87 protein-coding genes, 1 tRNA gene, 1 riboswitch and 1 other annotated feature (1 of these 90 only partly in view) are annotated in these 85160 nt (G+C 41.0%); of the genes, 31 read left to right on the forward strand and 57 right to left on the reverse strand.

Annotated features, from left to right (window positions below; all coding sequences use genetic code 11):
• The 3 genes from addA to ACH0BF_RS09370 form a co-directional block, all read right to left on the reverse strand.
• On the reverse strand, positions 1 to 1895 hold the 5' portion of the coding sequence (gene addA, locus ACH0BF_RS09360) for a helicase-exonuclease AddAB subunit AddA (protein WP_406909315.1). It extends 1813 nt beyond the left edge of the window; only the first 1895 of its 3708 coding nucleotides appear in the window; it begins with the start codon at positions 1893 to 1895; its stop codon lies off the left edge, out of view.
• Positions 1896 to 1898: 3 nt separating this feature from the next.
• Complete coding sequence (gene addB, locus ACH0BF_RS09365) at positions 1899 to 5378, reverse strand: helicase-exonuclease AddAB subunit AddB (protein ID WP_406909316.1); 3480 nt, start codon at positions 5376 to 5378, stop codon at positions 1899 to 1901.
• Between the two features lie 146 nt (positions 5379 to 5524).
• Positions 5525 to 6148, reverse strand: a complete 624-nt coding sequence (locus ACH0BF_RS09370) for a TVP38/TMEM64 family protein (RefSeq protein WP_340855978.1) — start codon at positions 6146 to 6148, stop codon at positions 5525 to 5527.
• A 211-nt stretch (positions 6149 to 6359) separates the two neighbouring features.
• Here ACH0BF_RS09370 and ACH0BF_RS09375 point away from each other — a divergent pair, with 211 nt between their 5' ends.
• Complete coding sequence (locus ACH0BF_RS09375) at positions 6360 to 6593, forward strand: IDEAL domain-containing protein (RefSeq protein WP_340855980.1); 234 nt, start codon at positions 6360 to 6362, stop codon at positions 6591 to 6593.
• A gap of 129 nt (positions 6594 to 6722) precedes the next feature.
• Here the strand turns inward: ACH0BF_RS09375 and ACH0BF_RS09380 are convergent, their stop codons facing one another.
• The 4 genes from ACH0BF_RS09380 to ACH0BF_RS09395 form a co-directional block, all read right to left on the reverse strand.
• On the reverse strand, positions 6723 to 8039 hold the full coding sequence (locus ACH0BF_RS09380; RefSeq protein WP_340855983.1) for a M48 family metallopeptidase: 1317 nt from the start codon (positions 8037 to 8039) through the stop codon (positions 6723 to 6725).
• A gap of 273 nt (positions 8040 to 8312) precedes the next feature.
• The gene (locus tag ACH0BF_RS09385) at positions 8313 to 9866 is read right to left on the reverse strand and encodes a fatty acid--CoA ligase family protein (RefSeq protein WP_340855985.1); all 1554 of its coding nucleotides are present in this window, start codon (positions 9864 to 9866) and stop codon (positions 8313 to 8315) included.
• Positions 9867 to 10000: 134 nt separating this feature from the next.
• The gene (gene lplA, locus ACH0BF_RS09390; RefSeq protein WP_120036465.1) at positions 10001 to 10990 is read right to left on the reverse strand and encodes a lipoate--protein ligase; all 990 of its coding nucleotides are present in this window, start codon (positions 10988 to 10990) and stop codon (positions 10001 to 10003) included.
• A gap of 13 nt (positions 10991 to 11003) precedes the next feature.
• Complete coding sequence (locus ACH0BF_RS09395; protein WP_120036464.1) at positions 11004 to 11738, reverse strand: MBL fold metallo-hydrolase; 735 nt, start codon at positions 11736 to 11738, stop codon at positions 11004 to 11006.
• Between the two features lie 194 nt (positions 11739 to 11932).
• On the opposite strand from ACH0BF_RS09395, the gene yhfH reads away from it, so the two are divergent.
• The gene (gene yhfH / locus ACH0BF_RS09400) at positions 11933 to 12067 is read left to right on the forward strand and encodes a protein YhfH (protein ID WP_120036463.1); all 135 of its coding nucleotides are present in this window, start codon (positions 11933 to 11935) and stop codon (positions 12065 to 12067) included.
• Between the two features lie 87 nt (positions 12068 to 12154).
• Here yhfH and ACH0BF_RS09405 read toward each other — a convergent pair whose 3' ends face one another.
• The 8 genes from ACH0BF_RS09405 to hemE form a co-directional block, all read right to left on the reverse strand.
• Complete coding sequence (locus ACH0BF_RS09405) at positions 12155 to 14452, reverse strand: YhgE/Pip family protein (RefSeq protein ID WP_340855989.1); 2298 nt, start codon at positions 14450 to 14452, stop codon at positions 12155 to 12157.
• Positions 14453 to 14525: 73 nt separating this feature from the next.
• Positions 14526 to 15098 carry a TetR/AcrR family transcriptional regulator gene (locus tag ACH0BF_RS09410; protein WP_120036460.1) on the reverse strand — a complete coding sequence of 191 codons (573 nt, stop codon included), beginning with the start codon at positions 15096 to 15098 and terminating at the stop codon, positions 14526 to 14528.
• Positions 15099 to 15295: 197 nt separating this feature from the next.
• The gene (locus ACH0BF_RS09415) at positions 15296 to 15463 is read right to left on the reverse strand and encodes a hypothetical protein (protein ID WP_340855991.1); all 168 of its coding nucleotides are present in this window, start codon (positions 15461 to 15463) and stop codon (positions 15296 to 15298) included.
• 61 nt (positions 15464 to 15524) lie between these two features.
• Positions 15525 to 15920 carry a hypothetical protein gene (locus ACH0BF_RS09420; RefSeq protein ID WP_120036459.1) on the reverse strand — a complete coding sequence of 132 codons (396 nt, stop codon included), beginning with the start codon at positions 15918 to 15920 and terminating at the stop codon, positions 15525 to 15527.
• A complete protein-coding gene (locus ACH0BF_RS09425) occupies positions 15913 to 16125 on the reverse strand; it encodes a hypothetical protein (protein WP_120036458.1) in 213 nt (70 codons plus the stop codon). The genes ACH0BF_RS09420 and ACH0BF_RS09425 overlap by 8 nt, the downstream gene beginning before the upstream one ends.
• Before the next feature lie 176 nt (positions 16126 to 16301).
• Positions 16302 to 17705, reverse strand: a complete 1404-nt coding sequence (gene hemY, locus ACH0BF_RS09430; RefSeq protein ID WP_340855994.1) for a protoporphyrinogen oxidase — start codon at positions 17703 to 17705, stop codon at positions 16302 to 16304.
• Positions 17706 to 17742: 37 nt separating this feature from the next.
• Complete coding sequence (gene hemH, locus ACH0BF_RS09435) at positions 17743 to 18669, reverse strand: ferrochelatase (protein WP_340855997.1); 927 nt, start codon at positions 18667 to 18669, stop codon at positions 17743 to 17745.
• Positions 18670 to 18688: 19 nt separating this feature from the next.
• Entirely contained in the window at positions 18689 to 19729 is a 1041-nt protein-coding gene (gene hemE / locus ACH0BF_RS09440; protein ID WP_340855999.1) for a uroporphyrinogen decarboxylase, read from the reverse strand.
• A gap of 298 nt (positions 19730 to 20027) precedes the next feature.
• Here hemE and ACH0BF_RS09445 point away from each other — a divergent pair, with 298 nt between their 5' ends.
• Positions 20028 to 20540, forward strand: coding sequence for an antibiotic biosynthesis monooxygenase family protein (locus tag ACH0BF_RS09445; protein ID WP_120036454.1), 513 nt, complete (start codon positions 20028 to 20030; stop codon positions 20538 to 20540).
• An 80-nt stretch (positions 20541 to 20620) separates the two neighbouring features.
• Here ACH0BF_RS09445 and ACH0BF_RS09450 read toward each other — a convergent pair whose 3' ends face one another.
• Together ACH0BF_RS09450 and ACH0BF_RS09455 are read right to left on the reverse strand one after the other, a co-directional pair.
• Positions 20621 to 21841 carry an ABC transporter permease gene (locus tag ACH0BF_RS09450; protein ID WP_340856001.1) on the reverse strand — a complete coding sequence of 407 codons (1221 nt, stop codon included), beginning with the start codon at positions 21839 to 21841 and terminating at the stop codon, positions 20621 to 20623.
• A complete protein-coding gene (locus ACH0BF_RS09455) occupies positions 21838 to 22575 on the reverse strand; it encodes an ABC transporter ATP-binding protein (protein WP_120036452.1) in 738 nt (245 codons plus the stop codon). The genes ACH0BF_RS09450 and ACH0BF_RS09455 overlap by 4 nt, the downstream gene beginning before the upstream one ends.
• Positions 22576 to 22727: 152 nt before the next feature.
• Here ACH0BF_RS09455 and ACH0BF_RS09460 point away from each other — a divergent pair, with 152 nt between their 5' ends.
• On the forward strand, positions 22728 to 23159 hold the full coding sequence (locus tag ACH0BF_RS09460; RefSeq protein WP_340856005.1) for an HIT family protein: 432 nt from the start codon (positions 22728 to 22730) through the stop codon (positions 23157 to 23159).
• Between the two features lie 151 nt (positions 23160 to 23310).
• The gene (locus ACH0BF_RS09465; RefSeq protein WP_340856007.1) at positions 23311 to 23829 is read left to right on the forward strand and encodes a tryptophan transporter; all 519 of its coding nucleotides are present in this window, start codon (positions 23311 to 23313) and stop codon (positions 23827 to 23829) included.
• A 55-nt stretch (positions 23830 to 23884) separates the two neighbouring features.
• Here the strand turns inward: ACH0BF_RS09465 and yhzF are convergent, their stop codons facing one another.
• A complete protein-coding gene (yhzF, locus tag ACH0BF_RS09470) occupies positions 23885 to 24073 on the reverse strand; it encodes a membrane protein YhzF (protein WP_120036449.1) in 189 nt (62 codons plus the stop codon).
• A gap of 178 nt (positions 24074 to 24251) precedes the next feature.
• Between yhzF and ACH0BF_RS09475 the strand changes: the two genes are divergently transcribed.
• The 5 genes from ACH0BF_RS09475 (at position 24252) to ACH0BF_RS09495 (ending at position 27481) form a co-directional block, all read left to right on the forward strand.
• The gene (locus ACH0BF_RS09475; protein ID WP_120036448.1) at positions 24252 to 24611 is read left to right on the forward strand and encodes a YtxH domain-containing protein; all 360 of its coding nucleotides are present in this window, start codon (positions 24252 to 24254) and stop codon (positions 24609 to 24611) included.
• A 151-nt stretch (positions 24612 to 24762) separates the two neighbouring features.
• Positions 24763 to 25332 (forward strand): HTH-type transcriptional regulator Hpr, encoded by a 570-nt coding sequence (locus ACH0BF_RS09480; RefSeq protein ID WP_120036447.1) that lies wholly within the window; start codon positions 24763 to 24765, stop codon positions 25330 to 25332.
• Positions 25333 to 25505: 173 nt separating this feature from the next.
• Positions 25506 to 26042 (forward strand): DUF3267 domain-containing protein, encoded by a 537-nt coding sequence (locus ACH0BF_RS09485; protein WP_340856016.1) that lies wholly within the window; start codon positions 25506 to 25508, stop codon positions 26040 to 26042.
• A gap of 138 nt (positions 26043 to 26180) precedes the next feature.
• The gene (locus ACH0BF_RS09490; protein ID WP_340856465.1) at positions 26181 to 26366 is read left to right on the forward strand and encodes a hypothetical protein; all 186 of its coding nucleotides are present in this window, start codon (positions 26181 to 26183) and stop codon (positions 26364 to 26366) included.
• A 224-nt stretch (positions 26367 to 26590) separates the two neighbouring features.
• On the forward strand, positions 26591 to 27481 hold the full coding sequence (locus tag ACH0BF_RS09495) for a peptidylprolyl isomerase (protein ID WP_340856018.1): 891 nt from the start codon (positions 26591 to 26593) through the stop codon (positions 27479 to 27481).
• 57 nt (positions 27482 to 27538) lie between these two features.
• Here the strand turns inward: ACH0BF_RS09495 and ACH0BF_RS09500 are convergent, their stop codons facing one another.
• From ACH0BF_RS09500 to ACH0BF_RS09515, 4 genes are all read right to left on the reverse strand, one after another.
• On the reverse strand, positions 27539 to 27712 hold the full coding sequence (locus tag ACH0BF_RS09500; protein ID WP_120036444.1) for a sporulation YhaL family protein: 174 nt from the start codon (positions 27710 to 27712) through the stop codon (positions 27539 to 27541).
• A 76-nt stretch (positions 27713 to 27788) separates the two neighbouring features.
• Positions 27789 to 28730, reverse strand: coding sequence for a 3'-5' exoribonuclease YhaM (gene yhaM, locus ACH0BF_RS09505; RefSeq protein ID WP_120036443.1), 942 nt, complete (start codon positions 28728 to 28730; stop codon positions 27789 to 27791).
• An 84-nt stretch (positions 28731 to 28814) separates the two neighbouring features.
• The gene (locus tag ACH0BF_RS09510) at positions 28815 to 30059 is read right to left on the reverse strand and encodes an ABC transporter permease (RefSeq protein WP_406909317.1); all 1245 of its coding nucleotides are present in this window, start codon (positions 30057 to 30059) and stop codon (positions 28815 to 28817) included.
• The gene (locus ACH0BF_RS09515) at positions 30052 to 30948 is read right to left on the reverse strand and encodes an ABC transporter ATP-binding protein (protein ID WP_340856025.1); all 897 of its coding nucleotides are present in this window, start codon (positions 30946 to 30948) and stop codon (positions 30052 to 30054) included. The genes ACH0BF_RS09510 and ACH0BF_RS09515 overlap by 8 nt, the downstream gene beginning before the upstream one ends.
• A gap of 133 nt (positions 30949 to 31081) precedes the next feature.
• Between ACH0BF_RS09515 and ACH0BF_RS09520 the strand changes: the two genes are divergently transcribed.
• Positions 31082 to 31264, forward strand: a complete 183-nt coding sequence (locus ACH0BF_RS09520) for a YhzD family protein (protein WP_120036440.1) — start codon at positions 31082 to 31084, stop codon at positions 31262 to 31264.
• 356 nt (positions 31265 to 31620) lie between these two features.
• On the opposite strand, the gene ACH0BF_RS09525 is transcribed toward ACH0BF_RS09520, so the two are convergent.
• From ACH0BF_RS09525 to ACH0BF_RS09540, 4 genes are all read right to left on the reverse strand, one after another.
• Positions 31621 to 33111 carry a coproporphyrinogen III oxidase gene (locus tag ACH0BF_RS09525; protein WP_406909330.1) on the reverse strand — a complete coding sequence of 497 codons (1491 nt, stop codon included), beginning with the start codon at positions 33109 to 33111 and terminating at the stop codon, positions 31621 to 31623.
• 112 nt (positions 33112 to 33223) lie between these two features.
• Entirely contained in the window at positions 33224 to 34087 is an 864-nt protein-coding gene (locus tag ACH0BF_RS09530) for an HAD hydrolase family protein (protein WP_182917095.1), read from the reverse strand.
• A gap of 161 nt (positions 34088 to 34248) precedes the next feature.
• Entirely contained in the window at positions 34249 to 34608 is a 360-nt protein-coding gene (locus ACH0BF_RS09535) for a YlbF/YmcA family competence regulator (protein WP_120036438.1), read from the reverse strand.
• A gap of 66 nt (positions 34609 to 34674) precedes the next feature.
• Positions 34675 to 35826 (reverse strand): DUF445 domain-containing protein, encoded by a 1152-nt coding sequence (locus ACH0BF_RS09540; RefSeq protein WP_406909318.1) that lies wholly within the window; start codon positions 35824 to 35826, stop codon positions 34675 to 34677.
• 111 nt (positions 35827 to 35937) lie between these two features.
• Between ACH0BF_RS09540 and ACH0BF_RS09545 the strand changes: the two genes are divergently transcribed.
• Entirely contained in the window at positions 35938 to 36150 is a 213-nt protein-coding gene (locus ACH0BF_RS09545) for a YheE family protein (RefSeq protein WP_120036436.1), read from the forward strand.
• 63 nt (positions 36151 to 36213) lie between these two features.
• On the forward strand, positions 36214 to 36408 hold the full coding sequence (locus ACH0BF_RS09550) for a hypothetical protein (RefSeq protein ID WP_340856482.1): 195 nt from the start codon (positions 36214 to 36216) through the stop codon (positions 36406 to 36408).
• Between the two features lie 79 nt (positions 36409 to 36487).
• Here ACH0BF_RS09550 and ACH0BF_RS09555 read toward each other — a convergent pair whose 3' ends face one another.
• The gene (locus ACH0BF_RS09555) at positions 36488 to 36748 is read right to left on the reverse strand and encodes a metal-sensitive transcriptional regulator (RefSeq protein WP_120036434.1); all 261 of its coding nucleotides are present in this window, start codon (positions 36746 to 36748) and stop codon (positions 36488 to 36490) included.
• A 288-nt stretch (positions 36749 to 37036) separates the two neighbouring features.
• Here ACH0BF_RS09555 and ACH0BF_RS09560 point away from each other — a divergent pair, with 288 nt between their 5' ends.
• Positions 37037 to 37243 carry an alpha/beta-type small acid-soluble spore protein gene (locus ACH0BF_RS09560; RefSeq protein WP_120036433.1) on the forward strand — a complete coding sequence of 69 codons (207 nt, stop codon included), beginning with the start codon at positions 37037 to 37039 and terminating at the stop codon, positions 37241 to 37243.
• Positions 37244 to 37307: 64 nt separating this feature from the next.
• Here ACH0BF_RS09560 and fumC read toward each other — a convergent pair whose 3' ends face one another.
• The 12 genes from fumC to ACH0BF_RS09620 all read right to left on the reverse strand — a co-directional run bounded on the left by fumC (position 37308) and on the right by ACH0BF_RS09620 (position 53224).
• Positions 37308 to 38681 carry a class II fumarate hydratase gene (fumC, locus tag ACH0BF_RS09565; RefSeq protein ID WP_406909319.1) on the reverse strand — a complete coding sequence of 458 codons (1374 nt, stop codon included), beginning with the start codon at positions 38679 to 38681 and terminating at the stop codon, positions 37308 to 37310.
• Positions 38682 to 38809: 128 nt separating this feature from the next.
• Entirely contained in the window at positions 38810 to 39403 is a 594-nt protein-coding gene (leuD, locus tag ACH0BF_RS09570; RefSeq protein WP_120036431.1) for a 3-isopropylmalate dehydratase small subunit, read from the reverse strand.
• A 12-nt stretch (positions 39404 to 39415) separates the two neighbouring features.
• The gene (leuC, locus tag ACH0BF_RS09575; RefSeq protein WP_406909320.1) at positions 39416 to 40828 is read right to left on the reverse strand and encodes a 3-isopropylmalate dehydratase large subunit; all 1413 of its coding nucleotides are present in this window, start codon (positions 40826 to 40828) and stop codon (positions 39416 to 39418) included.
• Between the two features lie 161 nt (positions 40829 to 40989).
• Positions 40990 to 42099, reverse strand: a complete 1110-nt coding sequence (gene leuB, locus ACH0BF_RS09580; RefSeq protein ID WP_120036429.1) for a 3-isopropylmalate dehydrogenase — start codon at positions 42097 to 42099, stop codon at positions 40990 to 40992.
• Positions 42100 to 42117: 18 nt separating this feature from the next.
• The gene (locus ACH0BF_RS09585; protein WP_120036428.1) at positions 42118 to 43665 is read right to left on the reverse strand and encodes a 2-isopropylmalate synthase; all 1548 of its coding nucleotides are present in this window, start codon (positions 43663 to 43665) and stop codon (positions 42118 to 42120) included.
• Positions 43652 to 44677 (reverse strand): ketol-acid reductoisomerase, encoded by a 1026-nt coding sequence (gene ilvC / locus ACH0BF_RS09590; protein ID WP_120036427.1) that lies wholly within the window; start codon positions 44675 to 44677, stop codon positions 43652 to 43654. Before ilvC ends, ACH0BF_RS09585 begins: the two co-directional genes overlap by 14 nt.
• A 28-nt stretch (positions 44678 to 44705) precedes the next feature.
• A complete protein-coding gene (ilvN, locus tag ACH0BF_RS09595) occupies positions 44706 to 45227 on the reverse strand; it encodes an acetolactate synthase small subunit (protein WP_120036426.1) in 522 nt (173 codons plus the stop codon).
• Positions 45224 to 46942, reverse strand: coding sequence for an acetolactate synthase large subunit (ilvB, locus tag ACH0BF_RS09600; protein ID WP_120036425.1), 1719 nt, complete (start codon positions 46940 to 46942; stop codon positions 45224 to 45226). Before ilvB ends, ilvN begins: the two co-directional genes overlap by 4 nt.
• Positions 46943 to 47055: 113 nt before the next feature.
• Positions 47056 to 47308 (reverse strand) — a binding site (T-box leader).
• Between the two features lie 2 nt (positions 47309 to 47310).
• Positions 47311 to 48975 (reverse strand): dihydroxy-acid dehydratase, encoded by a 1665-nt coding sequence (gene ilvD / locus ACH0BF_RS09605; protein WP_120036424.1) that lies wholly within the window; start codon positions 48973 to 48975, stop codon positions 47311 to 47313.
• Between the two features lie 440 nt (positions 48976 to 49415).
• Positions 49416 to 51371 (reverse strand): transglycosylase domain-containing protein, encoded by a 1956-nt coding sequence (locus tag ACH0BF_RS09610; protein WP_340856043.1) that lies wholly within the window; start codon positions 51369 to 51371, stop codon positions 49416 to 49418.
• 325 nt (positions 51372 to 51696) lie between these two features.
• On the reverse strand, positions 51697 to 51867 hold the full coding sequence (gene tatA, locus ACH0BF_RS09615) for a twin-arginine translocase TatA/TatE family subunit (protein WP_120036422.1): 171 nt from the start codon (positions 51865 to 51867) through the stop codon (positions 51697 to 51699).
• A 121-nt stretch (positions 51868 to 51988) separates the two neighbouring features.
• Complete coding sequence (locus ACH0BF_RS09620; RefSeq protein ID WP_406909321.1) at positions 51989 to 53224, reverse strand: dicarboxylate/amino acid:cation symporter; 1236 nt, start codon at positions 53222 to 53224, stop codon at positions 51989 to 51991.
• Between the two features lie 199 nt (positions 53225 to 53423).
• Between ACH0BF_RS09620 and ACH0BF_RS09625 the strand changes: the two genes are divergently transcribed.
• Both ACH0BF_RS09625 and ACH0BF_RS09630 read left to right on the forward strand, forming a co-directional pair.
• Positions 53424 to 53729 carry an ArsR/SmtB family transcription factor gene (locus tag ACH0BF_RS09625; protein WP_120036420.1) on the forward strand — a complete coding sequence of 102 codons (306 nt, stop codon included), beginning with the start codon at positions 53424 to 53426 and terminating at the stop codon, positions 53727 to 53729.
• A gap of 139 nt (positions 53730 to 53868) precedes the next feature.
• Positions 53869 to 54288 carry a low molecular weight phosphatase family protein gene (locus ACH0BF_RS09630; RefSeq protein ID WP_120036419.1) on the forward strand — a complete coding sequence of 140 codons (420 nt, stop codon included), beginning with the start codon at positions 53869 to 53871 and terminating at the stop codon, positions 54286 to 54288.
• A 45-nt stretch (positions 54289 to 54333) separates the two neighbouring features.
• On the opposite strand, the gene ACH0BF_RS09635 is transcribed toward ACH0BF_RS09630, so the two are convergent.
• Complete coding sequence (locus tag ACH0BF_RS09635) at positions 54334 to 55626, reverse strand: NCS2 family permease (RefSeq protein ID WP_340856048.1); 1293 nt, start codon at positions 55624 to 55626, stop codon at positions 54334 to 54336.
• Between the two features lie 92 nt (positions 55627 to 55718).
• Positions 55719 to 55820: riboswitch (purine riboswitch) on the reverse strand.
• Between the two features lie 127 nt (positions 55821 to 55947).
• Between ACH0BF_RS09635 and ACH0BF_RS09640 the strand changes: the two genes are divergently transcribed.
• Positions 55948 to 56775 carry an EcsC family protein gene (locus ACH0BF_RS09640; RefSeq protein WP_406909322.1) on the forward strand — a complete coding sequence of 276 codons (828 nt, stop codon included), beginning with the start codon at positions 55948 to 55950 and terminating at the stop codon, positions 56773 to 56775.
• Between the two features lie 118 nt (positions 56776 to 56893).
• Here the strand turns inward: ACH0BF_RS09640 and ACH0BF_RS09645 are convergent, their stop codons facing one another.
• Complete coding sequence (locus tag ACH0BF_RS09645) at positions 56894 to 57580, reverse strand: TrkA C-terminal domain-containing protein (RefSeq protein ID WP_120036416.1); 687 nt, start codon at positions 57578 to 57580, stop codon at positions 56894 to 56896.
• 140 nt (positions 57581 to 57720) lie between these two features.
• Positions 57721 to 59130, reverse strand: coding sequence for a SpoVR family protein (locus ACH0BF_RS09650; RefSeq protein ID WP_120036415.1), 1410 nt, complete (start codon positions 59128 to 59130; stop codon positions 57721 to 57723).
• A 180-nt stretch (positions 59131 to 59310) separates the two neighbouring features.
• Between ACH0BF_RS09650 and ACH0BF_RS09655 the strand changes: the two genes are divergently transcribed.
• From ACH0BF_RS09655 to ACH0BF_RS09665, 3 genes are all read left to right on the forward strand, one after another.
• Positions 59311 to 59529 (forward strand): YhdB family protein, encoded by a 219-nt coding sequence (locus ACH0BF_RS09655; protein ID WP_041099076.1) that lies wholly within the window; start codon positions 59311 to 59313, stop codon positions 59527 to 59529.
• A gap of 157 nt (positions 59530 to 59686) precedes the next feature.
• On the forward strand, positions 59687 to 60103 hold the full coding sequence (locus ACH0BF_RS09660) for a disulfide formation protein C (RefSeq protein ID WP_120036414.1): 417 nt from the start codon (positions 59687 to 59689) through the stop codon (positions 60101 to 60103).
• Position 60104: 1 nt separating this feature from the next.
• Positions 60105 to 60575 (forward strand): thioredoxin family protein, encoded by a 471-nt coding sequence (locus ACH0BF_RS09665; RefSeq protein ID WP_340856056.1) that lies wholly within the window; start codon positions 60105 to 60107, stop codon positions 60573 to 60575.
• A gap of 177 nt (positions 60576 to 60752) precedes the next feature.
• Here the strand turns inward: ACH0BF_RS09665 and ACH0BF_RS09670 are convergent, their stop codons facing one another.
• Positions 60753 to 61154, reverse strand: a complete 402-nt coding sequence (locus tag ACH0BF_RS09670; protein ID WP_340856058.1) for a DUF5365 family protein — start codon at positions 61152 to 61154, stop codon at positions 60753 to 60755.
• Between the two features lie 128 nt (positions 61155 to 61282).
• Between ACH0BF_RS09670 and ACH0BF_RS09675 the strand changes: the two genes are divergently transcribed.
• Positions 61283 to 62185 carry an RluA family pseudouridine synthase gene (locus ACH0BF_RS09675; protein ID WP_340856061.1) on the forward strand — a complete coding sequence of 301 codons (903 nt, stop codon included), beginning with the start codon at positions 61283 to 61285 and terminating at the stop codon, positions 62183 to 62185.
• Positions 62186 to 62346: 161 nt separating this feature from the next.
• Here ACH0BF_RS09675 and ACH0BF_RS09680 read toward each other — a convergent pair whose 3' ends face one another.
• On the reverse strand, positions 62347 to 63201 hold the full coding sequence (locus ACH0BF_RS09680; RefSeq protein WP_406909323.1) for an aldo/keto reductase: 855 nt from the start codon (positions 63199 to 63201) through the stop codon (positions 62347 to 62349).
• A 187-nt stretch (positions 63202 to 63388) separates the two neighbouring features.
• Here ACH0BF_RS09680 and ACH0BF_RS09685 point away from each other — a divergent pair, with 187 nt between their 5' ends.
• The 3 genes from ACH0BF_RS09685 (at position 63389) to ACH0BF_RS09695 (ending at position 66857) form a co-directional block, all read left to right on the forward strand.
• Positions 63389 to 64006 (forward strand): DUF47 domain-containing protein, encoded by a 618-nt coding sequence (locus ACH0BF_RS09685; RefSeq protein ID WP_120036409.1) that lies wholly within the window; start codon positions 63389 to 63391, stop codon positions 64004 to 64006.
• 14 nt (positions 64007 to 64020) lie between these two features.
• On the forward strand, positions 64021 to 65019 hold the full coding sequence (locus tag ACH0BF_RS09690) for an inorganic phosphate transporter (RefSeq protein WP_120036408.1): 999 nt from the start codon (positions 64021 to 64023) through the stop codon (positions 65017 to 65019).
• Positions 65020 to 65558: 539 nt separating this feature from the next.
• On the forward strand, positions 65559 to 66857 hold the full coding sequence (locus ACH0BF_RS09695; protein WP_340856067.1) for an NCS2 family permease: 1299 nt from the start codon (positions 65559 to 65561) through the stop codon (positions 66855 to 66857).
• A 39-nt stretch (positions 66858 to 66896) separates the two neighbouring features.
• On the opposite strand, the gene ACH0BF_RS09700 is transcribed toward ACH0BF_RS09695, so the two are convergent.
• The 9 genes from ACH0BF_RS09700 to ACH0BF_RS09740 all read right to left on the reverse strand — a co-directional run bounded on the left by ACH0BF_RS09700 (position 66897) and on the right by ACH0BF_RS09740 (position 75334).
• Positions 66897 to 68030, reverse strand: coding sequence for a zinc-dependent alcohol dehydrogenase (locus ACH0BF_RS09700; RefSeq protein ID WP_340856069.1), 1134 nt, complete (start codon positions 68028 to 68030; stop codon positions 66897 to 66899).
• A gap of 119 nt (positions 68031 to 68149) precedes the next feature.
• A complete protein-coding gene (locus ACH0BF_RS09705; RefSeq protein ID WP_120036405.1) occupies positions 68150 to 68278 on the reverse strand; it encodes a 3-methyladenine DNA glycosylase in 129 nt (42 codons plus the stop codon).
• Between the two features lie 113 nt (positions 68279 to 68391).
• Positions 68392 to 69531, reverse strand: a complete 1140-nt coding sequence (gene yhbH / locus ACH0BF_RS09710) for a sporulation protein YhbH (protein ID WP_340856072.1) — start codon at positions 69529 to 69531, stop codon at positions 68392 to 68394.
• Positions 69532 to 69644: 113 nt separating this feature from the next.
• A complete protein-coding gene (locus tag ACH0BF_RS09715) occupies positions 69645 to 71540 on the reverse strand; it encodes a PrkA family serine protein kinase (protein ID WP_120036403.1) in 1896 nt (631 codons plus the stop codon).
• A gap of 363 nt (positions 71541 to 71903) precedes the next feature.
• A complete protein-coding gene (gene trmL, locus ACH0BF_RS09720) occupies positions 71904 to 72380 on the reverse strand; it encodes a tRNA (uridine(34)/cytosine(34)/5-carboxymethylaminomethyluridine(34)-2'-O)-methyltransferase TrmL (protein WP_182917172.1) in 477 nt (158 codons plus the stop codon).
• 54 nt (positions 72381 to 72434) lie between these two features.
• Positions 72435 to 73295: an amidase domain-containing protein gene (locus ACH0BF_RS09725; RefSeq protein WP_340856076.1), complete on the reverse strand. Its 861-nt coding sequence runs from the start codon at positions 73293 to 73295 to the stop codon at positions 72435 to 72437.
• A 60-nt stretch (positions 73296 to 73355) separates the two neighbouring features.
• Positions 73356 to 74486, reverse strand: coding sequence for a tRNA epoxyqueuosine(34) reductase QueG (queG, locus tag ACH0BF_RS09730; protein ID WP_340856079.1), 1131 nt, complete (start codon positions 74484 to 74486; stop codon positions 73356 to 73358).
• 112 nt (positions 74487 to 74598) lie between these two features.
• A tRNA-Gly gene (locus ACH0BF_RS09735) sits at positions 74599 to 74669 on the reverse strand.
• A gap of 119 nt (positions 74670 to 74788) precedes the next feature.
• A complete protein-coding gene (locus ACH0BF_RS09740; RefSeq protein ID WP_120036399.1) occupies positions 74789 to 75334 on the reverse strand; it encodes a DUF6241 domain-containing protein in 546 nt (181 codons plus the stop codon).
• Positions 75335 to 75637: 303 nt separating this feature from the next.
• On the opposite strand from ACH0BF_RS09740, the gene ACH0BF_RS09745 reads away from it, so the two are divergent.
• From ACH0BF_RS09745 to ACH0BF_RS09760, 4 genes are all read left to right on the forward strand, one after another.
• A complete protein-coding gene (locus ACH0BF_RS09745) occupies positions 75638 to 76342 on the forward strand; it encodes a response regulator transcription factor (protein ID WP_120036398.1) in 705 nt (234 codons plus the stop codon).
• Positions 76339 to 77340: a sensor histidine kinase gene (locus ACH0BF_RS09750; RefSeq protein WP_406909324.1), complete on the forward strand. Its 1002-nt coding sequence runs from the start codon at positions 76339 to 76341 to the stop codon at positions 77338 to 77340. The genes ACH0BF_RS09745 and ACH0BF_RS09750 overlap by 4 nt, the downstream gene beginning before the upstream one ends.
• Before the next feature lie 84 nt (positions 77341 to 77424).
• Positions 77425 to 78189 (forward strand): ABC transporter ATP-binding protein, encoded by a 765-nt coding sequence (locus ACH0BF_RS09755; protein WP_340856091.1) that lies wholly within the window; start codon positions 77425 to 77427, stop codon positions 78187 to 78189.
• On the forward strand, positions 78164 to 80056 hold the full coding sequence (locus ACH0BF_RS09760) for an ABC transporter permease (protein ID WP_340856092.1): 1893 nt from the start codon (positions 78164 to 78166) through the stop codon (positions 80054 to 80056). Before ACH0BF_RS09755 ends, ACH0BF_RS09760 begins: the two co-directional genes overlap by 26 nt.
• Before the next feature lie 406 nt (positions 80057 to 80462).
• On the opposite strand, the gene ACH0BF_RS09765 is transcribed toward ACH0BF_RS09760, so the two are convergent.
• The 4 genes from ACH0BF_RS09765 to ACH0BF_RS09780 form a co-directional block, all read right to left on the reverse strand.
• On the reverse strand, positions 80463 to 80894 hold the full coding sequence (locus ACH0BF_RS09765; RefSeq protein ID WP_340856094.1) for a general stress protein: 432 nt from the start codon (positions 80892 to 80894) through the stop codon (positions 80463 to 80465).
• Positions 80895 to 81448: 554 nt separating this feature from the next.
• A complete protein-coding gene (locus ACH0BF_RS09770) occupies positions 81449 to 81799 on the reverse strand; it encodes a DUF2200 domain-containing protein (RefSeq protein ID WP_120036393.1) in 351 nt (116 codons plus the stop codon).
• Between the two features lie 350 nt (positions 81800 to 82149).
• Positions 82150 to 82419: a hypothetical protein gene (locus ACH0BF_RS09775; RefSeq protein WP_406909325.1), complete on the reverse strand. Its 270-nt coding sequence runs from the start codon at positions 82417 to 82419 to the stop codon at positions 82150 to 82152.
• Between the two features lie 11 nt (positions 82420 to 82430).
• Positions 82431 to 83546 (reverse strand): hypothetical protein, encoded by a 1116-nt coding sequence (locus ACH0BF_RS09780; protein WP_406909326.1) that lies wholly within the window; start codon positions 83544 to 83546, stop codon positions 82431 to 82433.
• 358 nt (positions 83547 to 83904) lie between these two features.
• Here ACH0BF_RS09780 and ACH0BF_RS09785 point away from each other — a divergent pair, with 358 nt between their 5' ends.
• The 3 genes from ACH0BF_RS09785 to ACH0BF_RS09795 are packed head-to-tail and all read left to right on the forward strand — an operon-like array spanning position 83905 to position 85020.
• Positions 83905 to 84234 (forward strand): DUF771 domain-containing protein, encoded by a 330-nt coding sequence (locus ACH0BF_RS09785; protein ID WP_406909327.1) that lies wholly within the window; start codon positions 83905 to 83907, stop codon positions 84232 to 84234.
• Positions 84227 to 84553 (forward strand): hypothetical protein, encoded by a 327-nt coding sequence (locus ACH0BF_RS09790; RefSeq protein WP_406909328.1) that lies wholly within the window; start codon positions 84227 to 84229, stop codon positions 84551 to 84553. The genes ACH0BF_RS09785 and ACH0BF_RS09790 overlap by 8 nt, the downstream gene beginning before the upstream one ends.
• An 8-nt stretch (positions 84554 to 84561) precedes the next feature.
• The gene (locus ACH0BF_RS09795) at positions 84562 to 85020 is read left to right on the forward strand and encodes a hypothetical protein (protein WP_406909329.1); all 459 of its coding nucleotides are present in this window, start codon (positions 84562 to 84564) and stop codon (positions 85018 to 85020) included.
• The last annotated feature ends 140 nt before the right edge of the window (positions 85021 to 85160 follow it).

Below are 85160 nucleotides of genomic sequence, written 5' to 3' on the forward strand. Positions count from 1 at the left end.
AAAGAGATCATAACAGTAATTTCCATAGTTTGAAAATAACCACCTGAAACTTTGGCATGAAGGGGAATGCCTGCGCGCTTAAATTCCTCCTTAATAGCCCCGGCCCACGTCATAGAGCGTAGCAGAATAACAATGTCACGATATTCTATCGGCCGCTCACTTTCTGTTTTCGGATCGTAGACAGGATGCCTTGATTCAATGAGTTCCTTAATCTTCCCTGCTATCCATCTTGCTTCCAACTCAGACTGCGCTGCATCTTTCATCTCCGGATCTTCTGAATGCCCCTTCGCCTCTTGATCAATAATGGTTACTTCCACTGGAAATGGCCTTTCCTCCGGATAAGCGGCTCCTTTCACCAATTCAGCCTGACGATCATACTCAATTTCACCGATTTTCACATCCATGATCTGCTTAAATAAAAAATTCGTTCCTGACAGCACTTCTGCACGGCTGCGAAAATTTTGTGCTAAATCGATGCGCAGTCCGCTGTCTTTCCCGTCAGTTGAAAACCGACGATATTTGCTTAAAAATAAATTCGGCTCCGCCTGACGGAAGCGGTAAATGCTCTGCTTGACATCTCCTACCATGAAGACGTTGCCGTTTTCTTCTCCGCCTGTTTTGAGCAGCTGGACAATTGACTCTTGGACGATATTAAAATCCTGATATTCATCGAGGAAAATTTCTTTAAACTGCTGTTGATAAGCATAGGCCGCTTCAGAAGGCCCTCCGTTCTCTCCCGTCAAAATAGCGAGCGTAAAATGTTCAAGATCGCTAAAATCAACGATGCCTTTTTCCAGCTTGACTGCCTGAAATTTATCGGCAAACCGCTGGATAAGATGAGCAAGCGCCGCAATAATTCCCTTCATTTCCTGCATGTTGCTTACATAGCTTTCCGGCTGATGCGAAAAATATTCCTCCTGCAGCTTTTCAACAATCTTTTTTGCTTCTGTTCGCAAATGCTTCGACTGTTCTTTCAGCTCCTCGTCATACTCTTCTCCCTTATAACTCTTTAGCGTCTTGAATGTAACTGCCTGCATCTCCTCATAAAGCTCTTGCCAGGAAGGTAGCGCTTGGCGGAGTCGGCGGACCATCTCTCGCTCGTTCATAAACATTTCTTCTCGCGGAGCGGGACCTCCCGGCATTTGGGCCATTTCAAGACATTCTGTCAGCATCTCCTCTGCCGCTTCAAGCTGGAGGCCTATATAGAACTTTAACGTATGAATAAACGGAAGGTCATCAATCGCTTCGGCTTCGCCACTTACATCGTACATTTGTGAAAGTCCATTAAGCCATTCATCCGGACGTGGGTGCGACTGAGAAAAGTCATATAGCGTTTGAATCATTCTTTGAAGTTCTTCGTCGCTACGATCACTGGAGAAAGAGTCAACGAGCCGGTAAAAGTCTTCATTGTCTTCTTTCCCGTATTCCTCTTCCATAAAGTCATCCAGCACTTCGTCACGAAGGAGTGTCAGTTCTCCTTCATCAGCAATTCTAAAAGCAGGATCAATATCAATTAAGTAATAATACTTACGAATGACTTCCAGACAAAAGGAATGAAGGGTGGATATCGGCGCTTTATTCAGCAACGTCAGCTGTCGGCGCAGGTGATTCGATGACGGATCTTTTTCCATTTCCGCTTCCAATGCAGTGCCGATCCGATGGCGCATTTCAGCAGCTGCTGCATTCGTAAAAGTCACAATAAGCAGTTCATCAATATTCACTGGTGCTTCCCGGTCAGTAATTTTGCGAATGATCCGTTCTACCAGAACAGCGGTCTTTCCGGAGCCGGCTGCGGCAGCAACAAGGATATCCCGCCCCTTTGCTGTAATAGCTTTCCACTGGTCATCCGTCCACGAAACATCTGTCGGCTTATCAGGTATGATTAGTTCACTCATACTTTATTGGCCTCCTTTCTTTAAATCTTCGAGAATATCTTTCTTAGGTAGAATAAGCCGGTAATTGTTCTCTTCAAGCGCCTCATCGAATTGGCAAACTGGACGGTATGAACAGAAACCACATGGCGTATTCTCTTTATATTGATAAGGGGCAATACTCACTTCTCCACTGACGATCTCATCCCCTGATTGCTGATATAGTTGACGCACGTGCTGCCTCATGCCATCGAATGCTTTCCTATCAGCGGTTTTTGAAAATCTTTTATCGAGCTTGCCTGTTTTCGTGAAAGCAACGGGAATAATCGGAGATGCCCCTTCACCTAAATCAGCATCCATAAGCTGGAGCGCCTCATCTTCTCCAAGAATCAGCCCATTCATTTTAAATCTCTTAAATAATTCACGCTCAATTTCATCCAGAGTCAGCAGCTTCTTACTGCTAATGAAAGGATTATGCACATGAAAATACAGCACTCCTGCCGGATGGGCTTCAGCCCCAACAAGCTGTGGAGAATACGTCCAAATAATATCCAAATACGTCAGCATCTGCAGGGCAATTCCGTAGTAGACCTCCGTTAGATCCAAATCGCGTCCGCTTGACTTATAATCGATGACTCTTAAGTAAATGCCATCCTCGCCTTTGGCCTGGTCAACCCGGTCAATACGTCCGGCGAGCGCCATTTTTGTGCCATTTTTCAACGTGAATGCGAGTGGCGGCAGCTTTTCTCCAGGGCCAAATCCAAGTTCAAGACCGACAGGAGAGAATCCGCTCGCTTTTGCGTGTCCACTCAGCGCATAAGACGCCCTCCAAATAATTTGTTCCAGCTTCCGGGTTAAATAAAGGTGACGGTTAGAGCTCAATAAAATTTGGTTCTGCAATTGTGGGGCCAGCTGTTTTACCGCTTCGCCGGCTAACTTCCGGCACTGTTCTTTTGACAGCTGAGACCATTTTAACCCCCGCCTTTCCACTTCATCAGCAATCCACTTTAACGCTCCATGGAACAAATTGCCGATATCCGGTGCCTGCAGCCGGAAAATCTCCCGGTCTCTGAGCTTTAGTCCGTGCTGGGCAAAATGAGAGAATGGACAGCTATTAAACATTTCCATTCTTGTCACACTGGCCAGTATTTCTTCCCCATACAACTCTGTGCTGGTTGTCTCTTCGAGCGGCTCTGTATCATTTTTATAAAATAAGCTGGACAGCACCCGCTTCGCTTTTTCCTTCTGCCCGGCGTGATCAATGTAAAAGTTATACACATCCCACCAAAAGTCATACATTGGATAATGAAGACGTTTCAATTGCAGACGGGAAGCTAAATAAGACAGTGTAGGATCAGGATGGCAGACGTATTGCAGCTGTTCCGCTTCGCTCAGTTCAGACGGTTCATTAACAAACAGCCGTTCCTTCATTGTCGGGAATAACTCTTTTATTCTTTTAATATAAAAGGACGGCAGCAGTGTTTTCCCTTCATCATCTGCAATTGGGTAAGAAATATAAAGACGGTTAGCTGAAACAGTAAATGCACGGTAAGCTGTGAACTCTTCATCAAGCATTCTTTGCCTGCTGCTGAGCGCAAGCTTCATTCCATCTGCAAGCAGGCGCTCCCGGTCTTCATCTGCTAAAATCCCGCTTTCCATTTGTCTTGCTGGCAACACACCATCATTTACGCCGAGAATAAAAGCCGCCTCTACATCACTAAGACGGGAAAGCTCTAGATTCGCTACTGTCACTTGATCCGCAGCCGGTGGTACGATGGCAAATTCCATTGCTTCTAGCCCCGCATCGATAATGGCAGAAAACTTTTTCAACGTCATTTCTTCCTCGCCAAGTACCTCTACATATTGATCAATCATTTCCATGACTGCGTTCCAAGCCTGGTTATGTTCTCTCGCTGTAACGAGGTCGCCCCCTTCTTCTGCTTCCAAACTAAACGCTTCGAGTTTCTCAGGGATATAGAGCTCTTCCAAATACAGATAAAGCGCCTCCCCGTATTCTCTGCCTGTCTTCGCTTTCTTAAGCCTGCGGGACAAACGAGAAATGGGATCGGCAATAAGTCGTCTTACTTCATTTAACTCAGCTTCTGTTTCTCTTTCTTCATCCGTTTGCACCTTATTTATCTGTTCAAGCCCTCTGAATCGGCGATAACCCCAATTTTCCTTCTCTGCCCAGCGCTCTCCTTTGATTCCGTAAGCAAGTACGTAGTTCTCAAGACGGTCCGCCTTTTCGCGAAGCACCTGCCAATTTTCATCTTTCGGGAACAGTAAATCCGTTTTTACTACGCGGAACACAGACTCATACCGCCAATTGCTGTTGATTGTCTCCACAGTGGCACGGATCAGTTCAATGAGGGGATGGTTCATCATTGGACGCTTCTGATCAATGAAAAATGGAATCTCATAATCTCGAAACACGGTTTCCATCAGCTGCTGATAGTCTTTGCCATTACGAACAAGGACAGCCATTCGCTTGAACCTCACCCCTTCTTCACGAGCAAGCTTGCGAATTTCTCTTGCTATTCCTTCCACCTCTGCTCTTCTGCTTGCCGCCTTAATTAGACAGAGATTATCAGATGGTCTAAATGGAACAGGCGGACGACGGTCAAAGTAGGCTTCCAAGTGTTTCAAGCTCTCCTCCTTATACCGTTCTCCTTCTTTTAAAATAATATCTTTCTCCACTTTAATACCGTTTGTCACTGCCAATTCATACACACTGGCATATGTATCACCAGTCAGGCGGAATAAATGTGTATCCTCTGGCGGCGCCGATCGAAACGGAGCATCCACTGTTAACGCAATAGTTACCTTTTTTGCCTGCTTCATTAGCTGCTGCAATACGGCATATTCCTGCGGAGTAAAGCTATGAAAGCCGTCCACATATATTTCTGCCTTTTTTACATAGTCAGAGACAGTTGCAGCTTCCCCAAGCAAGCATAAATAATCTTCCGAGTCTACATATTTGCCAATTAGCGCTTCTTCAAAATCACTGTAGATTGTCTGCAAATCATGAAGCTTATCGGTTAGCGCTTTTGCTCCTCCGCTTCTCTCAAGTTCTTCCTGCTTCTCGGCTAATTCCTCCGGTGTCACACAGTAGCGTTTAAACTCCGTGAGCATGTTCTCCACATGGCTGATAAACCCATTTTTCCCAGCTGCCCCAGCAAATATCTTTAACTCCTCTTTTTTGTCTTCAATAATTTTCCGAATGAGCATATTTAAACCTGAAGAAGAAATATGCTGCCTGCTCATTCCTCCCGTTTCCTGCAGCACGCGCCAGGCAAGCCTCGTAAAGCTGTAAACTTGAGCGCGAATGATCCCGCCAAGCTCCGGATCTGATGCTAATGTGTATTCTGATAAAAAAGTCATTTGTTCCGGCACAAGATAAATAATAGGATCACCAATCGGTTGTTCTTTCACTCTATCTTTTATTGTTTCAAGCATTCGTCTCGTTTTGCCGGTACCTGACCGGCCAATTATAAATTGGACAGACACATTCTTTCCCTCCAGTAAGTTCCAGACACTCTACCTATAGCTGCATAGCTTATCCTTTTATCTTAATACAGATCATACGTTCTGTCACCTTCATTGACTAAAAAGCAAAGAGCTCAAAAAAAGAGCTGACTGTTTAGCCGCTCTTTCTAACCTCTTTCTCTTTCTCTTTCTCTTCCTTCCTTTTGATTCAAATGCCTCTCCACTTGTTTTCCAACTGCCCACAAAACAAAAATGACAACACCTAGAATAGCCGTACGCCCTGGCTCTTTGATCAATGAGAAAAAATCGTAGCCAATAAAACTAATAGTAAAAATCATAACGGCCTTTCCTGCCATTACCGCCAACAAATACTGCCTGACGCTGATATGGGATAATCCTGCGACAATATTGACAATAGCAGAAGGGGTAAACGGAAAACATAAAAGTAAAAAAACGGGTCCAAAACCATGGCGGTCTACCCAATTCATTAATTTTCTCACTTGGCGGTGTCTATGCAAAAAAGAGAGCAGCTTACGCTGGCCATAATTCCGAATAAATAAAAAAACAAGAAAGGCACCGGTAACCGATCCTCCCCATGACAGCAAAAATCCCCACCATAATCCGAAGGCGCTAGCATTTGCCATGACAAAAACAACAAGAGGCAAAAAAGGAAAAAACGCTTCAATTAGTGGAAGAAAAAAGCCGGGAATTGGCCCAAATGATTCATATTTTTGAATAAGATCCATTATATTTTCAAGTGTAAACCACTCTTTCAGGCTGGTAACATTCATGTTTGGTGTACCCCTTACATCCGTTGACGTTCGATTTTTTTTATTTTACCACAATGAAAGGTATAACCTTAATTGAAGAGTCTTAAACAGACTTAGAGCCAGACATTTATTCTATTATCTCAATAATAGTTTTCTAAATATTTTAAAAGTTTTGGTTGATTACTTTTGGGGTATCACATATAATAAGAAAAAGGTATCTGAGGTGATGAAAATGGAAAACAACAATTATTTTGCCGAAATGATGAAGTCCCCGATGCCGCGTGAACAAGTAAAAAATGCAACAGCTGCTTACATTGACAATTTGCTTAATGACATTTTGTTTAAACAGGAAAAACACAAGCTAATGAAAGCGATCGATCAGTCCCTGGATGAAGGAAACCGTCAATTATTTATCGAATTATCAGCCCAGCTAAATGAATTAGAGGAAAAATTTAAAAATAATTAATCCTTCTCTAAGCTAATCCTCTTTAATATTAAACTCCCCTTATGTCGATAAGACACTGGATCGGAGGCTGATTCGAAGAAAAACAAATACATGGCACCTCTTTGTAAAGAGGCGCCATGTATTTGTGGGTCAGTCCCGGCTTTTTTGAGCGCTTGCACCGCTTCTCTCTTCCATTTTCTTTCCCTTTTGGTCCGGTAGCGGATAAGTTTCTATCATATAAAGTCTTTCAACCATCGCTGGATGGCTATACCTAAATATTTTCACAAGCCCTGGAGGCTCTACTTCTGACAGCCCTTCCCGGGCAAGCTTCTGAAAAGCGCTAATGGCGGCTTCTTTATCACGAGTCATTTCAATGGCATAAGCATCAGCCTGCCGCTCTTCAAATCGGGAAATTGCATTCGAAAGAGGGCTCGAGGCAAATACCATGAACGAAACCACAAGTAAAAACAAAGGCAGGGTCCTTAGCTGGGACAACTCCTTAATCTTCAGCTTCTCCCCATGTTTTCCAACCGCCCACTCCATCCATTTGGCTGCAAGCCAAAATCCAAAAAAAGCAAAAACCAGGTAGCTGCCGATCCCAATGTAAATATGTTTTTTTACGTAATGAGCCATTTCATGAGCCATCACAAATAAAACTTCTTTGTCATCCAGTTTCTTTAGCGTGGTATCCCATAAGACAATCCGGGCATTTCCCCCTATTCCGGTAACATAAGCGTTCAGGGTATTGGTTTCTTTCGACTTATTTACTTCGTATACGTGATCTGCTGGAATGGCTGCTTTATCCGCAAGGTTCAAAATTTTCGCCTCCAACTGCTTGTCTTTTAACGGGTAAAAGTCATTGTAAAGCGGATCAATTACTACCGGCTGCACATACATCATAAAGATGGTAAATGGCACAAACAGTGCCCACGCAGCCAGCCACCATTTTTTCTTGAATTTCTTCATTAAGGCGTACAGGACAAACACAAGAATGAGCATAATGGCGTAGCTAACCCAAAAGTCGATGATTTCATTTCTCATCCATTGTGGAAATGTTTGAGCCGAAATTTTGTAAACTCTTGAAAAGTGGTAACCAATATACTGGAAAGGAAATGCAAGCAAAAATGTCAGCACCGATAAATAAAACAGGTAAATAGCTGTCTGTCCAAATGAAAAACGTACAGTTTGCTTGGACCATTCTTCAAATTTCTTTGAAAGGCCGAAAATCAAGATAAAGAAATAAACAAGCCACTCATATGGGACGCTGAGAAAAAATAAAAAGTTCTTCACTGTTGAATATTCTTTTCCTAAAGCTTGTTCTGCCTTGCTCAAGAAAGCAGAAGGGTCGGCGCTTGTCCCTTTATAAATCTCCGGAAGTTGTCCAGAGGCCATTCCATATAGATAATAATAAATGGCCAACGCAAACAGACCATACCCAAGTAAAGCTAATACAGCCCACTTTTTCAATGCCCGCCTCACTCCTTTCTGTATCCTCTATTATATTTAATATACAAGCTGTCCAGTTAGAACAGAAAAACAGAATTGTTCACCCAAGCTGTTTATTAACTGGGGGCAAATGAGAGATTATTCTAGCACTTTGTCCACAAGCATGTAATCTTATTCATTCTTTCACCCAATCAGCCCATTCATCTTTTTTCGCCATCCGTGCTTTAATATAACAAAAACTGCCTAAAAGCGACTGACGCATGCTCTTTCAGGCAGTCCTGATCTTCCAATGGTTCAATTTTGCAGCACTTGCTTTTTCAACGCTCTTCTTAATATTTTTCCTGTCGTATTTTTAGGAAGCTCTTCCAAAAATTCGATTTGCTGCGGCAGCTTGTAATCGGCCAAACGACGGCGACAGTAATCCATTAAATTTTCTTTGTTCAGCTCCTTGTTTTTTGGAACCACAAAGGCAAGTACTGCTTCCCCATAATTCGGATCTGGCACACCAAGCACCGCTGCTTCAACCACATCAGGATGATTATATAACACTTCTTCTACTTCACGCGGGTACACATTATAACCGCCTACAATAATTAAATCCTTTTTACGGTCAACAATATAAAAATAGCCTTCCTCATCTCGTCTGGCCAAATCTCCTGTATATAGCCAGCCATCTTTAATCGCAGCAGATGTATCTTCAGGCTGCTTGTAATAACCTTTCATTACATTTGGTCCTCGAACGACTAATTCGCCTACTTCGCCAGCTGGCAATTCTTCTCCCATTTCATTTACTATTTTATTCTCCACATTCATGATTGAACAGCCAATAGAGCCGGCTTTTCTCGGCCGATCCAGCGGATTAAATGTTGTTACAGGACTTGCCTCTGACAGGCCGTATCCCTCAGATATTTTCACATTGAACTTTTTCTCGAAATTTTCAAGTAAGGCAACCGGCATGGAAGAACCGCCTGAAATACATAAACGCAAGGAAGCAAAGTCCTCTGAATGTCCCTCACCCGATTGATAGAGGAAGTTATACATCGTCGGAACACCGGCAAAAACTGTTGCCTGATGTTGCTTTGCCTGTGCGAATATTTCTTTGGGGCTGAATTTTGGAAAGATGATCATGGTGGCTCCACTAATCAGTGGTGCATTCAGACAAACGCTTAAACAAAAAACATGAAACATTGGCAAGACAGTAATGATTCTGTCTTTTTCACTGAATTGCAAATAAGAACCAATGTCACGAGCGTTAGAATATAAATTTTTATGACTTAACATGGCACCCTTTGGCTTGCCTGTAGTACCAGATGTATAGAGAATAACCGCTGTATCATCTTCTGAAACAGCAGGTGGATGAAAGGGCTGAAGGCCTATATCCATCACTTCAGAAAACGTTTTCATTTTCTTGTAAATCGAAAATTCCTCAGGCTGTTTTTCTTTTGTCCGTTCCTCGTTCATTTCACAAACGATATAATGCTCGACAAAAGGCAAAGTTTGGTCAATCTTGTTAGCAAGCGGCACTAAAATATCCAATAAAATAACAGCTTTAGCATCAGCGTTTTGAACGATATAGCTGATTTCCTCTGGTGAATATAGAGGATTAATAGGTATGACTGTTGCCCCTGCCCGCAATGCTCCATAAAGGGAGATAATAAACTGCGGCGAGTTACCCGTAATTAATGCGAGATGATCCCCTTGCTCAATGCCTAATGCTTTCAAACCGGATGCAAATCTGTGAACTGCCATGTTTAACTCTTCATATGTAGCAGTCTGATCAAGAAAATGATACGCCACTTTTCCCCCTTGTTTGGCAGCAGCATGTTCTAATGCTGTTGAAAGATTCATTTCATCCTCTCCCTTTGAAAATATGAATGAATAGTCATTCATATTTGAATTTTCAATATTTATTATAATTCAATTTTTTCCAGCCTGCAAGAAAAGAGAAAACTGCCCTTTTTAATTGGCAGTTTTCGGAAACATCAATATAGTAAATCTACAATTTCTTCTTTTGTTACTTTTCCAAAATAGCGCGGTACATCAATCGAATCTAACGCCTCTTTAATCGCATTTTTGTCATATCTAATCCCTTGAAGTCCATTCTCGATCTCTTCTATATCGCCCACTCCAAAAAAGTCGCCGAATATTTTGCAGTTTTTGATAAGACCATTTTTCACATCGAGCCGAATATCAATTAAACCCACTGGGAAGCGGTGAGAACGCTGAATGTTAAACGCTGGGGATTTTCCGTAATTCCAATCCCAATTTTTATAACGTTCCTGCGAGATTCCTTCAATGATTCGCCAGTCTTTTTCATCGAGACGATATTCAGGAATATGACTCTCTCCCTCAAAAATATTTTTTAATAAAAATTGCCGGAACTCTTCAATTGTTATCTTTTCTTCCAATAAATCAGCGATATTTGTCACTCTGCTGCGAATTGACTTAATTCCTTTTGATTCGATCTTATCTTTTCTCACTTTTAATGCTGCCACTACTTCATCCATGTTCGTTTGAAACATTAAGGTTCCATGGCTGAACATTCTTCCTTTTGTAGAAAACTGTGCATTGCCGGATATTTTTAATCCGTTGGCAAGAATATCATTTCTTCCGCTCATTTCTGCCTGAATGCCTAACTTATGAAGCGCAGTAACGACAGGCTCAGTGAACTTTTTGAAATTATGGAAACTGTCTCCATCGTCTTTGGTAATGAAACTGAAGTTCAAATTGCCCAAGTCATGATAAACGGCGCCTCCACCTGATAAACGGCGGACAACATGAATATTTTTTTCTTCTACATAATCAATATTAATTTCCTCAATTGTATTTTGGTTTTTCCCAATAATAATGGACGGTTCATTAATGTAAAAAAGCAAGTAGGATTCGTTGATATCCAAATATTTTACTGCATACTCCTCAATCGCTAGGTTCACCCGCGGGTCGTTAATTCCTTTATTATCAATAAACAGCATGATACTTCCTCCATTATAATCCTATTTCTAAATCTTCTTCAGCTAAGAGCACTGTACCATAAAACTCTTCCTCCGCCTCTTTTTTTAGCTCGGTGATATCCCCAAAATGCGGAAGATGAGTTAGTACAAGCGTATTTACCTCTGCCAGACGGGCAAGCCTGCCAGCATCTGTGCTTGTCATATGGCCAGCTGCTTGTCCGTCCATACCGCTGTAAAAGTTGCTTTCACAAAGAAGCAGGCTGCTTCCTTTCACAAACGGAACAAATGCTTCCTGATAAGCAGAATCAGCCGTATAAACGACAGACTGGCGATGATTAGAAATTTTCATTGCATAACAAGGTACAGGATGAACTGTACGCAAAAACTCCACTGTAAACGGTCCAATAACGAGCTTCTCCTCTGGGCGATAAGCTTTTCCCACCGTTAGATCTTTATATGTAAGAGCAGCAAAACCCGTTTCATCTTCTTGATGCCCGTAAATCGGCAATGGTGAAACTTCCTTTCCCATATGCTTGCCGATTAATAAAGCATGCTGCAAAACTCCAATATCCGCCACATGGTCAGCGTGATAATGGGACAGTAAAACAGCGTCCAATTGTTCAGGGCGAATGTGGTTTTGAAGATGCGAAAGCACCCCGCTTCCACAATCAACCAGCATCTTAAAACCACCTTCTTCAAACAAGTAACCTGAGCTTGCTTCATTTACTTTCGGATAACCGCCCCAGCAGCCAATAACAGTAACGTTCATGAAAAGGGCTCCTTTCCATTTCTTTAATTTTTATCTTCATACGTATTGTATTCCCCAAACCACTTTCCTTCAACTTCATGAATTGTTTGATTTATTTTAAAATTTGTTAAAAACATATTGACGTATAAAAACTGTTATAATACAATTAATAAAAATAAGGAATCAGTTATATAACAAAAAGGAGGAAACAGCAAATGGTTAAAAACATCGTTGACTTTTTCAAAAACTTACCCGCTAAACAATGTGCAAAATGTGGCTCTTATATTGACGAGCAGCATGAATGCTACAGCCATGTATGCGATGAATGCACGGATATTCAAGACCTTTAATTTAATTGCCGCTACTTCATCTTCCAATTTCATTTGATATAAAAAAGCACCCGCTTCGCCTTGAGCGGGTGCTTCTTTTTTATCCTGTTATTCTTCCACTATCTGCGTATTATATTGCTTTTTGAACAACCGCTTAAAGAAAAGACATGTAATGAGTAGACAAACGGCTGCAATTGAAAGGAGGACTCCTTCGTTTGCCCACATAAAATGGAAGTCACCGCTTGAAATCACTGTCTTAAACGCGCGAACAGAGTAAGCCATTGGCAAAATAGAGTTAAATGGCTGTAATGCTGTCGGAATTAATTCCAGAGGGAACGTACCAGCACTTGCTGTTAATTGTAAAATCAAAATTAAAACAGCTATGAAACGTCCTGGATTTCCCCACATGGTTGTTAGCATTTGGATAATAGCCATAAAGGTTAGACTAGTAATAATTGTAGTTAAAATAAACAAAGGAACACTCTGTACCTCCATTTTTAATCCTAACAATAGGACTGCTGAAACAAGAAGTGACTGTGCAAGCCCAGCGGTGAACATGATTCCCGTCTTACCAATGAACCAGCGAAAACCGCTTGAAGGCTGCTCCGCCGGTTCTCTAAGCGGGAAGACAATGGTTAACATCAATGCTCCAACAAACAGACCGAGAGACAAAAAGTAAGGAGCAATACCAGTTCCGTAGTTTGGTACGTGATGTTTCACTTCTTTATCTACTTTAACCGGCTCTGCCATCATATCATACGTTTCTTTTTTTGCTTTTACTTCATTTGCTTTGTCTGCTGCTTCCCCAAGCTTTTCATGCAGCTCTTCTGTTCCTTCTTTCAGCTTAGTCGAACCGCTTTCCAGTTCTGTTGAACCTTTTGCAAGCTTGCCGGCTCCTTCTGATAGTTTCTCAGAACCGCTGTTCAACTCTCCCAAGCCGCTGTTTAATGTTTCAGCTCCAGTTGCCAATTGGGCCGATCCATTTTTGGCTTCTGAAAGCTTTTCACCTACTTTGTTCATTCCTTCACTCAGGTTCTTTTCTCCATTTTGCAATTTTCCTGTTCCAGAAGCTAATTGGTTAGATCCTTCTGCTAATCCATGAACGCCTGCTTGCAGCTGTTGCTGACCGTTCTGTACTTTGCCAAGTCCTTCGTTTAATGACTTCATGTTAGGTGCAAGCTGTCCACTAACCGCTTTATTGATCTCTTTAGATCCAGCAGCAAGCTGCTTGCTGCCTTTTTGCAACTTGCCTACATTGCTTCTGATTTGCTCAGCCATTTGCGATTGCTGCTGTTCAACTTTCTGTTTAATCATGGCAATCTCCATCGGAGAAAACCTTTGTTGCAGCAATGGCATATATTGTTGTAATTGTTGATTAATCGTCTCGTTCATTCCAGCAATCAATTGTTCTTCGAATTGTCCAAGCCCGGTATTTAGCTGTTCAGCTCCAGTTGCCAATTCCTTTGTTCCCTTTGCCAATTCAGGCAGTTTATTTTGGAATTGCTGTACGCCCTCTTTCATTTCTGTTGTGCCCGAATTTAATTCCGACATTTTTCCATCTGCTGTATGAAGACCAGTTTGTAAATTAGCAAGGCCTGCTGCCAATTCGTTCGTGCCCTTCTGCAATTCTTGACTGCCTGCTGTAAGTTTATTTTGGCCTTCTTCAAGCTGAGCTAAACCAGAGTTTAACTTTGAAGCGCCGTTAGCAAGGTCTTTTGAACCGTTCCCTGCTTTTGAAAGCCCCTCTGAGAACTGGACAGAGCGATCAGCAAGAGTAGCTAGATTTTCTTTTAATTGGGCTGCTCCTTCAGATAGCTTGCCTGCGCCCTCATCAACTTCTCCAGCCCCCTTGTTGGCAGTTGCAAAACCTTCACCCATTGATTTGATTTTATCAAACATTGTTTCTGCATATGTTTCAGTAACACTTTTTTGGACGGACGCCTGAATTTCCTTCATTGCTGTATTTCCCATTTGGGAAGAAACAAAGTTGTAGCTTTCATTCGGCACATACTTTAATTCTAGTTTTTTTGGAGTATCATCAAGCAGCGTCGTAGCATTTTGTGAAAAGTCTTTAGGAACTTCAATTAACATGTAATATTCTTGGTTATCCATCCCTTTTTTTGCTTCTTTTTCGCTCACAGTATGAAAGTCAAAATCATCGCTTTTCTCAAGTTCTCTCGTTAATTCCTTGCCAATCGCCAACTTTTCTCCATCGTAATCAGCACCGGTATCTTTGTTGACAATAGCAACCGGCAGTTTATCTAGCTGAGAGTAAGGATCCCAAAAAGCCCACAAGAGCATACCGGCATATAAGAGCGGGATAAGTAAAATAGCGATCATAGAAATGAACAACATTCGATTTCCAGCAATATTTTTTAATTCTGCTATAAACATAGATCGTTTCATAATTGCCTCCGCATTTAAAAATATGACCATTTTAGTCATTTGGTCAAAAAAGTGTAAAAGAGAAGGATTTTCCTCAGGTGGATAATCCTTCAAATAAATAAAGCTCAAACAATCGAGAAATTTCCTCTTCACTCAAAGGCTCTTTTCTTTGCTCCCAATCAAAGATTAGGGAAATATAAAGCTTAAGCATAACAAAGGCCGTTAATTCAGGATTGCATCGTTTAATTTTACCGGTTTCGATCGCCAACTGAATCTTTTCCCCAATGAATGAAAGGATGGCTTCCTCCATCATTGCCATGACCTCAAGGACGGCTGGTGTTCCCATTTCTTTTCCTTCTTGAAATAGCTTGATGGTCAGCTGGTGCTTCTTTCTAAATTGTAAAATTTCAAAAAGAGCTCTGTGCACATTTTCATGGAATGTCTGGGAAGGATCAATTGCTTTTTCAGCCACCTCTCTCATTTCAGTAATGAGCGTCTGGATAATTTCATCAAACAATTCTTCTTTATTTTTAAAAAACGTATAAATCGTTCCCTTTCCGACATTTGCCAATTTAGCTACTTGATCCATTGTTGTCGCTTTATAACCAAATAATGAAAAGGATTTAGTAGCCGCGTCAATAATATGCTTTTTACGGTCAACAGCCATCCCTCTGCCCCCTTTTTTGACCAAATGAACAATTTAGTCATTCGATATAAGTATCATACTCTAAACAGTTGAAGATAGCAAGATCTTTAAATATGGATAATAAAAAATTCTGCACGTTACCGTACAGAATGTAAGAATAGAGGTCATTGGTTGAAATAACTGCTCCATAACCTATAAGGATTCGGCAATAGTAAATGCTATTGCTTTTTATTTTTTCGTTCTTCAAAACGTTTGTTTCTTTCTCCTCCATCCGCTAGCTCCTCTGAAAATTCTACAGGCTGTTGTTTATTTTTCCTGAATGCCTTCTTTATTTCAGAAGAATCCATGTTATTGTTCGGAGCCGCTTGTTCATTCCATTCTCCCATCGTATGTCCCTCCTTTAGATGATGAAAAAGCCTTTAGCATGGCTTCTGCTATTAGCTGTTCTTATTCCGGTGACCGATATTCCGCTTGATAAGAATTGTTTCCAGCATGAACAGAAAGCAGCGTGTCAGCATAGCCGACAAGACGATTAACGATTTCATCAGAAAGTGCATAAACAAGCGGATAAAGCTTCGACTCTCCTATCTTCAAATCCATAAAAATAATCGTCGTATGAATGAATATCTCGCGATTCCCATAAAGATTGTAATGGATAATCACTTTTCCTGCTGCGCTGCCCTCTTGCTCTGCTCTAAATCCGGGAAGAAAAAAATACCATTCTTCTGCTGTAGCTGATCGAAAGTTTTTTGTAAACTTCAGTCCCGCCAACTCTTTATCAATACGTTCTCTTAAAGAACGGTCTATCGCTTCTACCACTTTGTTATTCGCCTTTTCATTCATACTTATTGTTAGATGAATCCTGTTCTTGCTCTTCATTAGCTTTGAAAAAGGAATGATGATTCTCCAGAGCACCTTCTTCTGATTCCCTTGGAACAGGTTCAAGTCCATATCCGGTTGAACTAATTTCTAACACTTCGTCATTCGCCTCTCTCTTTACATATAGGCTTGCCATGTCACGGCGGATACCTAAATTGTCTTTTTCCATACAGGAACCTCCCTTGCTGTGTGTTACTCCTATTGTTCCCTATGTCAGCAAGTCATACAGAAAAGTTAGTTGAGCGATAATAAAAAAAGACTGTCTCCAGAAGCAGCCAAGCGGGCTTGCCTGCTGTTTTAAAAACAGCAGGCAAGCCTCCCCCCATGTCTCTGGAACAGTCCTTGTTAGTCTTTATTTTGTATAAATGAAGCTGCTTTTTGCGCAGCCTCTTCTCCTTGCTTGATGCAGTCAGGAATGCCAATCCCTCTGAAAGAGCTGCCAGCAATAAAAAAGCCCGGCAGTTGTTCGCGTATTCGTTCTTCAATCGCCTCTATCCGTTCATTATGGCCAATGGTATATTGCGGAATAGCATTTTTCCAACGGCTGACAACCGTAAACTCCGGCTCTGTCGATAAAGCGATAACCTTCTTTAAATCTGCCATTACAATTTGTTCAATTTCAGCATCTGACAAATCAACAATTGCTTCATCGCCCGCTCGGCCTACATAACAGCACAGCAATGCCTTTCCCGGAGGTGCTGCATGCGGCCACTTTTTGTGTATCCAGGTACACGCTGTAATAGTCACATCACTGTTTCGCGAGACGACAAATCCAGATCCGGTGATAGACTGCGAGATGGCCGCTTCCGGAAAAGCCATCGTTATCGTTGCAACAGACATGGCCGGCATCTCTTTTAATACATCGAAAAAACGATGTTGTGGCATCATGGCAGGGAGGGTAAAATGCGGGCTAGTAACAATCACTCCATCAGCCAATACTCGTTCACCGTCATTTAATGCAAGAAAAAACTTACCGTCTTCCTGTCTTTCGATCTGCCTGACACGCAAGCCTTTAAGAACTGAACCGCCCTCGAGTCTCCCTTCGATTGCTTCTGCCAGCTCCTCTAACCCATCTTTTAAAGTTAAAAGGCCGTCTGATTCATTGGTCAGCGCAGAGGCGATCTCCTTTAATCCAAGTATTAAGCTGCGATGTTTTTCCCCGGTTTCATTTAGCTGCGGCAGCGTGGCCCTCAGGCTAAGTTTATCAATATCCCCGGCATAAATTCCTGCTAAAAGCGGTTCAATGAGATTCTCTACTATTTCATCACCAAGACGGTGCCGAAAAAAGCCACCAAGCGAGGTATCATTCTTTAAGTGATTGTTAGGCAGAAAAAAATCTGCGCTGGCTCTAATTTTTCCTGTAATAGAAAAAAGGTTGGTTGTAATAAAAGGAAGTATCTTAGTCGGCACTCCAATCACGGAACCAGAAGGTATGGGATGAAGCTTATCATTTACTAACACATATCGCTGGCCCGCTCCACTATGCACCAACTGATCGCCAAGTCCGACGTCCTTTACCAGCCGTACCACACTTTCTTTTCTTGCCAGGAAAGAATCAGGCCCTTTTTCAATAACAAAGCCGTTCTTTTTAATTGTTCGAATTTTTCCGCCCAGGCGAGGCGTTGCTTCAATTAACGTGACAGCTAATGGAAGCTGGCTGGTTTTTGCTGCTTTTTGCAAATAATAGGCTGCTGCTAGTCCCGTTATTCCGCCGCCTACAACAACAACCCTCTTTTTTTCACCCAGCACAGTTTCATCGCCCTCTTTTTATTATTTTGTGTTTTCTTTATAAATGCTTTAAAACCACTTCACCAAGAGCCTCAATGAATTCCGGACGGGCATTTGGCATAGGCGGACGATAATACGCTGCGCCGATTTCATCAGTAATTACCTTGCATTCATAGTCATTGTCGTATAGAACTTCTAAATGGTCTGCCACAAACCCTGCTGGCACATAAAGAAACGCCTTATAGCCTTGTTGCTCGAATAAATCGCGTGTCAAGTCCTGTACATCCGGTCCAATCCACGGCTCTGGAGTATTTCCCGCACTTTGCCAGCCAACCTCTACATTAGCCACACCTGACGCTTTCGCAATCAGTTCTGCTGTCTCTTGTAATTGTTTCGGATACGGGTCGCCCATGGAGATAATTTTCTCTGGCAAACTGTGAGCAGAAACAATCATTACGAAGTTCTTACGCTCTTCTGCTGACATGCTGGCAACCGTCTCTTTTACTTTTCCTGCCCAATAATCAATAAATTTCGGCTCCTGATACCAGCTTTCAATAGATGTGATTGCCGGTCCGCCAATTTTTTCCGCTTCTTCTTTCGCTCGGCTGTTATAGGATTTCACACTGAAGGTGGAAAAATGAGGAGCAAGCACTAGAGATACGGCTTCTGTTATCCCATCCATTTTCATCTGCTGCACAGCGTCCTCAATAAACGGCTCAATATGTTTCAGGCCAATATAAAGAGTGAATTCAATATCATCCTGTACGGCATTCAAATGCTGTGCAAGCTTTTCCCCCTGCTCTCTTGTAATCGAAGCAAGCGGTGAAATCCCGCCGATTGCTTCGTAACGAGAGCGTAAATCCTCAAGCATTTCCGGCGTTGGCTTTCTCCCTCGGCGGATGTGCGTGTAATAACGTTCAATATCTTCTTCTTTGTAGGGCGTTCCGTATGCCATGACTAATAAGCCCATTTTTTTCTTTGTCATGTCTCTCACCTCTGTTGCATTATTTTCGTTTTTGTGCGCTATATTCATGTACAAAGCTTGTTAGACGTTTTAGTGTGTCCGGATTCACCTCAGGGAAAACACCATGTCCTAAATTGAAAATATGACCTGGCTCCGCGAGTCCCTCATCCAAAATAGCGCGAGCTCTCTCTTCGATGACTTCCCAAGGAGCCAACAAAATAGCCGGGTCAAGATTTCCTTGCACAGTTTTTGTCACTCCCATAGCTCTCGCTTCTTTAATAGGCAGGCGCCAATCAAGACCAACAACATCAAGCGGCAAATCATGCCACTCTTTCGCCAAATGGCTTGCGCCTACTCCAAACATAATTAACGGAACATTTTCTTCGCGGAGTTCATTGAAAATGCGTTCCATGACCGGCTTAATAAATAAACGATAATCAGAAACGTTTAAAGCCCCTACCCATGAATCAAAAATTTGAATCGCCCGAGCACCGGCTTTCACTTGCGCGCGTACATAAGTCACTGTCATTTCTGCCAGCTTGTCCATCAGTGCTTGCCATGCTTTTGGTTCCGCATACATAAAGGCTTTTGTTTTATTGTAATTTTTTGAAGGTCCCCCTTCGATCATATAGCTAGCAAGCGTAAAAGGGGCCCCTGCAAAGCCGATAAGAGGAACATCAAGCTGCTCCTTTGTCAGCAATCGAATCGTATCCAATACATATGGAACATCACTTTCCGGATCGATTTGGCCAAGTTTTTCGACGTCAGCTAAAGAGCGAATCGGGTTATCAATGACCGGCCCTATTCCCGATTTAATATCGACATCCACTCCTATAGCAGGAAGCGGTGACATAATATCCTTATAAAGAATAGCTGCATCGACATTATATTGATCTACCGGAAGTTTGGTGACGTAAGCGCACAGTTCAGGTTGGTGGGTAATTTCGAAGAGGGAATATTTCTCTTTTAATTTACGGTATTCCGGCTGGGAACGACCCGCTTGGCGCATATACCAAACTGGTGTATACTCTGTCTTCTCCCCTTTTGCCGCTTTTAAAAATGTTTCATTAATTTGTCTCATAGCTGCTGCACATCCACCTTTCATTTCCTAAAAGTCGATCTATCACTTTATATACAATCCGTAAACGGAAGTAAGCGAAGAATCCTGTCTATTTATACGTTTACACTATAGTTGTTTTAGGCAAAAAAGTATAGCACAGACCCTCAAATGTCATAAATTCTCCAAAGAAACCAGCCAAACGCCTGCCATAAAGAACCGACTGCCTTCTTTTTTGCCCATACAATAGTTTAGAGAAGAGTAACTAAGTGTAAAGTAATATAATAAAGAATAATTAACTATTGTTGAATGAGGTGGAAGCATGTATATTTTCATAACAACCGGCACATATAACTTCATGAAGAAGTTACAGGAAAAGCACGCATCTGAAAAAATCCTTTTAATGGAGAATGCAGAAGGTGCTACCCTTCTTCATGAGACAAATAATAAAACAGTATTCCAATCCCCTCGTAAATATGAAGTAATCGACACGTCGGGAGAATTAGCCGATCACGGCTTCGTTGTATGTAATAATATCCCTGTTACTGACGAAGGACGCCCTATTTTCGAATATCGCTTTAAAGGCAGGGCGCGGGCGATTGAGAATACGCCAGGATTTATAGCTATTCGTGTGCTTCGGCCGCTCGATTCTGATACTTACGTTATTTTAACACAGTGGCAAGATCGGGAGTCATTCACAAACTGGAAAGACTCTAAAGAATTCAAACAAGCCCATGAGATGAAAAAACCAGAAGCAGGCGTAAATGAACAGCCGCATATTTTCTCAAGCCCTTCTTATATAACTACGTATATTGTCCCTAATGGAAATGATTAATTTCATTTTTTCTAAAATAGAATGGCAGCAAAAAAACAGCCTGACACCCGTGTTTTTCGGTGTCAGGCTGTTTAGGCTGATTATCGAAACATTTTACGCAGCCGTGCTGGCGCGTACATCTTTGCAAAAAACAAAGCAAATACTATTCCAGCTACAACGACAATGCCCCCTTGACTCACGGAATGGCCTGCCCATGCCGCTAAGCCGAAAATAATCGCCTGCAATAAGAGCAGCCGGCCGATTAACTCTAACAATGAAGCACTTTTTCTTTCAGGAGAGACCGGATACAGGGATACCCATATCTTTGTTTCATGGCGGCGGATCATTGGCAAGAGCTGAAAACCTGTTAAATAGATAAACAGCAAAGCAATAATGAGCTGCAATACAGCCTGTCCACTAAAGCAAATAATAAGTGCTGCAATGACCGTAAGACGAACGTACAGTCCAAAAAACTCGTTCATTCGGACAAATGTACGTCGGAATAGATACGTGTACGTGTTTGCTGGATCAAATGGTATGTAGCCGAGCAACTTGTCCAGCCATTTCCGGCGCTTGACCGTTCCCCGCAAATGAGGAACATCGGTAAATAAATTAGCCATCCGGTAAAAAGCAGCCATCCGCTTCTCTTCTAGTTCCACGAGTGTTTCCCATTTCAATGCCATACGCCTTGATATTTTCCGGAAATAGAGATAATAAGCAGCCATAACAACAGCCACTGCTAAGGCAAACAGGACAGCTGCCTTTGAAAATACAAAGTAAAGCAGCAATATGTTCAAAGCTAAACGGACTCCCCAATCAATCTGTCTGCTCTCTTTTTCTTGGATTTTAAGCACATGCCAGCGAACAACTAAATTCCAGACCTTTATGATAGCAAGGAGGAGAAGCCAAAAGAAGAAAACCTTCATAGAACCGCCTCTTACCTGCGTATACAGTGGCATAAACAAAGCAAGCGCTGCAATCAATAAGTAACTCTGGGACAGAAAGCTCGTCCAGATAGCCTTATGAAAGTAAGGAACCATTCTCTCTTCAAGCGGTAGTAAAAAGACCGTATCCGCTCTCATTAGAAATGTATATACCGGGCTCCATGAAAGCAGTGCGCCTAAAAAAACAGCCATGATGAACGGCGCCGGAAATGTTTCATCCAATGTCTTTACCCAACCGCTGTAATAATATAAGGCGGCACCGAGACCAAATACAAGGACAAATAATAAATGATCATTCAGCATGTAGCGCAGGTACTTGCGCAACTCTGAATAATAAGCGGCTATTCTTGATTTCCATAACTCTTCTACTTGCCTCATTGCTCTTCTTCCTTCGTCAGCTGAATATAAATGTCATCTAGAGAAGCACCCGGCATTTGAAATTGCTCACGAAGCTCTGTAATTGTTCCCTGTGCTCGGATTTCTCCGTTGTGTAAAATAATGAAGGAATCACAATATTTCTCCGCTGTCGCCAGTATATGGGTTGACATTAAAATGCCCGCACCACTATTGCGCATTCGCTTCATCCACTCAAGCAGCGATTGAATGCCCAATGGATCCAGACCAACAAACGGCTCATCAATAATATAAAGAGAAGGCTCTGTTAAAAAAGCACTCATAATCATTACTTTCTGCTTCATGCCTTTTGAGAAATGAGCGGGAAACCAGTTCATTTTTGAATCAAGTCGGAATTCTTTTAGTAGTGGACCGATGCGCCGCTTGTATTCCTCCTCTGTGAGACCGTATGCCATTGCAGTTAATTTCATATGCTCTTCAAGCGTCAGCTCTTCATATAAAATCGGTGTTTCTGGAATGTAGGAAAATTGACGCCGGTATTTCTCTGGGCTGTCCTGCAAAGAAAGTCCGTTAATGGAAATCTTCCCTTTTTTCGGTTCCATGAGGCCGATAATATGTTTAATCGTCGTACTCTTTCCCGCTCCATTCAGACCGATCAGCCCGACGATGCTCTCCTGATTAATTGAAAAGGAAATATCGTTCAGTACCGGCTTGCGGGTGTAGCCGCCAACTAGTCCTTCTACCGTTAATAAAGACATAAAAAAACGTCCTTTCTCGTAAAGTCATACGCTTATTTTAACAAAATATTAGCAGAATCTCATTGTTAAGTGCCCCTTCTATACTTGTCTATTTAATAAATATATCTTTTATGATAAAATTTTGGCAATTATACATAGGAAGGATGAAGAAAATGAGCGATTGTATTTTTTGTAAAATCATCAACGGAGAAATTCCCTCTGCCAAGGTGTTTGAAGATGAAGAAGTGTACGCTTTTCTAGATATCAGTCAGGTAACAAAAGGCCATACATTGCTCATCCCAAAAAATCATAAGAAGAACATATTTGAGTTTTCTCCGGAAGAAGCAAGCCGCCTCTTTCAACGTGTGCCTATTGTTGCAGAAGCGCTTAAAGCCGCTTACAACCTTGAAGGGTTAAATATTTTAAACAATAATGGCGAGACAGCAGGCCAAACGGTTTTCCATTATCACATTCATCTTATTCCTCGCTTTGGGCGTGAAGATGGATTCCATCCTATCTTTAAGGTAAACGACCTGAATCATACGGGCGAGGAGCTTCAGGAAATTGCTAAAGAAATCTCGGCCCATATTCAAACTACCGCTTAAAGAGGAGAAAAAAAGCTGATTGGTTGACAGAATATTCAGCTTCCTTAGCACTTTTCGATGTGCTATACTTATACTATCTTTTCGCTGACAACAACTAGCGTATGTCAGGAGAAGCTGTTTTGAGATGAGATGAGAAGAGGAGAGATGAGAAATGAATACAAAATCTTTAGTTACCCTGTCACTGTTAATAGGCATGGGGGCTGTTTTACACACCGTGATGCCCGGACTATTCCTTGGAATGAAACCCGATATGATGCTGACAATGATGTTTTTAGGAATTTTATTGTTTCCAAATGTGAAAAGTGTGCTGTTGGCCGGCCTTGTAACCGGAGTGATTTCCGGCTTAACCACTTCTTTTCCAGCCGGATTGATTCCTAATATGATTGATAAACCAGTTACTGCCCTTGTCTTTTATGGTTTGTTCATTCTATTTGCCAAGTACAGCAAGAATACTTTCGGAGCGGTTGTTTTAACAGCTATCGGCACGATTGTTTCCGGAGTCGTTTTCTTGGGTTCTGCACTCGCTATTGTCGGCCTTCCAGGTCCATTTGCTGCTTTATTCCTTACAATTGTATTGCCTGCCTCGGCTGTAAATGCTGTGGTCATGCTAGTTATCTATCCAATTGTACAATCTGTGCTAAAGCGCTCAAACCTGGTCGAACAGGTGTAAACAGTCCAAAAAGACTCCTTTTAAAACAAAGGAGTCTTTTTGTGATATACGTCCATCACCAGTACAGCATAAGCACTGCAATGACTAAAATAAAGCCCCCTGCAATTCCAAGAGTGCGAGCTCTTTGAATTAACATAGGTCTTGACATGGAAATGCCTGGCCTCCATATAGAACGGATATGATGGATCATGCTAATCAGAAGGATAAAACTCAGCGCAAATAATCCAAAGATGATCCCTTCCATCTGTGACACTCCTTTAACGAGAATCAACCGTTTGTTTTTCGTTGCTTAAGGGAAATATAGCAAAGCGGGGTCCTTTTACATACTATGCACCTTCCAGTTGGCAATGTACCTGTCCCCATCAAATTAAAGAAACTTTATCTATTCAAGGAGAACTATAATCTAACAAGAGGTGAAAAAAGTGAATAAAAAATCATTGTTAATAGGCATGATTGCCGGCACGGCCGCCGGAGCAGCTGCTACTTTGCTCAACACTCCTATGTCAGGCCAACAAGCCAGAGAAAGGTTAAAAACAGCACAGGCAAGCTTAAAAAGCAATGCCAGCGTCATTAAAACAGATATTGGGCAAGTCAAACAAGCTGTGATGCATTTAAAAGACGTCAGCAAGGACAATATTGGCGAAGTAGCAAACGGTTTGAAGGTGAGCGCAGGAATCTGGAAAGAAAGTACAGAACCAAATATTGAAAAGTTACAGAAAGATATTGCTGAGGTACAAAAAACTGTAGAAGACTTGCAAAAAACGCTGCCCGCCAGAAAGTAAATGGAGAGCCAACAAAGGCTCTCCATTTTTTTCGAAAATTTAGTTAATTTATATCTTTATTATTTTTTACTTTATTGGCATAATAATATTAATAATCTCTATAACTGGCTATCAATTAGGAGTGAAAGAATTCGGAAAAGAAGGTGCAAAAATGACAAATCATCAATACTCAATGAAAGAAGCGCTTATTTTCAGCCAACGAATGGCTCAATTAAGCAAAGCATTATGGAAAGCAATAGAAAAAGACTGGCAGCGCTGGATTAAGCCCTATGACTTAAATATTAACGAGCATCATATTCTCTGGATCGCCTATCATTTAAAAGGAGCATCTATTTCTGATATTGCTAAATTCGGAGTTATGCATGTCTCCACCGCTTTTAATTTTTCAAAAAAATTAGAAGAGAGAGGTTATTTAAGATTCTCTAAAAAGGAAACTGATAAGCGGAATACGTACGTGGAAATCACTGAAGAAGGAGAAAGGCTTTTGCTTGATCTGATGGAAGACTTTGATCCCAATGCCAATTCTGTCTTTGCAGGCAGCGCGCCGCTGCGTGAATTATTCGGTAAGTTTCCCGATATGATGGAAGTAATGTCCATTGTAAAAAATATTTACGGCGAAGACTTCGTTGATATATTTGAAAAGTCCATGAATAATATCGGTGAAGATCTCGATGAAGAAGATGGTAAATTGCGAAAAAAAAAGCTTGAACAAAAAGTTTAAGAGCTTCTCCTTTTGACGGAAAGCTCTCACTTTCTTTTCTTTAACCACCCTCCCGTTTGCTTTGCCTCAAAACTTTACTTAATTTTAATAAAAAACGGCTTGATTTTTCTTCGAGCACATCGTAAAGTGATTAGGCAATAGCAGTTTTAACGTCAAACGGAGGGATGATTCCGATGAAATGCTGGCGTACATTTGATTTTGAAAAGAGATACGGATCCAATAAAATCCTCATATTTTCTCTTTTGCTGACCATGCTGGTTTTTTCCTTCAGCTTTGCTCTCATGCAATCGCTCTTTTCGAAAACACTGTATTCAGGTTATTTTCATTTTTTTCTTATAGCTTTGTTAGCCATTTATCCGCTTCATAAACTTATTCATCTTCTGCCGATTTTGCACTATTGGCGGCAAATGAAATGCCAATGCAAAATCACTTGTTTTTGTATGCCAATTATTTCGATTAACATAAAGCAGCCTGTTCCTAAAAAAACATTTATGGTGAGCCTTTTGCTCCCCTTCTTTACAGTTAATCCAGCTCTGCTCGTTTGTGGAGTAATGTTTCCTCATTATATTCACTATTTTACTATGCTTGCTGCTTTCCACACAGGCATGTGTGCAATTGATTTGCTTTATTTAAAAGCGATGGCTGCTTCGCCAAAATATGCAGTCATTGAAGAACACGACAGAGGGTATGAAATCCTTATCCCTCAATAAGATGCTGGCTCATTTAGTCATTATCCCTTACATGTAAAGCAGAGAATCTCTTCTCTGCTTTCAACTATTTTTCTATCTTTTTAATATAATTTTTGTTATGTTTATTACATATGAACATAAAGGGAGGGGGATAAAGTGATCTCCGTTATTACCGTATTTATTATTTTTTCAGCATTGATTCTATATAATATCAATCGTATGACTAATATTCTTTGCGTTCAAAAAGAGATCCCCGAAGAACGCCACCCTAAAATTTTTCGCACGATCAATATTTACATTACCATTTTATTGATTTCCTCTTATGTGGAAATTTTGTTTGCATAAAAGAGCCGCTCTATGAAGCTGGCTCTTTTTATGTAAGCCGAAAAGAATGCAACTTAGTGAATAAAACAGCTTTTATTTCTATGGCAAACGAGATTCTTTTACTTTTCTGAATTGAATTTTTTGGCTGCTTCTTAAAAATATGATATAGTATGTCCTGTATAAAAATTTGAAAAAGCCGTTGCTGCATTGAAGGCCGGCTGATTAATCAGGGAGTTGTTTAAGAAATGAAAAAATGGATCCTGTCTGCTTCTTTACTCGCAGGGGCTGTCGGCCTAGCTGGATGCGGCGCCGGAGGAAATGATGTTGTTGCTACTTCGAAAGCAGGCGATGTTACACAACAAGAATTATACGATGCTATGAAGGAAAAGTACTCTCCTCAAATGGAGCAAGCGCTTCAGGAGGCTATGTATAAAAAGGTGCTTTCCGAGAAATATGAGGTGTCGGATAAAGAGCTGGATAAAGAACTAAAAAAAGCGAAGGAACAGCTTGGCTCACAATACGAAGCATTCCTGGCTCAATATAACCTTGATGAAAAAGGTTTCAAAGAGTTCTTAAAGCTTGAACTTTTAAGAGAAAAAGCAGCGCTCGCTGATATTAAAGTAACAGATAAACAAGTAAAAGAATACTACGATAAATGGGAAGCGCCAGTTAAAGTACGGCACATTCTAGTAGAAGATGAAAAGAAAGCGAAAGAAGTAAAAGACAAGCTGGCCAAAGGCGGGAAGTTTGAGGATTTGGCTAAGGAATACTCCACTGATACACAATCTGCCCAGAATGGCGGAGAACTTGGTTGGGTGGATAACGAGGGACGTGCACAATTTGTTCCAGAGTTTTCAAAAGCACTCAGTACCTTGAAGAAAGGACAAATCAGTGAGCCAATCAAATCAGACTATGGTTACCATATTATTGAAATCACAGATGTAAAAGAGAAAAAACCATTTAAGGAAATGAAAGCTGAATTAACAAAGGAATTAAAACGCTCTAAAGCAGATTCAGCAACTATGCAGAAAAAGCTTGATAAAGAGATGAAAGCGGCCGATGTGGAAGTAAAAGATAAAGATTTAAAAGGCGCTTTTGAAGGTTTATCCGATTCTGACAAAAAATCAGAAAAATAAAGATGATTAAAGCGTCTGTCCTGTAAATACTTATTATTTACAGGACAGACGCTTTTTTTAATTTTTAGCTTTTAGTTCCCGCTCTTTCTCCATTCTTTGTATATAAACTTGTCCTTCTTGTTCAATAAATTCCTGATCTACTTTTTTGTCTGCCCTTGATGTCTTAATCGTCATAAATGCGCTGAACAAAATCCCTGCTACTACTGCATAAATCCATAATGGAATAATCATCCTGATCCCCTTTCTTGTCCGCATTTGTAACCAGTGTATTCATGCAAAGAAAAAAACATGCCCAAATTTGGACATGTTAAGAAGAAAAATGCGGCTTATAAAAGGCCCGGTTATCAAGAGCAAATACGCGCTCGGAAAATTCTCCCGGCTTTGTGCGCTCCAATGCACGGTCTAGCATATTCATTTTCGCATCAAGATTATCAATATAGTGAAGAATTTCGGCCTCTTTAACCATTGGCGGCTTCGGGCTTCCCCACTCTGCTTTGCCGTGATGAGAAAGTACAACATGTTTTAGAACAGTAACCTCTTCCCCTTCGATCCCGAGTTCTTCCGCCGCTTTGCCAATTTCATTTACCATGATCGTAATATGGCCGAGCAAGTTCCCCTCTATGGTGTAAACAGTCGAAACCGGACCTGATAGCTCAATTACTTTTCCCAGATCATGCAAAATAACACCAGCGTACAACAAGTCGCGGTTCAGAGAAGGATACAGGTCAGCAATAGATTTTGCCAGCTTAAGCATGCACACGACATGATAAGCTAGACCCGAAACAAATTCATGATGATTCTTCGTTGCTGCTGGGTACTCCAAAAATTCTGTATGGTATTTATTTAATAAAAAACGGGTAATACGCTGGATATGAGGATTTTCCATCTCAAAAATAAACTGAGTGATCATATCTGCCATATCCTTTTGGCTGAGCGGAGCTGTTTCAATAAATTCACTAACCTGCTTTCCATCCTGCGGGTTGGCTGGTCGAATTTGTCGAATTTTCAACTGCATTCGACCACGGTAATTTTGAATTTCTCCCTTTACTTTGACAATCGTTTGGGGCTGATATTGTTTTTCTGTCTCTTCCTTCGCATCCCAGAGCTTCGCTTCAATATCACCGCTTTTATCCTGCAAGATAAGCGTTAAATAGGGATTTCCATTTACCGCTATACTCTTCGTTACTGATTTAATTAATAAATAACTCTCTACGCTTTGCCCTGCTTCATAATGGGTAATCCCTTGCAAATTGCTTCCCCTCCTTAATATTCGTGAGCTAATTATAACATAACAGCTTTTGGAATAATTGCTCTGTGCGGGATCTGGAATAAATCAGTTATCTCTTGAAAGCTCTATTGCTTTTTTCATATCCTTTAACGAGTTGGACTTTCCATACATTAAAACGCCGCCTTTGTAAATACGGGCACCGATGACACCAAAAACAAGAATAGCCGCGATTAAAATACCGAAGCCGAGTGCTACTTCCCATACAGGAATACTAAGCAAGCTAATGCGGACAAACAAAATCATCGGTGTAAAAAACGGCACATAAGAAGTAACTGTAATTAATGGAGACTCCGGATTGCTGAGACCGTACATGGAAATAAAGAAGCCGACCATTATAAGCAGAGTTAGCGGTGTCATCATCTGCTGAACGTCTTCAAGTCGACTAACGAGCGATCCAAGCAATGCAGCTATGGTCGCATACAAAAAGTAACCAAGAATAAATAAAAGAACCGCATACATAATCATAGAAACAGAAATAGATTTTAGTCCGAGTGAGCCGATAAGTGATCCTTCAGGCTGATTAGATATTGTTATATAAGCAACAGCAAACCAAATAACTAATTGAGTAAGGCCGAGAAGACCGATGCCTAGTATTTTGGCAAACATCTGCTTGACCGGCGATACACTCGAAATCAAAATTTCCATTACTCTGGAAGACTTTTCAATCGCTACTTCAGAAGCGATCATGTTGGCATACATAATAACAGAGAAATAAATGAAAAATAAGAGAGCATATACCAGAATCTGTGCCTGAATTAACTCTTCTTCTGATTTGGCGCCTTTTGCTAGAGCAATCGTATCAAACGAAGCCGGTGCATTCCATAATTGTATCTGCTCACTTGTTAATTGCAACCTACCCGCTACTTCCATTGTTTTTAGAGATTGCAACGCTTGCCTAATGCCAGAAGTAATTTGACTATTAGCTATATTTTCTGCTTTGTATGTAGCTGCTGGCAGCCCATCTCCTGTCCTCTCTAACAATAGATACCCCTTATATGTTCCTTCTCCAACTTCCTTCTTTAATTGATTCTCTGTTTGGTCTGTTTGTATAACGGTTAAATGATCTGCTACGGCTGCAAGCTGTTCCTTAAACGGCTCATACATCGTTCCTGTTTTATCAATAACCGCAATTTTCGTTTCCTTATTATCATCATCAAAATAGGAGAAAATCTGCTCCATGTTAGCTGCAGCAATAATGACCACCGCCACAAGCAGCGTCGTCACGATAAATGCCTTTGTCTTAAATTTATTTATGTAAGACTGTGAAAGTATCATCCAGAAATTATTCATAGGAAGCCCCCGCCTTTTCAATAAAAATGTCGTTAAGTGATGGCTCTTCCAGCTCAAACTTGGTGACAAACCCTTTTCCTTGCAAAGCGGAGAAGATGTGCTGAGACGTCTCTTCTTTTGCGATTTGCAGCAGCATGCCTTCCGCTGTTCTTTTTGCCCGCAGGACTCCGGGTATATCCTTTAAAAATTCAAGATCAAAATCTGCTTGAACAGCTACATTTTTTTTGCTGAATGAACGCTTAATTTCACGAAGCCTGCCATGAACAACCGGGCGTCCGCGATGCATCATACATAAATTCTCACAAAGCTCTTCCACATGTTCCATTCGATGGCTTGAGAATACGATTGTCGTTCCGTTTTCTTTTAAATCCACCACGGCCTCCTTCAATAATTCAACATTGACGGGATCGAGACCGCTGAACGGTTCATCAAGAATAAGCAGCTGCGGCTTATGAACAACAGAGGAAATAAACTGGATTTTCTGCTGGTTCCCTTTTGATAGCTCCTCCACTTTCTTTCCTGCATAATCCGGGACATGAAAGCGTTCCAACCAACGGTCCGCCTCAGCTGCAGCTTCTTTTTTATCCATTCCGCGAAGACGGGCCAAGTAGATAATTTGATCTTTCACTTTCATCTTTGGATAAAGCCCTCTTTCTTCAGGTAAATAGCCTATAAGAGGACTCGCTTTATAATTAATTGGTTGTCCATTCCACTGAATCATTCCTTTGTTCGCCTGTAAGATCCCTAAAATCATGCGAAAAGTGGTTGTTTTTCCCGCTCCATTGGCACCCAGAAAGCCAAATAGCTCTCTCTCTGGAATTTGCAAAGACAAATCGTCGACTGCGGTGAAGTCATTAAACTTTTTGGTTACGTTTTCTAGAATAAGCATATTTTATCACTCCCCTTTTAACCATACGCGCAAATCCCTAAAAAGTTCCATAAAATTATTTTGTTATAAAATATTTTGAAAAGTTCTAAATTTGTGTACAATAAATAGGAAGCAACTATAGGGAGGGGAAAAGATGGTTTATAAATTAACGGTCTTTGAAAAAAATGGGGAAAAGTTACTCGACCAATCGTTTGAGGCCCAGAACGATGAAGAAGCAAAAGAACGAGGGCAACAGCTGCTTCAGCAGCATGCGTATGAAGACTATACCCACCGCTGCACCTCACCGTTTGGCAAGCTCGTTTTATTTCATGTGTAAAAATCAATAAGCTGCTCAGACACAGCTGAAGCAGCTTATCTTCCTTTTACGCTCTCCTCCTGTCCCCAAAGCTTGCTCTTCTCTCTTTTATCTAGCACAATGAAAGACCTCCACCCTTCCAAATGGTATAACCACAGGACCTTTTTCGTTTCGTCTCAGCCATAAAATATAAATAAACGAATGAAGCGTACTACTGCCGTAAGAGAAGCTTTCGGATGACACACCCTATTATCCAAGTGAGTTAAACAAAAGGAAAAGACTTTATACCATTTGTTATTGCTAAATGGTATAAAGTCTTTTTATTTAAAAGTTAGCGGTTCTTTTAAATACACCTGAGTCGTATAACATCTGAACAATTATGAAAATAATTTATCCAATTTATTAATTTTCTTTTCCGTGTACTCTGCAAAACGTTCATTATAGGTTTTAGGATCTTTGGGATTTGCAAAGTGTTCAATCTTCCCTGTCTCCCGGTCAATAAACTTGCTCGCTGCTCCGCATCCGATACCAATAATGGTTTGTACTTCTTCCATGATCATAATATTATAAATGCTTTCCTGCCCCGGCTTTGAATAGCCAACATTCTCCAAATTCCCAAGAATATTTTTTTGACGGTACAAGTAGTAAGGAACATAGTCATGTTCCTCCGTCCATTCCTCTGCCATATTCATCATTTTTTCTACTTCTGTGCGATCTGCCACTTTGTACTTATCTTTATTAAGCGTCATTTCAGAAGCACGTTTAAATGAAAGGGTATGAACGGTTAAAGATTCTGGCATCAGCTTTTCTGTTTCAGCAAGAGAATGTGCGAACTCAGCGGTGCCTTCTCCAGGAAGACCGATGATTAAGTCCATGTTTATATTGTTCATCCCGTGCTCTCTTGCCAGATGGTACTTATCAATCGTTTCTTCGACAGTATGGTGACGGCCAATGGCTTTTAATGTTTCTTGAGTGTAGGATTGCGGGTTAATACTAATGCGATCAATGTTCCATTTTTTCAATACGTCCAATTTTTCCGGAGTAATCGTGTCTGGACGCCCCGCCTCTACTGTGATTTCCCGGATGTTATGCACGTCCGGAAACACATCATACATCAATTCATATAACTCATCCATTTCCTCTGCCGTAATAGCTGTTGGTGTCCCCCCGCCATAATAAACAGTGGTAATTTTAACGCCTTTCTCTCGCAGCCATCGACCAATCTGCTCCATTTCATAATGAAGCCCGCTCAGAAAAGAGGATACTCTCCCCTGCTTTCCTTGAATGGCATAGGCCGGAAACGTACAATAGGCACATTTTGTCGGGCAAAATGGAATGCCAATATAAATGCTGACTTCGTCTTTTACCTTATATAAGTCTGGAACCATCGTAAGCTGACGGTCGAGGATTCTCTCCATTAATTGAACTTTCTCTTCAGTAATCATATATTCTTCTTGAAGCTTTCGGCGCGATTCTTCTGCCGGTACGCCAGCCTGGTGTTGCTTATGAAGCAGCTTTGTCGGTCTCATCCCTGTTAAAATGCCCCATTTTTGTGTGATTTTCGTATAGTCCTGAAGCACATGGAGAAACACATGAGAGACGATATTCTTTACTTGCTTAAAATGCTCCTTCTCATCATCAGCTGTTACAGCCTTCCCGTAGCTTGCTCGGTATTCTTGCTTGCCTGCTAGCAAAACTGCTGAGGAAACAATTTGTTCCTTCTCGTAGGTCAAATCAATTTTAACAACGAGTTCCTGATCAGGGTGCTCATTCATACAAATTTCTGTTTCCTCAAAAAATAAGTTAGCGATCAATTGAAGTGGACGTACAAAGCGTTCATCTTCCAATCCTTTTATATAAATTAACACGATCATTCACCTTTCTCTTTTTCCTTCCCTTAGCATACTGAATCCATTATCCTGTGGTCAAGACAGAGTTTACTAAAACAAATCATGAAAAAAAGCGGCATGGTTTCGCCGCTTAATCGAATTTATTCACTTCTTCCTCTGCGCTTCTTCTTTGATGTCTAAGCAATTCTTTAATCACATAAGCAATCCCGTCATCTTCTTTTGTCCTTGTGATCCAGTCAGCTGCTTGCTTAACATTTTCCGGTGCGTCACCCATAACGATTCCGATGCCTGCTTCTCTTACGACCTCTTCATCATCTTCATCCACACCGATAACAGCGATTTCCGAGCGGCGAATCATCATTCTTTCTGCCAAATATAAAATGCTGTTCCATTTCGTCACTCCGAAAGCAGTGATTTCGATTTGATCTGTTCCTTTCTTAAGAAAAGATACTTCGTTGAACATATTTTTCAATGCCTGCCATACCTCGTCTCTTTCTCCAAATTTAAAGAAAGTGACCTGAATGGACAAAGGTGAAATCGGCTCCTCAAATAAATGGTCAGATAAGGAATTAACGAAGTATTGGGAGTAAAGAAACTTTTGAGTGCGCTGCCACATGCTGCGCTTGACTAACGTCGCTGGCATTCTCCCTTTATTGCTGACAGAAAATTTTTCAGTCGACAATGTGATCCGGCAGTCAAATGACTCTAGAAATTGAACCATTTCATGCGTGGATTCTTCATTTACCCGCTGAATATAAACAGGCTTATCAAGCTCAGAAGCTATATAAGCCCCGTTATGAGCAATCAAACAGCTTTCCGGGATTAAAGACTTTGCCGTTTTCTTTACAAACGGCAATTCGCGGTTGGAGTAAAAACAAACCGATACTTTTTTCTTGCGGGCATAATGAATTGCATCCTTTGTGGACCTTGTTATCCGCCCTTTATTTTGGCCGGCAAATGCATCTATATTAATTGCTAATAAACGGTAAGCCATTTCCATTCCCCCCTCACGTTGTCCTTTTTAAAAATTATGAAGAGGAAACAGGCTTTAGAACAAGGCTTTAAAAACTCCTCTTTATTGCCTCCTAAAGAGCAAGAAACAGAAAAAAAGTGCCAGTCATCTTCTCTAGGGAAGATGACTGGCACTTAAAAGCTTTAAAAATTATTTTCGACCGTACCATACATTTCTTCAAGCGGCTTCATGATGATTTTATTGATATCAGCAATAGCCACGCTCATTCTTTGCTCAGCCTCCATCAATTTCGAGATGAGCCCATGCTGCTGAACGAGTGCCATAGTCTTCTGAGCCTGCTGTACCTCTTCTTCAGTAATATCTTGGCCCGTCATTTGCTTCTCTTGTAATCTCATCTGCACATTACGAAAATTTTCGAAGATTCCTCTTGCTTCTTCATTTGCATTTACCTCTTCGTATAATTTTCTCAGTGCAGTGTATTCTGGACTTTCACGCAGTGACTTCTCCATTTCATATGCGAGATCATATAAATTTACAGCCATTTTTTCCTCCTTGATGATCGACATAACTTCACTCTAACAAACTATGCAAAAGTTCGCGAGACTTTCCTAAAACAAACCAACAACAAGTCCTTGAATTAGACCGATGGCCCCTCCAAGCACGCCTCCTAGGAGAGTAATCATCTTTAACTCACTGCGGGCAATATCCAATACGAGCTGTTCAAGGCGTTGAAGAGAAAAAGTCTCCACTTGCTCACGAACAATATCACCGATCCGTAGTTTTTGCATAATGACCGGTATGCGTGTTGCAACAATTGATCCTGCCTTTTCCACGAGGGAAGGAATAACTTCGCTTATGATCTTCTCTTCAAAAGGCTGTAAAAAAGCTGCAACTGGCTTTTGAAATAAAGAAGGCACATCTAACTGGCGTAAAATAAAGCTCTTTCCTTTCGCCAGGGCTTTTTCATCAGGAAATTGTTGAAAGACGTCCTCCCATTTCCAGTCAAGCAATTTCTCCCACTCTTTTGACAACAGGGTGTTCAGTAAGTCTTTCGTTCCTGGGCTGCTTAAAAATTTCACTATTTCTGGCTGGATCTTGTCCTCAAGCGACGTGTTACCTAAGATCATTTGCAGCATGCTGCCAAATTTTCCCCATTCAGCCAGAAAGTCATCCGTCATTCTTTTAACTCGCCATTTTCCTTCAAAGCCAGAAAAATAATCAATGCCTTTCGTTAAAATATAACGGGAGATATCAGGGATTTTTTCTTCTGCAGTGTCGAGCCATTCTGCTGGCAATGATTCTCTAACCGTTTGGTGAAGATAGAAATTCTTAATACCGTTATATTTATCGTCTATCCAGCTCTCAATCCAGCGCTCGGTTCTTTGTTCAGCCTCCTTAAAATGAAGCTTCTCCAAAATTTCCGCCACTGTCTGGTCAGCAGCAAGCAATGGCTTGACCTCTTTCTGCAGCATAGCAGTTACATCTCGACGAAAGTCTGGTTCATTTAACTTGCGCTCGATACTCTCTGGTGTAAGCAGATGCTCTTCTACGGTCTTGCCAATTTGGCGGGCAAGCTCCCCTCTTCGTTTAGGGATTAATCCCGGTGTAAATGGTAATTTCCACTTGCCGATATATTTAGCTTCATAAGGGCGAAAAAGCATTCGGATAGCAATAGCATTCGTGATTGCTCCAATCGCGGCTCCGATCACAACCATAAAAACAATTAATGTAAATAAATTCATGCGCTGTTCACCTGCCATTCATTCATCACCAGCTAAGCCGGCTCTTTCATTATAATGGCAATTCGCAAAAATTAGCAAATATTGTCGTCCTTGTTCAGCTGCAGTATGATGAAGAAAGGGGTGAAAAACATGTTGCTGCATTTTCAATATAAACCGCTTTATAAAGAAAAAAAACTGCCCGGCTGGAACTTTTCTTTTTATCACAAAAAACAGCGTCTGCTAGGAAATTATCTTCCAGATGGGACGATTGAATGGCTTTCAACGGTCCCTGAAGAAACTGAGCGCAAACAACTAGAACAACAAATACATGATCTAATGCTTTATCATGTATACGACAATTAACTTAAATTGCCGGAATACCCCCTTTCTTTTGCGTACATATTATGATAAAGGAGGGGGTAAGCAGTGGATCCAAAACACAAAGGCCTTTCTTTTTTGCCTGATATGCAGCCTGAAGGAAAAGATCAAACAGATGTAGATATTGACAGAATGATTAATGAGGGGCTATCTGGAGGCTCCGTCCATATGAGAGATGATGCGATCACTGCCAATATTGAGGAAGCCGCACCTTTTCCGGAAGAAACACCTCCAACTGAATAAAAATCATTAAAAAAGCTGTCCTGCGCGTGCCGGACACCTGCAGTCATTCTGTTTAGGAGTCTGGCACGTTCGGACAGCTTTATCTGCTTTTTACGATCATATTAACAGCTTCTTGAATCGCTTCTTCTGCATTTTGCCCATTCTCGTTTGCTTCTCTAATACAGCTTTCTAAGTTTTTGGCAACAACCAATCCGATGGAACGATCTACAGCTGAGCGGATAGCCGACAGTTGAGTAACCACTTCTTTGCAATGCTTATCTTCTTCCATCATTTTGATCACGCCTCTTATTTGTCCTTCAATTCGGCTGAGACGATTTTTTATATCGCGGTTGTATTCCATGATCCCTGCACCTCATTTTCTCCTATCTAATACCATTTAATTTCACATGAAATATGTATCATCAGTATAGCATACTGATTCAGAAAACACCTTTCAAACGCTAAATAAAACAGGTATAAATTCCCATATAATATTTTTGAATAAACTTTTTAAAACCAAACATACTAGTACTACAAGCAGCAACATTTCAAACCGGTGGACCTAACCAGATAGTCTGGACGCAGTAATGCGTACTGGTGCAAGTCCAGGAGGTCCAGCCAAAATAAAAACAACAGGAGATGACAAAACATGGCAAACAACAGCAATAACAACCAACTTCTAGTTGCAGGAGCTCAACAAGCTATCGATCAAATGAAATTCGAAATCGCTTCTGAGTTCGGCGTACAACTTGGCGCAGATTCTACATCTCGTTCTAACGGTTCTGTAGGTGGAGAAATCACAAAGCGTCTTGTAGCAATGGCTCAACAACAAATGAGCGGCTTCCAACAACGATAAGTTAGTTTTACAACTTCATACAATTGGCTTGAGCCCCTGAATTCTCAGGGGCTCTTCTGCTTCTTTATAGATTGACCATTTTAGCAGGATCGATCCATTCGTCATACTGCTCGGCCGTTAAATACCCTGTTTCAATAGCCGCTTCTTTTAGGGTTAATCCTTTTTTATGTGCCAGCTTAGCAATCTCTGCGGCTTTTTCATAGCCAATATGCGGATTAAGGGCTGTCACTAACATCAGTGACCGTTCCATTAGCTGCTGAATCACTTCCCTGTTCGCTTCGAGTCCAGACGCACATCGTTGATCAAACGACTGAATACCGTCAGCAAGAAGCCGAATGGATTGTAGTGTATTATAGATGATCACTGGTTTGAAAACATTGAGCTCAAAATTCCCTTGGCTGGCAGCAAACCCTATAGTAGCATCATTGCCAAATATTTGGGCAGCTACCATGGTGATTGCCTCGCTCTGTGTCGGATTCACTTTTCCTGGCATTATCGAGCTGCCCGGTTCATTAGCCGGAATAGTAAGCTCTCCAATGCCGCTGCGCGGACCGCTTGCGAGCCAGCGTACATCATTGGCAATTTTCATCATATCGGCTGCCAGAGCCTTTAATGCTCCGTGAAAATAAACAAGCTCATCATGACTCGTAAGCGCGTGAAACTTATTTGGCGATGATTGGAATGGATATCCCATTTGCTTTTCAAGCTGTTCAGCTACTTTGCCGCCGAATGAAGGATCCGCATTGATCCCTGTGCCTACTGCTGTACCGCCAATTGCCAAGTTAAGCAAGTACTGCTGTGACTGCTCAATCATTTCCATGCTGCGATCAATCATCGCACGCCAGCCAGAGATTTCTTGACCGAGTGTTAACGGGGTTGCGTCTTGTAAATGAGTACGTCCTATTTTAATTAAATCCATATATTGCTTTTCTTTCTGCTCAAGTGTTTTCCTAAACTGTTTGAGCGCTGGCTTAAGGTGTTGCTCTGTCTCATGGTAAGCAGCGATGTGCATAGCCGTTGGGAACGTATCATTAGAGCTTTGCGACATATTCACATCGTCATTCGGATGGATGAAATGCTCTTTTCCGGCAATTTCACTTCCTCTTCTGGCGACTACTTCGTTCACATTCATATTAGACTGTGTGCCGCTTCCTGTCTGCCAGACAACGAGCGGGAAATGTGTATCCCACTTGCCCTGGATAATTTCATCACAAGCATCGACAATCGCTTCTTTTTTTTCGTCAGGTAGCTTTCCTAGCTGCCCATTAGCGATAGCGGCAGCTTTCTTCAGCTGGGCAAATGCATGTGTTACTTCAATCGGCATTCTTTCAATTCCTATTGGGAAATTCTCTTTGCTGCGCTGTGTTTGTGCTCCCCAATATTTATCAGATGGCACCTTCATTTCACCAAGTGTGTCGCGTTCTATTCTAAATTCCACTTCCATACCTCCTCATCTCATACTCCTGTATCACTTTTCCCTCTTTATAAGCAAATCATTCCTTTAAATTCCATGAATGAGTAAAATATAAAAAAAGACTGCAGCACGCCACAGTCTCTCTTGAAATGTTAACTAACACCTTCGATTTTTTTCTCATAGTTGCTGATCTCATGATCAAGATTGAGTGTAACAGCAATCTCATCCCAACCGTTTAATAGCATTTCCTTCCAGTAAGGATCGATATTAAACTCAGCTGTAAATCCTTTGCGATCAGTAATATCCTGTTCTTTTAAATTGATGAACAAGCGATAGCCTGGCTCTTTTGCCTTTTCCATAATTTCACTTACTTCCTCTTCAGTGAGGCGAATCGCCAAAATACCGTTTTTCACACAGTTATTATAGAAAATATCGGCGAAGCTAGGAGCAATAACGACTCGGAAACCATAATCAAGAAGCGCCCACGGAGCATGTTCACGGGAAGAGCCGCAGCCGAAGTTCTCTCCTGCTACTAGAATTTCTGCATTTTCATATTGCATTTGATTCATGATGAAGTCTTCTCTTTTATTTCCTGCATCATCAAAACGCCAATGATGAAACAAGAACTGGCCAAAGCCTTGCCGTTCAATCCGCTTTAAAAACTGTTTCGGAATAATTTGATCCGTATCAATATTTACACGGTTGAGAGGGCAGACAATGCCGTTAAATTTATTGATTGCTTCCATTCTTCTTCCCCCTTATTGATGCACTTTAGCTAATTTGCGCACATCGGTAAACTTTCCAGTGACTGCTGCCGCTGCTGCCATCGACGGGCTCACTAAGTGTGTTTTTGAACCATTGCCCTGACGTCCCTCGAAGTTGCGGTTTGAGGTAGACGCACAACGTTTGCCGGCTGGAACGATATCATCATTCATCGCCAGACACATGCTACAGCCTGACTCGCGCCATTCAAACCCGGCCTCGGTAAAAATTTTATCTAAGCCTTCTGCTTCTGCGACTTGTTTCACTGTTTGCGATCCAGGGACAACAATAGCCGTAATTCCTTCCTGAACTTTTCTTCCTTTCGCTACCTCGGCAGCTGCCCGTAAATCACTGAGCCGCGAGTTTGTACAAGAACCAATAAATACGTAATCTACAGGAATATCCTCCAGCTTTGTGCCAGCCTCAAGCCCCATATAATCTAATGCCCGGGCAACTGATTCACGATCTGCCTGGCGTTCAAACTGCTCAGGATGAGGCACAGAAGCGCTAATGCCACTACCCATTGAAGGATTTGTTCCCCAGGTTACTTGCGGTTCAATCTCTTCTCCAGCAATTTCAAGCGTTACATCATACTCTGCTCCCTCATCTGTTGCGAGTGCCAGCCAGCGTTCTGCGGCTTTTTCAAACGCTTCTCCTTGAGGAACATAGCGGCTCCCCCGCAAGTATTCAATCGTTTTCTCGTCTGGACTAATCAACCCAGCACGTGCTCCTGCTTCAATAGACATGTTGCAGACAGTCATTCTTTCTTCCATGGACAAATTGCGAATCGCTTCGCCTGTATATTCCATAATATAGCCTGTCCCTGCATTCACACCGTATTTTGCAATAACAGCCAGGATTAAGTCTTTTGCTGTTACTCCAAAACCAAGCTTTCCTGTTACTTTAATTTGTAAAGTTTTAGGGCGGGATTGCCAAAGAGTTTGCGTAGCAAGTACATGTTCTACTTCACTTGTACCGATACCAAACGATAGAGCACCGAAAGCACCATGTGTAGAAGTATGACTATCGCCGCATACAATCGTTTTTCCCGGTTGTGTTAAACCAAGTTCTGGCCCAATAACATGGACGATCCCTTGATCAGGATGATGAATATCGGCTAATTCAATCCCAAACTCTTTACAGTTTTTCTCAAGAGTAGTCATTTGTGTTTTTGAAATTGGATCATTGATAATGTGGCGGTTAATCGTCGGAACATTATGATCCATCGTAGCATACGTTAAGTCCGGACGACGCACTTTGCGGTTATTCATGCGCAGGCCTTCAAATGCTTGCGGAGAGGTAACTTCGTGTACTAAGTGAAGATCAATATATAAAAGATCCGGTTTTCCCTCTTCTCTGTGTACTACATGCTGTTCCCATATCTTTTCAATAATTGTTTTTGGTGCCATAAAACAGCCCCCCCACTGTCTTTTTTTAAGAATCTGTTATAATTGGTTGCTGGTTTTCACTCCCATCAACTAGTTAACAGAACCTTTTTGAAAAAAGAGGGATTCCAATCTCCTCGCGGAAAAAACGGAATCCTCTTTGATAACATCCATTGATTTTTACATTACATATAAGCGCCCATAATCGAAGAAATAGCTGAACCTTCTTCTACATGCTGAACAATAATCTTAATCATTTGTTCTGTGCCCACAACTGTGCTTCCAGCAGCTTGAAGGTCAGGCGTCCGGTAACCGGCATTCAATACTTCTTGAACTGCCTGCTCAATTGATTCTGCTTCTTCACGCAAATTGAATGAGTACTTCAGCATTAAAGCTGCTGAAAGAATCATTGCCATTGGATTAGCTTTATTAAAGCCGGCAATATCAGGCGCCGAACCATGAACTGGCTCGTACAAGCCAAAGCCGTCTTCCGTCAAGCTCGCTGATGGCAGCATTCCAAGTGAGCCAGTGATCATAGAAGCTTCGTCACTTAAAATATCGCCAAATAAATTTTCCGTTACTACCACATCAAAATCTTTCGGACGGCTGATCAACTTCATCGCCGCAGCGTCAACATACATATGTTCTACTTCTACCTGCGGATACAAAGCGGCTTTTTCATTAACGATCTCACGCCACATCCGGCTTGATTCCAGTACATTCGCTTTGTCGACGGAAGTAAGTTTTTTGTTGCGGATCACAGCAAGCTCAAACGCTTTGTCTACAATTCGCTCAATTTCTGCTCTTGTATATTGCAGCGTATCAACAACGGAATCTTGATTCGTCCCGCGCCGTTCGCTTGGCTTTCCAAAATATAATCCGCCAGTCAGCTCACGTACAATCATCAAGTTCACATTTTCTGCAATTTCGGGCTTGAGTGGTGAAGAGTGCAGCAAGCTGTGAAAGCCAATAACCGGGCGAAGATTAGCGAACAAACCAAGCTCTTTGCGGATTGCGAGCAATCCACGCTCCGGACGTATATGAGAAGGCAAGTTATCCCACTTTGGCCCTCCTACCGCTCCCAAAAATACGGCATCACTTTGCTTACAAAGCTCCAATGTTTCATTTGGGAGAGGATTATTTGATTCATCGATGGCTGCACCGCCAATGTTCGCATATTCAAATTCAAATTCATGGCCAAATCTTTGACCGACTGCTTCTAACACGGCAGTGGCCCCTTTCACCACTTCCCGGCCGACTCCGTCTCCAGGCAATACTGCAATGTTCTTTTTCACGTTAACCCCTCCGTTACATCAAATGTGTACTTTCTGTACTTCTGACTGCTGTGCTTCTAACGTCAATACCCGATTAACAGCATTTAGATAAGCCCGTGCAGAAGCTTCGAGAACGTCTTGTGCTGTACCTCGCCCACTCGTTTCAATGCCTTTATGCTTAATGCGCACATACACTTCAGCAAGAGCATCACGACCAGCACTGACTGAATTAATTTTGTAATCGTGCAGTTTAACCGGTTCATCCAGCAAACGTTCAAGCGTATTATAAATCGCTTCAACGCTTCCTGAACCAGTGGCCGCCTCTGTCACTTGCATGCCGTTTGGAAGCGTAGCAGAAATAGTAGCTGTTGGAATATTTTCTGTGCCATATTGAACTTGAATGCTATTCAACTCGTAATGACTAACATCGACTGCTTCTGTTTGTTTATCAGCAAGAATGGAGAAGAGATCTTCATCCGTGATTTCCTTCTTCTTGTCTGCCAAATCTTTAAATGCTCGAAATGCTTCGTTTAATCTTTCTTCTGTTAAATCAAAGCCGAGGTCGATTGCTTTATTCTTAAAGGCATGACGACCAGAAAGCTTGCCAAGAACGAGTTTATTGGACTTCACACCGATTAGCTCTGGTGTGATAATTTCATAAGTCGTTTTTTCTTTCAATACGCCATCCTGATGGATGCCTGATTCATGAGCAAAAGCGTTGTCGCCAATAACCGCTTTATTGGCAGGAACGATCATGCCTGTTAACTTGGATACGAGGCTGCTCGTACGCTTAATTTCATTTAACTTCAAGTTGGTAGTCGCACCGTAAAAATCATTACGGATATGAAGAGCAACAGCCACTTCTTCAAGCGCTACGTTACCAGCACGCTCACCGATTCCATTGATGGTGCCTTCAACTTGACCGGCTCCTCCTTCGATGGCTGCTAATGAGTTTGCTGTTGCCATGCCGAGATCATCATGGCAATGAGCAGACAAAATAGCTTGATCGATATTTGATACGTGGCTTTTTAAGTACATAAATAGTTCTTTAATTTCTTTTGGTGTGATATAGCCGACGGTATCCGGGATATTAATAATTGTCGCACCGGCTTCAATGGCAGCCTCTGTTACACGAGCCAAAAATTCTGGTTCTGTACGGCAGGCATCTTCAGCGGAAAACTGCACTTTCGGAAACTTTGCTTTCGCATACTTAACGGCTGCTACCGCTCTTTCAACAACTTCATCTTTTGACATTTTTAACTTATATTCGCGATGAATAGGTGAAGTAGCTAAAAAGACGTGAATGCGTGGTTCCGCTGACTCTTTTAGTGCTTCCCAGGCTGCATCAATATCTTTTTGATGAGCACGAGCAAGGCCAGTAACTGAACTATTTTTCACAGTATTCGCAATCAGCTTAACCGCTTCAAGGTCGCCTTTTGAAGCGGCTGGAAAGCCCGCTTCAATGACATCGACCCCAAGTCTTTCCAGCTGCTTGGCAATCTCTAACTTTTCAAGAGTGTTTAAGTTAACACCAGCTGTCTGTTCCCCATCTCTTAACGTTGTGTCAAAGATCTCAACCTTTCGCACCGGCTGACACTTCCTTCTTGGATTGTTTTTTTACAAATGGCATCATCGCACGAAGTTCTCTTCCTACTACTTCAATTGGATGTTGTTTTTCACGTTCATTGATTGCTGTAAATTCAGGACGGTTTAATTGGTTTTCAAGCAGCCAGCCTTTTGCGAATTTACCAGTTTGGATATCTTTCAGCACTTCTCCCATACGAGCTTTCGTTTCATCAGTGATTACGCGTGGACCTGATACAAAGTCGCCCCATTGTGCTGTATCAGAAATAGAATATCTCATTTCTTCAAGGCCGCCCTCGTACATTAAGTCAACGATTAATTTCAGTTCATGCAAGCACTCAAAGTAGGCAACCTCTGGCTGATATCCCGCTTCTACTAATGTTTCAAATCCAGCTTTGACAAGAGCAGATACGCCTCCACAAAGAACGGCTTGCTCACCGAATAAATCCGTTTCTGTTTCTTCTTGGAAAGTAGTTTCCAATACACCTGCACGAGCAGAACCAATACCTTTCGCATAAGCAAGAGCAATGTCTTTCGCCTCACCTGTCACATCCTGGTAGATAGCGATTAATCCTGGTACACCCGCTCCTTCTGTGTATGTGCGGCGCACTAAATGACCAGGTCCTTTAGGGGCAGCCAAGAATACGTCTACGTCTGCCGGTGGAACGATCTGATTGAAGTGAACGTTGAAGCCATGAGCGAATGCCAATGCTTTTCCTGCATTCAATTCAGGCTCAATTTCATTTTTATAAACAGCTGTTTGGTATTCATCCGGAAGAAGAATCATGATTAAATCTGCCTCTGCACTTGCTTGGCGAACTGATTTAACATCAAATCCATCTTTTTCTGCTTGATCCCAAGACTTTCCTGGTCTTAAACCAACAACTACATCTACGCCGCTTTCACGTAGGTTTTGTGCATGCGCATGTCCTTGTGAACCATATCCAATGATTGCTACCTTTTTATTTGCTAAAACTGCCTCGTTGATATCTCCGTTATAATATACTTTTGCCATTTTCATCATCCTCCAAAATTTTGTTTGTTTATTTTAAGATTGAATATTGCTTCAAATCTGTTACCTGTTTTTGTGAGCCACGCGTTAAAGCCGTTTGGCCTGTACGCGACAACTCTTTGATGCCATAAGGGCGAAGCAATTCGATCATCGCTTCTATTTTTTCGAAGTTTCCAACAACTTGGATGGTTACACTATCCTTAGCCACATCAATAATTGTGGCTCGGAAAGGTTCAATAATCACATTGATCTCAGCTCGGGTTTGCGGAGTAGTGAGAACTTTAATTAAAGCGAGTTCTCTTGATACAACGGCCTGATCAGTGATATCAGAAACCTTTAAAACATCTACTTGCTTATTCAGCTGCTTTAACACCTGCTCAGCTGTCCGTTCATCTTCTACGTGAACGATAAATGTCATTTTGGAAATGCCTTCTGTTTCTGTAGGCCCGACTGTGATGCTTTCAATATTGAATTGCCGTTTTGTAAACAACCCGGTAATTCTATTCAATACACCGCTTTGGTTAAGTACGGTTACAGTAACTGTGCGTTTCATGGTTTCACCCCAATCATCTCATGAAGTCCTTTGCCTGGTGCAATCATCGGGCATACTAGCTCTTTCGGTTTAATCCGGCAATCGATTAGGACTGGCTCGCGGCTGTTTAATGTTTCATTTAATACGCTTTCCGCTTCTTCTTCTGTTGTAACAGAGTAGCCCTTAATTCCATAAGCTTGAGCCAGTTTTACAAAGTCTGGCTGGCATGGAATTAACGACTGCGAATATCTTTCTTCATAGAAGGCTTCCTGCCATTGTCTAACCATCCCTAGCGCCTGGTTGTTATATACCATAATTTTGACTGGCAAGTTCAACTCAGCAACAAGAGCCAATTCTTGTAAAGTCATCTGGAAGCCAGCATCTCCGGCGATCGCAACAACCGTTTCTTCCGGACAGGCAATTTGCGCACCAATGGCAGCCGGGAAGCCGAATCCCATTGTTCCAAGACCACCTGATGTCACCCATCGGTTTGGACGGTTGAACCCGTAATACTGTGCAGTCCACATTTGATGCTGGCCAACGTCTGTTGTGACAATCGCCTCGCCATTTGTAATTTCATGAATCATTTTCGTTAATTGCTGAGGAGAAATACCTTCCCCCTCTTCAGAATGCCAAAGCGGAAACTCTTTTTGGGATTCTTTCAGCTGCAATCTCCATTCATTGGCATCTGGTGCAATTAAGTCCGTTTCAAGCAGTTTCTCCAGAGCTTCTTTTGCATCGGCTACGATTGGAATATGGGTGTCCACGTTTTTACCGATTTCTGCTGGATCAATGTCAATATGGGCTACTATGGCTTCAGGCGCAAAGTGCTGTAAATTACCGGTTAACCGATCGTCGAACCTGGCACCTATGTTGATCAACAAGTCTGCTTCATACATCGCCATGTTGGCTGCATATGTTCCATGCATACCGCCCATCCCTAAGAATAATGGGTGATCTGCTGGAAACGAACCAAGTCCGAGAAGGGTATTAACTACCGGAATATTCATTTCTTCTGCAAGGGAAAGCAGCTGTTCTGAAGCATGAGCATGAATGACTCCTGCACCAGCTAAAATAAGCGGCTTTTTCGCTTGAGCAATCGCATCTGCAAGCTTTTTAATCTGTAAAATATTAGGCGCAGTGTTTGGCTGATAGCCTGGCAAATTAACTTCCGTTACGAATTTAGGGGTTTCGCCTAATGTTGTAGCTATATCTTTCGGAATATCGATTAAAACGGGACCAGGGCGGCCGGTTGTTGCAATATGAAAAGCTTCTCGAACAATTCTTGGCAATTCTTTCAAGTCACGCACTTGATAGTTATGTTTTGTGATTGGCATAGTGATTCCGATCACATCCGCCTCCTGGAAAGCGTCTGTTCCAATAACCCCTGTTGCTACCTGTCCTGTGAAGACAACAAGAGGAAGAGAATCCATCATGGCGTCTGTAATACCTGTCACAAGGTTCGTTGCTCCTGGTCCAGAAGTAGCAATGACGACTCCGGGCTTTCCTGATACTCTGGCATAGCCCTCAGCTGCATGAATAGCAGCCTGCTCATGTCTCGCTAAAATGTGCCGAATGGGGTTTCTATACAAGGCGTCATATAGTGGCAGGACAGCTCCCCCCGGATAGCCAAACACAACTTCGACTTCTTCTTTCTTCAATGCTTCAATAAAGAGATCTGCTCCACTCATGGCCTGAGTCAACGGTTTGGCTTTTGTTTTTACTTTTGCATTCATGCAATTTCCCTCCAAATTGTTGTTTTCCTAAATCGCAAGAGTGATTTTGGGCTCTTTAAGTAAAAAAACAAAAAGAAAAGTCTTTACACCCTCACGCCTACTAATCTGTTAAGCGCAGGGGTGAAAAGACTTTTCTTTTCACGGTACCACCCTGGTTTATGACATTTTCACAAATGTCACCTCGTGGACAATTTAAAATAATTGTCCTTTTTGATAACGAGTAAATGATACTCGACCGATCCTAATTGTCCCCGTTCAGACCGGCACTCAGAGGGGATGTCGCTGTAAGGGGTATGCCGGCTCTCAGCCCCGCCGGCTCTCTGTGAATACCGTTTCTTACAACTTTTTCCTCGTCAACGCTTTAGTGATTAAATTTTCATAACTCCGCCTGTGTTTGCAGAAGTAACCAGCTTTGAATATCTTGCTAAATAGCCTTTTTTAATTTTTGGCTCTGGCTGCACCCAGTTTCTCTTTCTTTCAGCCAGCTCTTCCTCTGTTAAAACTACATTGATGGTTCTATTTGGTAAATCAATAATAATTTGATCTCCATTTTCAACGAAGGCAATTGGTCCTGCTTCAGCGGCCTCTGGTGAAATATGGCCGATAGAGATTCCTCTGGAAGCTCCTGAAAATCTTCCATCTGTTATTAATGCTACTTTTTTATCAAGACCACGGCCTGCGATGGCTGATGTTGGAGCAAGCATTTCAGGCATTCCCGGTCCTCCTTTAGGACCTTCGTAGCGAATGACGACGACATGTCCTTCTCTTACTGTGCCGTTATCAATGCCTTCCTGAGCTTCTTCCTGAGAGTCAAAGACAATCGCTTCTCCCATAAATGTCTTAATGGAAGGATCAACAGCTCCAACTTTAATGACTCCGCCGTCCGGGGCTAGGTTCCCGAACAGGATGGATAGTCCACCAACCGGGCTATAAGGATTATCGCTTCTGCGAATGACTGCTTCATTCGTAATTTCTGCATCTTTTACATTCTCGTAAACAGATTTTCCTGTAATCGTGATACGTTCTTTATTTAAAGCATCGATGCGGCAAAGTTCATTAATAATGGCACTAATGCCTCCCGCCTCGTGAACATCCTGCATTGTATAATCAGAGGCCGGACTAATTTTAGCTAAGTATGGCACCTTTTTAGCAATTTCATTGATTCGTTTCAAGTCGTAATCAATCTCTGCTTCGTGGGCAATAGCAAGCGTGTGAAGAACCGTATTCGTTGAACCGCCCATCGCCATGTCAAGCGCAAATGCATCATCAATGGCTTCCTTTGTAATAATATCTCTTGGCTTAATATCATTTTTAATTAAATCCATTAAGTGATGAGCAGCCTGTTTAATTAATTTGTGACGCTCTGTTGAGGTAGCTACGATTGTAGCATTTCCTGGCGGTGTCATACCGAGCATTTCCATTAAGGAGTTCATCGAGTTGGCTGTGAACATTCCTGAACATGACCCGCATGTTGGACAAGCATTGTTTTCAATTTCAAGCAGCTCTTCGGCTGACATCTTCCCTGAACGGTGAGCCCCGACCCCCTCAAAAACAGAAACGAGAGAGAGATGTTTTCCAGTACTTGTCTTCCCGCCCTCCATGGGTCCGCCGGAAACAAAAACAGAAGGGACATTCGTTCTGGCAGCTGCCATTAACATGCCGGGAGTAATTTTGTCACAGTTAGGAATGTAGAATACTCCGTCAAACCAGTGGGCGTTAATAACTGTTTCGGCAGCGTCAGCAATCAACTCCCTGCTCGGCAGTGAATACCTCATTCCAATGTGGCCCATGGCAATACCGTCGTCTACCCCAATCGTATTAAACTCGAAAGGAACCCCTCCGGCTTCGCGAATCGCTTCTTTAACGACTTCCGCAAATTTGTTTAAATGTACATGGCCCGGGATAATATCAATATAAGAATTACACACCCCGATAAAAGGCTTATGAAGATCTTCTGTTTTTACTCCAGCTGCATAAAGCAAGCTTCGGTGAGGGGCACGATCAATCCCCTTCTTTATCATGTCGCTGCGCATAGTATCCCTCCAGGTGTTCTCTAGCTGCATAGGTTGCTAAGATGAATGTGATCTGTTTTAAAAGTAGACTGTAGGCCAAAAGAAACGCCGGCTTTTCGTCTCAATATTTCATTACTTATTTATCATTCAAATCTGAAAATTAAGTTTATGTTGTGGTCAATCATATCCTGCTTTTTCTTGCAGGTCAACACCTTTTAATAAATTTTTAGACAATTAAAACTATTAATTTCTAGCGCGCCGAAGATGCAATCGCTTACAAAGCTGATATCATCGCTTTTTGTTTTTTCAAAAAAAATTCGTAATTTTTTTTATTGATTTTTGTCTATTTCTAATGTAATACCTATTCTGAACATTTTTAGCCTTTTTCTTTTCATGACGTTCAATATACTAAATAAAAAACTTCCCCAGAGTCCATCATAAACGGCTCCAGGGAAGCTTTATTAAAATAATTCATTCCACTTATCTATCGCTTTATCAAACCAGTTTTTCTCTTTTTCCTTTGGCTTTTCTTCCTCAATGGATTCCACATCAAAAGAAGTGCCGTCAAGTTCTGGAAGGGTTTCCTCCATAATTTCCTTGAACAGAGGAACCGCTCCCTCGGAGCTATTGGTAGCAAGATGATTACTTTCACTTGCCTTTTCTACGCCAATCCATACGGTACCTACCACATCCGGTGTATAGCCGACAAACCACTGATCTTTCGTCCCACTTACCCCTTTAATTGGCACCTGAGTAGATCCTGTTTTACCTGCCAGCTCAGTTCCTGGCACTCTCGCTTTCTTTCCAGAACCATGCTTAACCACATTTAGAAGCATCGCATTGATGTTATCCGCCACTTCTTTTGTCGTCACTTTTGTTTCCTTCGGCGTCCATTTTGGTTTAATTTCGCCTTCCGGACCAATAATCTTTTGAATAAAGAAACTGTCTTTGCGCACTCCTCCATTTGGGAAGGTTGTATACGCTTGAGCAATATGCAAAGGAGCTACTCCTTTGGTCATACCGCCTAACGCAATCGATAAGTTCTCATCGCTTTTTTCAAACGGAATTCCGAACCGTTCCAGTGCATTTAATCCCTTCGACAATCCAATTTGATCAAGAAGCCAAACAGTAGGTATGTTAATGGATTTCTCCACTGCTTTATTCATTGTTACTTCTCCCCGATAAACGCCTCCATAGTTGGTTGGCTCATAGTCTCCGAATTTCATCGGTTCATCAGGCAGCATGGATGTTGGCTCATAGCCTTCCTCAAGAGCAGGCGTGTACACAACAAGCGGCTTTAATGTCGAGCCTGGAGAAGATTGCATTTGTGTAGCATAGTTGAACCCTCTAAATACGTGTTCTCCCCGTTTTCCAACGATCGCCATCACTCCGCCTGTCTTTGGATCAAGCAAGACGGCTGCACTTTGAGATGGCTCTCCATTGACTGAGTCAGGAAATAGCCAATCTTTTTTATATACCTGCTCAAGTCCAGATTGTACTTCCTGATCCATTGCAGTATAAATTTTATATCCTTTGGTTAACAGATCATTCTGAGTCAAGCCAAAGCGGTTAATCGCTTCGTTGATCACTGAATCAGTATAATACGGATACTTTCCTTTCAACGGATCACCGCTTCTATCCTCAAGATCTGGGCGCGCCTGTTTGGCTCTTTCCGCTTCTTCATCTGTAATGTAACCATACTTCGCCATTTGACTGAGCACGACATTTCTGCGGGCGATAGACTTATCCATATTCTTATAGGGATCAAGTACAGATGGCGCTTTGATAATTCCCGCCAGCATAGCAGACTCACTAAGCTTTAGCTCGTTGACATCCTTTCCAAAATACTTTTTCGATGCATTTTGAACTCCCCATGCTCCGCTACCAAAATAAATCGTATTTAAATACATTTCCAATATTTCTTTTTTGGTGTAAACTTTTTCAATTTCAATAGCGAGGAATAATTCTTCTACTTTCCGCTTATACGTTTGCTCCGGTGATAACAAGGCATTCTTAGTCAACTGCTGCGTAATCGTGCTTCCCCCTTGCACGACACCTCCGGAAAACGTATTTTTAACGAGTGCCCGGCTCATCCCTTTTAAATCAAAGCCATTGTGCTCATAAAAACGGTGATCTTCAATCGATACAACAGCATCCTGTAAATACTTTGGCATTTTGGCAATTGGCACGCTATCTGAGCGGTTAGCCGATAGCTTGCTCGCTTTATCTCCGTTCATATCGTAAAGAGTAGTTGATTGCGACAACCCCTTCTTTAACGTTTCCACATCCGCTGACTTCATAAAATAAACGATAAATCCAAGGCCGCCTAAAATCATAACCGCCATGACTAAAATCATAATTTGTGTTAAATGAAACTTTCTCCACAAATTTTTGATAAATCTGCTAATCGCATTCATACTTCTGTTTCTTGCCTCCTGAATGAGCAAAATTCCTCTCTGCCTTTAAGCTAAGAGTGCAATTTGATTGTGCCCTCTCCCTTACTTTATCTTCTCCAACAATAAGCTTCTCAGACACAACCAGAGCTTTATTATACCTGATAGGCCCTAAATCGCCAATCTTCAGCTAAATATCAGCAAAACAGCGCTTTTTTGCTTCCTTTTTTGGCAATAAAAGCAACTTATTTACTTTCCTTCAAAAAATTACACCGCTTACTGCAGTGGCTAAGGATAAAATGATAAAGAAAAAGCTAACGGTCAAAAACCGTCAGCTTTTATCGTTTGTTTATTTCAATTTTTTCTCTTCGTCTTCATCCTCCATAATACCTTTCATGCCACGCTTAAATTCATGCAGCGTCTGTCCGGCTGCTTTACCGAGCTGCGGAAGTTTGGAAGGGCCAAAAAGCAATAAGGCAACAATAAGAATAAGAGCTATTTCTCCGAAACCGAGATTCATATACAATTATCTCCTTTTGCTTTGCAAGCTGTTAATAGCGCTATTATACAATAAGAAAAAAAAATGTAAAACACCAAACAAGCAAATGTCCCTTTTTTGACATGCCTGTTATGTCCCCTTTTTAGGCGCCTGCCCGCTGTTCCTTAATGGTTCTCTTTTTCTCCGTTTCTGCTACATAAACTGCACAAGCTGCATCCCCAGAAATATTGATAGCTGTCCGTGTCATATCCAGGATACGGTCGATTCCTAGAATCAAGCCAATCCCTTCTACCGGCAAGCCAACACTGCTTAACACCATGGCAAGCATAATCAGGCCGACACCTGGCACACCGGCTGTTCCAATACTAGCTAAAACAGCAGTGAGTACTACAGTAGCCAGTTCACCCACTGTTAAATCAATACTGTATACTTGTGCAATAAATAGTGTTGCAACCCCCTGCATAATCGCTGTCCCGTCCATGTTGATGGTTGCACCGAGCGGCTGGACAAAAGAACTAACGGACTTTGGCACATTCAAACGGTTTTGCGCTACTTCCATGGAAATGGGAAGTGTGGCATTACTGCTTGATGTGCTGAAAGCGACACTCATTGCCGGGGCAAAGTTTTTGAAAAACCATAGAGGGCTTTTTCTGGCAAGAAATAAAATGGTCCCGCCGTAAGTTAAAACTCCATGAATAAACAAGGCAGCAAGCACACAAACCATATAAATGCCCATTGCCCGGATAGCGTCCCAGCCCTGGCTTCCAATAGCCGAAGCAATCAATCCGAAAGTACCATACGGAGCAAATTTCATCACAAAGCTGACAAGATACATCATAAGATCATTGCCCTGCTCCACTAATTTCAGCAGGCCCTTTGTTTTTTCACCTAAAGCCGTTAAAGCCAGACCAATAAAAAGAGCAAATGTAATAATTTGCAGCATGTTGCCTTGTGTCATGGCCTCAAGCGGATTTTTCGGAATGATATTCAACAGAGTTTCCCCGACAGGAGGAGCTTTTTCAGCAGAAAACTCTGCATTTTTCACGTCAAACTCTCCTGCCTTACCAGGCTCTACTACACCGGCGATAATTAATCCGATAATAATAGCGATTGTAGTAGTAATTAAAAAATAAGAAATCGTTTTCAATCCAATCCTGCCTAACTTTTTCGGATCTCCAAGACCCGCAGCTCCCAGAATAATAGATAAGAATACGATTGGTACGACGAGCATGCTAATGAGGTTAAGAAAAATGCGGCCAAGCGGAGTAAAAAAATAAGGATCTAATACATCGTAGGCATTGGGTGCGAATATATTGAGTAGCAGCCCTACTACAGCACCGGCAATTAAAGCAATAATAATTTTCCCAGTAAGTTTCATCCCCGTTCTCCCTCCCCAAATTCAATAATCAGTCACAAATTCCATCATAACTGACAATTTCAAAAAATACAAAAATATTCAATATGATTACATTTACCTCAATTTCCTTACACTCAAACGCTGTCTTACTTGCTTTACTTCATGACAGTTGTTTTAGTTATTTGATACGATAAGATTAAACTGCCTCTGGAGGAAAGCTATGAAAAAGAAGAACATCGAACTAGATGAAGAAACCTTATTTATTGTGTCACAAACCTTTAAAGCTTTATCAGACCCTACAAGGCTTCGAATTCTAAACTTGCTTTTTACTGGGGAACACTCGGTAAATGATATTGCTGAAAGATTATCGCTGCTCCAATCCACTGTCTCACATCAGCTCCGCTTTTTAAAAAACTTGCGGCTTGTTAAGTACCGGCGTGAAGGCACCACCTTGTTTTATTCACACGATGATGAACATGTCATTGACCTTTTATTCCAAGCTATCGAGCATGCCAAACATCATTAGAAAGATTACCGTTTAACGAAATATTCCATTAGTCCTATATCTTTCGGTTACTCGCTTACTAATTTTTTTGACATTTAGGCATATTTTTAGAAAAAGGGGGTAAAAAAGAAATAGAAACGACGGCAAAGGGGCTTGAATAATGGATAACAAAAACATATTATTTCTTTCTACATCAAATGACCTAAGCATCATGGCTGCAGGATGGGCCTCTAAGCTAGACGATCCTTCACTAAACTTTGTGAGCGCGTCCTTTATCGAAAGCTCGGAAAATGAATTGTTAATTGAGGCAATGAAAGAAGTTAATATAGATATTACAGACAAAGAATTAAAACTAGTCGCGCCTCACTTGATCACAAAAGCTGATCTGATCGTGAACATCTATGATTTTAAGCACGATCGGGAGCCTGACCTTTCACTTGCTCCTAAAAAGAAGGTCCTTCGTTGGGATATCCCAAATCCGGAACATTATGATGACTCCACAGAGAAATGGGCAGCTTATCAAATCGTATGCGATGAGCTAGCGGAGCATGTAAAGAATTTAACGAATGAATTAAACTAAGCCTCTTTACCTGATTAGATTCTAATGGTAAAGAGGCTTAGTTTTTTACAAATATATAAAATAAGCAAGAAAAGCTACAAAGAGAACATAGAGCAGTGGATGGATTTCTTTTGCCTGTCCCTTCGCAATCATCGTAATCGGATAAAGAATAAATCCAAGAGCAATCCCACTAGCAACACTTGAAGTGAGCGGCATCATAATAATCGTCACAAAGGCAGGAATAGTAATCTCTGGCCGGTCCCAACGAATATTCTTGATCTGTGTTGCCATTAAAGAGCCCACTATAATGAGTGCCGGCGCTGTTACTTCTGCCGTGATAACGGACAGCAGCGGAGAAAAGAATAAGGCAACAGCAAATAAAGCAGAGATGACAATAGAAGTAAAACCTGTTCTCCCTCCTACCGCAATGCCGGCGCTTGATTCGACCATCGCCGCTGTAGTAGAGGTTCCAAGAACAGCGCCGACAACAGTTGAGGAAGAGTCAGCTAACAATGCCTTCCCAGCGTTTGGAATTTTATTGTCCTTCACTAGTCCCGCTTGACTGGCAATCGCAATAAGCGCCCCAGCTGTATCAAAAAAAGCAACAAAGAGGAAGGTAAAAATAACCGCAAGCATCTCCGGTGTAAAGATACTGTGCAAATTAGAGAAAACAACACCAAAAGTAGGAGTCAGGCTTGGGATAGCTCCAATTACTTCTCCAGGAACACGGATTAACCCGACCAGCATGCCAACAACTGTAGCAATGGCCATACCATAGAAGATGGCTCCACCGATGCCTCGTACCATCATAATTACTGTTATGATAAAACCAAATATCGACAGCAATACTTCTGGTGAATGCAAATCGCCAATACCGATAAACGTGCCCTCATTTGCTATAATGATGCCAGCATTTTTCAAACCGATAAAGGCAACGAAAAATCCGAGACCGCCAGCAATAGCATGCTTCAGGTCCTCCGGGATAACATTAATAATCGCTTCACGGATTTTTAACAAACTTAAAATAACGAACAAAACACCTGAAATAAACACGCCTGTCAATGCTGTTTGCCAGGGAATTCCCATGCCAATGCAGACTGAAAATGTAAAAAATGTGTTTAATCCCATGCTCGGTGCTATGCCAATCGGGTAATTAGCCAGTAGCCCAATTAATAAAGAACCGATAATAGCTGATAAGGCAGTAGCTGTAAAAATAGCTCCCTTATCCATTCCGGACTGACTTAAAATGATCGGGTTAACGACGAGAATATAAGCCATGGACAAAAAAGTTGTAATACCGGCTAATGTTTCTTGCTTATACGTCGTTCCCCGTTCTTGAAAAGCAAAAAAATGTTTCATTGTGTGCTCCCCCGCTATATGGATTTCAATAAAAAAACTTCCGTCTAAAACGGAAGCTGCCGGCTGACAAGGGGGATAGCAAATTAAGTAAACGTAAGGTTGCTACCCCTTGTAGTCAGGCTATTTACGGCAGCCTGGTAGAAACGTTCAAGCCTTATTCTTGAACATATACAAAGGATTTATTTCATTCAATTGCGAGAATTATATCAAAATACAAATAACAAGTAAATTCACCTTCTTATATTCGCAATCATCTGTTTATTGAAACCTTATACGTACCGTTGACGTACATTAATTAACATACCAAAAGGTGGGATAGCTATGGAAACGAAAGAACAATTATTAGCTGAGCTTGAATCAATCAATAAATGGGAACAAGAACAGAAGCACTTATGGATCTGGGATAAGATTGCCCGCCTTCCTTTTAAACTGCTCGATAAAGTGACCCCAAAGATCATCCAGGACAAAATCGCTCTGCTGCTTGATGAAATTGGCAGCTTTATTCAAACAGGCGGACAATATCTCGTCCAGGAAAAAACTGTTTTGAAGAGAGTGCAGGAGGCCCATCCCAAATTAACGATTGAATCAGTGGAGGATGTCGGGAGAGTGAACCTTCAAACGATGGATGCCATAGCCGAAGAATTAAAAAAATCCCGCGCCAACATGGCAACCGTCCAGGGAGCTTCAACCGGGATCGGCGGTCTATTCACTTTAGCTGTAGACATTCCTTTGCTTCTTGGCTTGTCCTTGAAAACCCTTCAAGAAATTGCCATTGCCTACGGTTATGATCCAAAGCAAAAGGCTGAGCGTATCTTTATTATTAAATGTTTACAATTTACTTCTTCAGACGTTGTTGGAAAAAAAGCCATTTTAACTGACTTGTCCGGCTTCTATGAAGGGCGGGGGCAAAGCCGGGAAATGATGTCACAGTTGCAAGGCTGGCGTGAAGTTGTCTATACATACCGAGATCAATTCGGCTGGAAGAAAATGATGCAGCTTATACCGGTAGCTGGAGTGATATTTGGGGCTTTTACAAACCGCTCGGCCGTTCTTGACGTGGCAGAAGCAGGTAGCATGCTATATAAAAAGCGGCGCATAATGGAGCGCCTGCAAGAAACCAATAAACAAGCTGAAGGCTCATGCGACTGAGCCTTCAGCTTGTTTATTTAAGACTATCTGCGTACAAAGGCGAAGGATGATGGAGAGGCCACAGGTAGCGGCCAATAAAAAATCCAGCCTTTACTTACAATGAACAGCTTATTGCCTTCTAGTCTGAAGAGCTTTCAATTCTTTCATCTGCCTTCAGGAACTTCTTTTCTATTTGTTTTTTATTTCCATAAATGAACAACTGATCTCCCTCATGGATCTTTTCTTCATCCAGCTTATTGCGAATATTCACTTTGCCGCGTTTAATAAATAAAATGCTGATGTCTTCATCACGTTCCACGAGGTCTACTGCTTTCCGGTCGATGAATTCAGAATCTTTTTCAATGACCACATCCGTTACCAAATCATCCTCGTCTAAGTACAGCGCATCTTTAATAGGCAGCTCTGAGATTTCTAATTTTTTTTCCATTTCCCTGTTTAATTTCTTTTTCAGCCGCTCCTTAATAAAAGGGGTTTTCCCGATCATCAAAAGAATGAGCAGAATCACATTAATTATCGTCAATTCTTTTACACGCAAGTCATTTGATAGTATATTGGTGATGGAAGAAATTACCACCGCGAGTGAAAAAGCCCCAAATAAAATAAGAAACATACTCAGCCGCCTGCGAACTGGATGATCAAGGACCAACTGGGCTTCATCTGTAGTAAATCCGGTATTTGTGAGCATAGAGACCACTTGATAACGGGAAACTGCTGTTTCTAATCCAGTTAAATTAAATAAAGTAACAGAAATTTCTATAACAAAAGCGACAATTAAAAAATAGAGAACCATAAAAACTAATCCCATTATTTTCTGCTCTCCTTCCGGAAATTAGCTTCAAGAAATATTTCCCCTTCCGTTCGCAAATAAAACTAACATACGAACAACGGCTAAAAAATTTGGAATGAATAAAAAAACGAGTGGCCGGAAATCCGGACACCCGCTCGTTATAAATACTTACGCTGCACTTTGTGGCCACTAAAGGTAAAGAGAATTTCCCGGTCTTCCACCATTGTTTCCAAATGAACGGTTCTTCCCCATAACGTATATAGGTGCGGCAAAACTTTTTCTAAATACTTCAGGTCCAGCTCAATTCCTTCGTACCAATGTTTAATATACAGTTCTCCCGCTTTCATATAATCGCCGTCATTCACTGTCAAATAAGGAAATCCGCCGTTCACTCGCATGCTAACGAGTTGGTCGCGCACGTTTGTCCATTCTTTATCGATTATCTTATAATCTTTCCCTTTTTTCTGGAATAAATACATGTCTTCTCTTAAAACGAGCTCTTTCGTTAAATAATTGCGTAAGAACGAAATATCAGACTCAACTTCCCTGACTTCAAATATTTTTTCTCGTCCTGATCCTGCTTTAACTCCGTGGCGCTTCATTTCCTCCGTTGGATTATTGTACCGTTCTTCAATATCTTCAAACATTTTCAGTCCTAAATAATAAGGATTGATCGACGTGCGCGACGGCTGGACGACACCCGCGTTTAGCTTAGCAAACTCAATTGCTTCTCCCGGTGTTAAATCAAGCTCACGCACGATACGTTGGTGCCAGTAAGAAGCCCAGCCCTCATTCATAATTTTCGTCTCTAACTGCGGCCAGAAATAAAGCATCTCCTCTCTTACCATTGTCATAATGTCACGCTGCCAGTCCTCAAGGTCTCGGCTATACTGTTCAATGAACAGCATGACATCTTTTTCCGGCCGGGGAGGAATTGTTTTCTTTGCTTTTTTCGGTGTAATTTCAAATGTGTTTGTCTCATCAAGCAGCCAAAGATCATCATAAGGCCCCTTCTTCTTCTCCTGCTCCACTTCTGGTTCGTCTGTTTGCCAGTAGAGCTGCCGTCTTAGAAGCGAAGGATCGATGTGCTCCTCAATGGCCAGCACAGCGTCCAAAAACTTTTCTACCGTTTCCTTGCCATGGTCCATTTCATATTGATGGATTCTGTCAGCTGTTGCAGCCATACTTTCCACCATATGTCGGTTCGTTTGCTGGAAACGGACATTATTCTTAAAGAAATCACAATGAGCCAATACGTGAGCTACAATCAGTTTGTTCTGAATTAAAGAATTCGTATCAAGCAAGAAGGCATAACATGGATTTGAATTAATTACGAGCTCGTATATTTTACTAAGACCAAGATCATATTGTAGTTTCATTTTGAAAAATTGTTTACCAAAACTCCAGTGAGAAAACCGGGTCGGCATGCCGTAGGCGCCAAACGTATAAATAATTTCCGCCGGGCAAATTTCATATCTCATCGGATAAAAATCAAGGCCGAATCCCGTGGCAATTTCAGTAATTTCATCAATGGCATACTGAAGGTCTTTCATTTCTGCCTCATTCATTTTCGCTTCCCCCTTTTGCCCTTTAACAAATACTTATGAAAAAAAGCAAAGGGTCATACCCTCTTTTCCGCCAAATCCTTATTCAATTTTTAAACGGGGGCTATGCCAGTATTTACAGAGAGAGTTTTTTGAGGGGGAACATATACTATAGATAGTTCCTCGAACAAGGGGGGATAAGCAATGGATTATACAGATTATGACCGTGTGCTGTACTATGTTCATCGTTCAGACTGGACAAACCTGCTCATATTGATGGTGCGGACAAAAGATCATTTACTGTCGAAGAAAATTGAACATTTTCTCCATGCCCGCTCATTCCCTAATTCTTATTCTGCTGTGGAAAAAACTTTTTATACATTATTCCACTATGTGGAGCATGCCAACTCATTAAATGCCTAGAGGAATTCCACCAGTGATAAGCAGCTGGGAAGGTAAAAAAAGCCTTTCCAGCTGCTCTTTCTCATGTCTCTCTGCACTTTTAGGACTGATTATTTTACTTTTTTCAGCTGCTAATACTATAATCATTTAGAGAAATTTATATAGAAAAGGAGAATGTATGAAAAAAGAAAACCTGCTTTTTATCGCTTGGGGCGCTTCCTTTATTGCGATGCTCGGCAGCTTATATTTTTCAGAAGTGATGAAATATGAGCCTTGCGAGCTTTGCTGGTATCAGCGGATTCTTATGTATCCACTTGTTTTAATCCTGGGGCTTGCCATCATAAAAAAAGATATGGCTGCTGCCCGCTATTCCTTAACCCTTTCAGCTATCGGGGGCTGTATTTCTCTTTATCATTACGCTATTCAAAAAGTTGATTTTTTTACAAACAGTGCTCCAGCATGCGGAAGGGTACCGTGCACAGGAATGTACATTAACTGGTTTGGTTTTATTACTATCCCTTTTTTGGCACTTACAGCATTCATTATTATTTTTATAACCAGCCTCCTCGTTATTAAAGGAAAGGACGTTGCCTAGCATGAAAAAAATTATTATCTTTGCGGCTGTTATTTTAATTATATTTGCAGCAATTGTTTTCCTCACCAAATATCAGCAAAATGAAGCGTCAAAGGACAATCCTTATGGTAAAAAAGAGCTTCATCCCGAAACGATTAAACAACTTGATGATCCAAACTACAGCAACCTTATCTTGCCGGATGAGTTGGACAAGAAGCTAGAGGACGGAGAAGACCTTTTTGTTTATTTTTATAGCCCAACCTGTCCTCATTGTCAGGCTACTACGCCAGTTCTTATGCCGCTTGCTAAAGAAAAGAATACTCATATCAATCAGTTTAATCTTCTGGAATTTGAAGATGGATGGGATCATTACCAGATTGAATCAACACCAACTCTTGTCTACTTTAAAAATGGCGAAGAGCAGGAGCGCCTCGTCGGCAGCCAGCCGAAAGAAACGCTTGAACAATTTTTGGATGCCCATAAAGAAAAATAAAAGAACTCCCCTGTCTCCAATGGCAGGGGCTTCTTTTACGATCGCTTGTTAATTATAATTTTAAAACAGAGGCTCTGTTAAAGGTGAATAGGGTTTTTCAACAAAAAATCGGAGCAGAAATCAACAATTAGGGATAGCCGAGCCCTAATAAAAAAGCCTTCTGGTTGCACAGAAGGCTTACATCAAGTATGTGTTGGACGGGGTAAGAGAAGTTAAATAGGGGATCAGACTTCTTTTATTGGTAAAATGACTGAGAAAGAAAGGAAAACTAATATCAAACGCTTCTAAAATCGCTGTGTTTCTTTCAAACATTTCCTGATAGTGCGAGGGCAGACTAGCAGGATCGTTTGTTTCAAGGATAGATAAAATTGTTTGAAGACTAGAGATCACTTGAAAAGCATCCTGGAGAGTTCCAAAAAGCTTAAAGTGACTATCTGTCAATTCCAATATTCCAAATTCATACATGATTCTCAGTTCTTCCTCTTCAAAGAAGCGGGGGAAAACTTCCTCCTTTAATTGCCAAATTAATTCATTAATTTTTTCTTCCTGCTCGGTAGTGGAGGCAATAATTACTTTCAAAAAAACACCTTCCCTGCTATATCCTAATTAATGATCTGATAGATAGTTCAAGAATAACATATAACCTCATTTAATAACGTTGGTAATTTTGTGAAATGGGGTAAGATAACCTAAAGGTGGGAACCATTTTGTATAAGACAAAGCGCAAAGGTACTATTTACGAAATTAGCATTCCTTTGGAGTGGGAAGGGGAAACCGCTTATTCTATTTTTAAAGAAAAGTGGAAGCTGCCCAAAAAACTGATTCATCAATGGAGAATGGATCAAGCCATCACATTAAATGGAAAAACAGCTGATTGGCAAGCTGCTCTCAGGGAGAATGATGCCTTGCAGATTCCGCTATTCCTTTCTTCCACAGAAAGCCCTGTTCCTTCGTTCTTTGACATGGATATTTTATATGAGGACGACCATTTGCTCGTTGTGAATAAGCCAGCTGGAATGAAAACTCACCCTAATCAGGAGGAAGAAATCAACTCTTTACTCAATGCAGTTGCTTATCATGTCCAATTATCCGGAGAGTGTGGTTTTATCCGCCATGTTCATCGTTTGGATGAACAGACGAGCGGTGTCGTTCTATTTGCCAAGCATGAAGCAGCCTATACGGTTCTCTCCCACCTTCTGCAAGATCGACTTATTAAACGAACTTACGTCGCTGCCGTTCACGGCATCATGCAAAAAAATAAAGGAACGATCAACAAGCCGGTCGGAAGAGATAGACATCATCCCACGAGGAGACGCATCTCACCATCGGGCCAATCTGCTCTCACTTATTTTCGTGTGCTGCAGAGAAATAAAAGCCGCAAGCTCTCTATTGTAGAATGTCAGCTTGCGACTGGACGAACTCATCAAATTCGCGTTCACTTTTCTGCCAGCGGTCACCCTCTTGTCGGAGACCGTCTATACGGAGGAGAGCCACTCGTAAAAAGACAAGCTCTTCATGCGGCTAAAATCGAAATTCCTCATCCGTTCACCGGTGAAACAATCGTTTGCCAGTCAACTGTTCCAGATGACATTCGCTCTCTCTTCACTTAAATTGGCTGAACGGTCGCTGGGCGAGCGCCTTGCGCTTTTAGCTTTATCCAGCTTCAGGCTCTAGCGTGTACGGCGGTTTCAGAATGTCTGTTGGCGTCAACGAACGACTCCGACAGACATTCCTCCAACCTCCTATCACGCTGGGCGAGCGCCTTGCGCTTTTAATTTGCAAAGCCATTTTCAAATTGGTCGGGGTCGGGACCGATTCTTTCTCCTTTGTTTAAGGCGTTGATATTTTTCATGTCTTCAAGGGAAAGTTGAAAATCAAAAAGTTCACTGTTTTCTTTCATCCGTTCAGCATGAATGGATTTTGGAATAACGACTGTGCCATTTTGCAGGTGCCAGCGTAGAATAATTTGTGAAACTGACTTGTTGTGTTTTTTCGCTATGTGGTTCAGTGTCGGTTCGTTAGCCAGCCTATTGCGAGCGATTGGCGACCATGCCTCTACCATAATGTTTTTTTCCTGGCAGTACTTTCTCACTTTTTCCTGAGTCAAGTATGGATGATTCTCAATCTGATTAATGGCCGGCACCTCGTTGCAGACAGCAAGCAATCCTTCCAGATGGTGGACTTGAAAGTTGCAGACACCGATCGCTTTAACGGCTCCTTCGCTGTATAACTGCTCGAGTGCCCGCCATGTTTCCCGGTACTTCTCTTTGGATTTTCCAGGCCAGTGAATTAAATATAAATCCAGATAATTCGTTTGCAGTTTATTTAATGAGGTGTCAAATGCTTTCAGGGTTTCATCATATCCCTGATCACTGTTCCACACTTTTGTAGTAAGGAACACTTCTTCACGGTTCACGCCGCTTTCTTTTATAGCCTGGCCAACAATCTGTTCATTTTCATAAATAGCTGCCGTGTCGATGAGACGATATCCCATGCGCAGGGCCGACTGAATGGCAAAGTTCGCCTCTGCCTCATCCGTCATTTTATAGACACCGAGTCCTACTTGCGGGATTGCCAGTCCATTGTTCAAAGTTAGCGTGCCTTGGAGATTTTCAACAACTTTCATTTTTATTCCTCCTTTCAGATTTACTTGTATTTTACCGTCAAATAAAAGCAGAATCGACCATTTAGCTGGGGAAAGCCGTTTAAACAAATAATTTTTCTGCCTTTTTTCGACAAACTCTTTTTTCTTGGGCTTTATTCAAGTAAAATAGTGCTGTTAGCCATTTTTTATAATTAGGAGGCTTTTCGAATTGTTTAAACACAAAAAGGATAAATTCACTATCTTGCTTAATTCAATTGCAGTCAATTTGAAGGAAAGTGCCGATTACTTTGCTGACTACAAACTAAAGAACGCCAGCGATTTAAAAATCTTTTACAACGAGATGAAAACGTTCGAAACCAAAGGCGACGAATTAATTCACGAGGTTATTAAGGAATTGAACCAGTCGTTTATCACACCGATCGAGCGGGAAGACATTTTAGCGCTTGCGATGAGCATGGATGATGTCCTTGACGGTCTTGAAGAAACAGCAGCGATGTTTGAAATGTACTCGATTATTAACGTCGATGAATATATGCTGAAATTTGTTGAAGCCATTCGCGGTTGTTCAGTTGAAATTGAACGGGCCGTTGACTTGCTTGAGACGAAAAAGCTACTGCCAATCCGTGAGCATGTCATTAAAATTAAAGATTACGAAACAGCTTGTGATGGCATAAGACGCCAATCCATTAAACATCTGTTCGCCACAGAGAAAGACCCAATTCAACTCATTAAGCTAAAAGAAATTTATGAGAGCTTAGAACAAATTGCTGATTTCTGTCAGGATGTGGCCAATACTCTCGAAACCATCATTATGAAAAACGCTTAAGGAGCGCCCTATTTATGGATTCTCTACTCATTGTTACAGTATTAATCGTTGTCTGCGCTTTATCATTTGATTTTATTAACGGCTTCCATGATACGGCAAATGCTATTGCTACCTCCGTCTCCACGAAGGCTCTTAAGCCCCGCCATGCTATTATACTGGCAGCTTCTATGAACTTTCTTGGGGCCATGACATTCACTGGAGTAGCGAAGACCATCACAAAGGATATTGTTGATCCCTTTATGCTTGAAAATGGTTCGACCGTTATTTTAGCGGCTTTAATTTCTGCTATCCTTTGGAATTTACTTACATGGTATTACGGAATTCCGAGCAGTTCCTCTCATGCCTTGATTGGTTCTATTGCTGGGGCGGCGATTGCAGCTGCCGGTGTGGGAATTTTGAATTACAGTGGCTTCTTAAAAATTATTGAAGCACTGATTCTTTCGCCAATTATTGCTTTTATTGGCGGCTTTATCGTATACAGCATATTCAAAGTGGTGTTTAAGGACAATAACTTACCGAAAACAAACCGCCGGTTCCGCCACTTTCAAATTTTTACGGCTGCCTTGCAATCATACACACATGGTACGAACGATGCCCAAAAAGCGATGGGGATTATTACAATGGCACTGATCGCTAACAACTTCCAGTCGACAACGGATATTCAGTTTTGGGTACAGTTTTCCTGTGCGGCTGCCATGGGAATTGGGACTTCTATAGGTGGCTGGAAGATCATTAAAACGGTTGGCGGAAAAATTATGAAGATTCGTCCAGTTAATGGTGTTGCGGCCGACTTAACATCCGCAGCCATCATTTTCGGTGCTACATTTATCCATTTGCCAGTCAGTACTACTCATGTCATTTCTTCTTCCATTTTAGGGGTAGGCGCTTCACATCGGATTCGCGGTGTTAAATGGGGAACGGCCCAGCGCATGTTAATTACATGGGTGATCACATTGCCAATATCGGCTACAATTGCCGCTTTAACCTACTTCATTCTTGATTTATTCCTATAAAAAGCTGTTCCGCTATGGCGGAACAGCTTTTTAAAATACATATTTTCTTAAAATATTTAAAAATAGAACGAAGGCAATAACAAACATGAGAATGATGAGTATCTTTTCCTGCTTGCTTCCAGGCATTTTATCTCCCCCTTCTAAAAAATGGTTTCTTCCTTTTGATTAGGCTCTGTGATACTTAATGGTTGATTTTCACTGCAGGCGGACGCTTTCCGCTACAATCAACGATGAAAAAATATCCTTCTTTAACAGAGCCTTTTATTAAAAGCCCGCTAGCCAGTATAACCATTCGTTCACTTGCACCTTCATCTTAACCACGTATTCTTTTTGCCTCAATAGAAACTTTGGATATCTTGCTTTTTCGCTACCATAATAAGAAATAGCTCTCCATTCACGCACTAGTTTCACCAATACTGAACAACATGGCTTGTTCGTGATCAAAAGATCACTCTTTTTTATTTTCCTATTGCATCTACTCAACAAAACGAATATTATATTAAGTGTGATTTTTAATGTTCGTATTTTGGAGGTTTCCAATGTTTAAATTAAAGGAAAATGGAACAAATACAAAAAAAGAAGTAATCGCTGGTCTGACTACATTCCTAACAATGGTATACGTTGTTGTGGTGAATCCAATTATCCTACAGGATGCAGGTGTACCATTTGATCAAGTATTTACAGCCACGATTATTGCTACTGTCATCGGAACATTATGGATGGCTCTCATGGCCAATTATCCGATTGCGATTGCCCCGGGAATGGGTATGAACGCATATTTTGCTTATTCTGTTGTCGGTTCTCACGGAGACATTACTTATTCGACAGCTTTTGCTGCTGTTTTCGTCGCCGGTCTTATTTTTATTGCCTTATCCTTGACTCCTTTCCGAGAAAAATTAATTATTGCTATTCCAGATAATCTTAAGCATGGAATTACAGCGGGAATCGGGTTATTTATCGCCTTTATTGGGCTTCGTCAAACTGGTATTATCGCTGATCATCCGACAAATTTAGTAGCGCTGGGCGATCTCCATAGCCCTGGAGCATTGTTAGCCTTGGCAGGGCTCGCCATTACTATTGTACTGATGGTTATGAGAGTAAATGGGGCCTTGTTTATTGGGATGCTTATTACGAGTGTGATTGCTTATTTCACCGGTCAATTAGAAATTACTAAGATTGTCTCCGCTCCTTCTCTTCCAGAAGGGCTGCTGATTTCTAACCCGTTCACTGCTATTGGAGATGTGATTCAGCATAACTTATATGCTGTCGTCTTCTCCTTCCTATTAGTAACTATTTTTGATACAACAGGGACCATGATTGCTGTGGCTCAGCAGGCTGGCTTGATGAAAGGCAAAACTATGCCACGAGCGCGCCAGGCCCTTCTCGCTGATTCTATTGCGGCTACTGCCGGCTCTATCTTTGGAACAAGCCCGACAAGTGCCTATATAGAATCTTCAACTGGGGTCGCTGCTGGCGGACGTACAGGGCTTACGACTGTTGTTGTTTCTGGATTGTTTGTGCTTGCTGCTTTCTTTGGGCCGCTCGTCAGTGCGGTATCCGGCTTGCCGGCTATCACAGCTCCTGCTCTGATTATCGTTGGCTGCTTAATGATGGAAAGTGTCGCCAAGATTACTTGGAATGAGCTTGATGAAGCATTTCCAGCATTTTTAATTATTCTTAGCATGCCATTAACGTCTAGTATTGCAACAGGTATTGCTCTCGGTTTCATTTCCTACCCGCTATTGAAAGTGGTTCGCGGAAAATTCCGTGAAGTGCATCCACTCGTTTATGTGTTTGCTGTTCTGTTCTTTTACCAGCTTGCCTTTTTGCCTCACTAAACTTTTGAAAAGAAGAAGCCGGATCCGGCTTCTTCTTTTTTAAGGTTTTAATACAACTTTTACACATTCGTCCTCATGATCATTAAAAATTTTATAAGCCTGTGGCGCTTGGTCTAACGGCATAATATGCGTAATAATTTCCGTCGGATTAATTTCACTTGCTGTAATTTTTTCAAATAGCTCCGGCATGTAATGGATAACCGGTGCCTGGCCCATTTTCAATGTGATGTTTCTCTCAAAGAAATTGCCGAGCGGAAACATATTGTACATAAGCCCGTATACTCCAGTTAACTGAACGGTGCCAAACTTTCTTACGGCATCTTTAGCGATATTGATCGCACTTAATGTACCACCTTGCAGCTTTAATTTTTGTTCGATTTTTTCAATCGCTGATTTTTTCCCATCCATTCCTACACAGTCGATAACGATATCTGCTCCTCCGTTTGTCAGCTCTTTAATGTGGTGACCCATTTCCGGATATTCGGAGAAATTATACGCCTCTACATTGTTCATTTTTTGAGCAAGCTGCAGACGATAAGGCAAATAGTCAACAGCGATAACCCGCTTGGCTCCTTTCATCCACGCAAACTTTTGCGTCATTAATCCAATGGGGCCACTCCCAAGAACGACAACCGTATCCCCCGGCTTCATGCCTGAGTGTTCCACGCTCCAATAGGCTGTTGGCAACACGTCCGACATGAATAATAAAGCCTCGTCCTCCAGTTCACAAGATTCAGGAACAACAAACGGCATAAAGTTTCCGAATGGCACTCGCAGATATTCTGCCTGGCCTCCGGGATGATTGCCGTATTGTTCTGTATAACCGAAGTATCCTCCCGTATCCTTATGAGGATTGGAATTGTCACATTGACTTTCCATGTCATGCTGGCAATAGAAACAGTGGCCGCATGAGACATTAAACGGCAGAACGACTCGGTCTCCTTTTTTTACTTTCGTTACATCTGGCCCCACTTCTTCGACAATTCCCATTGGCTCATGCCCGATAATATAGCCCGGACGCAGCGGCATATTGCCTTGATAAAGATGAAGGTCCGATCCGCAAATAGCTGTGGAGGTGATGCGAACAATCACATCGTCTCTTTTTTGCAAAACAGGATCTTCCACTTCTTTTACTTGCACATCTTTTGCTCCCTGGTAAGTAACAGCTTTCATATGGCTCCTCCTTATGATAGACTCCTTCGTCTTATACCCATAATTAACTCTTCTTAAAATATTGATCAAATAAATAAGCACATATTGAGAAAATCCTCAATATGTGCTGATCTCTTTTTTTATGAATCAGAATGCGTCGGCTTATCCACTTCTCGCTGTGGCTCGATATCTTCACCGCGCCTTCTTTTTTCCTTTTGCTCAATTGACAGATTTTCCTGCTCTTGTTGCTTGCCAGTCTCTTTACTCATTTTCTATTCGCTCCTTTACTTGTCTGATATCTTTATTTATTTCCTGTTCAAGCCAAACTAAACAAAAAAGTACCTTATTGAAAGCATGGATCTTTTCAATAAGGTACTTTTTTTTATTCTTCTTTTCCAAAAAAACTTTTCATCGCATAAAATACATCCGCTTTTTGCCTCAAGATATAATGTCTAAACTTATTATCTTTAATATTTTTATACGAATTCATGAGCGTGCTATTTCGGTTGTACTGGTTCACCTCTCCGTAGCCGAACATATTCGATTTTTCCATCAGCTCGTCAACCAGCTTTACACACCGCAGATTGTCAGATGATAAATTATCCCCGTCTGAAAAGTGGAAGGGGTAAATATTGTAGCGGGAAGGGTCATATTTCTCTTCGATAAGTTCTAAAGCCATTCGATAAGCAGATGAACAAATCGTCCCCCCGCTCTCTCCTTTAGAAAAGAAATGCTCTTCGCTGACTACTTTGGCTTCTGTATGATGAGCAATAAATTCAATATCAACGGTTTCGTACTTTGTCCGCAAAAAGCGAACCATCCAGAAAAAGAAGCTTCTGGCCATATATTTTTCCCAGACCCCCATCGATCCGCTTGTGTCCATCATTGCAAGGATCACGGCTTTTGATTCTGGCTTTTCCACTTCTGTCCACGTTCTGAATTTTAAATCCTCGGGTAAAATAGGATGGAATTTCGCTTCTCCAGTTAAAGCGTTGCGCTTATAAGCTGATAGCAATGTTTTCTTCTTATCCACATTGCCCATTAACCCTGTTTTGCGTATATCATTATATTCCACGTCTTCCACTGTGAAAGGCGCCTGTTCTTTTTGCTTCAGATTGGGAAGTGCCAGCTCGCTGAAGAATGCTTTTTCTAAGTCCATAAACGACACTTCTGCTTCGTAGTAATCTTCTCCAGCTTGATCGCCGGGACCGCTTCCTTTTCCAGCTCCCTCAGCAGGGCTGCCATCGCGAGCGATAACATCGCCTACTTGGCTATCGCCGTCCCCCTGCCCGACATGCTTATTTTTATCATAGTTATATCTAATTTTATATTCTTCTATGGAACGAATAGGGATTTTGATGACTTCATTGCCGTTTGACATGATGATACTCTCTTCTGTAACTAAATCCGGCAAGTTCTTTTTTATGGCATCCTGTACTTTTTGCTTATGCCGCTCTTGATCGTCATACCCTTTGCGGTGAAGAGACCAATTTTCACGGGATACGTGATGATGCTCACTCATCTCCTATCATCTCTCCTTTCCTTAGTTTTATCGTATGCATGCAGGCGGAAAGTTGTACGAAGTATATAGTTGAAAAGGAAAAAAGAGGGCGGCCAAAACGGCTGCCTCTTCTTCTATCTGTTCAGCAGGCTGCCCACATAACGAAGCAGTTCATTGGCTGATACAGAATTATAGCCATGATCATCAATTAAACGAGCCACTACCTCATTGATTTTTTTCAACTGCTGTTCATCCGGCGTTTTCGTTGAAGTTGTAATTTTCACGATATCTTTTAAGTCGGCGAACAGTTTCTTCTGGATGGCCTCACGCAGGCGGTCATGAGAATGATAGTCAAACCTCTTTCCTTTTCGAGCGTAAGCCGAAATTCTAATTAAAATCTCTTCTCTAAACGCTTTCTTGGCATTTTCAGAAATACCAATCTGCTCTTCAATCGAACGCATAAGCTTTTCATCCGGATTGATTTCTTCCCCGGTGAGCGGATCGCGCATTTTTGACTTATTACAATACGCTTCTACGTTATCCAAATAATTATCCATCAACGTCTTCGCTGATTCTTCATATGAGTAAACAAACGCTTTTTGCACTTCCTTCTTGGCAATGTTGTCATATTCTTTCCGTGCGACAGAAATAAAGTTCAAGTATTTTTCTCGTTGTTCGTTTGAAATCGACGGATGCTGATCAAGTCCCTCTTTCAGGGAGCGGAGAACATCAAGCGCGTTAATGGAAGATACTTCTTTACGGATGATCGTAGATGAAATACGATTAATCACATAGCGTGGGTCAATGCCGCTCATTCCTTCATCCTGGTACTCCTTCTTTAACTGATCGACATCTGCTGAATTGTACCCTTCCACATTTTCGCCATCATATAATCTCATCTTTTTAACAAGGTCAATATCGCCGCGTTTCGGCTCCTTCAAACGAGTCAAAATAGTAAACATGGCTGCTACTTTTAACGTATGCGGAGCGATATGAACATCAGACACATCACTTTCGCGAATCATTTTCTCATAAATCTTTTCCTCTTCTGACAACTTTAGATTGTACGGAATCGGCATGACAATAATCCGTGAATGAAGGGCTTCATTCTTTTTATTAGAAATAAACGACCGATACTCCGTCTCATTTGTGTGGGCAACAATTAATTCATCTGCGGAAATCAAGGCAAATCTTCCCGCCTTAAAGTTCCCTTCCTGTGTAAGAGACAATAAATGCCACAAGAATTTTTCATCACATTTCAGCATCTCCTGAAACTCCATCAATCCACGGTTCGCTTTATTCAACTCTCCATCAAAACGGTAGGCGCGCGGGTCAGACTCAGATCCGTATTCAGCAATCGTAGAGAAGTCAATGCTGCCCGTTAGATCAGCGATATCCTGAGACTTCGGATCAGAGGGGCTGAATGTTCCGACCCCAACCCGTTTATCTTCAGAGAAAAAGATTCTTTCCACCAGTACGTCTTCAATCCGGCCATTGTATTCTTCCTGTAGCCTCATCATGTTTAATGGCGATAAATTCCCTTCAATTCGAACACCATACTCCTTATGAAAATCTTCCCGCAAATGAGCAGGTATTAAATGGAGCGGATCCTCATGCATCGGACATCCTTTAATCGCGTATACAGCCCCTCTTTCTGTTCTTGAATAAGCCTCCATTCCTTTTTTCAATATGGCAACAAGCGTTGATTTCCCTCCACTAACCGGTCCCATCAACAACAAAATCCGTTTGCGGACATCCAATCGTTTTGCTGCAGGGTGGAAATACTCCTCAACGAGGCGTTCTAGCGCTTCTTCCAGTCCGTATAGCTCCGTGCTGAAGAAACTATATTTCTTAGAGCCATTCTCTGTCTCTATCCCTTTGTCTTTGATCATATGGTAAATTCTAGAATGAGCTGACTGAGCCACCCAAGGCTTTTGTTTAACGATATCCAAATATTCCGCAAAAGTGCCTTCCCACTTTAACTTTTCTTCCTGTTCACGGTATTGTTCGACTTTTTTTAAGATATCCATATAGACCTCCCGCTTTTGCGTAATTAGAGAACGATTAATAAATCCTATGCCCGTACAGCCTCTAACATGCTAATGAAAAGCGGAATCATTGATTGTCCGTAATTTGCAATAAGTTAGCGTTTTCTTTACAAATGCTTTCAGCTATAATAAAAATAGTGTGCAGGAAAAGACTTCTTAAGAAAGGGGTACGTAAAATGAATTTCATACTCATTTTAGCTGTGATTATTGCCTTCCTTTCCGCAATTTTTACTGCTGGATATGAAGATAAGCCAGGTACAAAATAATTTAAAAAAGCGAAGGCATCGTCAAAAGAACGTCACTTTCTTCACAAAAAAAGCACTGCAGTCAGGCTGCAGTGCTTTTTTATTTTAATTTCAGGAAGCTCTGCTGACGCAATGCTTCATAAACTAAAATGGCGGCTGTATTAGATAGATTCAAGGATCTTACATTTTCATTCATTGGAATGCGCAGGCACCGCTCTTTATTTTCATTAATAGTCTCTTTTGGCAAGCCTGTCGTTTCTCTTCCAAAAATAAAGAAATGCTCTTTGTCACGATTGCTATAATCAAAATCGGCGTAGTTATTCTCGCCAAATTTGGTTAAATAATAATATTCTCCATCGGCATTCTTCTCATAAAATTCCTCGAGGGAATCATAATACACCACTTTTACAAACTGCCAGTAATCCAGGCCGGCACGGCGCAACATTTTATCATCCGTTGAGAAGCCAAGCGGACGGATTAAATGAAGCACTGTATCTGTAGCTGCGCAAGTTCTAGCAATATTTCCGGTATTGGCCGGGATCTCGGGCTGGTAAAGTACTACGTTAATAGACAAAATTATTCACCTCATATTTATGCTGTAACCTATTTATTATATCACTAGTAAAAAAACTTAAGAAGAATCATCTTTAATTTGAAAAAACTTATACTGAATACCGGGAGTATAGGCGGTAGAATCTTCATAACTCCAATAGCGCATGCGGCTGTTTGTTGTGTGGGCATTAACGAGCGGCATGTCACGGCGGTCTTTTGCTGTGACAATCGTCGAATGGTCAAAGCGGCCGTCTCCTTGAAAGTCATAACAAATTACATCACCAGGCTGCAGCATTTTCGGTTCACTCACCTCTTGCGCGCGTATCCCGCTCTTGGAGGAGGACAAAAACCAGCGGAAAGCATGAGCAACTGTCCAGCTGTAGCTCCAATTATTATTTGTCATCCACCAGCCTCGGCTTCTATCTGGGTAACCCGTCATCGGCGCTCCGCCTGCATGCAAGCATTGGGAAATATAATTGGTACAATCCACATTAAATTTTCGATAAGCTGGATTATAACTATTCCACCATCGCTCCGCATATTGAACGGCTTTAAGACGGTCATAATGAAAGGCTCGTCTCTCTTCCAAGACCTCCGGGAAGTCAGCCACTCCCTTTTCTTCCCCTAAAAAAACAAGCGGGAGTTTTGTTTCCTTATCTTCTATCAGCTTTTGATTTTCTATGCGAGCAGCTCTCTCCTCGACTTCTTCCTCTAAATAAATATAGCTGTCCTGCTTAATTAAATATTTAAAATGAACGAGATAACGTGTCCATTCTCCCTCATTGGAAAGTATCTTGCCAAAAGCTTTAGCTTTAAGAATTTTACTCCCCCTTGACTCTAGTTGCTGCTGCTTTCTTAGCAACTTCTCCTCGTCACTCACTTTGCCATCCACGAGAGACTGCAAACGCCGCTCGATTTCCTGTCGAAGCTCTTCACACATGAAAAGATCCTCCTGAACGATTCGTTTTTCTATATCTATTCAGGCTAGTCTCTGTTCATGTTAATTCATTGAAGAGATTCCTTTCTCGATTTCAGCGATAACTTCATCATCCTTTTCGTTTGTTCTTGCTGAAATGAGCGCTTCTCTAGCCCCCTCACCACCAATTTTTGCGATTGCCCAAGCAGCGGTTCCTCTTAATACTGGACGGACATCTGAGTGTAGCACCTCAATTAGGGAAGGCAAAGCTTCTTCTTCTTTAAAATGAGCCAATGCAATAATAGCATTGCGCTGAATAGGCTTCTTTCCTCTCCAAGAGCCAGACATAGAGCCAAATCTTTGCTTAAACTCCTTGTTACTCATGTTGACTAGCGGCTTAAGAAGCGGCTTTACCGCCTCTGGTTCTGGCTCCATTTCCTCATGGAAATGAAAGTCGATCCCTCTATTTTCTGGACAAACCGTTTGACAAGTGTCACAGCCATATAGACGGTTCCCAAGCTTTTCACGAAACTCTACAGGCATGAAGTCCTTCGTTTGTGTTAAAAACGCAATACAGCGTTTAGCATTTAACTGTCCTCCTTGTACGAGGGCGCCCGTTGGACAAGCATCTAAACATTTCGTACATGTGCCGCAGCGATTTTCGATCGGCTTATCTGGCTCAAATGGCAAGTTAGTAATCATTTCTCCTAAATAAACATAGGAACCAAATTCAGGTGTAATAATAGAGCTATTCTTGCCACTCCAGCCAATCCCCGCACGCTCAGCCACCGCTCTGTCTGACAGCTCTCCTGTGTCCACCATTGAACGAAAGCGAGCGTCGGGAACTTTAGCCGCGATAAATGCTTCTAATTTGCCTAACCGGTCGCGAAGGATCGTGTGATAATCCTCTCCCCAGGAAGCCCGGCAGAAGATGCCCCTTCTCTCTCCTTTCTTTCCTTTCACAGACTCTTTCATTTTAGAAGGATAGGCTAACGCAATGGCAATAAGCGACCTTGGCTGATCAAAAATTAAAGAAGGGTCCACCCGCTTGTTAATGTCCTTTTCTTCAAAACCTGACTGATAATCCAATGCTTGTTGACGCACTAGACGATCTTTCAGCTCAGTGAAGGGAGCTGCTGAGGCGAAACCAATCTTATCTATACCGATTTCCCGGCTATATTCAATAATTTCTTTCTTTAAAACAGCATAATCCATTCCTACTCCTCCTTTCAGAGAAAGCATTTTCCAGCAAGCGTTCATATACATTAAAAAACGCAACATCTTATCCAGCAAGGAATAAAACATTGCGTTAATAACAATATGAGAGAGCGGGTGATGGGAATCGAACCCACGACATCAGCTTGGAAGGCTGAGGTTTTACCATTAAACTACACCCGCAAGTAAAGAGTTCAATTTATAACATGTGTTTTATTATATATAAAAATATTGTCGAATTCAAGAGGATTTTCATTATTTCCATATAAAAGTAAGGATATTCACTTCCCTTTATTTTATTCTTACCTGAAATTCCTCTCGATAAACTGCTTCTCCTGTTTTTCTGTCATCAGGTCGTAAGCAATGCCAACGGTTCCTCCCTGTGCCTCCCATAAAGCATTGTGATCTTTATCTGCTTTATCAAAATTTCCAGTCTCCCACCTATTTAATATTTCGAGAAAAAATTCCTTTGATTTAAAATTATTTGCTAAAACGTGTTGCTTCAGTTTCGCAATGTTTTCTGGAGTCATCTCGATCGCTCCCCATTTTTCATCTGACACCACTTTTTGATGAGTCATTTTATGCATAAGATCAGTCACTTGCGGCTCATTGCCATCATTCAATGTCGGTAAAGTCTCTCTTATGTCCCCTTCAATATTAATTTGTTTTTCAACAAATTCATCCGTCTGTTTTTTAGTCTCCTTCTCTGTCTCTGCCTCTTGCTTTTTACGAAGATGGTTTTCTTCTGCCGGTACACTAACTCCTATTACAGATAAAGCAATTAACCCACATACAAGAGAAATAACAGCTACAGAAATAAAAACCATTGTAAATTTTTTAAAGTCCATTTTATCACCTAACATAAATTATTATGATGGATTCACAACGCTCTCGTTTACATCTGAATCACTCTTGATAGACTCGTTATTAATAGAAGAGATTGATAGTTTTAGATTACCATAATTGTCATATAGTTGAAATGAATATTGGTGGATGAATATCTCAAACACTTAAAGCTACCTGTCTTATCTCCTTATTACTGCGCATCCAATTACCCTCCATGGCTTTTATTTGCATGCAGCCACTTCATGCTATAATCAATTTTGTAAGCAGTCGCAAAAGAACACTTCGCCTGTTGAAGGAGGAATCCAATGGAAAAAATTATGATTATTGAAGATGATCCAAAGATTGCTGGACATTTAAAAGTATTTATTGAAAAGTATGGGCTGCAAAGCGTAGTAATAGAGGATTTTGATCATGTCATGGATCTATTTCATAAAGAGAAGCCTGATCTCGTCTTGCTGGACATTAATTTGCCTAAATTCGATGGCTATTATTGGTGTCGGCAAATCCGTCTTGTTTCTATTTGTCCTATTATTTTTATCTCGGCCCGAACGGGGGAAATGGATCAGGTCATGGCTTTGGAAAATGGCGGGGATGACTTTATTACAAAGCCGTTTCATGCCGATGTCGTTATGGCCAAAGTCCGCAGCCAGCTTCGTCGGGCTTACGGCGCCTATTCCTCCAACCACCAGGAACAGGTCATTGAGTTAGATGGACTGAAGCTTTATCCAGAGCGATTTGAATTGCACTTTGCCAATCAGGAGATACGCCTGACAAAAAAAGAAACAGATATTCTTGAAAGCTTAATGGATCGTTATCCACGTGTAGCGGGGAGGGAAGATTTACTGGAAAAGCTATGGGATGAGCAAACTTGTGTGGATGAAAATACATTGAATGTAAATGTTACTCGTGTGCGTAAAAAACTGCAGGAACTCGGTATTGAACAATCCATCGAAACCGTGCGCGGTGCTGGCTATCGACTGAATGTAACATGGGGGCCGGCAAGAGCATGAGGTTATTTTTTCGTGAACATTTACTGTTGATTTCTTTTCAACTCGTCCAATTTTTCGTTTTTTTTCTTATTTTTTGGCTCGACGGCTATCATCACATTTCTGTTTTTCTATATGCCGTTTTTATTGGACTATGTTTGCTAGCCAGTTATTTATTCTATCATTACATAAGCCGGCGTTCATTTTATAAAAGGCTAGAGAACGGCCTTTCATCCCCTGATGAATCATTAGAGAAAACCGGCTCTGCTCCGACTGCTGCTGCCCTTCATGCACTGTTAAAGTCACAATATCAGCTTTATATGACGGCTCTGCAGCGAGCTGAAAAGCGACAGGAAGAGCACCTGGAATTTATCGATCGATGGGTGCATCAGATAAAAACACCTCTTTCGGTTATTGAACTGACCGCACAAAACCTTGACGAACCTGAATCTTCGAACATTCGTGAAGAGACAGAACGAATGCGCCATAGCTTGAATACAGTTCTTTACAATGCCCGTCTGCGAACTATTGAACAAGATTTTCAAATCAAGCCCGTCTTGCTCGCCAAAACGGTACAAGCAGTCAACACAGAAAATAAGCGCTTCTATATCCGCAATCGGGTCTATCCTCGTTTTAAGGAGCAGCATCCTGGCATTACTGTTGAATCAGATGAAAAATGGCTATTTTTTATCCTTGACCAGCTTGTGCAAAACGCAGTGAAATATTCGGCAGGCAGAAGCTCTTCTATCGACATTACAATTTATGAAAGAGACGGGTCAGCCATATTGGAAGTGAAAGACTGGGGCATCGGCATCCCTCCGGAAGATCGAAGACGAATTTTTCACAAATTTTTTACCGGTTCTAACGGCCGCAAATACCGCGAATCCACAGGGATGGGACTGTATCTTGTTAACGAGGTATGCCATTACCTTGGACATCAACTAGAAGTGGAAACAGAAGTCAACGAGGGATCGATTTTCCGCATTGTGTTCAGCCCTTCGCAAAACCTTACATCGATGTAAGAAAAGTGAAAGAAAGTTCGATAGCTCCCTTCCGGCCTAATGCGCTACACTGGCATCAGTACAAAAGCGAGAGGAGAAATAAGTATGCTTGAGGTGAAAAGAGTCGGAAAAGTTTATGAAGGAAAAGTCGCCTACCGTGCTCTAACCGATATTGATTTGTCTATAGGAGATGGAGAGTTTGTCGCCATTATGGGGCCATCGGGAAGTGGAAAGACAACATTACTGAACATGGTAGCAACCATTGATGAACCGACAACTGGAGAAATTACAATTGATGGACAGAATCCCCATCGGCTAAAGAAAAATGATTTGGCTAAGTTCCGCCGCAGAGAGCTTGGTTTTGTCTTTCAGGACTTCAACCTTCTTCACACACTGACGGTTGAAGAAAATATCGTTCTGCCGCTCACGCTTGATGGAAGAAGCGTCAAAGAAATGAAAGGCAAAGCAAGAGCTGTAGCTGAAAAGCTGGGCATTGCTGGAATTATGAAAAAGCGCACCTTCGAAATTTCGGGAGGTCAAGCACAGCGGGCAGCTGTTGCCCGGGCGATCATTCATAATCCAAAGCTGTTACTTGCTGACGAACCAACCGGAAACCTTGATTCCAAAGCCTCTAAAGACGTAATGGAGCTGTTGTCTGCTTTAAACAAAAAAGACAGGATGACTACACTCCTTGTGACGCATGAGGCGCAGGCAGCAAGCTATGCTGACCGTGTCGTCTTCATCCGTGACGGTAAGCTTTATTCCGAGATTTACCGTGGAGACAGCCAAAAAGGCTTCTTCCAGCAAATTATCGACACACTTTCCTTGCTTGGGGGGAACGACCATGACTTTTCGTCAGTTCGCGTTTAATAACGTCCTCCGCAACAAGCGGCTGTATGCTGCGTATTTTCTGAGCAGCTTGTTTACCGTTATGGTTTTCTTTACATTTGCGATCTTTGCCTTTCATCCGTCATTTCAGGGTAGCGACATGAACAAACATGCGATGTTTGCGCTGACCGTGGCCGGCGGCATTATTTACGTATTTTCTTTCTTTTTTGTTTTGTATTCCATGAGTGCTTTCTTACAGTCTCGAAAGAAAGAATTTGGTTTGCTGATGATGCAGGGAATGAGCACCCGGCAAATCCGGCTGATGGTTTTCATGGAAAACATGTTGATCGGACTGTTCGCTACCATTAGCGGCATTCTGCTCGGGCTTGTCTTTGCTAAGCTCATTCTGCTATTGGCCGAAAATGTTCTTATTCTTGAGGAGAACCTTCATTTCTACTGGCCATTCATGGCAATGATTGTCACATTTATTTCGTTTATTATACTGTTTTTGTTTATTTCATTTTTTGTTTCCTTTATCTTGCGCACTCATAAGCTCGTTGACCTGATTAAAGGAGACAAGAAGCCGAAAGATGAACCAAAAGCTTCTATTTTTCTTTCTGTCCTGGCAGTACTTTTGCTGCTTGGCGGGTATGGAACAGCGCTTTATGTGAAAGGAATGGAAGTTATTGTCGTGATGGTGCCTGTTGTCGTTGTTGTTATCATCGGCACTTACCTGCTGTTCAGCCAGTTAAACGTCTTTATTATTCGCCGACTGAAACGCAACGAGGCGCTCTTCTGGCGCAATACAAACATGGTCTTATTTTCAGACCTGTCTTTTCGAATGAAAGACAATGCACGTGCCTTTTTTATGGTCGCTATTATCTCTACCGTTGCCTTCAGTGCGATTGGCACTTTGTACGGGACGCATTCCTATTTGACGAAAGGCATCGTCCAGGCAAATCCATTTACGTACAGTTACCAGCCTTATGAGAAGACAAAGAACATGGAGAAAGATGTACAATACGCCCAAAGCGCCATTAAGCGGAATGGCATTGATGCAGAGCGGCTAGACATAACAAAAATCTACGTTCCATTTAACGGCAAGCCTAATGGCATACTCGTTTTAAACGCTGCCGATTATAATAAAGCAGCACAACTGCTTGACAAACCACAGCTTGACCTTAAAGAAAAAGAAGCTGTCGTGGCTAAGAAGAGCATTGCTAGCCTCGACCAAAGTAATCAAGATGACAGCCTGCTAAAACAGGCTATCACGCTCGCTAACGGGGAAGAAATCAAACCAAGTCAGCTGATTGATGCAGATGCCTATCCAAACTTTGAGAATTACTATATTGTGAGTGACAAGATATACAATCAGCTGCCGAAACCTGTAAAAGTTGAGCAGAATGTCATCTGGCACGCATCAAACAAAAACACTTCAGAACAATTGCGAAAAACAGGAGAAGTGTTACAAGAGCATTATGAACCTGGAACATTCTTCTCGATCGATTTTATTATCTATCAAATTGAAAAAGGCTATGGTCCGATTCTCTTTATTGGATTGTTTATCGGGATTGTCTTTTTCGTATCAGCTGGAAGCTTTCTCTATTTCCGTCTCTTTACCGATCTGTCTGAAGACAAAGTAAAGTTCCAAGCCATTGCTAAAATGGGATTAACCGTACCTGAAATGAAAAAGATCGTAAATCGTCAAACAGCCTTGCTGTTCTTTGCACCAATGGCTGTTGCGCTCATCCACGGTGCTGTGGCTCTAACCTCTCTTTCACGGATGTTTAGCTACAATCTAGTCACAGAATCAGCCATGGTACTTACAAGCTTTCTCGCTATTCAAATCATTTATTATCTGGTTGTCCGCTTCTTTTACGTTAAACAAATTAAAGAAGCCATCGAATAATCTTAAAACAGGAGCAGCCTAGCGGTTGCTCCTGCTTCTTTCTCTGTCCTATACTTTTTAGTGTAAAAACATTCTCTGCTATTAAAGTTTTTTCTCAAAAAAAGGACTGGTCTTTGTAGCCAGTCCTGACTGTAAAAATTTCAGTCCAATCAGACGCCAGGTGCTGCCTCACGTCTAATATATAGTATGAAGCTTCAAAGACAAGCGTTACTCCATTTATTAAATTTAACACTGACCTTCATATGTACGCAAAACGTTTACCTTTAGTATGATACTGAATAGGGTGTGGTCTTAAAGTTCTTAACTCACAGTTCAAAACAAATAAAAAACGTCCTCCTACAACTTGTAGAAAGACGTTTTAAATGTTGATATTCCTTCATTCTTTTAAGCATCCTTTATTTCAGAATTATTCTGCGACGACAATGAGAATTTTCCCTTTTCTCACATCCTCTTCATATCGGCGAGCTTCTCCTTCATCCAATCCAATCTCCTGCAAGGCCCCGATTAAACCGCCGTTTTTAGCAGCAGCACCAGATACAGCCCCACCCAGGGTTAATAATAACGGACCTGCCGCTATTATTGGACCAATACCCGGAACTGCTAGAGCACTTATTCCTACGAAAAAACTAGCCAGCCCGATGATTCCGCCAGCCGTTGCTCCTGCAATAATTCCTTCCGTTTCATTAGGTTTCACTTGGTCACCATTCGATTCTAATCCTTCGATATTTTTTGCAACAATAGAGATTTGCTCAAAATTGTAGCCCTTTCTCTGTAAATCCTCTACCGCTGCTTGTGCTTGTTTTTCAGTTTCATAAACACCTATGATTCGTTTTTCCATGAGTGACTATCTCCTTTACATGATGTACTAATTAAATTCCCTCTCAGGAAAATTTCAATCATGCAAACTTCTAGAAAATGATCAGCAATTTCCAGCTCAGCAATTCTAGAGAGGATCAGCTAATCGGTTGGTCTCTGTCAGAAAGTCACAGCTAGTAAACAGTCTAACTCGTATTACGCAATATAATCCTTTTATCCCTTTCCTTCTTATTATCTGCACTGATAATTGTGTTAGACTGGCGGTCGTAACAGTCGGATAAAATAGGATGCATTTTCGCTGCATTTACATGCTCCATAGCGAATTTCTTCTTACTTATAGGACGTTTTCAAACAGCTGCTACTTACCCCAACTCATAATCCGCAGGTTTTGCAGGCACCTAATTTCTAATTTTCTTTGGGGGATGGTTGGAGGGATGGCAGTAAAATAAAACAGCCGACTTTATTTAGTCGACTGTTTACATGCAGCTTTTATGAAGGTTAATTTTGAAATTCTTTGTTCCATCATCCGCCCGATAATTTAAGATAGCCGCTTTTGGATGAATAGAATGTTAATTATTATTTCCGCAAAATCTTCTCCATTGCTTTTCCCTTTGCTAATTCATCGATCAGCTTATCCAAATAGCGAATTTCCTGCATAGTTGGTTCTTCTATATCTTCCACTCGGACACCGCAGATCACACCTTTGATCAAAGCCCGGGAAGGATTCAGTTGGGGAGCTTCCGCAAAGAAGGTCTCAAAGTCTGTCTGTTTTTCCAGTTGCGATTCTAACTCTTCCTGACTATACCCTGTCAACCAACGGATGATTTCATCGACTTCTGTTTTCGTACGTCCTTTTTTCTCCGCCTTCGCAACATAATGGGGATAGACACTTGCAACACTCATTGCGTAGATCTTATGTTTGGTCATGATAAGTCCTCCCTTAATTATTCCGTAAAATGGCACGTTTATTGATAAATACTCCCTCTTAAATTAGTTTAACATATACGCTAATGAGAGATAACTCCATCCAGAGTCTTATCTTTTTAAGTTATGACCCTTCCAATTTAATAGTGTCTGATTAGACGCAAAAAAGACGCCTACTAACGATAGTAAGCGTCTTTCAATGCCGTTGTATCAACGAATTGTAATACCGGTGGTCGGGGTAATTGCGTTAGTTTTGATGTGTATAGTTAAGTAAAATGCTGATTTAATCATAAAGTTTAAGAGTAATGAAGTCCGTTACTACTTTCGTTTTCTACAAATTTTCTACAACTTAGTTATTTACCCTTTTTAGTATAGGCTAACATTATCACAGCTGGATCTACATTCAGTTCGGCGGAAACTAATCCAAACTCAATTAAAAGAACTGGTTGTTGAGTATCAAAAGGACCATTGAATTTTTTTATTATAAGTTTGACTTTATCATATAAAAACTTCTTTTTATATTTACTAATTTTTGTATACTCATTTAATATATCTTCCGCTGACATAATACTGCCTGTAAGAACTTTATGTACATTTAATATATTCCTCATTTCTTCGTTCATATACAATCCTCCTATTTATATTCAGACCATAAGTTATCTACTTGTACAAAATCTACTTCAAAATTATTTAATAACTTTTCAACAACAAACTTTTCATCTTCTGAATAAAAATAATACTTTATATTTTTTAATTTTGAGTTCTCATTTATGTATTTAAATATGTGAGTATCATTAAATGGAGATAGACCTAAAATAATCAATTCATCCTCGATTTGCTTAAATTCATTTACAGGATACAATTCCTCGTATCGTAAATTTTGGTCTTCAGATTTTAGTATTATGCTCTCAGCTAAATTTCTTAAAATATGATTTTCATCTCTCTTCCACTCTGCTACGGTTTGCTTTAATTTTTCATCTTGATTATATTTTTCTGAGAACTTATCTAAGCTACTATTAGCAATAGTAGCTTGTTCCATACTAGATGATTTATAATTCCCGTTATATGTTGTTAGCACGTTAGAATAAAGATAGTAATAATTTTCGTCTATTTTGTAATTCTCAATAGGTCTATCCGACAATTTATTTCTGAAAGAGTCTTCTCTATATACGTCTGCTTTATATTTAAAAGTGCCATGCAAATAATAAACATCCTTCTTACTAAACTCCTCCACATTTAGGTCATAATTCGTCGTAAAAAGTGAATTGAACTCATTAAAGAATTCTATTAATTTTGGAGGAAAGTTTTTATAATTCTCACTAACTCTCCCATCATTATAGATTGAAAGAATAAACATCAATTTCAAGGATTCTCTTATATGAAATCTTTCGGGATTTTTAATTCCATTTTTATTACACATCAAATCATAAATTAAGTAATAATCTTCAAACCCAATATCAGTGAAATTCAAACTTTTTTTACTACCATATTTTAATTTTAACTCTTTTAAATGTGTTCTTTCGTCAGTTGAAATTGCATACCTATCATATTCACTATTTAAAATCTCAGATACTTCCCTAAATAGAATTCCTAATAAACCTATAAGTAATTCAGGGTCATCGATAATTATGTGTTTAGGGAAACTTTTTTCTCTACATTTCTTTACTGCTCTAATTAAAATTTCTTTATTGCTGTTTTCTTCACCCCCAAACTGAATATTCACACCATTTCCGAATAAAAGAGTTTTCATATTTACCCCTCCACCACTCTATTTCATTTATTAATACATTTAATTATAAAACAAAAAGTTTACAGATTCCTTTTTTTTACTTTATCTTAGGTCTATTAATTCATTTATTCTATTCCTCTTAAAATATGAAAAAACTGAAAGTATAGTATTTAAAACCATTTGCAAAGAACTTTAAAATTTTTTTAGAAATTTAATAAAAAATCTTTAACTACTCTAGAAATACTCATTTTTTGAAAGTATAGTATTTAAAATTCATTGCAGAGAAAGGAATTAACAATATGCAAATATTAAAGTTAAAAATTTATTTTTTTCCCTAGTAATAAATATAACTAAAATTTTTTATATAAAGGAGAATTTTATGCAAATTATTGAAATTACTGTCCCTATACAAATTCCAGATAATTTAATTGTAATTGAAAAAAATTTATATAAACAATTACAAGAAAATCAAGAACAGGGTGAATGGTGGACTTTAGAAGATGTACTAAAACGAGTGAAAGTTAGTAGAAAAACTTTTTCTGAAAAGATTCTAAACAATCATAAATACCGAAAACAATTAGAATCTTTCGTTCATTATCCATCGCGTAAAGGTGGAAAATACTACTTTTTAGCTTCAGAAACTAAAAAGTTTTTAGAAACAAATTTTAAATCAATTACAAACGGAATTTCAGGAGGAAATCATGATTAATATCAAAGATTTATTAGACATTACAAAATTAGGAAACACTATGCTGTTAGTATCATCTGCGGAGGCATATACAAAATTTCAAGACGGGGTAAACACTGGGGAAATCGCTGGATATAAATATCACCTCGTTCTTTCCGAATATAATTGGGATAAAATTTCGATCAAAATAGAAAGCCCTCAACCCCTAATTGACTTTGAAGGTGAAAATGGAGGAACACCTATCAAAGTAAAATTAGAAGAACTACAAGCAAATGCTTATGTACAAAATAATCGTGTAGCTTTATCTTTCAAAGCAAAATCAATTAAGAAGGTAAATTAGGGAGATATATGAACAATCATAGTCAAAACAATTATAAAATATTTCGAGTTCGATATAAGCCTAAAATAAACCTTTCTCAAATTATCGGTATTACATCAATGCTACTTGCTCTCTCAGTAGCATTGATGCAACTGAATAATGTACTTGCTCATTTTACTGAATATCGGTTATCAAAAGTTATTGTCATATTACCTTTAGTAACATTATTAATCTTTTGGTTTACGGTCTATTTTCAAAGCAAGTATTCTTACTCGAAAATTCAACGTACAAAAGCTATCTTGCATTCAGTAATAGAAATGAACAAACTTTATTTTATAAATCCAGTTACTAAAGAAATCGATTTATCAATGGTTTTTCACTTTTACTTTACTGAAACAAAATTAGTCATTCAAGCTTATGCTTTTGGTGCTTCTTATACAAAAAAAGCGGATGACTTAGGAGAGATTTTTGAATCAGTTTGGATTTGAGTCAATAATTTGGACACAAAAAAGTTAAGTCTTAAGCTGTCTTTCTAATTTGATCCTCAATATATTGAGGTGTCTGATAACCAATGCTGCTATGAATTCTGTTTCGGTTATACCAGCCTTCTATAAACTGAAACATAGCC

Source organism: Pseudobacillus sp. 179-B 2D1 NHS (assembly GCF_045370945.1).
Classification (GTDB): Bacteria; Bacillota; Bacilli; order Bacillales; family Domibacillaceae; genus Pseudobacillus.

Excerpts from the sequence above, each read along its gene's own strand:
- ACH0BF_RS09370 (WP_340855978.1), bottom strand. The coding sequence starts at position 6,148 with ATGAATGTTACCAGCCTGAAAGAGTGGTTTACACTTGAAAATATAATG.
- ACH0BF_RS09375 (WP_340855980.1), top strand. The coding sequence starts at position 6,360 with ATGGAAAACAACAATTATTTTGCCGAAATGATGAAGTCCCCGATGCCG.
- ACH0BF_RS09385 (WP_340855985.1), bottom strand. The coding sequence starts at position 9,866 with ATGAATCTTTCAACAGCATTAGAACATGCTGCTGCCAAACAAGGGGGA.
- lplA (WP_120036465.1), bottom strand. The coding sequence starts at position 10,990 with ATGCTGTTTATTGATAATAAAGGAATTAACGACCCGCGGGTGAACCTA.
- ACH0BF_RS09395 (WP_120036464.1), bottom strand. The coding sequence starts at position 11,738 with ATGAACGTTACTGTTATTGGCTGCTGGGGCGGTTATCCGAAAGTAAAT.
- yhfH (WP_120036463.1), top strand. The coding sequence starts at position 11,933 with ATGGTTAAAAACATCGTTGACTTTTTCAAAAACTTACCCGCTAAACAA.
- ACH0BF_RS09405 (WP_340855989.1), bottom strand. The coding sequence starts at position 14,452 with ATGAAACGATCTATGTTTATAGCAGAATTAAAAAATATTGCTGGAAAT.
- ACH0BF_RS09410 (WP_120036460.1), bottom strand. The coding sequence starts at position 15,098 with ATGGCTGTTGACCGTAAAAAGCATATTATTGACGCGGCTACTAAATCC.
- ACH0BF_RS09415 (WP_340855991.1), bottom strand. The coding sequence starts at position 15,463 with ATGGGAGAATGGAATGAACAAGCGGCTCCGAACAATAACATGGATTCT.
- ACH0BF_RS09420 (WP_120036459.1), bottom strand. The coding sequence starts at position 15,920 with ATGAATGAAAAGGCGAATAACAAAGTGGTAGAAGCGATAGACCGTTCT.
- ACH0BF_RS09425 (WP_120036458.1), bottom strand. The coding sequence starts at position 16,125 with ATGGAAAAAGACAATTTAGGTATCCGCCGTGACATGGCAAGCCTATAT.
- hemH (WP_340855997.1), bottom strand. The coding sequence starts at position 18,669 with ATGACAAAGAAAAAAATGGGCTTATTAGTCATGGCATACGGAACGCCC.
- hemE (WP_340855999.1), bottom strand. The coding sequence starts at position 19,729 with ATGAGACAAATTAATGAAACATTTTTAAAAGCGGCAAAAGGGGAGAAG.
- ACH0BF_RS09445 (WP_120036454.1), top strand. The coding sequence starts at position 20,028 with ATGTATATTTTCATAACAACCGGCACATATAACTTCATGAAGAAGTTA.
- ACH0BF_RS09450 (WP_340856001.1), bottom strand. The coding sequence starts at position 21,841 with ATGAGGCAAGTAGAAGAGTTATGGAAATCAAGAATAGCCGCTTATTAT.
- ACH0BF_RS09455 (WP_120036452.1), bottom strand. The coding sequence starts at position 22,575 with ATGTCTTTATTAACGGTAGAAGGACTAGTTGGCGGCTACACCCGCAAG.
- ACH0BF_RS09460 (WP_340856005.1), top strand. The coding sequence starts at position 22,728 with ATGAGCGATTGTATTTTTTGTAAAATCATCAACGGAGAAATTCCCTCT.
- ACH0BF_RS09465 (WP_340856007.1), top strand. The coding sequence starts at position 23,311 with ATGAATACAAAATCTTTAGTTACCCTGTCACTGTTAATAGGCATGGGG.
- yhzF (WP_120036449.1), bottom strand. The coding sequence starts at position 24,073 with ATGGAAGGGATCATCTTTGGATTATTTGCGCTGAGTTTTATCCTTCTG.
- ACH0BF_RS09480 (WP_120036447.1), top strand. The coding sequence starts at position 24,763 with ATGACAAATCATCAATACTCAATGAAAGAAGCGCTTATTTTCAGCCAA.
- ACH0BF_RS09485 (WP_340856016.1), top strand. The coding sequence starts at position 25,506 with ATGAAATGCTGGCGTACATTTGATTTTGAAAAGAGATACGGATCCAAT.
- ACH0BF_RS09495 (WP_340856018.1), top strand. The coding sequence starts at position 26,591 with ATGAAAAAATGGATCCTGTCTGCTTCTTTACTCGCAGGGGCTGTCGGC.
- ACH0BF_RS09500 (WP_120036444.1), bottom strand. The coding sequence starts at position 27,712 with ATGATTATTCCATTATGGATTTATGCAGTAGTAGCAGGGATTTTGTTC.
- ACH0BF_RS09510 (WP_406909317.1), bottom strand. The coding sequence starts at position 30,059 with ATGAATAATTTCTGGATGATACTTTCACAGTCTTACATAAATAAATTT.
- ACH0BF_RS09515 (WP_340856025.1), bottom strand. The coding sequence starts at position 30,948 with ATGCTTATTCTAGAAAACGTAACCAAAAAGTTTAATGACTTCACCGCA.
- ACH0BF_RS09520 (WP_120036440.1), top strand. The coding sequence starts at position 31,082 with ATGGTTTATAAATTAACGGTCTTTGAAAAAAATGGGGAAAAGTTACTC.
- ACH0BF_RS09530 (WP_182917095.1), bottom strand. The coding sequence starts at position 34,087 with ATGGCTTACCGTTTATTAGCAATTAATATAGATGCATTTGCCGGCCAA.
- ACH0BF_RS09535 (WP_120036438.1), bottom strand. The coding sequence starts at position 34,608 with ATGGCTGTAAATTTATATGATCTCGCATATGAAATGGAGAAGTCACTG.
- ACH0BF_RS09540 (WP_406909318.1), bottom strand. The coding sequence starts at position 35,826 with ATGGCAGGTGAACAGCGCATGAATTTATTTACATTAATTGTTTTTATG.
- ACH0BF_RS09545 (WP_120036436.1), top strand. The coding sequence starts at position 35,938 with ATGTTGCTGCATTTTCAATATAAACCGCTTTATAAAGAAAAAAAACTG.
- ACH0BF_RS09555 (WP_120036434.1), bottom strand. The coding sequence starts at position 36,748 with ATGGAATACAACCGCGATATAAAAAATCGTCTCAGCCGAATTGAAGGA.
- ACH0BF_RS09560 (WP_120036433.1), top strand. The coding sequence starts at position 37,037 with ATGGCAAACAACAGCAATAACAACCAACTTCTAGTTGCAGGAGCTCAA.
- leuD (WP_120036431.1), bottom strand. The coding sequence starts at position 39,403 with ATGGAAGCAATCAATAAATTTAACGGCATTGTCTGCCCTCTCAACCGT.
- leuC (WP_406909320.1), bottom strand. The coding sequence starts at position 40,828 with ATGGCACCAAAAACAATTATTGAAAAGATATGGGAACAGCATGTAGTA.
- ilvC (WP_120036427.1), bottom strand. The coding sequence starts at position 44,677 with ATGGCAAAAGTATATTATAACGGAGATATCAACGAGGCAGTTTTAGCA.
- ilvN (WP_120036426.1), bottom strand. The coding sequence starts at position 45,227 with ATGAAACGCACAGTTACTGTAACCGTACTTAACCAAAGCGGTGTATTG.
- ilvB (WP_120036425.1), bottom strand. The coding sequence starts at position 46,942 with ATGAATGCAAAAGTAAAAACAAAAGCCAAACCGTTGACTCAGGCCATG.
- ilvD (WP_120036424.1), bottom strand. The coding sequence starts at position 48,975 with ATGCGCAGCGACATGATAAAGAAGGGGATTGATCGTGCCCCTCACCGA.
- ACH0BF_RS09610 (WP_340856043.1), bottom strand. The coding sequence starts at position 51,371 with ATGAATGCGATTAGCAGATTTATCAAAAATTTGTGGAGAAAGTTTCAT.
- tatA (WP_120036422.1), bottom strand. The coding sequence starts at position 51,867 with ATGAATCTCGGTTTCGGAGAAATAGCTCTTATTCTTATTGTTGCCTTA.
- ACH0BF_RS09620 (WP_406909321.1), bottom strand. The coding sequence starts at position 53,224 with ATGAAACTTACTGGGAAAATTATTATTGCTTTAATTGCCGGTGCTGTA.
- ACH0BF_RS09625 (WP_120036420.1), top strand. The coding sequence starts at position 53,424 with ATGAAAAAGAAGAACATCGAACTAGATGAAGAAACCTTATTTATTGTG.
- ACH0BF_RS09630 (WP_120036419.1), top strand. The coding sequence starts at position 53,869 with ATGGATAACAAAAACATATTATTTCTTTCTACATCAAATGACCTAAGC.
- ACH0BF_RS09635 (WP_340856048.1), bottom strand. The coding sequence starts at position 55,626 with ATGAAACATTTTTTTGCTTTTCAAGAACGGGGAACGACGTATAAGCAA.
- ACH0BF_RS09640 (WP_406909322.1), top strand. The coding sequence starts at position 55,948 with ATGGAAACGAAAGAACAATTATTAGCTGAGCTTGAATCAATCAATAAA.
- ACH0BF_RS09645 (WP_120036416.1), bottom strand. The coding sequence starts at position 57,580 with ATGGGATTAGTTTTTATGGTTCTCTATTTTTTAATTGTCGCTTTTGTT.
- ACH0BF_RS09650 (WP_120036415.1), bottom strand. The coding sequence starts at position 59,130 with ATGAATGAGGCAGAAATGAAAGACCTTCAGTATGCCATTGATGAAATT.
- ACH0BF_RS09655 (WP_041099076.1), top strand. The coding sequence starts at position 59,311 with ATGGATTATACAGATTATGACCGTGTGCTGTACTATGTTCATCGTTCA.
- ACH0BF_RS09660 (WP_120036414.1), top strand. The coding sequence starts at position 59,687 with ATGAAAAAAGAAAACCTGCTTTTTATCGCTTGGGGCGCTTCCTTTATT.
- ACH0BF_RS09665 (WP_340856056.1), top strand. The coding sequence starts at position 60,105 with ATGAAAAAAATTATTATCTTTGCGGCTGTTATTTTAATTATATTTGCA.
- ACH0BF_RS09680 (WP_406909323.1), bottom strand. The coding sequence starts at position 63,201 with ATGAAAGTTGTTGAAAATCTCCAAGGCACGCTAACTTTGAACAATGGA.
- ACH0BF_RS09690 (WP_120036408.1), top strand. The coding sequence starts at position 64,021 with ATGGATTCTCTACTCATTGTTACAGTATTAATCGTTGTCTGCGCTTTA.
- ACH0BF_RS09695 (WP_340856067.1), top strand. The coding sequence starts at position 65,559 with ATGTTTAAATTAAAGGAAAATGGAACAAATACAAAAAAAGAAGTAATC.
- ACH0BF_RS09700 (WP_340856069.1), bottom strand. The coding sequence starts at position 68,030 with ATGAAAGCTGTTACTTACCAGGGAGCAAAAGATGTGCAAGTAAAAGAA.
- ACH0BF_RS09705 (WP_120036405.1), bottom strand. The coding sequence starts at position 68,278 with ATGAGTAAAGAGACTGGCAAGCAACAAGAGCAGGAAAATCTGTCAATT.
- yhbH (WP_340856072.1), bottom strand. The coding sequence starts at position 69,531 with ATGAGTGAGCATCATCACGTATCCCGTGAAAATTGGTCTCTTCACCGC.
- ACH0BF_RS09715 (WP_120036403.1), bottom strand. The coding sequence starts at position 71,540 with ATGGATATCTTAAAAAAAGTCGAACAATACCGTGAACAGGAAGAAAAG.
- ACH0BF_RS09725 (WP_340856076.1), bottom strand. The coding sequence starts at position 73,295 with ATGTGTGAAGAGCTTCGACAGGAAATCGAGCGGCGTTTGCAGTCTCTC.
- queG (WP_340856079.1), bottom strand. The coding sequence starts at position 74,486 with ATGGATTATGCTGTTTTAAAGAAAGAAATTATTGAATATAGCCGGGAA.
- ACH0BF_RS09740 (WP_120036399.1), bottom strand. The coding sequence starts at position 75,334 with ATGGACTTTAAAAAATTTACAATGGTTTTTATTTCTGTAGCTGTTATT.
- ACH0BF_RS09745 (WP_120036398.1), top strand. The coding sequence starts at position 75,638 with ATGGAAAAAATTATGATTATTGAAGATGATCCAAAGATTGCTGGACAT.
- ACH0BF_RS09750 (WP_406909324.1), top strand. The coding sequence starts at position 76,339 with ATGAGGTTATTTTTTCGTGAACATTTACTGTTGATTTCTTTTCAACTC.
- ACH0BF_RS09755 (WP_340856091.1), top strand. The coding sequence starts at position 77,425 with ATGCTTGAGGTGAAAAGAGTCGGAAAAGTTTATGAAGGAAAAGTCGCC.
- ACH0BF_RS09760 (WP_340856092.1), top strand. The coding sequence starts at position 78,164 with ATGACTTTTCGTCAGTTCGCGTTTAATAACGTCCTCCGCAACAAGCGG.
- ACH0BF_RS09765 (WP_340856094.1), bottom strand. The coding sequence starts at position 80,894 with ATGGAAAAACGAATCATAGGTGTTTATGAAACTGAAAAACAAGCACAA.
- ACH0BF_RS09770 (WP_120036393.1), bottom strand. The coding sequence starts at position 81,799 with ATGACCAAACATAAGATCTACGCAATGAGTGTTGCAAGTGTCTATCCC.
- ACH0BF_RS09775 (WP_406909325.1), bottom strand. The coding sequence starts at position 82,419 with ATGAACGAAGAAATGAGGAATATATTAAATGTACATAAAGTTCTTACA.
- ACH0BF_RS09780 (WP_406909326.1), bottom strand. The coding sequence starts at position 83,546 with ATGAAAACTCTTTTATTCGGAAATGGTGTGAATATTCAGTTTGGGGGT.
- ACH0BF_RS09785 (WP_406909327.1), top strand. The coding sequence starts at position 83,905 with ATGCAAATTATTGAAATTACTGTCCCTATACAAATTCCAGATAATTTA.
- ACH0BF_RS09790 (WP_406909328.1), top strand. The coding sequence starts at position 84,227 with ATGATTAATATCAAAGATTTATTAGACATTACAAAATTAGGAAACACT.
- ACH0BF_RS09795 (WP_406909329.1), top strand. The coding sequence starts at position 84,562 with ATGAACAATCATAGTCAAAACAATTATAAAATATTTCGAGTTCGATAT.